Origin of the sequence: Ruminococcus sp. AM26-12LB (genome assembly GCF_003480785.1) — a bacterium.
Lineage (GTDB): Bacteria > Bacillota > Clostridia > Lachnospirales > Lachnospiraceae > Blautia_A > Blautia_A fusiformis.
In genome coordinates, this window is the sequence record NZ_QUJX01000001.1 from 115,344 (window position 1) to 230,686 (window position 115,343).

113 protein-coding genes, 1 tRNA gene and 2 pseudogenes (1 of these 116 only partly in view) are annotated in these 115,343 nt (G+C 45.5%); 91 read left to right on the forward strand and 25 right to left on the reverse strand.

Features of this window, described 5'->3' with window-relative positions; translation table 11 throughout:
- Positions 1-4 precede the first annotated feature (4 nt).
- Entirely contained in the window at positions 5-1,219 is a 1,215-nt protein-coding gene (locus tag DW694_RS00525; RefSeq protein WP_092072040.1) for a DUF4317 domain-containing protein, read from the reverse strand.
- An 890-nt stretch (positions 1,220-2,109) separates the two neighbouring features.
- Here DW694_RS00525 and DW694_RS16790 point away from each other — a divergent pair.
- Positions 2,110-3,111, forward strand: coding sequence for a hypothetical protein (locus tag DW694_RS16790; protein ID WP_110102710.1), 1,002 nt, complete (start codon positions 2,110-2,112; stop codon positions 3,109-3,111).
- A gap of 69 nt (positions 3,112-3,180) precedes the next feature.
- On the opposite strand, the gene DW694_RS00530 is transcribed toward DW694_RS16790, so the two are convergent.
- Complete coding sequence (locus tag DW694_RS00530; protein WP_021652759.1) at positions 3,181-3,825, reverse strand: hypothetical protein; 645 nt, start codon at positions 3,823-3,825, stop codon at positions 3,181-3,183.
- Positions 3,826-4,193: 368 nt separating this feature from the next.
- A complete protein-coding gene (locus DW694_RS00535) occupies positions 4,194-4,646 on the reverse strand; it encodes an Hsp20/alpha crystallin family protein (protein ID WP_110102711.1) in 453 nt (150 codons plus the stop codon).
- Between the two features lie 516 nt (positions 4,647-5,162).
- Here DW694_RS00535 and DW694_RS00540 point away from each other — a divergent pair.
- The gene (locus tag DW694_RS00540) at positions 5,163-6,794 is read left to right on the forward strand and encodes a glycoside hydrolase family 36 protein (protein WP_242981811.1); all 1,632 of its coding nucleotides are present in this window, start codon (positions 5,163-5,165) and stop codon (positions 6,792-6,794) included.
- Positions 6,795-6,809: 15 nt separating this feature from the next.
- On the opposite strand, the gene DW694_RS00545 is transcribed toward DW694_RS00540, so the two are convergent.
- Positions 6,810-7,655 (reverse strand): AraC family transcriptional regulator, encoded by an 846-nt coding sequence (locus DW694_RS00545; RefSeq protein ID WP_118752375.1) that lies wholly within the window; start codon positions 7,653-7,655, stop codon positions 6,810-6,812.
- A 339-nt stretch (positions 7,656-7,994) separates the two neighbouring features.
- On the opposite strand from DW694_RS00545, the gene DW694_RS00550 reads away from it, so the two are divergent.
- Positions 7,995-9,119, forward strand: coding sequence for an aldo/keto reductase (locus DW694_RS00550; protein ID WP_118752376.1), 1,125 nt, complete (start codon positions 7,995-7,997; stop codon positions 9,117-9,119).
- Positions 9,120-9,168: 49 nt separating this feature from the next.
- Positions 9,169-10,260: a PTS sugar transporter subunit IIC gene (locus DW694_RS00555; protein ID WP_015525523.1), complete on the forward strand. Its 1,092-nt coding sequence runs from the start codon at positions 9,169-9,171 to the stop codon at positions 10,258-10,260.
- A gap of 91 nt (positions 10,261-10,351) precedes the next feature.
- Here the strand turns inward: DW694_RS00555 and DW694_RS00560 are convergent, their stop codons facing one another.
- The gene (locus tag DW694_RS00560) at positions 10,352-11,443 is read right to left on the reverse strand and encodes a J domain-containing protein (protein ID WP_059086226.1); all 1,092 of its coding nucleotides are present in this window, start codon (positions 11,441-11,443) and stop codon (positions 10,352-10,354) included.
- Positions 11,444-11,808: 365 nt separating this feature from the next.
- On the opposite strand from DW694_RS00560, the gene DW694_RS00565 reads away from it, so the two are divergent.
- A complete protein-coding gene (locus DW694_RS00565; protein ID WP_021652766.1) occupies positions 11,809-12,762 on the forward strand; it encodes an SH3 domain protein in 954 nt (317 codons plus the stop codon).
- Between the two features lie 77 nt (positions 12,763-12,839).
- On the forward strand, positions 12,840-13,751 hold the full coding sequence (locus DW694_RS00570; RefSeq protein WP_118752377.1) for a LysR family transcriptional regulator: 912 nt from the start codon (positions 12,840-12,842) through the stop codon (positions 13,749-13,751).
- Between the two features lie 184 nt (positions 13,752-13,935).
- Here DW694_RS00570 and DW694_RS00575 read toward each other — a convergent pair whose 3' ends face one another.
- Positions 13,936-14,454, reverse strand: coding sequence for a nitroreductase (locus DW694_RS00575; RefSeq protein ID WP_015525528.1), 519 nt, complete (start codon positions 14,452-14,454; stop codon positions 13,936-13,938).
- 249 nt (positions 14,455-14,703) lie between these two features.
- Here DW694_RS00575 and DW694_RS00580 point away from each other — a divergent pair, with 249 nt between their 5' ends.
- Positions 14,704-14,976, forward strand: a complete 273-nt coding sequence (locus DW694_RS00580; protein ID WP_118752378.1) for an acylphosphatase — start codon at positions 14,704-14,706, stop codon at positions 14,974-14,976.
- A gap of 13 nt (positions 14,977-14,989) precedes the next feature.
- Here the strand turns inward: DW694_RS00580 and DW694_RS00585 are convergent, their stop codons facing one another.
- Positions 14,990-15,238, reverse strand: a complete 249-nt coding sequence (locus tag DW694_RS00585) for a helix-turn-helix domain-containing protein (protein WP_334296279.1) — start codon at positions 15,236-15,238, stop codon at positions 14,990-14,992.
- Positions 15,239-15,343: 105 nt separating this feature from the next.
- Between DW694_RS00585 and DW694_RS00590 the strand changes: the two genes are divergently transcribed.
- Positions 15,344-16,474, forward strand: a complete 1,131-nt coding sequence (locus DW694_RS00590; RefSeq protein WP_118752380.1) for a glycerate kinase — start codon at positions 15,344-15,346, stop codon at positions 16,472-16,474.
- Positions 16,475-16,701: 227 nt separating this feature from the next.
- Here the strand turns inward: DW694_RS00590 and DW694_RS00595 are convergent, their stop codons facing one another.
- Complete coding sequence (locus DW694_RS00595) at positions 16,702-18,495, reverse strand: flavin reductase (protein ID WP_118752381.1); 1,794 nt, start codon at positions 18,493-18,495, stop codon at positions 16,702-16,704.
- A gap of 290 nt (positions 18,496-18,785) precedes the next feature.
- Between DW694_RS00595 and DW694_RS00600 the strand changes: the two genes are divergently transcribed.
- The 14 genes and pseudogenes from DW694_RS00600 (at position 18,786) to DW694_RS00665 (ending at position 30,977) form a co-directional block, all read left to right on the forward strand.
- A complete protein-coding gene (locus tag DW694_RS00600; protein ID WP_182465462.1) occupies positions 18,786-19,424 on the forward strand; it encodes a Crp/Fnr family transcriptional regulator in 639 nt (212 codons plus the stop codon).
- Between the two features lie 14 nt (positions 19,425-19,438).
- A pseudogene (locus DW694_RS00605) lies at positions 19,439-19,929 on the forward strand (N-acetyltransferase).
- Between the two features lie 23 nt (positions 19,930-19,952).
- The gene (locus DW694_RS00610; protein WP_118752383.1) at positions 19,953-20,519 is read left to right on the forward strand and encodes a class I SAM-dependent methyltransferase; all 567 of its coding nucleotides are present in this window, start codon (positions 19,953-19,955) and stop codon (positions 20,517-20,519) included.
- A gap of 56 nt (positions 20,520-20,575) precedes the next feature.
- Complete coding sequence (locus tag DW694_RS00615; RefSeq protein WP_118752384.1) at positions 20,576-20,848, forward strand: DUF1294 domain-containing protein; 273 nt, start codon at positions 20,576-20,578, stop codon at positions 20,846-20,848.
- A 277-nt stretch (positions 20,849-21,125) separates the two neighbouring features.
- Complete coding sequence (locus DW694_RS00620; protein WP_015525537.1) at positions 21,126-22,091, forward strand: beta-ketoacyl-ACP synthase III; 966 nt, start codon at positions 21,126-21,128, stop codon at positions 22,089-22,091.
- 121 nt (positions 22,092-22,212) lie between these two features.
- On the forward strand, positions 22,213-23,157 hold the full coding sequence (gene fabK, locus DW694_RS00625; protein WP_118752385.1) for an enoyl-[acyl-carrier-protein] reductase FabK: 945 nt from the start codon (positions 22,213-22,215) through the stop codon (positions 23,155-23,157).
- 3 nt (positions 23,158-23,160) lie between these two features.
- Positions 23,161-24,081, forward strand: coding sequence for an ACP S-malonyltransferase (gene fabD / locus DW694_RS00630; RefSeq protein WP_092071748.1), 921 nt, complete (start codon positions 23,161-23,163; stop codon positions 24,079-24,081).
- A gap of 115 nt (positions 24,082-24,196) precedes the next feature.
- On the forward strand, positions 24,197-24,937 hold the full coding sequence (gene fabG, locus DW694_RS00635) for a 3-oxoacyl-[acyl-carrier-protein] reductase (RefSeq protein WP_118368502.1): 741 nt from the start codon (positions 24,197-24,199) through the stop codon (positions 24,935-24,937).
- A gap of 32 nt (positions 24,938-24,969) precedes the next feature.
- The gene (gene fabF, locus DW694_RS00640) at positions 24,970-26,211 is read left to right on the forward strand and encodes a beta-ketoacyl-ACP synthase II (protein ID WP_015525541.1); all 1,242 of its coding nucleotides are present in this window, start codon (positions 24,970-24,972) and stop codon (positions 26,209-26,211) included.
- Positions 26,212-26,215: 4 nt separating this feature from the next.
- On the forward strand, positions 26,216-26,797 hold the full coding sequence (accB, locus tag DW694_RS00645; protein ID WP_118368501.1) for an acetyl-CoA carboxylase biotin carboxyl carrier protein: 582 nt from the start codon (positions 26,216-26,218) through the stop codon (positions 26,795-26,797).
- A 57-nt stretch (positions 26,798-26,854) separates the two neighbouring features.
- Positions 26,855-27,283, forward strand: a complete 429-nt coding sequence (fabZ, locus tag DW694_RS00650; protein WP_015525544.1) for a 3-hydroxyacyl-ACP dehydratase FabZ — start codon at positions 26,855-26,857, stop codon at positions 27,281-27,283.
- Positions 27,284-27,292: 9 nt separating this feature from the next.
- Positions 27,293-28,657, forward strand: coding sequence for an acetyl-CoA carboxylase biotin carboxylase subunit (locus tag DW694_RS00655; RefSeq protein ID WP_092071743.1), 1,365 nt, complete (start codon positions 27,293-27,295; stop codon positions 28,655-28,657).
- Positions 28,647-30,401, forward strand: a complete 1,755-nt coding sequence (locus tag DW694_RS00660; RefSeq protein ID WP_118368500.1) for an acetyl-CoA carboxylase carboxyltransferase subunit alpha — start codon at positions 28,647-28,649, stop codon at positions 30,399-30,401. The genes DW694_RS00655 and DW694_RS00660 overlap by 11 nt, the downstream gene beginning before the upstream one ends.
- Positions 30,402-30,536: 135 nt before the next feature.
- Positions 30,537-30,977, forward strand: coding sequence for a winged helix DNA-binding protein (locus DW694_RS00665; protein ID WP_022427168.1), 441 nt, complete (start codon positions 30,537-30,539; stop codon positions 30,975-30,977).
- Positions 30,978-31,118: 141 nt separating this feature from the next.
- Here DW694_RS00665 and DW694_RS00670 read toward each other — a convergent pair whose 3' ends face one another.
- Positions 31,119-31,397: a type II toxin-antitoxin system HicB family antitoxin gene (locus tag DW694_RS00670; RefSeq protein WP_015525547.1), complete on the reverse strand. Its 279-nt coding sequence runs from the start codon at positions 31,395-31,397 to the stop codon at positions 31,119-31,121.
- Between the two features lie 465 nt (positions 31,398-31,862).
- Here DW694_RS00670 and DW694_RS00675 point away from each other — a divergent pair, with 465 nt between their 5' ends.
- The 6 genes from DW694_RS00675 to DW694_RS00695 all read left to right on the forward strand — a co-directional run bounded on the left by DW694_RS00675 (position 31,863) and on the right by DW694_RS00695 (position 37,025).
- Positions 31,863-32,306 (forward strand): HD domain-containing protein, encoded by a 444-nt coding sequence (locus DW694_RS00675; protein ID WP_022427167.1) that lies wholly within the window; start codon positions 31,863-31,865, stop codon positions 32,304-32,306.
- Positions 32,307-32,599: 293 nt separating this feature from the next.
- Positions 32,600-32,734: a hypothetical protein gene (locus DW694_RS17400; protein WP_021652783.1), complete on the forward strand. Its 135-nt coding sequence runs from the start codon at positions 32,600-32,602 to the stop codon at positions 32,732-32,734.
- A 15-nt stretch (positions 32,735-32,749) separates the two neighbouring features.
- Positions 32,750-33,136, forward strand: coding sequence for a helix-turn-helix domain-containing protein (locus DW694_RS00680; protein WP_021652784.1), 387 nt, complete (start codon positions 32,750-32,752; stop codon positions 33,134-33,136).
- Complete coding sequence (locus tag DW694_RS00685) at positions 33,133-33,939, forward strand: DNA glycosylase (RefSeq protein WP_021652785.1); 807 nt, start codon at positions 33,133-33,135, stop codon at positions 33,937-33,939. The genes DW694_RS00680 and DW694_RS00685 overlap by 4 nt, the downstream gene beginning before the upstream one ends.
- Positions 33,940-33,958: 19 nt before the next feature.
- Complete coding sequence (locus DW694_RS00690) at positions 33,959-35,248, forward strand: alpha/beta hydrolase (RefSeq protein ID WP_353615786.1); 1,290 nt, start codon at positions 33,959-33,961, stop codon at positions 35,246-35,248.
- The gene (locus DW694_RS00695; protein WP_118752387.1) at positions 35,214-37,025 is read left to right on the forward strand and encodes a DUF6320 domain-containing protein; all 1,812 of its coding nucleotides are present in this window, start codon (positions 35,214-35,216) and stop codon (positions 37,023-37,025) included. The genes DW694_RS00690 and DW694_RS00695 overlap by 35 nt, the downstream gene beginning before the upstream one ends.
- Before the next feature lie 143 nt (positions 37,026-37,168).
- Here the strand turns inward: DW694_RS00695 and DW694_RS00700 are convergent, their stop codons facing one another.
- Positions 37,169-37,702, reverse strand: coding sequence for a DUF3877 family protein (locus tag DW694_RS00700; RefSeq protein ID WP_118752388.1), 534 nt, complete (start codon positions 37,700-37,702; stop codon positions 37,169-37,171).
- Between the two features lie 47 nt (positions 37,703-37,749).
- Complete coding sequence (nth, locus tag DW694_RS00705; RefSeq protein ID WP_022427162.1) at positions 37,750-38,385, reverse strand: endonuclease III; 636 nt, start codon at positions 38,383-38,385, stop codon at positions 37,750-37,752.
- A 256-nt stretch (positions 38,386-38,641) separates the two neighbouring features.
- Here nth and DW694_RS00710 point away from each other — a divergent pair, with 256 nt between their 5' ends.
- The 28 genes and pseudogenes from DW694_RS00710 to atpC all read left to right on the forward strand — a co-directional run bounded on the left by DW694_RS00710 (position 38,642) and on the right by atpC (position 67,714).
- On the forward strand, positions 38,642-41,083 hold the full coding sequence (locus tag DW694_RS00710; RefSeq protein WP_118368496.1) for a methyltransferase domain-containing protein: 2,442 nt from the start codon (positions 38,642-38,644) through the stop codon (positions 41,081-41,083).
- A 4-nt stretch (positions 41,084-41,087) separates the two neighbouring features.
- Positions 41,088-41,996, forward strand: a complete 909-nt coding sequence (locus tag DW694_RS00715; protein ID WP_118752389.1) for a LysR family transcriptional regulator — start codon at positions 41,088-41,090, stop codon at positions 41,994-41,996.
- A 428-nt stretch (positions 41,997-42,424) separates the two neighbouring features.
- Positions 42,425-43,417 (forward strand): ABC transporter permease, encoded by a 993-nt coding sequence (locus tag DW694_RS00720; RefSeq protein WP_118752390.1) that lies wholly within the window; start codon positions 42,425-42,427, stop codon positions 43,415-43,417.
- A complete protein-coding gene (locus DW694_RS00725) occupies positions 43,411-44,328 on the forward strand; it encodes an ABC transporter permease (RefSeq protein WP_118752391.1) in 918 nt (305 codons plus the stop codon). Before DW694_RS00720 ends, DW694_RS00725 begins: the two co-directional genes overlap by 7 nt.
- A gap of 94 nt (positions 44,329-44,422) precedes the next feature.
- Entirely contained in the window at positions 44,423-46,009 is a 1,587-nt protein-coding gene (locus tag DW694_RS00730) for an ABC transporter substrate-binding protein (protein WP_118752392.1), read from the forward strand.
- Positions 46,010-46,019: 10 nt separating this feature from the next.
- Positions 46,020-47,984, forward strand: a complete 1,965-nt coding sequence (locus DW694_RS00735) for an ABC transporter ATP-binding protein (RefSeq protein WP_118752393.1) — start codon at positions 46,020-46,022, stop codon at positions 47,982-47,984.
- Between the two features lie 132 nt (positions 47,985-48,116).
- The gene (gene nikB, locus DW694_RS00740; RefSeq protein ID WP_118062337.1) at positions 48,117-49,061 is read left to right on the forward strand and encodes a nickel ABC transporter permease; all 945 of its coding nucleotides are present in this window, start codon (positions 48,117-48,119) and stop codon (positions 49,059-49,061) included.
- Positions 49,058-49,927, forward strand: a complete 870-nt coding sequence (nikC, locus tag DW694_RS00745; protein WP_118752394.1) for a nickel transporter permease — start codon at positions 49,058-49,060, stop codon at positions 49,925-49,927. Before nikB ends, nikC begins: the two co-directional genes overlap by 4 nt.
- Positions 49,928-49,973: 46 nt before the next feature.
- On the forward strand, positions 49,974-51,530 hold the full coding sequence (locus DW694_RS00750) for an ABC transporter substrate-binding protein (RefSeq protein WP_118752395.1): 1,557 nt from the start codon (positions 49,974-49,976) through the stop codon (positions 51,528-51,530).
- 1 nt (position 51,531) lies between these two features.
- Positions 51,532-52,335, forward strand: coding sequence for an ABC transporter ATP-binding protein (locus DW694_RS00755; RefSeq protein ID WP_118752396.1), 804 nt, complete (start codon positions 51,532-51,534; stop codon positions 52,333-52,335).
- Positions 52,335-53,099 (forward strand): ABC transporter ATP-binding protein, encoded by a 765-nt coding sequence (locus DW694_RS00760; RefSeq protein ID WP_118752397.1) that lies wholly within the window; start codon positions 52,335-52,337, stop codon positions 53,097-53,099. Before DW694_RS00755 ends, DW694_RS00760 begins: the two co-directional genes overlap by 1 nt.
- Before the next feature lie 158 nt (positions 53,100-53,257).
- Positions 53,258-53,752 carry a GNAT family N-acetyltransferase gene (locus tag DW694_RS00765; RefSeq protein ID WP_118752398.1) on the forward strand — a complete coding sequence of 165 codons (495 nt, stop codon included), beginning with the start codon at positions 53,258-53,260 and terminating at the stop codon, positions 53,750-53,752.
- An 84-nt stretch (positions 53,753-53,836) separates the two neighbouring features.
- Positions 53,837-55,177: an MBL fold metallo-hydrolase gene (locus DW694_RS00770; protein ID WP_286186707.1), complete on the forward strand. Its 1,341-nt coding sequence runs from the start codon at positions 53,837-53,839 to the stop codon at positions 55,175-55,177.
- Between the two features lie 188 nt (positions 55,178-55,365).
- A pseudogene (locus DW694_RS00775) lies at positions 55,366-56,553 on the forward strand (endonuclease Q family protein); the annotation flags it as partial.
- A 189-nt stretch (positions 56,554-56,742) separates the two neighbouring features.
- A complete protein-coding gene (locus DW694_RS00780; protein WP_022427149.1) occupies positions 56,743-57,210 on the forward strand; it encodes a metallophosphoesterase family protein in 468 nt (155 codons plus the stop codon).
- 272 nt (positions 57,211-57,482) lie between these two features.
- Complete coding sequence (locus DW694_RS00785; protein WP_015525571.1) at positions 57,483-57,845, forward strand: CidA/LrgA family protein; 363 nt, start codon at positions 57,483-57,485, stop codon at positions 57,843-57,845.
- On the forward strand, positions 57,842-58,534 hold the full coding sequence (locus DW694_RS00790; protein WP_110102746.1) for an LrgB family protein: 693 nt from the start codon (positions 57,842-57,844) through the stop codon (positions 58,532-58,534). The genes DW694_RS00785 and DW694_RS00790 overlap by 4 nt, the downstream gene beginning before the upstream one ends.
- A 254-nt stretch (positions 58,535-58,788) precedes the next feature.
- A complete protein-coding gene (locus tag DW694_RS00795; protein WP_059086214.1) occupies positions 58,789-59,043 on the forward strand; it encodes a hypothetical protein in 255 nt (84 codons plus the stop codon).
- An 18-nt stretch (positions 59,044-59,061) separates the two neighbouring features.
- Positions 59,062-60,048: a WYL domain-containing protein gene (locus DW694_RS00800; protein WP_015525576.1), complete on the forward strand. Its 987-nt coding sequence runs from the start codon at positions 59,062-59,064 to the stop codon at positions 60,046-60,048.
- Between the two features lie 276 nt (positions 60,049-60,324).
- Complete coding sequence (locus DW694_RS00805) at positions 60,325-61,305, forward strand: biotin--[acetyl-CoA-carboxylase] ligase (protein WP_015525577.1); 981 nt, start codon at positions 60,325-60,327, stop codon at positions 61,303-61,305.
- A 140-nt stretch (positions 61,306-61,445) separates the two neighbouring features.
- Positions 61,446-62,162, forward strand: a complete 717-nt coding sequence (locus tag DW694_RS00810) for a F0F1 ATP synthase subunit A (protein WP_173722359.1) — start codon at positions 61,446-61,448, stop codon at positions 62,160-62,162.
- 63 nt (positions 62,163-62,225) lie between these two features.
- Positions 62,226-62,444, forward strand: coding sequence for an ATP synthase F0 subunit C (atpE, locus tag DW694_RS00815; protein WP_021652814.1), 219 nt, complete (start codon positions 62,226-62,228; stop codon positions 62,442-62,444).
- Positions 62,445-62,494: 50 nt separating this feature from the next.
- On the forward strand, positions 62,495-62,995 hold the full coding sequence (gene atpF, locus DW694_RS00820) for a F0F1 ATP synthase subunit B (RefSeq protein ID WP_022427145.1): 501 nt from the start codon (positions 62,495-62,497) through the stop codon (positions 62,993-62,995).
- Complete coding sequence (gene atpH / locus DW694_RS00825) at positions 62,976-63,479, forward strand: ATP synthase F1 subunit delta (RefSeq protein ID WP_015525579.1); 504 nt, start codon at positions 62,976-62,978, stop codon at positions 63,477-63,479. Before atpF ends, atpH begins: the two co-directional genes overlap by 20 nt.
- A gap of 7 nt (positions 63,480-63,486) precedes the next feature.
- Positions 63,487-64,995, forward strand: a complete 1,509-nt coding sequence (gene atpA / locus DW694_RS00830; RefSeq protein ID WP_021652816.1) for a F0F1 ATP synthase subunit alpha — start codon at positions 63,487-63,489, stop codon at positions 64,993-64,995.
- Positions 64,996-65,003: 8 nt separating this feature from the next.
- A complete protein-coding gene (atpG, locus tag DW694_RS00835; protein WP_022427144.1) occupies positions 65,004-65,894 on the forward strand; it encodes an ATP synthase F1 subunit gamma in 891 nt (296 codons plus the stop codon).
- Between the two features lie 5 nt (positions 65,895-65,899).
- Positions 65,900-67,297, forward strand: a complete 1,398-nt coding sequence (atpD, locus tag DW694_RS00840) for a F0F1 ATP synthase subunit beta (protein ID WP_015525581.1) — start codon at positions 65,900-65,902, stop codon at positions 67,295-67,297.
- A 9-nt stretch (positions 67,298-67,306) separates the two neighbouring features.
- On the forward strand, positions 67,307-67,714 hold the full coding sequence (gene atpC, locus DW694_RS00845; RefSeq protein ID WP_015525582.1) for an ATP synthase F1 subunit epsilon: 408 nt from the start codon (positions 67,307-67,309) through the stop codon (positions 67,712-67,714).
- 60 nt (positions 67,715-67,774) lie between these two features.
- Here atpC and DW694_RS00850 read toward each other — a convergent pair whose 3' ends face one another.
- The 3 genes from DW694_RS00850 to DW694_RS00860 are packed head-to-tail and all read right to left on the reverse strand — an operon-like array spanning position 67,775 to position 69,494.
- Positions 67,775-68,461, reverse strand: a complete 687-nt coding sequence (locus DW694_RS00850) for a hypothetical protein (RefSeq protein WP_110102747.1) — start codon at positions 68,459-68,461, stop codon at positions 67,775-67,777.
- A gap of 4 nt (positions 68,462-68,465) precedes the next feature.
- Complete coding sequence (locus DW694_RS00855; RefSeq protein ID WP_110102748.1) at positions 68,466-68,960, reverse strand: hypothetical protein; 495 nt, start codon at positions 68,958-68,960, stop codon at positions 68,466-68,468.
- Entirely contained in the window at positions 68,961-69,494 is a 534-nt protein-coding gene (locus DW694_RS00860) for a sigma-70 family RNA polymerase sigma factor (RefSeq protein ID WP_110102749.1), read from the reverse strand.
- A gap of 141 nt (positions 69,495-69,635) precedes the next feature.
- On the opposite strand from DW694_RS00860, the gene DW694_RS00865 reads away from it, so the two are divergent.
- Positions 69,636-70,796, forward strand: coding sequence for an alanyl-tRNA editing protein (locus tag DW694_RS00865; protein ID WP_110102750.1), 1,161 nt, complete (start codon positions 69,636-69,638; stop codon positions 70,794-70,796).
- Between the two features lie 5 nt (positions 70,797-70,801).
- The gene (locus DW694_RS00870) at positions 70,802-71,692 is read left to right on the forward strand and encodes an amidohydrolase family protein (protein WP_015525587.1); all 891 of its coding nucleotides are present in this window, start codon (positions 70,802-70,804) and stop codon (positions 71,690-71,692) included.
- Here the strand turns inward: DW694_RS00870 and DW694_RS00875 are convergent.
- The 4 genes from DW694_RS00875 to DW694_RS00890 form a co-directional block, all read right to left on the reverse strand.
- Positions 71,662-72,825: a hypothetical protein gene (locus DW694_RS00875; RefSeq protein ID WP_021652823.1), complete on the reverse strand. Its 1,164-nt coding sequence runs from the start codon at positions 72,823-72,825 to the stop codon at positions 71,662-71,664. The genes DW694_RS00870 and DW694_RS00875 overlap by 31 nt on opposite strands.
- A 26-nt stretch (positions 72,826-72,851) precedes the next feature.
- Complete coding sequence (locus DW694_RS00880) at positions 72,852-73,052, reverse strand: hypothetical protein (protein ID WP_021652824.1); 201 nt, start codon at positions 73,050-73,052, stop codon at positions 72,852-72,854.
- Positions 73,053-73,179: 127 nt separating this feature from the next.
- On the reverse strand, positions 73,180-73,944 hold the full coding sequence (locus tag DW694_RS00885; protein WP_015525590.1) for a GNAT family N-acetyltransferase: 765 nt from the start codon (positions 73,942-73,944) through the stop codon (positions 73,180-73,182).
- 4 nt (positions 73,945-73,948) lie between these two features.
- Positions 73,949-74,575 carry an SGNH/GDSL hydrolase family protein gene (locus tag DW694_RS00890; RefSeq protein WP_118752399.1) on the reverse strand — a complete coding sequence of 209 codons (627 nt, stop codon included), beginning with the start codon at positions 74,573-74,575 and terminating at the stop codon, positions 73,949-73,951.
- Positions 74,576-74,846: 271 nt separating this feature from the next.
- Here DW694_RS00890 and DW694_RS00895 point away from each other — a divergent pair.
- The 14 genes from DW694_RS00895 to DW694_RS00960 all read left to right on the forward strand — a co-directional run bounded on the left by DW694_RS00895 (position 74,847) and on the right by DW694_RS00960 (position 86,522).
- Positions 74,847-74,918: transfer RNA gene (locus DW694_RS00895), tRNA-Glu, on the forward strand.
- Positions 74,919-74,997: 79 nt separating this feature from the next.
- Positions 74,998-76,152, forward strand: a complete 1,155-nt coding sequence (gene nagA / locus DW694_RS00900; RefSeq protein WP_118752400.1) for an N-acetylglucosamine-6-phosphate deacetylase — start codon at positions 74,998-75,000, stop codon at positions 76,150-76,152.
- Positions 76,153-76,387: 235 nt separating this feature from the next.
- Entirely contained in the window at positions 76,388-76,900 is a 513-nt protein-coding gene (locus tag DW694_RS00905) for a prepilin peptidase (protein ID WP_118752401.1), read from the forward strand.
- Entirely contained in the window at positions 76,897-77,910 is a 1,014-nt protein-coding gene (locus DW694_RS00910) for a hypothetical protein (RefSeq protein WP_021652830.1), read from the forward strand. The genes DW694_RS00905 and DW694_RS00910 overlap by 4 nt, the downstream gene beginning before the upstream one ends.
- Positions 77,907-79,097, forward strand: coding sequence for an ATPase, T2SS/T4P/T4SS family (locus DW694_RS00915; protein WP_092071684.1), 1,191 nt, complete (start codon positions 77,907-77,909; stop codon positions 79,095-79,097). The genes DW694_RS00910 and DW694_RS00915 overlap by 4 nt, the downstream gene beginning before the upstream one ends.
- A complete protein-coding gene (locus DW694_RS00920; RefSeq protein ID WP_015525618.1) occupies positions 79,094-79,876 on the forward strand; it encodes a type II secretion system F family protein in 783 nt (260 codons plus the stop codon). Before DW694_RS00915 ends, DW694_RS00920 begins: the two co-directional genes overlap by 4 nt.
- A 9-nt stretch (positions 79,877-79,885) precedes the next feature.
- Positions 79,886-80,911, forward strand: a complete 1,026-nt coding sequence (locus DW694_RS00925; protein ID WP_021652833.1) for a type II secretion system F family protein — start codon at positions 79,886-79,888, stop codon at positions 80,909-80,911.
- 29 nt (positions 80,912-80,940) lie between these two features.
- Complete coding sequence (locus DW694_RS00930; RefSeq protein WP_330364196.1) at positions 80,941-81,126, forward strand: Flp1 family type IVb pilin; 186 nt, start codon at positions 80,941-80,943, stop codon at positions 81,124-81,126.
- A 59-nt stretch (positions 81,127-81,185) separates the two neighbouring features.
- Complete coding sequence (locus tag DW694_RS00935; protein WP_022426241.1) at positions 81,186-82,679, forward strand: DUF5702 domain-containing protein; 1,494 nt, start codon at positions 81,186-81,188, stop codon at positions 82,677-82,679.
- 201 nt (positions 82,680-82,880) lie between these two features.
- Positions 82,881-83,474 (forward strand): hypothetical protein, encoded by a 594-nt coding sequence (locus DW694_RS00940; RefSeq protein WP_286186713.1) that lies wholly within the window; start codon positions 82,881-82,883, stop codon positions 83,472-83,474.
- Between the two features lie 11 nt (positions 83,475-83,485).
- Positions 83,486-83,902, forward strand: coding sequence for a prepilin peptidase (locus DW694_RS00945; protein WP_147420717.1), 417 nt, complete (start codon positions 83,486-83,488; stop codon positions 83,900-83,902).
- A complete protein-coding gene (locus tag DW694_RS00950; RefSeq protein ID WP_021652838.1) occupies positions 83,899-84,330 on the forward strand; it encodes a TadE/TadG family type IV pilus assembly protein in 432 nt (143 codons plus the stop codon). Before DW694_RS00945 ends, DW694_RS00950 begins: the two co-directional genes overlap by 4 nt.
- A gap of 1 nt (position 84,331) precedes the next feature.
- Entirely contained in the window at positions 84,332-85,762 is a 1,431-nt protein-coding gene (locus tag DW694_RS00955) for a DUF6382 domain-containing protein (protein WP_118752404.1), read from the forward strand.
- Between the two features lie 157 nt (positions 85,763-85,919).
- Positions 85,920-86,522, forward strand: coding sequence for a rhomboid family intramembrane serine protease (locus DW694_RS00960; protein ID WP_118752405.1), 603 nt, complete (start codon positions 85,920-85,922; stop codon positions 86,520-86,522).
- Here the strand turns inward: DW694_RS00960 and DW694_RS00965 are convergent.
- Complete coding sequence (locus tag DW694_RS00965; protein WP_118752406.1) at positions 86,489-87,163, reverse strand: HAMP domain-containing sensor histidine kinase; 675 nt, start codon at positions 87,161-87,163, stop codon at positions 86,489-86,491. The genes DW694_RS00960 and DW694_RS00965 overlap by 34 nt on opposite strands.
- Before the next feature lie 130 nt (positions 87,164-87,293).
- Here DW694_RS00965 and DW694_RS00970 point away from each other — a divergent pair, with 130 nt between their 5' ends.
- From DW694_RS00970 to DW694_RS00975, 3 genes are read left to right on the forward strand one after another with little or no spacing between them, the layout of a single operon-like run.
- Complete coding sequence (locus DW694_RS00970) at positions 87,294-87,698, forward strand: HIT family protein (RefSeq protein WP_015525628.1); 405 nt, start codon at positions 87,294-87,296, stop codon at positions 87,696-87,698.
- A 23-nt stretch (positions 87,699-87,721) separates the two neighbouring features.
- Positions 87,722-87,868 carry a hypothetical protein gene (locus DW694_RS16795; protein WP_182465463.1) on the forward strand — a complete coding sequence of 49 codons (147 nt, stop codon included), beginning with the start codon at positions 87,722-87,724 and terminating at the stop codon, positions 87,866-87,868.
- 47 nt (positions 87,869-87,915) lie between these two features.
- Positions 87,916-88,248 (forward strand): hypothetical protein, encoded by a 333-nt coding sequence (locus DW694_RS00975; RefSeq protein WP_118752407.1) that lies wholly within the window; start codon positions 87,916-87,918, stop codon positions 88,246-88,248.
- Positions 88,249-88,312: 64 nt separating this feature from the next.
- On the opposite strand, the gene DW694_RS00980 is transcribed toward DW694_RS00975, so the two are convergent.
- On the reverse strand, positions 88,313-89,380 hold the full coding sequence (locus DW694_RS00980; protein WP_092072263.1) for an undecaprenyldiphospho-muramoylpentapeptide beta-N-acetylglucosaminyltransferase: 1,068 nt from the start codon (positions 89,378-89,380) through the stop codon (positions 88,313-88,315).
- Between the two features lie 92 nt (positions 89,381-89,472).
- On the opposite strand from DW694_RS00980, the gene DW694_RS00985 reads away from it, so the two are divergent.
- From DW694_RS00985 to DW694_RS00995, 3 genes are all read left to right on the forward strand, one after another.
- On the forward strand, positions 89,473-90,312 hold the full coding sequence (locus DW694_RS00985; protein ID WP_118752408.1) for a DUF4367 domain-containing protein: 840 nt from the start codon (positions 89,473-89,475) through the stop codon (positions 90,310-90,312).
- Between the two features lie 66 nt (positions 90,313-90,378).
- Positions 90,379-90,858, forward strand: a complete 480-nt coding sequence (locus tag DW694_RS00990) for a DUF6147 family protein (RefSeq protein WP_118752409.1) — start codon at positions 90,379-90,381, stop codon at positions 90,856-90,858.
- 355 nt (positions 90,859-91,213) lie between these two features.
- The gene (locus tag DW694_RS00995) at positions 91,214-92,830 is read left to right on the forward strand and encodes an MBL fold metallo-hydrolase (RefSeq protein WP_118752410.1); all 1,617 of its coding nucleotides are present in this window, start codon (positions 91,214-91,216) and stop codon (positions 92,828-92,830) included.
- A gap of 117 nt (positions 92,831-92,947) precedes the next feature.
- On the opposite strand, the gene DW694_RS01000 is transcribed toward DW694_RS00995, so the two are convergent.
- Positions 92,948-93,196 carry a TIGR03905 family TSCPD domain-containing protein gene (locus DW694_RS01000; protein WP_015525634.1) on the reverse strand — a complete coding sequence of 83 codons (249 nt, stop codon included), beginning with the start codon at positions 93,194-93,196 and terminating at the stop codon, positions 92,948-92,950.
- A 174-nt stretch (positions 93,197-93,370) separates the two neighbouring features.
- Here DW694_RS01000 and DW694_RS01005 point away from each other — a divergent pair, with 174 nt between their 5' ends.
- The 9 genes from DW694_RS01005 (at position 93,371) to DW694_RS01050 (ending at position 105,780) form a co-directional block, all read left to right on the forward strand.
- On the forward strand, positions 93,371-94,072 hold the full coding sequence (locus DW694_RS01005) for a 5'-methylthioadenosine/adenosylhomocysteine nucleosidase (RefSeq protein ID WP_015525635.1): 702 nt from the start codon (positions 93,371-93,373) through the stop codon (positions 94,070-94,072).
- A 78-nt stretch (positions 94,073-94,150) separates the two neighbouring features.
- A complete protein-coding gene (locus DW694_RS01010; RefSeq protein WP_021652849.1) occupies positions 94,151-94,531 on the forward strand; it encodes a hypothetical protein in 381 nt (126 codons plus the stop codon).
- Between the two features lie 110 nt (positions 94,532-94,641).
- Positions 94,642-95,814 carry an SAM-dependent methyltransferase gene (locus DW694_RS01015; protein WP_021652850.1) on the forward strand — a complete coding sequence of 391 codons (1,173 nt, stop codon included), beginning with the start codon at positions 94,642-94,644 and terminating at the stop codon, positions 95,812-95,814.
- Position 95,815: 1 nt separating this feature from the next.
- The gene (locus DW694_RS01020; RefSeq protein WP_118752411.1) at positions 95,816-98,269 is read left to right on the forward strand and encodes a hypothetical protein; all 2,454 of its coding nucleotides are present in this window, start codon (positions 95,816-95,818) and stop codon (positions 98,267-98,269) included.
- A gap of 139 nt (positions 98,270-98,408) precedes the next feature.
- Positions 98,409-99,899, forward strand: coding sequence for a UDP-glucose--hexose-1-phosphate uridylyltransferase (gene galT, locus DW694_RS01025; protein ID WP_044962316.1), 1,491 nt, complete (start codon positions 98,409-98,411; stop codon positions 99,897-99,899).
- Between the two features lie 56 nt (positions 99,900-99,955).
- The gene (locus tag DW694_RS16745) at positions 99,956-101,437 is read left to right on the forward strand and encodes an InlB B-repeat-containing protein (protein ID WP_182465464.1); all 1,482 of its coding nucleotides are present in this window, start codon (positions 99,956-99,958) and stop codon (positions 101,435-101,437) included.
- A gap of 203 nt (positions 101,438-101,640) precedes the next feature.
- A complete protein-coding gene (gene asnS, locus DW694_RS01040) occupies positions 101,641-103,032 on the forward strand; it encodes an asparagine--tRNA ligase (protein ID WP_114001490.1) in 1,392 nt (463 codons plus the stop codon).
- Between the two features lie 111 nt (positions 103,033-103,143).
- Positions 103,144-104,205: a DNA repair exonuclease gene (locus tag DW694_RS01045; protein ID WP_118752412.1), complete on the forward strand. Its 1,062-nt coding sequence runs from the start codon at positions 103,144-103,146 to the stop codon at positions 104,203-104,205.
- Positions 104,206-104,232: 27 nt separating this feature from the next.
- Positions 104,233-105,780 carry an ATP-binding protein gene (locus DW694_RS01050; RefSeq protein WP_118752413.1) on the forward strand — a complete coding sequence of 516 codons (1,548 nt, stop codon included), beginning with the start codon at positions 104,233-104,235 and terminating at the stop codon, positions 105,778-105,780.
- A 163-nt stretch (positions 105,781-105,943) separates the two neighbouring features.
- Here DW694_RS01050 and DW694_RS01055 read toward each other — a convergent pair whose 3' ends face one another.
- From DW694_RS01055 to murC, 4 genes are all read right to left on the reverse strand, one after another.
- Positions 105,944-107,128, reverse strand: a complete 1,185-nt coding sequence (locus DW694_RS01055; protein ID WP_118752414.1) for a ribose-phosphate pyrophosphokinase — start codon at positions 107,126-107,128, stop codon at positions 105,944-105,946.
- A 1-nt stretch (position 107,129) separates the two neighbouring features.
- The gene (locus DW694_RS01060) at positions 107,130-108,116 is read right to left on the reverse strand and encodes an ATP-binding protein (protein ID WP_015525647.1); all 987 of its coding nucleotides are present in this window, start codon (positions 108,114-108,116) and stop codon (positions 107,130-107,132) included.
- A gap of 22 nt (positions 108,117-108,138) precedes the next feature.
- A complete protein-coding gene (locus tag DW694_RS01065) occupies positions 108,139-109,236 on the reverse strand; it encodes a DnaD domain protein (protein WP_118752415.1) in 1,098 nt (365 codons plus the stop codon).
- A 330-nt stretch (positions 109,237-109,566) separates the two neighbouring features.
- On the reverse strand, positions 109,567-110,946 hold the full coding sequence (gene murC, locus DW694_RS01070; RefSeq protein ID WP_118752416.1) for a UDP-N-acetylmuramate--L-alanine ligase: 1,380 nt from the start codon (positions 110,944-110,946) through the stop codon (positions 109,567-109,569).
- Positions 110,947-111,259: 313 nt separating this feature from the next.
- Here murC and DW694_RS01075 point away from each other — a divergent pair, with 313 nt between their 5' ends.
- From DW694_RS01075 to DW694_RS01090, 4 genes are all read left to right on the forward strand, one after another.
- The gene (locus tag DW694_RS01075) at positions 111,260-112,537 is read left to right on the forward strand and encodes a glucose-1-phosphate adenylyltransferase (RefSeq protein WP_118752417.1); all 1,278 of its coding nucleotides are present in this window, start codon (positions 111,260-111,262) and stop codon (positions 112,535-112,537) included.
- Positions 112,534-113,655, forward strand: coding sequence for a glucose-1-phosphate adenylyltransferase subunit GlgD (glgD, locus tag DW694_RS01080; RefSeq protein WP_021652857.1), 1,122 nt, complete (start codon positions 112,534-112,536; stop codon positions 113,653-113,655). The genes DW694_RS01075 and glgD overlap by 4 nt, the downstream gene beginning before the upstream one ends.
- 57 nt (positions 113,656-113,712) lie before the next feature.
- Positions 113,713-114,009 (forward strand): septation regulator SpoVG, encoded by a 297-nt coding sequence (spoVG, locus tag DW694_RS01085; RefSeq protein WP_015525652.1) that lies wholly within the window; start codon positions 113,713-113,715, stop codon positions 114,007-114,009.
- A gap of 265 nt (positions 114,010-114,274) precedes the next feature.
- A protein-coding gene (locus tag DW694_RS01090; protein ID WP_118752418.1) for a hypothetical protein crosses the window boundary here: on the forward strand, positions 114,275-115,343 show its 5' portion. 320 nt of this gene lie beyond the right edge of the window; the window shows 1,069 of its 1,389 coding nt (coding positions 1-1,069); it begins with the start codon at positions 114,275-114,277; its stop codon lies off the right edge, out of view.

Sequence of the window (115,343 nt, forward strand, 5' to 3'; positions counted from 1 at the left end):
TCCTTTAAAATGGGATTTCTTCTTCGGTGTTACTGTTATCAATGTCAGTAATATCATTAACAGGAAGCGGTTCTGCTGATGTATCTTCAACAGAGTTCAATGTGCTGACACGGATGCCGTTGAGTTCTATTTCACTTTCCATGGGGATCACAAGGCATTTTCGACCATCGATGATGCGGGTTTCTACCAGTTCTGCCCGGTCCGGTGCTACGTGGATCACCACGTCAGGGGTTTTGATCTCGAATTTCCGGGTGTTGGTGATGTTGGATGCTACCAGAGCTGATTTTTCTCCTGCGGCAAGCTCATACTGTTCATCGAAGTTCTGGAGCTTTTCGTCTTCTACGCCGCATTCTTCGAAGAGACGTTTGACTTCGGATTTGGTGAGGACAACAGGTTCCGGTTCGTCCTTCTGGGATTCGATGAGATCGTTGAGCTTTTCGTGGATCTCAAGGACTGTGTCGTAGGCACAGTCATCACCAAGGGTTTCTTCCACCAGAGCATTGAAGGAGTCACGCTGGGTTCCGGCAGATAGTGGTGTGGTGCAGCCGAAGACTTCTTCCATCATGGTGGAGCGGAGATTTTCGGCGTTTTTGGTGTAGTAGAGAAGTCCGTGGATATCGGTACTGCGGTCGTTGAACTGTGGGAAAAGGAAGCCCCAGTCAGGCATTTCTACCAGCCAGTCCCGGATACGGTCTTCAATATTGTTTGTCTCTGCATTGTAATGCAGGCCTGCTTTGGAGAGCTTGACCGGGCAGATACTGCAGAGGATGTGATCGTAGATCTCATCGGAAGCGTCGAACATTTCGGCACCGTCGGAGGATTTGCCGGGGATGTCGTAGACTGCGTGGATGAGGATGATGTAGTAGTTTTCACCGTAGTCGTAGTTTTCTATGATTCTGTCGTAGAAGGCTTCGGTGAGGGTGTCGTCGGTGAGTTTGCTTTTGCGGAGTTTCATGAGGAAGTTTTGGGTTCCGCCTTCAGCTTCCTGATCCAGGGGAAATTCCATGTTGATGAGGTTTTTTCCGATGGTGCCGGTGAGGGTTTTTCGGAAGATGTCGAAGTATTTGAAGGTTTCTTCCTCTGATAAGGATAAGAAGGCTTCTTTGAGTTCGGTTTTTTTGTTTTTTTCACCGTCTACGTAGCAGCCGCAGATGCGGGTGATGGAGCAGCGGTCAGGGGTGAATTGTTTTTTTATTTCTGCGATTTCTTTTTTGTTCATGTGTGGTTTACCTCGGTTTTTTAATTAGTTTGATTATAGCACAGGTGTTTGGTGGGGGCAAGATGACGCGGACGGACGTGTGAGATTTGCAGCAGAAGTCCGGGTGCCGTCGTTTCGCCTGGTCATACTAAGCGTCTGAGGTGCCTCACGGAGCGGCCGGCCCATAACTCGCCATGTACGCTGATGCGTACCTGGCTCAGACAGATGGGCCTTACCCTACGGCTTGTGGCCGCCGGGTACCTCTCCGTGAACCACCTCAGACGCTAAGTATGGACCAAGGCTCACTCCAAAGCACCCGGACTTCTGCTGCAAACCTCACACTGTGCGGTCATGGTGGGAGGGATAGAGTGGTCTGACGGGAGTTGGATGAGCCATCAGCGCTGCGCTGGATGGCTGGGAGGAAAGGCTGAGTTTCCTTGTGGTTTGGAGGGGAGGTTGTGAGCGTCGGCGCGTTGCTGGACGCCTGTAGTTTGGAAGCTTGAGATTCTATGTGTTTGCCGGGAGGTTGTGAGCGTCGGCGCGTTGCTGGACGCTTGTAGTTTGGAAGCTTGAGATTCTATGTGTTTGTCAGGGAGGTTGTGAGCGTCGGCGCGTTGCTGGACGCCTGTAGTTTGGAAGCTTGAGATTCTTTGTGGTTTGGAGGGAGGTTGTGAATGTCGGTGCGTTGCTGGACGCTGGAAGGTGGTGTCGAAATTTGGAGATGGGTTTTTGTGGTGTTGTGGTGGGATGTGTGGTATGATTTGTATATCTTATAAGATCTATCCATTTATTTGGTTTCTTTTTGCTTCAATGTCTGAAGCGTTTTTTCAAAAATATTTATAAAAACTGTATACAGGGTTTCTGAAGTGTTTGGTTGATGGTATAATTGTATATACCAGAAGGAGTATTGTTTGAGAGATAATACGATTTTTGATGATGTTTTTCGTACTATGATGGAGAAAATGACGTTTCTGGTCGTGCCTTTGATCAATGATGTTTTTCATACATCATACCCGGCTGATATGGAGATTGTGCAGCTGCGTAACGAGTATCAGCGGGTGGATGGTGAGATTATTACGGATTCGCGGCTGTTGATCGGAAACAGGATTTATCATATAGAATGCCAGAGTACGGATGACACGACAATGGCTGTACGGATGATAGAGTATGATTTTGCAACTGCTGTTGAGTTTGCCAGAAAGCAGGGACGGAGGTATCGGATGGAGTTTCCACGTTCTTGTGTGTTGTATCTGAGAAATAGTAGGAATACGCCGGATTTTCTGGAAGTGGATGTGGTTTTTCCGGATGGGGGATGTCATTTGTACAGAGTGCCTGCCATTAAAGTAGAGAATTATACAAAAGATAAGATATTTGAAAAGAGTCTTCTTATGCTGCTTCCTTTTTATATCATGCGATATGAAAAAAGAGGGCATGAGATGAGTGAGAATCCACAACTTTTTCAGGAATTACTGAATGAATATGAAGTGATCCGGAGTAAACTGGAGGTAGAGATCACTGAATCTGGAAGGTCTGAACTGTTCAGTGATCTGATTGGACTGATAACTCGGATATCTGATCATATTTTCAGAAATGAGGAGAAAGTCCGGAAAGGAATAGGTGAGATTATGGGTGGACATGTTCTGGAACTGGAATCTGAGAAAAGGGCAAGACTGATGGCGGAAGCTAAGGAACAGGCTGAAGCACTGGGGCGAGAACAGGGAATGGCTCAGGGAATGGCTCAGGGAATGGCCCAGGGAATGGCTCAGGGAATAGCTCAGGGAATGGCCCAGGGGGAAGAACGACTTAGTGTTCTGATCAACAGGCTTATACTTGATGAGCGTGGTAATGAGATTCAGAAGGTTGTTACAGATAAAGAAATGCGTGAAGCTATGTACAGAGAATATCAATTATAATAAGAAAAGATAAAGAGAATCCCCCACTGGTTTTGCTATCCATGGGGGATTCGTTGATTGATCTGAATCTTATAATACAGAATATCCGTAACTGCTGACAATAGCATCGATCTTCTGGCGGTTTTTGCACAGTGGGCAGTTGTCAGAGCGGTAGGAGTGATAGTCCGGGATGTCTCTGGCCTGAAAGATAGAGTGGACAGGGAGTGTGGCTACACTGTCTACACTGCTGTAGATGGCTGCCACGCCGCGGATCTTACCGCCATAGTACAGAACGCTTTCGATAGCTCGGTTCAATGTGGATCCGGTGGTGATGGAACCATTTAGGACGAGGATGTTTTTTCCATTGATCATTGGTTCATAGTTGTCGCGGAAGATCATCTGCCCGGTGCTGTTGAACTCAGGGGTGATGACGTAGATGGTCTGGTGTGCGTTCATGGAAAGGACGCCGGCTTTGGTCAGTTCTTCGGCGAGATAAGCACCGATCACTTCAAGTCCGTCCATGCAGACGATGGTGTCTACCGGAATGGATGCTTCGTAATTTGCTGCGAGAGCGGATGCAATACGCTGTGCTTCAGCGCATCTGGATTTCATAGTAGTGAGATCCAGGTAGTGTGTGATATGGGACTGGGATGTTACGAAGTGTCCCGGAATCATTTTAAGCTGTATGCGGTTGTCAGTGCGTGCATAAATTTTTATGATGTTGTCCTGATCCATAATAAAAACCTCCTGTCGTGATCGTGTTTTACGTGGTTGTTCAGGAGAATTATCCTGAAGGATTACGAAACAGATTTATTTAACCGAATGCGGATTGCAAATATCCGATTAGCTGTGCATATTATACCATTAATTTCAAAAAAATGAAATAATATAATGCAAAATATATAAAAAATATTCAAAAAATCAAGCGTATTTGTTAAAAAATATCCAATATCATGAAAACTTTGACAATAGGATCATTACTATAGAGTGAAAGTACTTGTGAGTACGTAGTAAATTGGAAAGAGAGTGTCATATGTATTATTGCGTATAAAAAAGAGGAGGAGAATCCCTAAGGATCCTCCCCCTGTGAGAGTGAGTCAATATCAGCCTTCAATAGATACATATTTATCAGCTTCAATCTCTTCAGCTGCTTTTTTCGGAATAGAAAGTCTCAGAACACCGTTCTCAAATTTTGCATGGACATCTTCGTTTTTTACACCATTACCAACATAGAAGCTTCTGCTTGTGCTGCCGGCATAACGTTCACGGCGGATATAATTGCCTTTCTTGTCTTCCTCGTCTTTGTCAAGACCCTTGGCAGCGGAGATGGTAAGATAACCATCCTTCAGCTGTACCTGTACTTCATCTTTCTTAAATCCTGGAAGATCTACATCCAGCTCATAGCCTTTATCTGTTTCACGTACATCAGTTTTCATGATATTTTTTGCATGTTTGCCATAAAGAGGGTTCTTTCCGCTAAAGAAATTATCTCTGAATCCAAAATCATCCATCCACTCATCAAATAAGTTTTCTCCAAATACACTCGGGAACATCATAAGTCATTTCTCCTTTCAAATTGAAAAGCCGTTCCGGTGGATCAAGAAATCCAACTGTTGCCGGTATATAGTTACCACTTCGGGTTATTCCGCAGTGGTGATCGTTTGGTTTTATTCTGAACATCTGGAAGTTCTTTTTTATCTTCTCCTTTGTTCTATATGTAATATAACACATGTTGTTAGCAAAGTCAATAGGTGAGTGCTAAAAAATTGTGAAGAATTTGTGTTCCGTAAAATGAAAAAACTAATTTCCACCTTTAGCCCTTTATGCTCTCATATTAAAAAGCGAATCGGACAAGGACTGAAAATCTTATGCAGATTGAACATTCTGCAATGTTATAATAACTTTAAAGCATAGAAAAAACCAAAAAAATCAATATAATAAGGCATATAGACAAAATGTATTAAAAAAATTTTTCGTACATTCTTCTGAGTTGAACAGACGATAGAAAGACAGTATTCATGAGTATGCAGGTAAAGCAAAATGTAAATGAAAAAGTACAGGAGGAGAGAATAATGCAGAAAAAATATGCAGATTTTAAGCTTGGGGTACCGGATTATGTAACAGTGGAAACAGAAGCGGAGAGACTTGTGTGCCAGGGAGGGCAGACGACAGTAGCTGCCGGTGCAACTACTGTGGAATTTCAGGACGCAGGTGAACATGAGGATATATTTGTCACATCCGAGGATGCAGTGAGATGTGTGAAGCTGAGATGGAACTATAAGATCCCGAAATCAGCCAGATTTCTGGGAGATGCCTGGGAACGTACCTATGGTGATGCGGAATGGCATGGAATGAGCGGAAACCGTTATCTGCCATGGTATTTTCTGGCGAAGCTTTCTGAGAAGGTTCTCTGCTTTGGCGTAAAGGTCCGTCCTTCTGCTATGTGCTGTTGGCAGGTGGATACCAAAGGAATTACTTTGTTTCTGGATGTTCGCTGCGGAAATACAGGAGTACAGCTGAAAGGAAGAAAGCTGTGTGCCGCACAGATCGTCTGCATGGAAGCAGAAGGAGCAGATACTTTTGAAACTGCACAGAAATTCTGTGAAAAAATGTGTGCAGATCCGATCTTCCCAGAGTTTCCGGTATATGGAAGCAATAACTGGTACTATGCTTACGGTGACAGCTCCGAAGAGGAGATCTTAAGTGATACCGATTATATCCTGAAACTGACCGAAGGTGTAAAAAATCCTCCGTTCATGGTCATTGATGACTGTTGGCAGGAACATCACCGCTTGGATGAATACAACGGTGGACCATGGACAAAAGGCAATGACAGATTTCCGGATATGAAAGGTCTTGCAGACAAGCTGGAGAAAAAAGGTGTCCGCCCGGGTATCTGGGTCCGTCTGCTTCTTAATGAAGATGAGAATATCCCGAATGAGTGGAGAATTTCCTATAATGACTGTCTCGATCCGTCCCACCCGGATGCACTGGAATATATCCGTAAAGATATCGAGAGGATCTGTGATTGGGGATACACGCTGATCAAGCATGATTTTTCTACCTTTGATCTCTTTGGGAAATGGGGATTTGAGGCGAATTTAAGAGACAATTCCATGGAGAAATGGCATTTTTATGATCAGACCAAAACCAGCGCAGAAATCGTAAAAATGCTTTATCAGGAGATTTATGATGCTTCCCGGAGCAACAACGCAGTGATCATCGGCTGCAATACCATCGGACATCTCGGCGCAGGCCTGATGCATCTGAACCGGACCGGTGACGATACCAGCGGACGTATCTGGGAGCGTACCAGACGAATGGGCGTAAATACGCTGGCATTCCGTCTTCCGCAGCACAATACGTTTTACCATATTGATGCAGACTGTGTCGGTATTTTCGGAATGATCCCATGGGAGAAAAATCGTCAGTGGGCAGACGTTCTTGCAAAGAGCGGTACACCACTGTTTGTATCCGCAAAACCTGGAGTTTTGAATCCGGAGGAATTTGAGGAGCTGCATCAGATCATGCTGCGTGCATCAGAACAGAAAGAGCATTTTGTTCCGATGGACTGGGAAGAAATCGACTGCCCGGAGGTATGGGGAGAAAACGGCGAAACTATCACTTATGACTGGTTTGACAACGAAGGTCCGACCATGGATGCTGCGGTGGAATACTATAATGCCAAGGTAGTTGTTCCGTAAATCAGGAAAAGTGGTTCAGCAATCCAGAAGATCCTCGGCATGATGATATTTTTCCCGGTATTCCCGTGGCGTCATGCCGGTTTCTTTTTTGAAGGCACGGGAAAAGGCAAATGGATTTTGATATCCGCAGGAGAACGCCACGCTGGAGACAGGGATATCCGTGACGGTCAGAAGCTCCCGGGCGTTGATGATCTTGGCTGAAGTCAGGAATGCTTGGGGTGTGGTTCCAAGATGTTTTTTAAAAAGTCCATAAAGGTGGCTGCGGCTGATATGGAGATAGTCAGCAACATCTGTCACAGTGATATTCTGCAGCGGACTTTTTTTGATGTAATCAACAGCCTGTGTGATGTAAAAATTATCGTTGGATTCCATGGTGGTGTAGGAAGCATGAAATTCTTCCTCCAGCAGGGCAATGATCCGGTAAAGACCACTCTGGATATAGGCCTCACCGGAAGGCGTCAGTTGTGGATGAGCCATCATTTCAAGAATAGTTTCCTGATAGGGAAGAACCGAATTCAGCTGCTGGACCGGAGTTTCTTCAGTAAGATGGCAGTGTTCGCAAAGCGTTGGAGCGTTTTCCCCGTTGAAGCAGATCCAGATGTAAGTCCAGGGATCAGAGGGTTCCGTTTTGTAGAGAGAGCTGGTCATAGGAGGAATGAAAAAGCACTGTCCGGCTTTCAGGGTATACTTCCGGTTATTCATATAGAAATAGCCCTGCCCGCTCAGCACAAAGTGAATGGTGTAATACCGCCGTATACCTGGACCATAGGACTGCTCCGGTGTACATTTTTCCCAGCCGCAGGAAATAAGATGAAGTTCTTTTGATGAAGTCTGGCGGTTCATGACCTGTTTGTTTTTCATGAGAGTTTTCTGCCTTTCGATATATGGTTACTATAAGTAATATCAGTTTAAAATATTTAATCTGAGGTGTAAAGAACAAAGATGAACTGATAGGACAAAAGACAGTTGCCGTGCAATAAATGTGCGGCAGCTGTTTTTTATATCTTGGCATTGTCTTGACACTTGTAAAAGAAAAAGGTTTACCACCAGGAAAAATATCGTTATAATAGGAGAAACGCAGTTTCTCTGCGGCAAAAATATAACGGTCCGGGAGATATCTGTGTCAGAAATATTGCTTATCCGGTGATATATCAGATGATATGAGGAATTTTCCGGTATGTAATAAGAAGGGAGAAAGATATGGCATATTTAGGTGAAGAGATCAAAAAACTTGGTTTTGGCCTTATGAGACTTCCGCAGAAATCAGAAGGTGTGATCGATGTGGAGCAGACCAAAGTCATGGTGGACAAATTTATGGAAGCCGGATTTACATATTTTGATACAGCATGGGCTTATGCAGGAAGCGAAGATGCTATCCGCGAAGCGCTGGTAGAGCGTTATCCGAGAGAAAAATATCAGTTAGCCACCAAGATGGCAGCCTGGATCAACTGCAAGACAAGAGATGAAGCTCTTGCACAGTTTAAAACATCTCTGGAGAGAACAAAGGCAGGATATTTCGACTTTTATCTTCTCCACAATCTTGGAGAGCACAGAACAAAATATTTTGATGAGTACGGTTTATGGGACTGGATCCGTGAACAGAAGGAAGCCGGTCTGATCAGACATGCAGGATTTTCGTTCCACTCCACACCGGAGGAGCTGGATGCACTTCTCACTTCACATCCGGAAATGGAATTTGTACAGCTGCAGATCAATTACGCAGACTGGGAAAATCCGGCGATCCAGTCAAGAGCCTGCTACGAGGTAGCCAGAAAACATGGAAAACCCGTCATTATCATGGAACCTGTAAAAGGCGGCATGCTTGCAACTCCGCCGGAAGCAGTGGAAAAGCTTTTGAAGGAAGCAGAGCCGGAAGCATCCACAGCATCCTGGGCGATCCGTTTTGCGGCAAATCTGGAAGGCGTGATCACCGTACTTTCCGGAATGAGCAATGTTGCACAGATGGAGGATAACCTTTCCTTTATGAAGGATTTCAATGGCCTTACTGACAGTGAGAAGGAGACTCTTGATAAGGCAAGAGAGGCTATGAGCAAAATTCCTCTGATCCCATGTACAACCTGTAACTACTGTGCAAAGGTCTGTCCGATGGAAATCGGAATTTCCGGTTCTTTTACAGCAATGAATTATCTGACATTGTACGGGAATAAAGCCGCCGCAGCGCATCAGGAAGACTGGCTGGTAGTCAGTCATGGAAGAAAGCGTGCAGATGAATGTGTAAAATGCGGACAGTGTGAGGAAGTATGTCCGCAGCATATTTCCATCCGCGCGGAACTTGAGAAAGTAAGAGAGGCTTTTTGCAAATAAAGGAACTGATCCGGCAGGAAGCGGATCAGGGTAAGGAGAGAGTTTAAAAATGGAAAAATTCAAAGCATTTCTGAAACGGAAGGATATTGAGATCTCTCTGAAGAGATATGGTATCGATGCACTGGGAGCTATGGCACAGGGACTTTTCTGTTCCCTGCTGATCGGTACGATCATCAACACCATTGGCACACAGTTTCACATTCCGTTTCTGACTATGGCAGTTGCCACAGTCAATGATACCCAGTACACAGTAGGTTCTCTGGCATCTGCCATGAGCGGCCCTGCCATGGCAGTAGCCATCGGTTACGCCTTGCATTGCCCGCCGCTGGTATTGTTTTCGTTGATCACTGTTGGATTTGCCTCCAACGCACTTGGCGGAGCAGGCGGTCCTCTGGCTGTACTGTTTGTTGCCATTGTTGCAGCTGAGATCGGTAAGGCAGTTTCAAAGGAAACAAAGATCGATATCCTTGTAACGCCTCTTGTAACCATCGGTGTGGGCGTAGGCCTTTCCGCATGGTGGGCACCGGCCCTTGGAAAAGCTGCTATGAAGGTAGGAAGCGTGATCATGTGGGCAACAGATCTTCAGCCATTCTTTATGGGAATCCTGGTTTCTGTATTTGTTGGAATCGCACTGACGCTGCCGATCTCTTCTGCTGCGATCTGCGCGGCTCTGGGACTTACCGGACTGGCAGGCGGCGCTGCAGTAGCGGGCTGCTGTGCGCAGATGGTAGGTTTTGCGGTCATGTCCTTCAGGGAAAACAAATGGGGTGGCCTTGTCTCTCAGGGAATTGGAACTTCCATGCTTCAGATGGGTAATATTGTCAGAAATCCAAGGATCTGGATTGCTCCGATCGTAACATCTGCTATCACAGGACCTATTGCAACCTGCTTGTTCAGGCTTCAGATGAACGGTACTGCTGTATCCTCAGGAATGGGTACCTGTGGCTTTGTAGGTCAGATCGGTGTGTATACAGGATGGATGAATGATATTGCAGAAGGAACCAAGACAGCTGTTACAGCTATGGACTGGGCGGGACTTTTTCTGATATCTTTTATTCTCCCGGCAGTTCTCTGCCCGTTGATCAATATGTTTGTACGTAAGCTCGGATGGGTGAAAGATGGAGATATGACGTTGTCATAAGCTATATCAGATCTTACTTTAAAATCAAAAAAGAGTATCACAGGAACTCATTGATAGTGATGAGCTTTGTGATACTCTTTTATTTTAACTTTTATGCTACATGTGATCCGGTGGCATTACTCCGTTCCAGTCCACAGGCCTTTGCATATTCATGGAGTTTCTCTTTTGCGGAATAATTCAGATTCTGAGGAACTTGGATCTGAATGGTTACATACTGATCACCGCGGACGGAAGGGTTCTTCATGGAAACAATGCCTTTTCCTCTCAGGCGGATCTTGGAACCGGACTGCATACCTTCCCTGATCTTACAGATAACATTTCCGTAAAGGGTAGGAACGGTGGCTTCACCGCCGAAAACAGCGGTTGTGTAAGGAATAGAAATGGTGGTATAAACATCCGATCCTTTTCGTTCATAGCCAGGACGTGTTCCTACGGTAACCTTCAGAAGAAGGTCACCAGGCTCGCCGCCGCCGGTTCCGGGCATGCCTTTTCCTTTCAGACGGATACTCTTGCCGGTATCAATACCTGCCGGAATATGAATCTGAAGTGTCTGCGGTGCACCGGAGCTTCCGTCCGGACCGGACAGAGAAATTCTTTTATCAGCACCAAAAGCTGCCTCATCAAAGGTAACGTTGATGCTGGCCTTCACATCAGAGCCTTTTTGCGGAAAATCCTGCTGATGGAATCCGCCGAAGCCGTTGCCACTGTGAAAGCCACTTCCGCCAAATCCACTGTGAAAGCCGCCACCGTTACCGGTGAAATGCTCATATGTGCCATTGCTGCCGAAACCGCGGCTTTCGCCGTGACTGCCGTGGAACATATTTCCGAAGATATCACCAAAAATATCGTCCATATTTTCACCGTTAAAATGAAATTCCTGATAGCTGCCATTGCCGCCACCCTGGAATCCGCCGAATCCACCGGCACCTGCGCCGGCTCCAGGATCAGCTCCTGCTTCAAATGCGGCATGACCAAACTGATCATACATTTTTTTCTTCTTTGGATCACTTAAGACATCGTAGGCTTCGTTTACTTCTTTAAATTTATCTGCGGCATCTGCATTACCGGCGTTTGTATCCGGATGATATTTTTTGGCCAGTTTACGATAGGCTTTTTTTATTGTTTTTTCATCTGCGTTCCGGTCAATGCCCAGAACATCGTAATAATCTCTTTTTACTGCCATGGTATTCACCTTCCCTTATATTATAGTCTGCAGCGTCCCGGATGATCGATCTGTCCTCTCAGAGGACAGATCTCCCGGACTGTCATATATTGAACGTATGCGTATAAAATTCCCCGGGAAAAATCCCGGGGGCATTACTTTTATATTGTTCTATATGTAATATAACACTACTAATTAAAAGTGTCAATACCTGCATTGTGGAAAAGAACATTTTGGACTGCAATGAGAGATATGATTCTTACAGCTATCAGCTAAAAATATGATATAATACTACCATAAATTCCGGTGCGGTCTGCTCAGTAAATAAAAAACAGAGAGAGCCGCAGATCAGAGAAAGATCCAAAAAAGAAAAGGAGGCGTATAATATGAGAAAAAGAACTCTTCTGTCCCATATAAAGGCAGTAAAAAGGCTGGTACTTCTGACACTTATACTGGCAGCAGCTTTTCCGGCGACGATCCGGGAGACAAAGGCAGCAGCAGGAACCACTTTTAAAGTCAAAGTCACAGATGGATACCTGGCTCTCCGGAGTGAGAAGGCTTTTGACAAAGGCAATGAGATCGGACAGCTGAATACAGGAGATCTTGTGGAAGTTACAAATCGGAAGGACGCTACCTACTGGTATGCATACGTGCCAAGACTGGATAAATCCGGATATCTGGACAAAAACTATATCCAGATAGCAGAGAACGCCACAGCTTCCAACGATTCCTGGACAGTAAAGGTAAAAAAAGGCTATCTGGCTCTTCGAAGTACCGCAGCTTACAATGACAGTAACGAGATCGGACGCCTGAATACCGGAGATGTCGTTCTTGTAAAGGACAGCAGTGATTCTACTTACTGGTACGTATATGCTCCGGGGCTTGATAAATCCGGATATGTGGATAACCGTTATATTTACAACAGTGGTCTGTGGACAGTTAAAGTAGAAACTGGTTATCTTGCCCTTCGCAACAAGGCAGCCTATAATGAAAGCAATGAGATCGGACAGCTGAATACCGGTGACACGGTTCAGGTGAAGGACACCAGCAACGATCAGTACTGGTATGTATATGTTCCGCAGTTGGATAAGACCGGTTATGTTGACAGGAACTATCTTACCGGAGGCTCAGGTACGACAACTCCATCCATGACTGTTAAAGTGGAAAGCGGATATCTGGCTCTGCGCAGTACAAAGGCGTATGACAAGGACAATGAGATCGCCCAGCTGAATAACGGAGATACGGTAGAAGTCATTGAGAAGAAAGACAGTACTTACTGGTATGTATATGTTCCGAAGCTTGGAAAAGAAGGATATGTAGATAAGAACTATCTTAAATAAAAAGATAAAGGATGCTTGTTGCCGGATCTGCCTGAAGAGGAACAGAAAGCCGGAACAAGAAACGGGGAGGCAGAAAGATGACTCTGGCACAGCTCAGATATACCATAGCAATTGCAAAAGCCGGATCTATGAACGAGGCAGCAAAAAGCCTTTATATTTCTCAGCCCAGTCTTTCCACGGCAATCCGGGAGCTGGAAGCAGAAACCGGTGTTGAGATCTTCCGAAGAACGAACCGGGGAATCGCCGTAACGCCTGCAGGCGAAGAATTTCTGGGGTATGCAAGGCAGGTGGTGGAACAGTACGAACTGATGGAAGCCAAATATATTTCCAAGGAACAGTCACGCAAAAAATTCAGTGTTTCCATGCAGCATTATACCTTTGCAGTTAATGCCTTTGTGGAGCTGGTAAAGCAATTCGGCATGGATGAGTACGAATTTGCGGTTCACGAGACCAAGACGCATCAGGTCATCGAGGATGTCCGTAATTTCAAGAGTGAGATCGGGATCCTCTACGTAAATGATTTTAACCGTAAGGTACTTACAAAAATGTTTCACGAGTATGGTCTGGAGTTTCACGAACTTCTCAACTGTCGGATCTACGTTTATATGTGGAAGGGGCATCCTCTGGCGAAGCGTGAGAAGATCACGCTGGAAGAACTGAAGGAATATCCGTGTCTGTCCTTTGAACAGGGAGGAAATAACTCTTTTTATTTTGCTGAGGAGGTTTTGAGCACCTATGAATACAAACGGCTGATCAAAGCCGATGATAGGGCTACTATGCTGAACCTGATGGTAGGACTGAATGGATATACCTTATGCTCCGGTATTATCTGTGAGGATCTTAATGGTTCCGATTACTGTGCTGTGAAGCTGGATTCCGATGAGATCATGACAATCGGTTATGTTGCCAGAAAGGGTGTTAACATCAGTACCCTTGGGAAAAAATATCTGGAGGAGATTTCCAGATATAAGGATAAAGCACTGAAATAAGAGAAAATAAAATCTGACAGATCACTGCCGGAGAAGACGGGAAAAGCTTCTGGTATTTATGATACCGGAGGGTTGTTTCCCTGTGTATTCTCAGATACGTAGCGATGCGTATCATGCAGGAATCTGTCAGATCTTTATTTACATTAAAAGTTTTTGGCAGTGGAAATTTTATTCTGCAAGCCGATCACACACGGATCACAAAACCATCTTTACGCGGTTTGGCTGTTGGATATTCACAGTCACGGTATCCAAGAACACAGTGGCCCACGCCGATATATTCCTCCGGAACACCCCACTGCTTCTTCAGCTCTTTTCCTTCCTCGGAGTCAAAAACTTCTCTTGCACGGTGAATCCAGCAGGAGTCCACGCCGAGAGCATGTGCGGCATTCATGAGATTTCCCATCACAAGACTTCCGTTTTCCACACAGGTGCCCATTTTGCTGTCGGAAAAGACAATGATCACAGTTGGGGCGCCGTAGAACGGATCTGAGGTGCTGCCCATAACAGCTGCGTTCATTTTGGAAAGCCTTGCAACCAGCTCCGGATCCTGTGTCACTACCATAAGAGTGCTCTGCTGTCCCATGCCGCTGGGGGAATATTCTCCCGCCTCCAGGATCGTATCCAGAGTTTCTTTCGGAACAAGCTCTTTTTTGTAGGCGCGGATGCTTCTGCGTTCTAACAGGTTTTTGATGCTTTCATTCATGATCATTACCTCCTGATGTTAAATTTTGTTGAAAATATTTTCTGCAAAAGAAAGTAAATTTCTTTTTATTCTGATAAAAACCATTATAACGCAGATGATTATAGTTTCCAATAGATAGAAGGATATAACTTTACAATTTATAAAGAAATATTATATAATCTGTTTATGATATTCCTGCGGCGGATGCGGGAGAATTTCGGGTGAAGATACAGAGACAGAATAGTTAAGACAGAAAATATGAGGTGCCAGATGGAAAAGATTCGAAAACATTTTTATTTTTCAGGAAGAGTACAGGGAGTAGGCTTTCGTTACCGCTCCTATTATATTGCACAGTCCATGGGACTGACCGGCTGGGTACGGAATCTCTGGGATGATCGTGTGGAAATGGAAGTACAGGGAACCAGAGAAGAAATCCGGGAGATGGTAGAACGCCTTTCTCAGCAGAGCTTTGTGGAGATCGAGGGGATTGAAGCGAGGGAAATTCCACTGGAGGAGGAGTTTGGCTTTCATGTGAGAGGATAGTGAAATGGCCGGTTCATTCCAGCTCCAATGCCAGATACAACAGAACAGCGTCCCGGAATTTCCGGGGATTGAGACCACATTTTTTATAAATGTGGTTTAATTTATATTGAAGAGTATTTTTGTGGAGAAAAAGCTTCTCTGCGGTATCAGCCAGAGACATTTCCAGGGAAAAATAAGTTCGCAGAAGGTTCTTTTCATCCGGGGACAGCTGATAACCAAACAGCAGAACAGTTATTTGGCTGCAGAGCTGCGCAGAGAATATCCGCCTGACACGTAAAGGAACATTTCACGTTTCCGGTGCACGGAATGATAGAACGGAGAGTACGGATATCAGCTTTACATAAAAATCATACAGGAGGAAAATAAAATGAAGGTAGTAACAGCGATCGATTCTTTTAAGGGCAGTATGACATCCATGGAGGCAGGCTTTGCAGCTGCTGAAGGTATCCATCGTGTGGATGCGGACGCAGAAGTTCAGGTAAGACCACTGGCAGACGGTGGAGAGGGAACCGTGGAAGCTCTTGTCGCAGGAATGAACGGAAAAACAGAGCACGTAAAGGTTACGGGGCCTCTTGGCGAGCCGGTGATCTGTGAGTATGGCATCATCGAAAGCACAAAGACCGCAGTGATCGAAATGGCTGGTGCAGCAGGGATCACGCAGGTGCCGGACGAAAAAAGAAATCCTCTTTATACCACAACCTACGGTGTCGGTGAGGTGATCAAGGACGCCATCGAAAAAGGCTGCCGCAGATTTATTGTGGGTATCGGCGGAAGCGCCACCAATGACGGTGGTGTGGGAATGCTTCAGGCACTTGGCTATGCATTTCTGGATAAAGACGGAAAGCAGGTCCTTCCGGGAGCAAGGGGCCTGAAAGACATCACAGAGATCACAGCTGCCTATGTGATTCCGGAGCTTGCAGAATGTAAATTCCGTGTTGCCTGTGATGTCACAAATCCTCTTTGCGGAGAGCTTGGATGCAGTTCCATCTACGGACCGCAGAAGGGTGCTACGCCGGAGATGATCCAGGACATGGATCAGTGGCTGGGTGCTTATGCAGAGCTTGCAAAGGAGCGTTTTCCGAAAGCAGATGCAAAGTATCCGGGAACAGGTGCTGCCGGCGGAATGGGATTTGCATTCCTGACCTTTACCGATGCAGTTCTGGAATCCGGGATCAACATCGTGCTGGATGAGACAAAACTTGAGGACTATATCAAAGACGCGGATCTTGTGATCACAGGTGAGGGACGTATGGATGGACAGACAGCCATGGGAAAAGCGCCGGTAGGTGTTGCAAAGCTTGCAAAGAAATATGGCAAAAAAGTGATCGCCTTTGCAGGTGCCGTACAGCGTGACGCAAGAGCCTGCAACGATGCAGGGATCGATGCCTTTTTCCCGATCCTCCGCGGAGTGGTAACTCTGGAGGAGGCCATGAAAAATGAGAATGCAAAGCAGAATCTGGCAGATACTACAGAGCAGGTTATCAGACTGATGAAATAAATAAAAGGCATATGATTCGTAAATTTCAGGATTCCTGCAGAAATACAGAGCGTGAGTGTCTGATCTGCTGTAAGAATAAATTTGGTGAAAGACGCTGCGAAGACATTGGATGATAATACAAAAAAGACAGGCCACCTCAGAAGCCTGTCTTTTTTGTGGTTTATAATTTGTAAAAATAAGGGAGCTGTAACCGGATTAAATCAATTTATGTTATGGGGATTTCAGTCTTATCCTTCGATCGGCTCAAAATCCACAGCGCCATGCTTGCACAGCGGGCAGATGATATCTTCCGGAAGTTCATCGCCTTCATAGATGTATCCGCAGACTTTGCATACCCAGCCTTTTTTGCCCTCGGTCTGTGGCTTTGGCTTTACATGTTTCTGGTAGTAGGTGTAAGTCATGGTATCCTGATCGCTCATGACACGGGCCTCTGTGACGCTGCAGATGAACATTCCGTGAGTGCCGAGATCCACATAGTTTTCTACCTTCAGGGACATGAAAGCATTGATATATTTGTCCAGGAATACCAGGCCGTTGTCGGAGTGGTTTACTTTCTGTCCGGCAAATTTATCGGTGCTTCTGCCGGACTGGAAGCCGAACTGCTCAAAAACAGAGAACGGAGCATCTGTGGACAGGCAGTTTACGTTCATGATACCGGTCTGCTGGATCACGTGGTGAGAGTAGTTTGCCTTGTTGATGTTGACAGCCACGCGATATGGATTGTCGGTAAGCTGTGTAACGGTATTGACGATCAGACCGTTGTCCTTTTTGCCATCGTTGGAGGTTACCACATAGAGGCCGTAACCGATGCGGAACAGAGCAGTCATATCATTCTTGTTGGCAAGATCATCGCTTTTTGCAATGTATTCCTGGCAGAGCTCATCAGCCATAGCTTCCATCTGCCTGCGGTTTTCTTCGTTTACTGCAGACATGATCTTAACTGTGGTATTCAGCCAGCTGATCTTTTTGCATTTGGAAAGCATTTCTTTCATAACCTTCGCTGCCAGCGGTGCCCAGGTTCCGTTTTCAATCAGTCCTACCGTGCGGTTCTGGAAGTTGTGCTCTGTCAGTCGGGTAATAAAGTCGTTCATAAACGGATAGATGCCTGCATTATATGTGGTGGTTGCGAGAACCAGCTTGGAGTAACGGAAAGCATCGCTCAGTGCCTGGGACATATCATCTCTTGCAAGGTCATAGATCAGAACACGCGGACATCCTTTGGCACGGAATTTATCGGCAAGCTGTGCGACTGCTGTTCTTGTGTGGCCGTAAACGGAAGTGTAGGCGATCACGATTCCGTCATCCTCCGGTGTATAGGAAGACCAGGTATCATAGAGACTGATATAATGTCCAAGATCTTCAGTAAGAACCGGTCCGTGGAGCGGGCAGATGGTCTGGATATCCAGAGTTGCGGCTACTTTCAGAAGATTCTGCACCTGCACACCATATTTTCCAACGATGCCGATATAGTATCTTCTTGCCTCATCGTCCCATGGTTCATCTGCATCCAGGGCACCGAATTTTCCGAAGCCGTCTGCGGAAAAAAGAACCTTTTCTGTGCTGTCATAAGTGACCATAACCTCCGGCCAGTGAACCATCGGTGCAAATACAAAAGTCAGATTGTGTTTTCCAAGGGAAAGGGTTCCGCCGTTATCTACGATGATCTGATGACTTTCCAGATCCAGGTCAAAGAAATTCTGCATCATGGCGAAGGCTTTTTTGTTGGAAACAACGATGGTGTCAGGATAAGCCTTCAGGAAGTTTGCGATGTTGGCTGCATGATCCGGTTCCATATGCTGTACGATCAGATAATCCGGTTTCCGGTCACCCAGAACTTTCTGGATATTATCAAGCCATTCGTGAGTAAAATTTGCATCTACCGTATCCATAACCGCAATTTTTTCGTCCAGGATCACATAGGAGTTGTAGGACATGCCGTTCGGCACTTTGTACTGGCCTTCAAAAAGGTCAACCTGATGATCATTAACGCCTACATATTTGATGGTATCTGTGATTTTCATGAGCGATTCCTCTTTTCTTTCTATGGTGGATTTATTTATATGCTTCAGGTTTTGTTTGTTTCTTAACTTTGATAAAAATATAACAGAAATCGACAACAAAAACTGTTGCAAATACAACAAAACAGAAAAAAATTCCAGACTTTACATTTTTTTCGTGCTGGTATAAAATCAGAAACATGCAGCAAAATAAAATACGGATATCTGCTTTGAGAGTCCTCTTACATAGTCCTGGATGCAGAGAGAAAAGTACAGATATGCGGAAGATTATTTTGCCGGTGGGAGGAAAATTTATGGAGCATATCACTTTATTTACGGATATTTTGCCCGAAGAACAGGAAAGGATGCGTGTCTGCTTCAAAGTCCGGGAGAAAGTTTTTCAGAATGGAGAAACCATAATGGAATATTCCAGCTCCATGAAAAAGATCGGTCTGATCCAGGAGGGAAGAGCAGTTCTCTACTGCTGTGACGAGGATGGAAATGAGTATGTCATCGATGAATTGAATAAGGACAGTGTATTTGGCGAACCGTTTCTGCTTTCGTCAGATTCCCAGCATTATTATGTATGTGCCACTACCGTGACGAAAGTGCTGTTTATTGATTATGAGCATGTGATCAAGCGCTGTGAAAATGCCTGTCATCATCACAGCCAGATGGTCAGTAATCTGCTGCAGATGACGGCCCTTCGTTCCAGGCAGCAGACAGATCGGATATACATGCTTTCACGATCCTCCACCAGGAAGAAGCTGATAGCCTATCTGCATTCTCTGGCTGCGGAAAAAAATGCCGGGAAATTCAAGCTGCCCATGTCCTATACCGCACTGGCCCAGTACTTAAGTGTGGACCGTAGTGCCATGATGCGGGAGATCAAAAATCTTTCGGATGAGGGTGTGATCCGAAGAAACGGACGGAATGTGGAGCTGCTTAAATAGAGGAGAAGATCATCATGAATGTTACCGTAAGAAAATACGAAGAAAAAGATCTTCCGGATCTGATCCGGATATGGAATGAGGTTGTAGAAGACGGTGTGGCTTTTCCACAGGAAGAATGCCTTAACGAAGAGACAGGAAAAGCTTTTTTGCAGAACAGACCTATACAGCTGCAGCAGTAGATGCGGAAAGCGGAAAAGTTTACGGACTTTACATCCTTCATCCGAATAATATCGGAAGATGCGGTCATATCTGTAACGCCAGCTATGCGGTAAGCAGAGATTCCAGAGGACTTCACATAGGAGAAAAGCTGGTATCCGACTGCCTGACCCGGGGAAAAGAGCATGGTTTTGGTGTCCTGCAGTTTAATGCGGTTGTGGCCTGCAATGTTCCTGCAAGACATCTTTATGAGAGACTTGGATTTACCCAGCTTGGCGTGATCCCGAAGGGGTTCCGTATGAAGGATGGACATTATGAGGATATCTGTCCGTATTATCATGAACTGTAAGAGAATTTTGAAAGGATTTTTAAATGAAAAATCTTCAGATCACTGCATACATGCAGCATTTTATACGGCACCAGGTCATGCCGGGAGACATCTGTATCGATGCAACAATGGGAAATGGCAATGACACGGCTCTGTTAAGCCAGCTTGCAGGAAAAAGGGGACGGGTTCTGGCTTTTGACATTCAGAAGCAGGCACTGGAACATACGAAGGAGCGACTGAAAAGAGATAACTGTCCGGAAAATTATCAGCTTCTTCTGGAGTCTCATGAGAATATGGATGTTTATGCAGAAGAAGAAACCGTGTCCTGCATCACCTTTAATCTGGGATATCTTCCCGGCGGAGACCATTCGGTGGCGACCAGAGCAGACAGCAGCAAAAGAGCGGTAGAAAGCGGACTTAAGCTTCTGAAAAAAGGCGGACTTATGACACTTTGCATTTACAGTGGCGGGGATACGGGATATCAGGAACGGGATGAGATGCTTGTGTTTATCCGTCAGCTGGATCCTCATAAATATCTGGTGATCCTGTCGGAATATGCAAACCGGCCCAATGATCCGCCCATACCGGTGCTGATCATCAAACTGCAATGAAGACATAAATCGGTTACTGTCCGAAATACAGGACACAGATCCTGGAGGGAGCTATCATGAATGATTACATATATTATTATCTGCTTGCAGTCAATATCCTGGTCTTTGTGCTTTTTGGAGTTGACAAGCAGAAAGCACGTCGTAATAAATGGCGGATCCCGGAGAAGACTCTGATCTTAAGTGCTGTCATCGGTGGCAGCGTCGGGGCGATCCTTGGCATGAGATTTTTTCACCACAAAACCCGAAAAGCCAGATTTGCAATTGGTGTACCGGTGATACTGCTGGTGCAGATTGGTGTGGTGTGCCTGGTACAGTGGGCGATGAAGTAAAACTATGAAGGCAATAACTATAAATGTAATAACCATAAATACAATACCTGTCTGAAAAAAACAAGACAGCTGTCACAGGACAGAGGAGAGACCAATACTCCACGCCTGGGGCAGCTGTTATTTTTTTCATAAAAGGATGCTCAAAAATTCCTTCTTGACAAATACTTTTATGATGATATAATTTGATAATCAAAATATTTTAAGATAAAAGATAATTCAGAGAACAGCAGTACAGATTTATACAGACTGATTTAAGATAGATATCATGGAGAAAAATATGACAGGTAAAATATGTGGAACCGGTTCGTGGGCACCGGACAGAGTGTGGGATAACAACGATCTGGCAAAGATGGTGGAAACCAGTGATCAGTGGATCCGGGAAAGAACCGGTGTGGTACAGAGACATATTGCAAAAGAGGACGAAGATACTGTGACGATGGCAGCGGGGGCAGCATTAAAAGCTCTGGAAGACGCAGAAATGAAGGCAGAAGAAATCGATCTGATCCTTGTGGCAACCATTTCTCCAACAGAGATCATGCCCTGTGTGGCATGTGGGGTGCAGGAGCGGCTCGGAGCGGAAAAGGCTACCTGCTTTGATCTGAACGGCGCCTGCACAGGATCTCTTCTGGCACTGAACACTGCGCAGGCATACCTGGCCCAGGGAATATATAGGAATGCCCTTGTGATCGGAGCGGAAAAACTGTCCGGTTTAACGGACTGGACAGATCGTGGCACCTGCATTCTTTTCGGGGATGGTGCGGGAGCAGTCGTGCTGAGAGCAGAAGAGGGTGGAAGCTATGCACAGGTAACCCATTCCATTGGAAAAAAAGGCGGTGCACTTACCTTACAGAGCAGAAATCAGATCCGTTATGAAAATGATCCGAAGGCAAAGGAAACCTACATACAGATGAACGGAAAGGAAGTGTTCAGCTTTGCCGTGAGCAAGGTACCGGAGGCTGTGAAGGAGCTTCTTTCCCGAGAGCAGGTTTCCTGTGAAGATATCAGTTATTATCTTCTCCACCAGGCAAATGAGCGCATCATCCGTTCTGCAGCAAGGCGGCTGGGCGAAGACATTTCCAAGTTCCCTATGAATATGGACAGATACGGCAATACTTCTTCCGCAAGTCTTCTTATCCTCCTGGATGAGATGAAAAAAAGTGGAAAACTGCAGCGGGGTGACAGAATGGTCCTTGCAGGCTTCGGCGGCGGACTGACGTACGGAGCAAGCCTGATCGAGTATTAAAGCCCCTGTTAATGAATTGTTAAAATAAGGCTACGTAGTGAATGCGGATGTTTTTATCCGCTTGATCCAAATAAACCGCGGATGCTTTTATCCGCTTGATTTAATTTTCCGGAGGTAAAAGATGAAAACAAAAGTTACAGAATTACTTGGTATTGAATATCCCATCATCCAGGGCGGTATGGCCTGGGTGGCAGATCATCACATTGCGGCAGCAGTATCCGAGGCAGGCGGCTTGGGACTGATCGCAGCGGCAAACGCACCGGCAGAGTGGGTGCGTGAGCAGATCCGTGAGGCGAAAAAACTGACAGATAAGACTTTTGGTGTAAACATCATGCTGATGAGTCCAAGTGCCGATGAGGTTGCGAAGATCGTAGTAGAAGAAGGGATCAAGGTAGTAACAACCGGTGCCGGAAGCCCGGAAAAATACATGGAAGCATGGAAAGCTGCCGGAGTAAAGGTGATCCCGGTTGTTGCATCTGTAGCTCTTGCAAGAAGAATGGAGCGCTGTGGCGCAGATGCAGTGGTAGCAGAGGGAACCGAGTCCGGCGGACATATCGGTGAGACAACCACTATGGCGCTGGTACCGCAGGTCGTGGATGCAGTAAAGATCCCGGTAATTGCAGCAGGTGGAATTGCAGACGGTCGTGGGATCGCGGCAGCCTTTATGCTGGGTGCAGAAGCCGTACAGATGGGAACCCGATTTGTGGCAACAGAGGAATGTCACGTACATGAGAATTACAAACAATTCCTTCTGAAAGCCAGGGATATCGACACAAGAGTAACCGGCCGTACCACAGGTCATCCGGTCCGTACCTTAAGAAACCCTATGACAAAGGAATATCTGGAGAAAGAAGCTGCAGGTGCATCCTTTGAAGAACTGGAAATGCTGACACTTGGTGGCCTCAGGAAGGCTGTTGTTGACGGCGATGTAAAAACCGGAAGCGTTATGTCCGGACAGATCGCAGGTATGGTAAAGGATGTACCGACCTGTAAGGAGCTGATGGCAAGACTGATCAGAGAGACAAAAGAGACTGTAAAGAAAAACAGTTTTTTTGTGGAGGAATAATAAATGGGAAAAACAGCATTCATCTTTCCGGGCCAGGGTGCACAGAAGGCCGGAATGGGAAAAGATTTTTATGAGAAATACGATACAGCAAAGGATGTTTTCGACTCTGCCGGTGAGTGGCTGGATCTGGATATGAAAGCACTTTGCTTTGAAGAAAATGACAGGCTTGACCTGACTGAATATACACAGGCTGCACTGGTCACTACCTGTCTTGCCATGGAGAAGGTGGTAGAGGAGATGGGACTTCATCCAGATGTAACTGCAGGATTAAGCCTTGGCGAGTACTGCGCTATTGAAGCTGCCGGCGGCATGGAGCTGAAGGATGCTGTTACTACCGTGAGAAAAAGGGGAATCCTTATGGAGCAGGCAGTTCCGGCAGGTAAGGGAAGCATGGCAGCAGTTATGGGAATGGAGACAGAGAAGATCGAGGAAGTGCTTGCAGACATTGCAGATGTAAGCATTGCAAACTACAACTGTCCCGGCCAGATCGTGATCACAGGCCTTGCGGAGGCAGTTGCGGAAGCCTCTGAAAAGCTGAAGGCAGCCGGAGGAAGAAGAGTGATCCCGTTAAATGTCAGCGGACCGTTCCACTCCGCAATGCTTGCCACTGCAGGAAAAGAACTGGGAAAGGTTCTGGAGGGTGTCACACTTCATGAACTTAAAATCCCGTATGTGACAAACGTGACCGCAGAGTATGTGGAAGATCCGGCGGAAACAAAAGCACTTCTGGAAAAACAGATTTCTTCTTCCGTGCGCTGGCAGCAGAGTGTGGAAAATATGATCCGTCAGGGAGTAGATACATTTATTGAGATCGGACCGGGAAGAACCCTTGCCGGATTTATGAGAAAGATCGACAGAAATGTAAAAGTATATAACATCCAGACCGTAGAAGATGCAGAGAAGGTCTGCCAGGAACTGGTATAAATATTGGAAAAAAAGATAAAGAATCAAAAATAAAGCAGGCATAGTGCAGCAGACAGAAATGCCAGGTAACAAATGCGGATCACGGATGACCGCATAACATCAGAAAGGAATTCATATGTCAGAGAAAAAAATCGCAGTTGTAACAGGCGGTGCACGTGGGATCGGGAAAGCCATCGCCCTGGAGCTTGCAAAAGCAGGAAACCTTGTAGTGATCAATTATAACGGCTCAGAAGAAAAAGCACGGGAAACAAAAGCAGAGATCGAGGCAGTCGGCGGCCAGGCAGATATCCTGCAGTGCAATGTGGCAGATTTTGATGCATGTGAAGCTTTTTTCAAAGCTGTTGCAGAGAAATACGGACGTGTTGATATCCTGGTAAATAATGCCGGAGTTACGAAGGACGGACTTCTCATGAAAATGAGTGAGGAAGATTTTTCCAGAGTTGTTGACATCAATCTGAAAGGAACCTTCAACTGCATCCGTCATGTGTCCAGAATGATGCTGAAGCAGAGAAGCGGCCGGATCATCAGCCTTTCATCGGTGGTAGGCCTTCGTGGAAATGCAGGACAGGCCAATTATGCGGCATCCAAAGCCGGGATCATCGGTCTTACAAAATCCGCTGCAAAGGAGCTGGCATCCAGAGGGATCACGGTCAACGCCATTGCACCGGGATTTATCAAAACAGATATGACGGACGTGCTTTCTGACAAAGTAAAAGAAAATATTGCGGCATCTATCCCCATGGGAAGCATGGGAACAACAGAAGACGTGGCAAAGGCAGCCGCATTTCTGGCATCAGACGGTGCACGTTACATCACAGGACAGGTACTTCGCGTAGACGGCGGAATGGCAATGTAAAGAAGGCTCCCCGGAGTCAGGAGGATAGATTGATGAAAAGACGAGTAGTAGTAACAGGACTTGGAGCAGTAACACCGATCGGAAATGATGTGGAAAGCTTCTGGAACGGAGTAAAAGAAGGAAAGGTGGGGATCGGACCGATCACCCGTTTTGATACGACCGGATACAAGGCAACACTGGCAGCAGAGCTTAAAGATTTTGTGGCAAAGGATCGCATGGATCCGAGAACTGCAAGAAGAATGGAGCCTTTTTCCCAGTATGCGGTAGCAGCTGCACTGGAAGCAGTGGAAAATTCCGGGCTTAAGATGGAAGAGGAAGATCCGTACATGGTAGGCGTTATCATCGGCTCCGGTGTGGGAAGTCTTCAGGCTACCGAGACCAATGAGAAGAAGCTTATGGAAAAAGGTCCTTCAAGAGTGGATCCGCTTCTTGTTCCGAAGATGATCACAAATATGGCAGCCGGAAATGTTTCTATCGCTACCGGCGCAAAAGGAAAATGCACCAACGTGGTAACGGCATGTGCGACAGGAACACATTGTATCGGAGATGCTTTCCGTGCCATTCAGTATGGTGATGCAGATGTAATGCTTGCCGGTGGTACAGAGGGAGCTGTCTGCCCTATCGGTATCGCAGGCTTTGCAAGCCTTACTGCACTGAGCACAAGTGAGGATCCGCTGCGTGCATCCATTCCGTTTGATAAAGACAGAGGCGGTTTTGTTATGGGCGAGGGTGCAGGTGTGGTTGTTCTGGAAGAGCTTGAGCATGCCAAAAAGAGAAATGCCAATATCCTGGCAGAGGTTGTGGGATACGGTGCAACTGCAGATGCTTTCCATATCACATCTCCGGCCGAGGACGGAAGCGGCGCCGCACGTGCTATGGAAAATGCCATGAAGGAAGCAGGTGTTGCACCGGCGCAGGTAGATTATATCAATGCACACGGAACCGGAACACATCACAATGACCTGTTTGAAACAAGAGCTATCAAGCTTGCGTTTAAGGACGCTGCCAAGGATGTAAAGATCAATTCCACAAAATCCATGGTGGGCCATCTTCTTGGCGCAGCAGGAGCTGTTGAGTTTATCGTATGCGTAAAATCCATTCTGGACGGATTTATCCATCAGACAGTGGGAACAACAGAAACAGAGGAGGAGCTTGATCTGAACTATATGATCGGCGCTCCGGCAAAACAGGAAGTTCGTTATGCAATGAGCAATTCCCTTGGATTTGGAGGACACAATGGAACATTGCTTGTAAAGAAGTATGAGGAGGACTGAAGCTATGGAATTTAACCAGATTCTTGAACTGATCGATCACGTATCTGCATCAGAGCTTACTGCCTTTACATATGAGACAGCAGATCTGACCTTAAGTATGGAGCATGGAAAGCCACAGATCATCCAGGGGGTTATAGGAGAAACTGTGGAAAACATTCCGGCAGTAGGAATGACCGGTGGAAAAGTCCGCAGGGCAGTGAATACAGCACCGGTGGCGGGCAAAGATCCTGTGGTACCGGCTTCAACAGATGAAATGGCAGTGACAGTGACAGGAAAAACTGTGGCAGAAGCACAGGGAGTGAAAGGTACTGAGCAGTCGGAAACCGTACCACAGAGCGGGGAAGATCAGACAGGCAGCCTGGTAACATCTCCGCTGGTAGGAACCTTTTATGCTGCACCGTCCCAGGATCTTCCGCCTTACGTTCAGGTGGGAGACAAGGTAAAAAAAGGCCAGGTTCTTGCAATCGTGGAAGCTATGAAGCTGATGAATGAGATCGAAAGTGATTTTGACGGCGAGATCGCAGAGATCTATGTGGAGAACGGACAGCCGGTAGAATACGGTCAGAAGCTTTTCCGTATCCGATAAGTACCTTCAGATCAGAATCAGAGAATAAGAAAAATTATTGTTTCAGGAGGATAGAGAATGAAGCATCTTGATGTAAAACAGATCGAGGAGATCATTCCACACAGACATCCGTTTCTGCTTGTGGACTATATTGAAGATTATGAGCCGGGTGAATTTGCTGTCGGATATAAATGTGTGACCTTCCGCGAGGATTTTTTTCGGGGACATTTTCCCCAGGAGCCGGTAATGCCGGGTGTTCTGATGGTAGAAGCGCTGGCACAGGTGGGTGCGGTAGCCATTCTTTCCCTGGAGGACATGAAGGGAAAAACCGCTTATTTCGGAGGCATCAACAAGTGTAAATTCCGCAGAAAGGTAGCTCCGGGAGACAAGCTCCGTCTTGAAACAAAGATCATCCGCAGAAAGGGTCCTGTAGGCATTGGTTCTGCAGTGGCATCTGTGGATGGCGAGGTTGCCGTAGAGGCTGAGCTTACATTTATGATCGGGTAAGGTGATTGTATGATTCGAAAGTTACTGATCGCCAACAGAGGCGAGATCGCGGTGCGTATTATCCGTGCCTGTAGAGAAATGGGAATTGCCACAGTGGCGGTTTATTCTGAGGCAGATGAGGAAAGCCTTCACACACAGCTGGCGGACGAAGCAATCTGTATCGGACCGGGACCATCTGCACAGAGCTATCTGAATATGGAACAGATCATCAGTGCAACCATGGTTTCCGGTGCGGATGCCATTCATCCGGGATTTGGCTTTCTTTCTGAAAATGCCAGATTTGCGGAGCTCTGTGAAAAATGCGGGATCACATTTGTGGGTCCTCCATCAAAGGTCATCCGTATGCTGGGCAACAAAAAAATTGCAAGAAGCACCATGATCGCAGCTGGTGTTCCGGTAGTTCCGGGCAGCGAAGGGGATGTGGAGGATATTGAAACCGGTCTTAAGGAAGCTGAGAGAATCGGTTATCCGGTGATCATCAAGGCAGCTCTTGGCGGCGGCGGAAAAGGCATGCGTGTGGCAAACACACCGGAGGAATTTCCGGAAGCCTATGCAACCGCCAGAAAAGAGTCTGAGATCGCTTTTGGCGACGGTACCATGTATATTGAACATTTCGTGGTAAATCCGAGACATATTGAGTTTCAGATCCTTGCAGACAGCTTCGGAAATGTGATCCATCTGGGAGAGCGTGACTGCTCCATCCAGAGAAATCATCAGAAGATGATCGAGGAATCTCCAAGTGCTGCAGTTTCTCCGGAATTAAGAGAAAAAATGGGTCATGCGGCGGTGACGGCGGCGAAAGCAGCCGGTTACGTAAATGCGGGAACGATTGAATTTCTTCTGGAACCGGATGGAAAATTCTGGTTTATGGAAATGAATACAAGGATCCAGGTGGAGCATCCGGTGACAGAGTGGGTAACAGGAATCGATCTTGTAAAAGAGCAGCTGAAGATCGCTTCCGGAATGCCTCTTGAGATATCACAGGAGGATGTCCGGATCCAGGGACACGCCATTGAGTGCAGGATCAATGCTGAAAATCCCCAGAAAAATTTCCGTCCTTCGCCGGGAACTATCCAGGGAGCGCATTTTCCGGGAGGAAACGGGATCCGTGTGGATACCTGTGTGTATAACGGCTGTAAGATCCCGCCATATTATGATTCCATGCTTGCGAAGCTGATCGTTCATGCAGGTAACCGGAAAGAAGCCATTGCAAAAATGCAGAGTGCTCTTGGTGAGGTGATCATTGACGGAATCGATACAAATATTGACTATCAGTACGAAATCCTGAAAGATGAGGATTATCAGTCCGGAAACTTTGACACTGGCTTTCTTGCCAGCCATATCATTGCGGGAGTGAAGATCAATGAGAATTAAGCACATGTTCAAAAAAACAGTCAGGGATATCCGGGGTGAAGAACAGGAAAACACTCCGGAGGTGCCGGATAACCTGATGCGTAAATGCAACGCCTGCAAAGCGGCGGTTTTTGTAGACGAGGTAAAGCAGAATCAATACATCTGTCCCCACTGCGGAAATTATTTCCATGTACCCGCTTATCGTCGGATCAAACTGATCGCAGATAGAAAGAGCTTTGTGGAGTGGGATGCTCACATGGAAGAACAGAATCCCCTTCAGTACAGAGGCTACGAAGAAAAGCTTCAGGGGCTTCGTGAAAAGACAGGGCTTGATGAGGCTGTAGTTACCGGAAAGTGTACTATAAAAGGGACACCTGTGGCACTTGGTGTTTGTGACTGTCGTTTTATGATGTCCAGTATGGGAGAAGTCGTGGGGGAAAAGATCACGCGGGCTTTTGAACGTGCCACAGAGGAGAAGCTGCCGGTAATCCTCTATATCTGTTCTGGCGGTGCCAGAATGCAGGAGGGCCTGGTTTCCCTGATGCAGATGGCAAAAACCAGTATGGCCATCCGGAAGCACAGCGATGCCGGACTTCTTTATGTGCCGGTCCTCACAGACCCGACAACAGGCGGCGTGACGGCAAGCTTTGCTATGCTGGGAGATATTATCCTGGCAGAGCCGAAAGCGCTGATCGGTTTTGCAGGTCCCAGAGTGATCGAACAGACCATCGGGCAAAAGCTTCCCAAAGGCTTCCAGAGAGCGGAATTTCTTCTGGAACACGGCTTTGTGGACAAGATCGTAAAGCGTGAGGAGCAGAGGATCGTATTGGCGGATATTCTGAGATTACATCAGGATAAAGTTCTGAATAATGTACAGTCCGATAATACGGACATTAAAAATAGGTTCAAGTCTGACAATCAGGAATCGATGAAAACTGTTGAGGAAGATAATAGGATCTGGCCGGACTTCGTCCCATCCGGAGATTTCACTCCCTGGGAACATGTCCAACTTGCCAGAGCCAAAACACGCCCTACAGGAAAGGATTACATCGAAGCGCTTTTTGACGATTTCATGGAATTTCACGGAGACCGTCACTGCGGGGATGATCCGGCAGTGATCGGTGGTGTGGCATTTTTCCACGGACAGCCGGTAACTGTCCTTGTACAGGAAAAAGGAGAGGGTACAAAGGAAAACATTACCCGGAATTTCGGAATGGTATCTCCGGAGGGGTACTGGAAATCCCTGCGCCTGATGCAGCAGGCAGAGAAATTTCACCGTCCGGTGATCTGCCTTGTAGATACGCCAGGTGCATTCTGCGGGCTGGAAGCAGAGGAACGTGGACAGGGTGAAGCCATTGCAAAAAATCTCTATACACTGGCAGGTCTCACAGTGCCGGTGCTTTCCGTTGTGATCGGTGAAGGCGGAAGCGGAGGTGCCCTTGCCTTGGCGGTGGCAGATGAGGTATGGATGCTGGAGCATTCCGTTTATTCCATCCTGTCCCCGGAGGGCTTTGCCTCCATTCTCTGGAAAGACAGCAAAAAGGCAAAGGAAGCAGCAGCAGTGATGAAGCTCACAGCTGCAGACCTTTACCAGATGGGGATGATTGAGCATGTGATTCCGGAAGCAGAGCCTGTAAGCCGTGAGAACATAAATGATATTGCAGGTTATCTGGAAAACGGAATTGCGGATTTTCTTGAGAAATATGGCGAAGAAGAGCCGGAGAAGCTTCTGGAACATCGCTATGAACGTTTCAGGAAAATGTAGAAGTAATAAGTGCAGTGATTTTGTAGCCCGCAAAGTAAAAATCCAGTGGAAAAAATGCCATATTTATGTTACGATGGCTTCATAAACAGAGAACCGGAGAAGCTTTTTTGCTCCGGAGAAACAGGAGCGGGTAGAGTGGACAATCGGGAAGTTATAAATGACGTGCTGGTGAATCTGTTCAATGAGATCCTCCGACTGGAGGAGGAAGCCATCATCACAGATAAATATAAAGATATTTCCAACAATGATATGCACATTATCGAGGCTGTAGGCCTTGGAGGGGGGAACATGTCCTCCATTGCAGCCAAGCTTAAGATCACCGTAGGCTCCCTCACAACATCTATGAACAGTCTTGTAAAAAAAGGCTATGTGAAGAGAGAGCGAAGTGAGAAGGACCGGCGTGTGGTATTTATCCAGCTTACAAATAAGGGACGTATGGCATATCATCATCATGCGGAGTTTCATAGGCAGATGACAGAAGCGGTGATCGCAGAGCTGAATGAGAATGAGACAGAAGTGCTGGTAAAAGCACTGGACGGACTGCGTAAATTTTTCAGACAGTATCACGAACAATGAAGAAATGTATAATAAAAGCATCCGGATCGGTAATAAAGGACAATTACCGATCCGGATGCTTTTTGCATAACAGGCATTTTCGACACGGACATTTATTGAAAATGATATTAAATGTCGCCTTTGTTTTTGTGATACGAGAGTTTATTCGTCCCAGCCATCCTGGAAGCGGATATTTACAGAGATATTGCGGACAACGTCTCCTTCCTGAAGCTCCAGATCGCTCTCATCGGAAACCGGAGGAAGCTTTCCCTCAAATTCCATAAGCTCTGTGTAGATCCAGTCGTATGCAGCTGCATTGGCATTTTCGATGGCATCATCCAGCGTGTCACCGTTGGCTTCACAGCAGGCAAGATCCGGAAAAAAAGCATTGTATTTTTTGTCCTCTGTGGGACGGAAAACTGCGGGATATATAAATTTCATAGGTAAGATTCCTTTCTTTTTTAAAATGAAGTGATCCGTGTAATACCACGAATATGGATAGTTTTACCTGACCTAGTACAGCGAATATTAAGTAACCGCCATATTGACTTGTCTGATTTTTCATCTGCTGCGTTGTCGTCAATCGTCGTAGCCACCGCTACGCCTCATTCCTCCGCCTTGCAGATGAAGAAATCATCCTGCGTCAATATGGCAGAAACTTAATTTTCGCTGTACTAGTAAGTATATACTAATTTCAGAATGAGGGCAAGCGAGTTCATGATCCAATGAAAGATCTAAATAAGAACAGCAGAGTTTTTGGGATGCTATAATCAGAAAATTGTCGTATATAAGTAAAAATGATAGATATATAAAACTTTTTATCCTTGTATGTAGGAAATATAGATGCTATACTGTGTAATACAGAGTATGAACGGGGGTTCGAAAGACCTGACGGGAGGCACAGCTATGATTTATACAGCTTTGACGAAAAAAGCTATGAAGGTGGCATACGAGGCACATCATGGACAGACAGATCGAAGCGGGACACCTTATATCTTTCATCCATTTCATGTAGCGGAGCAAATGGATGATGAACTCAGTGTATGTACGGCACTTCTGCACGATGTGATAGAAGATACAGAGATCACATTTGAGGATCTTACCGGAGAATTTCCGGAAGAGGTTGTGGAGGCATTACGTTGTCTTACAAGAGATAAGAATATGAATTATTTCGATTATATCCGGAAGCTTCGGAAGAATCCGATCGCAAAAAAAGTGAAGCAGGCTGATCTGCTCCACAATTCTGATGTAACACGTCTTTCTGACTGCGAAAATATGTCTACTGAACAGATATCACGGCTGCATGGAAGATATAAACGGGCTTTGGAGATACTTCATGATGCCAGGTGATATTATTTTCGCACAAGTCATTTATTGACTTTTATTCAGTTTTTTCATGCGCATGATCCACACAAAATATCCGTGACCTCAGATATTATTGTGGATCTTCTTAGTGGAAGTATGGATTTCTTGCATTGATCTCTATGTAGCATTTGATCGCATATTTGATAAATTCTATGATTTTTTTCATTTTATTTTCCTCCTCTTTTCTTTAACTTACAAATGCATTATAATAAACTCTCGGAAATATTACGTGCCAAAAACACAGAAAAAGTAGTCAAATATTGCGGAGAGAAAAATCCATGTTTCCAGTATACGAAGAAAAAAAGAAGAATCTCCATATTCATCTGCGGACCTTAGCCCATGCTTCACCCCATCTTCATAACTCCATAGAGTTTATCGATATCACAGAGGGAACTCTGGAGCTTGGTATGTGACAGGAACTTTATCATATGGAAGAGGGAGATTTTGCAGTGATCTTTCCGGATGTGATCCATCACTATCAGGTGTTCTCTCCGGGAGAAAACAAAGCAGTCTATCTCTGGGCAAAGCCGGTATTGATTGGTCAGTTTGCGGATATCATCCAGAACAGCTGTCCGGAAGACCCGGTTATAAAAAAGGAGCAGGTGCATCCGGATATTCTAAATGCGGTACGGTGTCTCAGGGCAAACCGCAAGGAGAAGGATGATAATCTTGCAGTGGAACAGGCGTATGTGCAGATCCCGGGATTTGAAAGTCAGAGGACTTTTAACCGGGTATTCCGGGAACGGTACCGGATGACACCAAGAGAATACAGAACATTATATAAGGAAAAATATTTACGAGAGGAACAGACATGATCACAGTAGAGCTGGAACATTTCAGCCTTGATAAAATATGCGATTCCGGACAGTGCTTCCGGATGAGAAAGCTTGGAGACGGACATTTTTCCATGGTGGCGGGAGACCAGTATCTGGAAATGTATCAGAAAGACGGAGTGGTGGATTTCTGCTGCTCTCAGGAGGAATTTATCTGTTACTGGGTGCTGTATTTTGATCTGGATACGGATTATGAAGCTTACATGAATGCTGCTAATCCACGGGATAAATATCTGGGTGCCGCAATAAAGGCAGGAGACGGGATACGGATATTAAGACAGGATCTCTGGGAAATGATCGTTACGTTTCTGATATCTCAGCAGAACAATATCAAGCGTATCCGCAAATGTATCGAAACCATCTGCCGGAAGTACGGAGAGCGAAAAAATTCATCTGCAGGTGTGGAATACTACGCTTTTCCGACTGTAGAGGCGCTAAGTCAGGCAACGGAAGAGGAGTTAAGAGGATGCGGCCTGGGATACCGGGCAAAATATATCGCAGTAACGGCCAGGACCATTGCATCCGGTCAGATCTCTCTGGAAAAAATCTATGATATGCGTTACCCTCAGGCAAAGAAGGAGCTGATGAAGCTCTGTGGTGTGGGAGAAAAGGTAGCTGAATGTATCTGCCTGTTTGCACTGCATCATATGGATGCTTTTCCCATAGATACCCACATCCGTCAGGTCATGGACGTGCATTACAAAAGAGGATTTCCCAACCGCAGATACAGAGGAATGCGTGGGATCATGCAGCAGTATATTTTTTACTATGACTTGTACTCATAGACTGCGGATGCTATCATAGGTGAAAATAAAGGAAAAATCCACGGAGGAAAAAGTAATCAGAAAATATTTACTGCGATTGAGACAACCACGTATAAAAAAGAAAGAAAACAGATATTATATCCGGGGCTATAAGGGAACGGAAGTGATCATCCGTACAGATCATGAGATCCTGAAGAGGATTGCCTATAGGCGTACCTGCGTGAAACAAGTCTGCATTCCTGGAAGATATGAAACAGAAACAAAATATATCTATACAAGAAAAGAAAACAGAAGAAGCCGACCAGTCATAGTTCCGGGCATTCCGACCGGGAGAGAAACGGCTATGCCACGTGCCGTGCGGACAGTGCTCCATGCTCTTTCCTATGGCGGGATCGAAGTGGAGGCTTCCAGAAAGCTGGCAGATCTTAAGAAGATGGATCCTATGAGAATCTTTTACAGGACACTGGATGCGGAAGTTTATAACGGAGACTATAAAGTGCCGATCCGTCTGTTTTTTCCAACAGAAGAGGACATGGAAAACGGTGCCGCCTCCGGAAAAAAACCACCGGTGATCCTGTTTTTCCATGGCGGTGGCTGGGTTACGGAAAGTGTAGAGAATTATCAGCGGGTTTGTGCCAGAATGGCACAGTCTACCGGCCAGATCGTGGCGTCTGTTGAATACAGGCTGGCACCGGAATACCGTTTCCCGGTGGGACTGATGGATTGTTATGTAGCTGCGAAGACTTTTTATACCAATCGTTTTCTTCTGAATACGGATCCGGATCGTATCACCATTATGGGAGATAGTGCAGGCGGAAATCTGGCAGCGGCTGTATGTATGATGGCCAGAGACCGCGGAGATTTTTTTCCAAAAAAACAGATCCTTATTTATCCGGCACTGAACAACTGTTATACGGAAGACTCTCCCTTTGAATCCGTAAAAACAAACGGAACCGGTTATCTTCTCACAGCGGAGAAGATGGAAGATTATCTGAAATTCTATGAGAGTTGTCCAGAAGACAGGAGGAATCCCTATTTTGCGCCGATCCTGGAGAAGAATTTTCGAAATATGCCGGATACACTGATACTTACCGCTGAGTTCGATCCTCTTCGGGATGAAGGTGAGGCATTTGGTGAAAAACTGAAGGAAGCGGGAAATCGTGTGGAAGTGCACAGGATCGCAGGTGCGTTTCATGGGTATTTTGCACTGGGGATCAAATTTCTGCATGTGCAGGAGAGCTTTGCATATGTAAATCGTTTTCTGGAAACAGAGGAACAGGAAGAAGGAAAGCATCATGAAGAACGAATATGCACAGTGGAGAAAACTTGACAATGCGGCGCTGGCGTTCCCGGCGGTGACAGGAAAGAATGACACCAGGGTATTTCGTTTTTACTGTGAACTGAAAGAAGAGATAAAAGAAGAAAACCTGCAGGAAGCCCTGGAGAGGACACTGGAAAAATATCCTCTTTTCCGTGCAGTTTTAAGAAAGGGACTGTTCTGGTTTTATCTGGAGAGACGTGATATTCCGGCAGTGGTAAAGAAAGAAGCAGGTGCACCCTGCAGCGGACTTTATATTCCGGACAAAAAAACGCTTCTTTTTCGGGTGAGCTATTATAAGAACAGGATCAATTTCGAGGTATTTCATGCGCTGACGGATGGAACGGGAGCCATGCATTTTCTGATGGAGCTGGTGAAAAATTATCTTCAGGAGACGCACCCATCCGCAGAGCTTCCGGAGCTTTTTCCGGATGAAAACATTACGGGCAGGGATATGGAGGAGGACAGCTTTTCCCAGTATTATTCCTCCGACGCGCCAAGAAAGAGAGAGTCCAAGAAGCCTGCTTTCCAGTTAAAAGGCGAGAAGCTCAGGCAGGAGGATATGAATATCACGGAAGTCTGTGTTCCGGTAAAAGAGATCCACGCCCGTGCAAAAGCGGCCGGTGTATCGATCACGGTTTTTCTTACGGCAGCACTTATCTGGGCGATCCATGAAGAAGTACCTCAGAATCAGGCGAAAAAGCCCATTGGTCTGATGATCCCGGTAAATTTGAGAAATTATTTTCCGTCCCGGTCTATGGCAAATTTTTTCGGATGGATCGAGATCAGCTGTTATTTTCAGCCTGATACAGCCTTTGAGGATATTCTGAGATCCGTAAAGGAGCAGTTTGCAAAGGAACTGAGTAAGGACGTGATCGAAGCAAAGCTGAATGACCTGGTAAGCCTGGAGAAAAATCCGATCCTGCGACTGGTACCACTGGAAATCAAAACCCCGTTCCTTCTTGCCGGGACGACTCTCGGAGGGAGGTCTATCACGGCGATCTATTCCAATGTGGGGATCATCCGGATGCCGGAGGAATATCGGAAATATATTCAGAGATTCGGACTTTTTGCAAGCACGGACAGTCTGCAGCTGTGTTCCTGTTCTTTTGGAGATGAGATGGTTTTAAGCTTTACGTCCAAGATCCCCAATGGAAATATTGAGCGGAATTTTGTGGAGAGACTGAAAAATGAGCAGGTATCCTGTACAATTCGGGAGAATGATCTTCCGGGACAAAAAGAGGAGCAGAAACAGCAGATGAAGCTTTTTGAGAGCTTTACATTTCTGTGTATTGTGCTGGCTGTGGTATGTAATCTGATCGATTATCTGCTGGATGGTCATATAGGCTGGGCCTGGTTTGTGACTGCAGGGGCGTTCTGCACCTGGCTGATGGTTTCAGTGGCTTATGTGAAGCGGCGGAATCTTCTGAAGAATGAGATGTGGCAGCTGGTGATCGCAGCTGTTGCAGGAGTGCTTTGGGATGTGTTTACCGGCTGGCGTGGCTGGTCTGTGGATTATCTGCTTCCTCTGGCTGCGCTTGCTGTGATCTGCTCCATGTGGGTGATCACTGCGGTACAGAAGCTGGAGGTGGCGGAATATATGATCTATCTTCTGGAAGCAGGAGCTTTCGGAGGAGTGATCCCTGTGATCCTGTTGGCTGCCGGTGTGGTAACGGTGCTGTATCCGTCGCTGATCTGTATATGCGTCAGCTTTCTGATGCTGGTATGGCTGTTCCTGTTTAAGAGGAAAGATATGGTGCGGGAGATGCAGAAGAAATTCCGTGCATAGAAAATAAAAATAACCGTCGATCTGCAGAGGACTTTTTGAAAATCTGTCTGCAGACCGGCGGTTTTTTGATCAAATCAAGGGAGTCTCCTGCAGGGTTGCGAAAAGCAATAAGCAGTGGGGGAAACTTGTCCGATGTTCGGAGATTAGAATCCGAAGTCCTCATAGTCCTCCGGTGTGAACTTATGATAGATCATATGCTCACCCTCCAGAGACAGACAATACCGGTAGTCATCCGGGATCCCGTCTTCGAAATATACGAGATAATCAAATCCGGTTCCGGTTGTTTTTTCCACGTGTACATGTTCGGAATAAGCATGAAAAACGTCCATCACTTCATCCAGAGTACAGCCATGACGGGCAACCGTGCCTATAAAGCGTACCAGAAATTCACTCGGCTTCCGGTTTTCGTGAACGTAGTCCGAGGCCTGAGGCGGCAGGGTGATGCAGAAACGCCCGTTTTTGGAAGAAGCTGTTACTTTTCCAAGACGGTCACAGGTATGATCTGAGAATTCTTCCATTGCATGCTGCATTTCTTCTTCCGTAAGCTCTGTGCCAAGAAGGCGGTTCAGAGACTGCAGCGGATAATAAAAACGGGTAACTCCGCTCATGTATCCGATCTTTACCTGTTGTTCCTGGATCATATCCAGGAGATTATTTTCCAGTTTTTTGAAATTCATTATGTTTTTCCTTTCCGAGGTCTGAAGGTTTATTGAACTGCATACATTCAGATCCCATTTTTTTCGCAGATATCATTGAGACAGCAGCGGTCACAGTAAGGCTTTGTCCGCGCTGTACAGACTTCTCTTCCATGATTGACAAGACGGTGGCAGAGATCATTGCCTTCTTCCGGAGGTATGATCTTCCAGAGAGCCATTTCCACCTTTTTCGGATCCTTCATGTCATGGACAAGGCCGATGCGGTTGGAAAGGCGGATACAGTGAGTATCTGTTACAATGGCAGGCTTGCCGAATACGTCCCCCATGATCAGGTTTGCGCTTTTTCGGCCCACACCGGGAAGCTTCAGAAGTGCGTTAAAGTCTTCCGGCACCTTGTCGTGATACTGTTCGTGGAGAATGCGCATACAGGCGCTGATGTCCCGGGCTTTGCTTTTTCCAAGGCCGCAGGGACGTACAATGGCTTCGATCGCTTCCGGCTCTGCTGCTGCCAGGGCTGCCACATCCGGGTATTTTGCATAGAGATCCTGAACAACTACATTGACCCGGGCATCGGTGCACTGAGCTGCCAGACGGACACTTACAAGAAGCTTCCAGGCATCATCATAATCCAGTGTACAGTCTGCATCCGGATATTCCTTTTTTAAACGGCTGATAACTTCATAGGCCAGTTCCTGTGTTGTCATTTGTATATGAACCATCCTTTCAATTTCGGTTATATTACTGAATTACTACAGCCAGGATGATACCACAGCATTCGGAGAATTACAAGGTGGACAGGAGTACAGAAGCAGTGTGTGGCATTTGGGAATTTTATCAGCAGAGCAATTTTGGGAATCCCCCCCAGGGGCTTGTTAATACCCTGACAATTTGGTACATTAAACGTGACCTGTGAGGGACCTGAGCTCCCTCACGTGAATAGAAAAGTGCGGAGGAATCAACGTGGAAAAACTTCTCGATGAAATCGAATCTTACTGGAGCACCCGTACAGAAGGGTACTCCGAAGTGAATCATAAAGAGCTTGCAGGAACGCAGAAAAACGCATGGCTTAAGGTGCTGACCAGTCAGTTTCCGGACAAACCCAAGGAAGAGATCCGTATCCTGGATATCGGAACAGGCCCCGGATTTTTTCCTGTGATCCTGGCAGAAGCCGGATATCATGTAGATGCAGTGGATTATACGGAAGGAATGCTGGAAAAGGCAAAGGAAAATGCAGGAGACCTTTGCCGGAATATCCGCTTTTTGAGGATGGATGCACAGAAGCTGGATTTTGAGGATAATACCTTTGACGTGGTCATTTCCCGAAATCTTACCTGGAATCTGGAGCATCCTGATGTTGCTTACAGAGAGTGGGTCCGTGTACTGAAGGTAGGAGGAAGACTTCTGAATTTTGATGCCAACTGGTACGGTTATCTTTATGAGGAAGAGCAGCGTAAGGCCTACGAAAACGACCGGAAAAATGTGGAAAACAACAGCCTGGATGATCACTATCTCTGTACGGATATTGAGCGCATGGAGCGGATCGCCCTCCAGGTACCGCTGTCAAAGATCAGTCGTCCCCAGTGGGATGTAAAAACTCTCCGAGAAGCAGGACTTCTTGGGATCCGCACAGACACAGAAATATGGAAAACGGTCTGGAGTGAGGAGGAGAGATTAAATTATCAGTCCACACCAATGTTTATGGTAACTGGTGTAAAGCCGGATCATTTCCTGAATCTTCCGGTTGCGGCAGGAGAAAAAACAGAAGGCTTTCTTGAGCTCGGAGATGGAGAATTTGTCCTTCCTGCAACTATCATCCGTGGAAAAGATCCTGGAAAAACCGTTCTCGTCACAGCAGGTCTTCATGCAGGAGAGTATGTGGGGATCCAGACCCTGATCGAGCTGTCGAAACGGCTGAAACCGGAAAAGGTAAAGGGCCAGCTGGTTCTGGTAAAGGTGCTGAACCGGGAAGACTTTGAGAAGCGTGCAGGCAGCATCAGCTGGGAAGACGGAAAAAATCTGAACCGTGTTTTCCCTGGCAGAAAAGATGGCACAAAAATGGAACGACTGGCAGCGGCCATCACAGAATCCCTGATCCGGAAGGCAGATTATTATATCGATCTTCACGGCGGTGATGATTATGAGGAGCTGACTCCGTATGTATATTTTGCAGGCGTGGCAAAGCCGGAGATCGTGGAAGCTTCCCGAAAAATGGCAGAGCAGGTTGATGTCCCATATATGGTACAGTCAAATGTGAGCACAGGCGGCGCCTACAATTATGCGGCAAGTACCTTCCATATTCCGGCGGTCCTTCTGGAACGCGGCTGTATGGGAACCTGGGAACGGGAGGAAGTGGATTCCATGCGAAGAGATGTAAGAAATATCCTCTGCAGCATCGGAGCCTATAACGGAATCCGTTCTCACAGTACGTACTATCCTCTGAAAATGGATGATGTGCGTTATCAGTGCGCCAGTGTCAACGGTCTCTGGTACCCGGTGAAGAAACCAGGCGATATCGTTCATCAGGATGAGTATCTTGGAGAGATCCGTGATTATGAGGGAAATGTACAGGAAATCTGTCGTGCAGACATGGATGGTGTGATCCTTTATCAGGTATCAAGCCTTCAGGTTGTGGAAGGCGGCCCTGTGATCACCTACGGAAATATCGTAAGAGAAAAAGACGAGCGAAAAACAAGGATCGCCCAGTACTGGACCAGGCGCAGCGACAGCTTTCTGGAACAGAGAAGAGCAGAGCTTCACAGTGCACTTGCAGGCCGCTGGATGGCTGAGCTTAAGAAGTATCTGCCTGAGAAAAAGAATCTCCGGATCCTGGATGTAGGCTGCGGAACCGGATTTTTTACCATTCTTCTTGCAAAGGAAGGCCATCAGGTAACCGGGATCGATCTGACGCCGGATATGATCACTCATGCAAAGGAGCTGGCGGAGGAAGAAAAAGCAGACTGCCGGTTTATGGTGATGGATGCAGAAGCTCCGGATTTTCCGGATGAGGAATTTGACGTGATCGTATCACGAAACCTTACCTGGACACTTCCGGACGCGGAGCATGCTTATCAGGAATGGTTCCGCGTACTGAAACCGGGCGGAGTGATGATAAATCTGGATGCAAACTACGGAGCAGCAGACTTTGCGGACACTGCGGATCTTCCGGAGAATCATGCTCATCATCAGATCCAGGATGAGCTGATGCAGGAATGCGAGGATATCAAGCGGCAGCTGCCTATCAGTTCTTTTCTGCGTCCGGCATGGGATCTGGAAACGCTGAGCCGTATAGGTGTGGAAGAATTTTCCTTTGACCTTGGTATCAGCAAACGTATTTATACAGAAAAAGACGAGTTTTACAATCCGACCCCGATGTTTTTGATCTTTGCAAAGAAACAGAGGTAGGATCATGCTCAATATAAAACAGATACAGTATTTTGCAGCCTGTGCCAAAACAGGCTCCTTCAGCCAGGCAGCAGAACTGCTTTTTACCACGCAGTCAAATGTAAGCAAGGTGATCCGTTCCATGGAAGACGATATGCGTACCCAGCTGTTTGTCCGTCATGCAAAGGGCATAGAGCTGACACCGGAAGGAGAGCGTGCATATATCCATGTGCAGAGGATCCTGGAAAATATAGATGAACTGGAAATGCAGGCACAGCCACTTGCAAAAAGCAGCCTGTGTGTATGCTTTCATCCCAGCTCCTGGTTTGCGGATACCTTCGTAACGTATTATGAAGCACATAAGTGCGATGATCTTCATTATCAGGTTTACGCAGCAGATACCCATGAGATCATAAAACGTGTGAAAGCCAGACAGGATGATATGGGATTCGCCTATGTGATGCAGAATCAGCTGGCAGCGTTCCAGTATTTTCTTTCCCGGAATTACCTGGAATTTGAGCTGCTGACGGAAACCGAGGTAAATATTTATACCGGGAAAGGGAAAGCAGATGAGGGAGATTTTAATATGTCCCAGCTCAGGCTGATCCAGAGATTTCCCGATGAATTTTCCCCGGATAATTACCGGAACCTTGTAGAGGAAAACGGTCATTCCGCAGTGGAGGCAGAGACTGTAGTCGTAACAAACAGTGATTATATCGTGGAACGTCTTCTTGGGTCCGGAGAGTTGTGTAATATCAGTGGTGCGGATCTTTCCGGCCGTGATCCGGGATATTCCTCCGTGAAATATACATTTCCGGGAGAAGGCCAGAAACTTGTTTACGGGTGCATCTGCCGGAGAGGTGAAGAGCTCAGTGAACAGGGAAAGGATTTTCTGGGATTCGTGAAGGAAAGACTTCAGATTTCCGGAAAGTGATAAAAGAATAAAGCAAAAGACCAGACGGGATTTTTCTGCACGGGACACAGGTTCCTGATACAGAAAAGTCCCGTTTTTTATATGGAATACACATCCATGCCAAACCCGACTGTCCAATATCCCCGTACCGGGGTTGTCCGAAAGCTGTTAAATGATAAAATAATATCAGCAGCACACTCCTCGTGCTGAATATAAAAACACTGTGATGCACATAACCTCCGCGCACTCCTATTTGTGCATACAAATGTTTTGTCGAATAATAACACGACCCTTTCAAAAGCAGTTATGGTTTTGGATGCCATAACTGCTTTTGAAATATGAACACAAATCGCTCCACGATTTGTGTTCATGAGCATGCAGCAGAGCGGAATGCGAATGTCTGCCTTACTGTCTTACATGTAAGTAAAGGGAAGTGGGAAAGGAAAATTATGAACAAAGAAAATAAACTGGTCATCCGGATCCTGAAACGGATCCTTCTGCTTGCAGTGGTTATGTTTCTGCTGTCTGTGGTGGTGTTCTGGCTGGCGAGACTGGCGCCGGGAGATCCCCTGCAGTCCTTTTACGGAGATTCCCTGGAAATGATGACCAGCGAGGAAGTGGCGGCGGCCAGAACGAGACTGGGACTGGATCAGGGGATCGGGGTACAGTATGTAAGGTGGTTTGCCAATGCAGTCCATGGTGACTTCGGATTGTCGCTGAAATACAGGCAGCCGGTTATGAATGTGATCAAACCGCTGATCGGAAATACTCTGGTGCTGGGAGGAATCGCTTATATTGTGATCTTTATACTGGCAGTTCTGATCGCCATATTCTGTACGCTCCATGAGGATCAGTGGATCGACCGGCTGATCTGCAAGATCGGAACAGCAGCCTATTATGTGCCGGCTTTCTGGCTTGGTGTGGTACTGATCCTGATCTTCAGTGTAAATCTTGGATGGTTCCCAAGCAGCGGTGCCTATGATGTGGGAATGGCAGATAGTATCGGCAATCGTATGAAGCATATGATCCTTCCGCTGGTAGTAATGATCTTCAGCCATCTCTGGTATTACGCATATATGATACGTAACAAATTTCTGGATGAGGTGCGGAAGGATTATGTACTTCTTGCCAGATCCAAGGGACTTTCCAAAAGAAAGATCCTGTGGAAGCATTGTCTTCGAAATGTATTGCCGACGATCGTGAGTATCATGGCAGTTTCGGTACCCCATGTAACCGGTGGGACTGTAACTGTGGAAGCTGTTTTCAATTATGCGGGAATTGGAAACCTTGCAGTGGAATCTGCAAAATATCACGATTATAACCTGCTGATGATCGATGTGCTGATCACGGGATTTATCGTATTTTTAAGCAGCTTTGTTGCACAGACTGTCAATGAAGAGATCGATCCAAGAATGAAGGATTCGGAGGTGAGGGTATGGTAGCTGACCGGAAACTTTCAGAAGCTGAGCTTTTTCAGGTAGTTGGTGCCGGGTGGAAGCAGCATGAATCTGAAAAACGAAAAAAAACATTTCAGGAAAAGCTGAAGGGGAAACCGGTATTTTCCATGTTCCTGCTTTTTCTGATCGTTTTGGGCTGTGTATTTGCAAATGTTGTTGCAAATCATGATCCCTCAGGTTTTTATCTCCAGAATCTGAATACACCGCCGGGAAAGGAATTTATCTTTGGAACGGATTCGCTTGGAAGAGATATTTATTCACTGATCTGGTATGGCGGACGGGTTTCTCTGGTGATCGGGCTTCTGGGAGCTGCGATCATTACTGTGATCGGTGTTACCTACGGATGCATCAGCGGAACAGCAGGGCCAAAGGTGGACTCGGTTCTGATGCGGTTTACGGAAATGTGCGGAAGTATTCCGACGCTTCTGCTGATCCTGATCCTGTCAGCAGTCCTTCAGGCCGATGATGTGATCAGCATATCTGTGATCATCGGTATTACCGGATGGTTTGCACTGGCCCGTATTGTAAGAAGTGAAGTGCGGCAGATAAGGAACAGTGATTATGTGATGTATGCAAGACTTTGCGGAGGAAGTTTTGGATATGTGATGTATCACCATCTGATACCGAATTTTGTTTCGGCGATCATGTTTGTGGTGATCTCTTCGATAAGCAGCTGTATTACCATGGAATCTACATTAAGCTTTCTTGGCCTCGGGCTTCCGGCAAATGTAGTCTCCTGGGGAAGTATGCTCTCACTGGCAAATAAAGCACTGATCATGAATACCTGGTGGGTGATCGTGATCCCAGGAGTTTTTCTGGTCATTACTTTAATGTGCATTACCAGTATGGGAAGCTTTGTGAGAAGTGAGGTAAATAATCATTACAGCAATCTCTGATGCAGTCAGAAAAAATATTTGGACGCAAACCGTGATAAAACATTCCGAGGTGTAGATAACCGGTTTGAAAATAAGGAAAGATGAGGAAAACAGAATGAAAAAGAGAACAGGAATCAACTATGGAAGAAAATATGCGGCGATAACACTGGCAGCAGTGACCGCAGCATGTACAGGAGCATCGGCAGGTAGTGCGGTAAACGTAGCTGCGGCAGAAGAAAACAAAACTCTGGTATATGCAGGTGAGTCAGAAAGTACGATCAATCCCCTTCTGAATAACCATGATGAACTTCCGGATCTTATTTTTTCAGGACTGATGAAATATGATGCCAATGGAAAGCCGGTAGAGGATCTTGCAGAGAGCTATACCTTTGACAAGGATACCAATACCTATACTTTTAAGCTTCGAGAGGGTGTTAAGTGGCATGATGGAGAAGATTTTAATGCAGAGGATGTTGTATACACCTATAAGGAGCTTACAGAGGATGAAACCCTGGGAGTCAGCATCACCAGCAACTATCAGGACATCACAAGTATTGAGGCACCGGATGATCAGACTGTGATCTTTACACTGGATCAGTATGATGCTGCCATGCTGGATTACTTTACCATGGGAATCCTTCCTGAGCATCTTCTGGAAGGAGAGGACGTGAATACCACATCCTTTAACCAGAATCCAGTGGGAACAGGCCGTTATAAATTTGAAGACTGGGATGCTACCGGCGGAATGATCACACTGAAACGAAATGAAGATTATTACGGAAAGGTTCCGAGTATTGAAACCGTTGTATACCGTACAGTATCGGATGAGACTACAAAGGCAACCATGCTCCAGTCCGGCGAGGCGGATCTTGCATGGCTGAATTCCAACTATGCTTCTCAGTTCAAGGATAAGGACGGATATAATTACTGGGAGTTCACCACAGCAGATTACCGTGGAGCTGCCATGGATATGAGCACAGATTTCTGGAAGGAAAACGGAGATTCCATCGGCGTTCTGAATTATGCGCTGGATAAGGAGTCCATTATTGCAGGTGTTCTTGCAGGACAGGGAGAGCCGGCATACAGCCCGATCCAGAGAAACCCTCTCGGAACAGATAAGGAAGCCAATATCTACTCCTATGATCTGGATACCTTTACAAAGAAGATGGAAGAGCTGGAATGGAAAAAAGGTGATGATGGGATCTATGAGAGAAACGGACAGAAATTCCACTTTACCATCCAGGTACGTGATTACGAAGAAGAGCGTGTGGATATTGCCAATGTCATGTCTGATATGCTGAAGCAGGCTGGTGTGGAAATGGAAGTAAAGCTTGTTACCAAATTTGACTGGGATGCAGGATACAATGGATTTCTTGCCGGCTATGCAACACAGTTTGACCCGGATATGGCATATGTAAACTTTGTAACCGACGCAAGTGGAAACAACATGCATTATTCCAATGCAGATGTGGATAAATATCTTGAGGAAGGCCGTCACGGTGAGACTGAGGAAGCCAGAAAAGAAGCATATAGTGAATTCGAAAAGGCATATGCCAAGGCACCTGGAATCCTTCTGGTTGCTTATCTTCAGGGAGATTATGTAGGCGTTTCCGGACTTGACGGACTGGATACCACACGTGTTCTGGGACATCATTCCGTAGGTGTTATGTGGAATATTGAAGACTGGACCATTACAAAATAAGGAAAAGATCATGCAGGAAACCGTTTTGGAATTAAAAAACTATTCGGTAAGCTTTGACACACCGGACGGCGAGGTACAGGCCGTCCGGAATGTTGATCTCACGGTAAAAAAAGGAGAGATACTTTGTATCGTAGGTGAGTCCGGATGTGGAAAAACCGTTATGTGCCGTAGCGTGATGAAGCTTCTGCCACCGAATGCACATGTAAAAAGCGGAGAGATCAGTCTCTGCGGAGAGAATATCACAGCCTATAAAAGAAAAAAAATGGAAAAGCTGTGCGGAAGCAAGGTAAGCATGGTGTTCCAGGACCCTATGCTGACGCTGAATCCGACGATCCCTGTTGGTAAACAGATCACAGAGGCTATTATCAAAAATCAGAAAGTATCCGGGGATGAGGCGAAAAAAAGAGCTGTGGAAATGCTGAAGCTGGTAGGGATTCCGGATGCAGAACAGCGCTATGGCCTGCAGCCTCATTTTTTTTCCGGAGGAATGCGTCAGCGTTGTGTGCTGGCTATTGCACTGGCCTGTGATCCGGAAATATTATTTGCCGATGAGGCGACTACAGCATTGGATGCAACCGTGGAAGCAAAGATTTTGGATCTGCTTCTTGAGCTGAGAGAAAAAACAGGGATCAGTATTGTGTTCATATCTCATGATCTGGGAGCTGTTGCAAGGATTGCAGACAGAGTTGCAGTTATGTATGCAGGAAAGATCATTGAGATCGGGACAGCGGAAGATGTTTATTATGATCCCCGGCATCCTTATACCTGGGGACTTCTGTCTTCTCTGCCTGTATTTGCAGGTGAAAAAGGGGAGCTGAATCCGATCCCCGGAATGCCGCCTTCTCTTTTGGATCCTCCGCCGGGAGATGCGTTTGCCGTTCGGAATCCCCAGGCACTAGCAATCGATTATGAACAGACTCCTCCGATGTTTAAGGTCAGTGATACGCATTATGCAGCCACATGGCTTCTGGATGAAAGAGCTCCGAAAATAGAAAAGCCTTCCATTTTGAAGGACAGATTACAGGAAAATAGCGGCCGTAAACAGAAATCGGATAAAAAGGAAGCGTCATTTTTACAGAAAACAGAACAGAAACAGGCGCCTGTACTGATCGAAGCCAGAAATCTGAAGCAGCATTTCCGTATCCGTTCCGATTATACGATCCATGCAGTGGATGATGTTTCCTTCCGTATCCGGGAAGGTGAGATCATGGCACTGGTGGGAGAGACCGGCTGCGGAAAATCCACGACAGCCAGAACGCTTGCAGGAATCTACCGGCCTACAGGCGGGGAGATCTTTTATCAGGGAGAAAGAGTGCCGGATAAAAAGGATCCTTTCGGAATGCGGAAGAAAATGCAGACGGAGATCCAGATGATCTTTCAGGATTCGGGCGCTGCACTGAATCCCCGAATGAGCATACGGCAGATCATGCTGGAGCCTGTAAAGATCAGCCGCAGGATCCGTGACAGAGAAATGCTGGAGAACAGGCTTCGGGAAATCCTGAAGGAGACAGGACTGGATGAAAGCATTCTGTCGAAAAAGCCGGGAGAGCTTTCCGGCGGGCAGAGACAGAGAGTTGCCATAGGAAGAAGCCTTCTCATGGAACCACGTCTTATCATTGCAGATGAACCGATCGCATCGTTGGACATTTCTATCCAGGCACAGATCGTCATGCTTTTTAAAAAGCTTCAGCAGGAAAAAAGATTTTCTTTTCTTTTTATTGCCCATGATCTGTCCATGGTACGTTTTTTAAGTGATACAACCGGTGTGATGAAAAACGGAAAGCTGGTAGAAATGGCACCTACAAAAGAGCTTTTTGAAAATCCGCAGCATCCTTATACACAGTCCCTGCTTTCTGCGATCCATATCCCGGATCCGCTGGAAGAGAGAAAACGGAGGCTGATTGAGTATGAAGAGCCACAGTCTCTTGGAGAGGGCTGGAAAGAATTATCCGCATGTCACTGTGTGAGAATATAAGAACATGATGGAATACATATGCATGACAAAATGGAATATGTAAAATCCCCCCGCCGGGGTTGTGGCAGAACAGCCGTGTTGTTAAACTTTTGTTATTCGAAATACTGAGAAACAAAGTGCGGAGAGGAAAATATGGGAAAATATATAATAAAACGGTTGCTGCAGTTGATCCCGGTCCTGATCGGGATCACATTTCTTTCTTTTGCCATGATGCGGCTTGCCGGCGGAGATGCAGTAACTTATATGTATGAAAATGCAGGCTCTGCAGTATCCCAGGAGGTCATTGATAAGGCAAAGGCAGAATATGGCCTTGATAAACCATTCCTTGTACAATATGCTGCCTGGTTTGCGGGAATGGTAACCGGAGATATGGGAGAGAGCTATGTGTCTCACAGAGATGTCTATGAAACCTTTATTTCAAAGCTTCCGGCAACGATGATGCTGACTCTGTCATCGATCCTTCTTACAATTGTTCTTGCGATCCCGTTGGGAATCCTGTCAGCAGTAAAGCACAACAAATGGGTAGATTATCTGATAAGATTTTTAAGCTTTATCGGCAATTCCATGCCGAATTTTTTTGCTGCCATGGTCCTGATGTATTTTCTGTCCATCAGGCTGGGCGTTTTACCGGTAGTCACAAATACAGATCTCGGACAGAGTATCATTCTGCCGACACTGACACTGGCGATCTCCATGGCTGCAAAATATACCAGACAGGTGCGTGCCACGGTTCTGGAAGAACTGAATAAGGATTATGTGACCGGAGCCCGGGCAAGAGGGATCCGCAGTCGTGTGATCATCTGGAAGAGTGTAATGAAGGCTTCCATGCTGACGATCATCACACTGCTGGCTCTGTCCATCGGCAATCTTCTGGGAGGAACTGCCATTGTGGAAAATATCTTTATGTGGGATGGTGTCGGAAAACTGGCGGTAGATGCGATCACCATGCGTGACTATCCGATCATCCAGGCTTATGTGGCATGGATGGCGGTTATTTATGTTCTGGTAAATCTGGTGACAGATATTATTTACCACTATCTGGATCCGAGAGTACGACTTGGAGGTGACAGAGCATGAGTGGAAAAAATAATATCACAGTCCGGAAGCAGAAGATCCGGAAAAATCATACAAAAGCAAAGCTTGTCTTTTTTCTTGTGCTCACAGCATTGCTTCTGTTTGTAGCGGCATTTGCAAAATATCTCTGCCCTTATGATCCTTATGCCCAGGATCTGGCACTTGCCCAGAAACCGCCGGGACCGGAGCATCTGCTCGGGACAGACCGTTATGGAAGAGATATGCTTTCCCGTGTGATCATAGGAAGTACGACCAGTATTTATGCAACGCTGCTCCTGGTTGCGGTGATCACTGTGGTGGGAACGGCTATTGGTATTTTCTGTGGCTGGAAGGGCGGAAAAGCCGATACCGTTCTGATGCGTATCTCCGATCTGTTCCTGGCTTTTCCGGGACTGGTATTTGCCCTGGCAGTAGCAGGTGTTCTGGGAGGCGGTATCCAGAATGCGATCATTGCCCTGGCAGTGATCAGCTGGCCGAAGTTTGCGAGACTTGCCAGAGGGCTTACTCTGACTCAGAAGGACTCCGCATATCTTATGGCGGCGAAGCTTTCCGGAAGCAGTACAGGAAAGCTTCTGTTCAAACATATCCTTCCCAATATCGCAGGCCCCATCCTTGTTACGTCAGTTCTTGATATCGGAACCATGATGATGGAGTTGGCAGGACTTTCCTTTCTCGGGCTTGGGGTAAAGCCTCCAATGGCAGAATGGGGAAGTATGATCAACGATGGAAGAAGTATGCTGCAGATTTCACCATGGATGGTACTTGCGCCGGGAATGGCGATTTTTATTACAGTAATGATCTTTAATCTTCTGGGAGATACGATCCGTGATTATATGGATCCGAAGGAACGAAACAGGAGAAGAGGATAACAGGCACTTATAAATAAACATAACAGAGAAAGTGAGAGCGGAGATTATGAAGAAAAAGATTCTGGCAGCAATGCTTGCTGCGTCAATGGTCATGAGCATGACGGGAGTTCCGGCAGCAGCAAAAAGCAAAGAAAAGAGTGAAGGAACTACTTTTGTTTACGGAACTACCGGATACAGTGAAGAAATGGGAGATGCAGGATTAAACCCTCACGACAATTATTCCGGATGGAGCTGTCTGCGTTATGGTGTAGGAGAAACATTGTTTAAGTACAATGACAACATGGAGGTAGAGCCATGGCTTGCTACAGATTATGAATTTACAGACGATAATACAGTAAAGATCACCCTTCGTGACGGTGTGAAATTTTCCAGCGGAAGAACCATGGATGGAGAAGCGGTAAAGGAATGCCTGGATGATCTGATCGCAAACCATGACCGTGCACCTTACGATATGAAGATCGATAAGATCGAAGCAGATGGAATGACAGTAACGATTCATACTTCCGAACCATGTCCGGCACTGATCAATTACCTCGGTGATCCGTATGGTGCCATCATTGATATGGATTATGGTGTACAGGGAGAGGGCGGCTCTGCAAATGTGGCAGGAACAGGCCCCTATGTTGCAACAGAGGTATCCCCAACAGAGATCAAGCTGGTAAAAAATGAGGATTACTGGGGCGGAGATGTAAAGGTAGACAACGTTATCGTAAAATCCTTCTCAGACGGAAGTGCCCTGACAGCAGCATTGCAGACAGGGGATATACAGGGAACCTATGGACTTCAGTATGATAACTATGCGCTTTTTGACGGAAATCCGGACTATCAGATCAGCTCTGTGGCAACAAGCCGCTGTTTCTTCGGACAGTTTAATATGAAGTCTGAACTGATGCAGGATCAGAATGTGAGAAAAGCCATTGAGATGGGAATCGATAAGGACGGCTTCTGCAGTGTGATCATGGAAGGACGAGGTGTTCCGGCAGTGGGAGCCTTCCCAAGCAGCTTTTCCTATGGAAACGATGCAGTAAAGGCACCGTCCTATGATCCGGAAGAGGCGAAAAAGCTTCTGGAAGAATCCGGATGGACAGATACGGATGGAGATGGCTATGCAGATAAAGACGGAAAGAAGCTGTCCATCACATGGCTGACCTATCCAACCCGTCTGGAACAGCCTAAGCTTGCAGAATATGCACAGTCCACTTTAAAGGACATCGGAATTGAGGTCGATGTCAACAATACAGCAGACCATGCGACGTATGCAAAGAATGGAGAATTTGATGTATATGTAAGCTCGCTTACAACGGCACCTACCGGTGATCCGGAATATTTCTTCACAAGTACAGTTGTATCTGACGCTGCCAAAAATTATGGCAAATACAGCAATTCGGATCTTGATGATATCGTAGCGAAGCTGCATGAGACCTTTGATACAGATGAGAGAGGCAAGCTTGCTGTGGAAGCACAGCAGACCATTCTGGATGATGATGCGTATTTCTTTGTTTCTCATCTGAATATGGGACTTGTATCAAAGTCAAATGTATCAGGACTGACTGCTCATCCATGTGATTATTACGAGATCACGGCAGATCTGGAAGTGAAATAAGATGGGATCATTGTTGAAGCTTGAGCATGTGACGATCTGCTACAATGGAGAACCGGTTGTATATGATGTGGATCTGAAACTGAATAAAGGGGAGATCCTGGGGGTGGTAGGCGAATCCGGAAGCGGAAAAAGTACCATCATCAAGGCAATCATGGGACTTTTGGGAAATGAAGGCATGGTGACAGAAGGAGATATCTGGTACAAAGGAAAAAATGTGGTGGATATGCCGGAAAAAGAATTACGCAGACTTCTGGGTCCTGAGATCGCCATGGTCTTTCAGGATTCAGGAGCAGCCCTTTGTCCCATCCGCACCGTGGGCGATCAGATTTATGAGAGTATGCGGGAGCATGAAAGGATCAGTCGTAAAGAGTGTGCGGAGCGCGCCGTCCGGATGATGGCTAAGATCGGCCTCAAGGATGGGGAACGTGTTTTGCAAAGCTACCCATTTGAATTGTCCGGCGGCATGAATCAGCGTGTGGGAATCTGTATTTCCATGCTGCAGAATCCGTCGCTTCTTCTGGCAGATGAGCCTACCAGTGCCCTGGATGTAACCATACAGAAACAGGTGGTTGAGGAAATGCTGCTGATGCGTAAGGAATACGGAACAGCCATGATCGTTGTCACACACAACATCGGTGTGGTGGAAAAAATGGCAGATAAGGTTCTGGTACTGAAAAACGGAAAGGTGAGGGAATACGGAAAAACAGCTCAGGTTCTGACAGATCCGGAGGATCCCTATACAAAAGAGCTTATGAGTTCGGTACCTCGTTTGAAACGTACAGGTACCGGAAATGGAGGCAGATGATGACAGAAAATAAAAACATTCTGGAAGTACATCATTTGAAAAAAAGCTTCACCACCGGTAAAAAATCCTTCACGGCTGTAGAAGACGTAAGCTTTTCTCTGAAAACGGGGGAAGTATTAGGAATCGTAGGTGAATCCGGCTCAGGAAAAAGCACTGTGGCGAAGATGATCACACATCTGACAGAACCCACCGCCGGAGAAATTTTTTTCATGGAAAAGGATATCACACATGCAAGGGGAAAAAATCTCCGGGAAATCTACCGGGAAATGCAGATGATTTTTCAGACACCGGCAGAATCCTTTGACCCCAGATGCACTCTTGGGGACGGAATCGGGGAAAGTCTCCGGAATATGGGGATAAGTAAGAAGGAAACCAGGAACCGTGTGGAAAAGCTTCTGCTTACCTGCGGACTGACTCCGGAATATGCAGACCGGTATCCCCATCAGGTCAGCGGAGGGGAGTGCCAGAGAGCGGCTATTGCCAGAGCCCTGGCTGTGGAACCCAGAGTGCTGATCTGTGATGAAGCAACCAGCGCCCTGGATGTGACTGTGCAGAAACAGATCATGGAGCTGCTTCAGAAGTTAAAAAAAGAAAACCAGCTGTCCTTTCTTTTTATCTGCCATGATCTGGCCCTTGTCCAGCTGTTCTGCGACCGGGTGATCGTGATGCATGACGGACATGTGGAAGAGGAAGGGACACCGGAAGAGATCATTGAGCATCCGAAGACAGAGTATACGGAGCAGCTGATCCGGTCGGTGCTGTGATAATGACAGATAAAAACAAAAGAGCGAAGCCCTCAGTAGTGCGAATACTGAGGGCTTTTTTGCAGGTTACACGTTGACGCATTTTCCCTCACCCGATATAATTAAAAAAGAATCGAAACCGGATGAAAACGGAATAAATATAGAGGAGACCACAAAAAATGGCAGAAAATTTACAAATCAGACTGGCAGATCCCGGTGAGGCGGATCGTCTGGCAGAGATCGAGGCAATCTGTTTTCCACCTGCGGAGGCAGCAAGTCATGAGGAAGTTGTGAAGCGTATGGGAGCATTCCCGGAGAATTTCGTTGTAGCAGTAAAGGATGAGCAGATCGTAGGCTTTATCAACGGAGGAACCACAGATAAACCAATACTCCCGGATGAATTTTATCATGATATCACGCTTCACAGAAAGAACGGGGAGATCCAGACGGTATTCGGACTGAATGTGATCCCGGAATACCGTCATCAGGGAATCGCCGGAGAGCTTGTGGAATATTTCAAGGAGCTTGCGAAAGAGCGCGGAAAAAAAGCCCTGATCCTTACCTGCAAGGAGCATATGATCCCATTCTATGAGAGCCACGGACTGAAGAAGCTGGGTGTGGCAGATTCCTGTCATGGCGGAGCAACCTGGTATGATATGCAGATCTGGTTCTGAGAAATGAAGACAGTAACAGAAGAAAAAAGAAGAGTCAGCTGCAGAAACAAAGGTCAGCTGAATAAGAAACCAGAGGAAAAATAAATGAGAATACGAATGTACAATGTGGGATTCGGAGACTGTTTCTGTATCCGTGACAGAAAAAGCAGCCTGCTTGTGGATTTCGGGGCAGCCAACAGCAAGATCGAAGGGCGGCCACGGAGAGAGGTCTTTGATGTGATCATCTCAGACCTTACCACTATCCGCAAAAAAAATCTGCTTCTGACACATTTTCATCCGGACCATGTTTCCGGATTGCTTTATATGATGCGTTACCGAAGAGATGCCTACGAATTTGAAAAGATCTATCTTCCGGATGTATTTTCCGGTCCGGAAATGAAATACACACTGGCGCTTCTGCTCCTTGCGGATGTGACAAAAAAGGCCAGCCTTCCCGGAAGACGTGTCAGCCTTTTTGCCCTTGCAGAAGCTCTTTGCGCCAGAAGGGTAAAGATCGACCTTTTATCCAGAGGCTCAGAGTTTGAGGGGAAATATACAGCGCTCTGGCCGGATCTCAGTGAAGTCAGCCGGGAAACGGAGGACGTATTTAATTCCCTGATCGAGAATCATGAAAACGCAATGACCGAGCTTGTGAACATTGCGGAGGAGGTACGTCAGCTGTTTTTGTCCATGACAGAGGAGATGCCGGAAGCAGAGCAGAAATCTGCTCCACTGTCTGAGGCATCTTTGGTGGAAGAGGATACAGAGGAATCCGAGCGCTCTTTGACAGGACAGACAGAGCCTGGTGGGGAAAACGAAGGATATACGCAGGAGAAGCTGGAGCTTATAATGGAAGATACAGGCACAGCAGCTGAGGATACAGCAGAGGTTCCGGAAGAAGCCGAAAAAGAGAGAGCACGTCGCCTTAAACCGGAAAAGCTGGAAAAGAAATTCCGTGAATTACAGGCAACCGAAGAATTTCAGGCACTTCTGGAAAGTGCGGAAAAACAGGGGCATTTTCTGCGTCAGTTCCGTCACAAGATCAGTCTGGCATTTCAGAATACCGGAGACGGAGAGCTGAACCTTCTGTTTACCGGAGATGTACAGCCACAGTACATGAGGATGATCGCAGAAAACTATGATGGCAGGATTCCGCTTCATGAGCATTACTGGTGTATCAAGGTACCACATCATGGTACGGAATCTCATTTCTTTGATTTCAGCAGTTTCTCCCCGGAGAATATGATGATCCCCAACGGAGCTTACTACGACAACAGCAAGAAGAAATCCAAGAATCAGCGCACTTCCATGCAGTATGGCGGTTTATTTTATATTAATGACGCGCATATGTATTGTTCCAACTGTGACTGCTGTGACAGCTATGAGAACGGATGCTCCTGCAGGGAGTATGATGTGATATCACCATCGTATTATAAAGATATCTGATCATGTTACAGATGGATTTCTGTTGAGTTATATACGATCCGGTCATTCATGCAGACAAAGAAGACGGTAATTTCTTTGTCTGCGTTTTTGTTAAAAAGACAGGATGTACATGTGGACAGAGGAAAAGAGATACAGGAGGAAAAGTTTTGAAACAGATCGCAGACCTGCACATACATTCCAGATATTCCATGGCAACCAGCAAAGATGGCACGCCGGAGATGCTGGATCTCTGGGCGCGGAAAAAAGGGATTACACTCCTTGGAACCGGAGATATGACACATCCCATCTGGCGGCAGGAGTTGAAGGCGAAGCTGATCCCTGCAGAACAGGGACTGTTCCGGCTGAAAGATGAATATGTTTTGCCGGAGGCGTCACGCTATCCTGAAAAAGCACCCAGATTTGTATTGTCCGGTGAGATCAGTTCCATCTATAAAAAAGGCGGAAAAACCAGGAAGGTGCACAGCTTGATCCTGCTTCCGGGATTCAATGAGGCAGATGCTTTTGCCGCAAGGCTGGAAAAGATCGGAAATATCCATTCAGACGGACGTCCTATCCTTGGCCTGCCCTGTCATGATCTTCTGGAGATCATGCTGGAAGTCAGTGAGGAAGGCATGTATATTCCGGCGCATATCTGGACGCCACATTTTTCCCTGTTTGGGGCAAAGTCCGGTTTTGATACCATAGAAGAGTGCTTTGAGGATCTGACTCCGTACATTCATGCACTGGAAACCGGACTGTCCTCAGATCCAGTGATGAACTGGCAGATTTCGGCGCTGGATGGATATCAGCTGGTATCACACTCTGATGCACATTCCCCGTCAAAACTTGGACGGGAAGCAGATCTTCTGGATATTGAGCTTTCCTACCGGGGCTTGTGGAATGCGGTGCAGAAGGGAGAAGGACTTACGGGCACCATCGAATTTTTTCCGGAAGAGGGAAAGTATCATTATGACGGACACCGGAAATGCGGCGTCTGCCTGAGCCCGAGAGAGGCAGAAAAGTATAATGGTATCTGTCCGGTGTGCGGAAAGAAACTGACCATGGGTGTGGATCACCGGATCCTGCAGTTATCTGACCGTGACGAGAGTTCAGCGGCCATGCCGGAAAGCGGCCGCCCATATGAAAGCCTGATGCCGCTGCCAGAGGTGATCTCCGCCTGCGTGGGATTTTCCACGGCAAGCAAAAAAGTTCAGGGACAGTACGAGGCTCTGCTTGAGAAACTAGGTGCAGAATTTACCATATTGAGAGAGGTTCCGCCGGAAGATATCCGAAAAGCCGGCGGAGAAGTTCTGGCGGAAGGCATCCGGCGGCTCCGTGCAGGAGAAGTGTTGCGGAAACCGGGATCTGACGGAGAATATGGAAAAATAGAATTGTTTTAAGCGAATCAGGTAAGTCCTCTGCGGGATTGCGAATATCGGCTTGATCCAATTAAGAAAATTTCTGAAATGGTGTGAAAAGAAGCAGCTGTTAAATATTTATGTATTGTGAAGAGTATTGCCGGTCATAGCGTGAGCTGCAAAAGGTAAAAGGCGATAATGATAAAGGATTGGAGCAGGATAGAGATCATGAAAGAAAAAATCGGCATTATATCAGACACTCACGGTCTTTTGCGGCCGGAGGTACTGGAAATCTTAAAAGACTGCAAATACATTCTTCATGCCGGAGATGTCAATAAAGATGAGATCCTGGATGTACTGCGTTCCATGGGGAATCTCTATGTGGTCCGTGGAAATAATGATAAAGACTGGGCGGAAAATCTCCGCACCAGTCTAAGCTTTACCATTGGCGGCGTAAAATTTTTTATGGTTCATAACAAAAAAGACGTTGCGTGGGAGCTGGGGGACACACAGGTGGTCATCTTCGGGCATACTCACAAATATTTTGAGAAGATGATCGATGGCAGACTGTGGCTGAATCCGGGAAGCTGTGGAAGAAGCCGCTTTGGCGGAGAGGTTACCATGGCGGTGATGACTGTGGAGGATGGCAAATATCAGGTGGAAAAAATCATTTTGGCGGAAAATTCCAGGAAATGATCAGAACCCTGTTTATAGATCCTTTTATGCAGAGCTGTTTCTGTAGATTACTGGAATACGCTGATGCATAAAAGGATTTTTTGTATTTTATTGGATACAATCCTTGTAATTTTGGATTTGTAGCGTATAATAAAAAAACGTTTAAAACAAAAGTGGTCTTACCACTTTTGAAAAATTCGTTTGAGCGCAGACTTTGAACGCAGCTGCGTTCATGAGTATGCAGTAAAGCAAAATGTGAATATGCGCTTTACATGAATCAGGAGGGATGCAACATGAAGCATGTGCAACAGTTCAGCATCATCCTGTTGATTTCCGTCATTGGAGAATTACTGAAAACCTTTCTTCCACTTCCGGTACCGGCCAGTGTCTATGGATTGATCATTATGCTGGTGGCTTTGCTCACAGGTATTCTGAAGCTGGATCAGGTCAAAGGTGCGGCAGATTTTCTGGTTGAGATCATGCCGGTGATGTTTGTGCCGGCTGGTGCGGGACTGATCACAGCCTGGAGTACTCTGAAACCGATCTGTGTACCGGTTCTCATCATGACGTTTATCAGCACGGTGATCGTAATGGTCGTAACAGGAAAAGTAACACAGGGAGTGATCCGTATGGGAAAGAGAGGAACTGAAAAATGATGGAATTCATAAAAAACTCCGCATTTTTCGGAGCAATGATAAGTCTGATCGCCTATGAGATCGGTCTGATCCTGAAAAAGAAGTTTAAAATGGCGATCTTTAATCCGCTTTTGATCTCGATCATCTGTGTTATTGGTGTTCTTTTGATCTTCCATATTGATTATGATGATTATAATGAAGGTGGAAAATATATCAGCTATCTGCTGACCCCGGCAACAGTCTGTCTGGCAGTGCCCCTTTATGAGCAGATCCATCTGCTGAAAAAAAATCTCAAGGCAGTGGCTGCCGGGATCTTTTCCGGAACGCTGGCCGGGCTTTGCAGCATTCTGCTTATGGCGAAATTGTTTGGCTTTGATCATCAGGAATATGTCACCATGCTTCCGAAGTCTATCACAACTGCTATCGGAATGGGTGTTTCCGAGGAGCTTGGCGGTATCGTGACCATCACCGTTGCTGTGATCATCATCACAGGAGTTCTGGGAAATATGATCGCAGAGGTTGTCTACAAGATCGCAAAGATCGAGGAGCCGATTGCAAGAGGTCTTGGACTTGGAACATCTGCCCATGCTATCGGAACAGCCAAAGCCATGGAGCTTGGCCCGGTAGAAGGAGCCATGAGCAGCCTTGCCATTGCCGTAGCCGGATTGCTTACGGTTATAGGTGCGTCTGTGTTTGCTGGAATGATGTAAAAGCAGATATCATAGGATTTCAAATGCCCTTTCAAAGTGTCACATTTTACAAGTCTGTCGTTTACGGCAGGCTTTTTTTGTGGATCTTAAAGACGAACATATTTTTGTATAAAATAAACAAATGTTCGGAAAAACCATATTTGTACCGTTTTATTGGACTAAAAATGAGCTATAATGCAAACATATAGAAAATATGTTTGGAAAATATGTTCGATAAATCGTGAGACGAACATAGGACAGGGAGGATGGATCTTATGTGGAATACAGAGAGCAGCAGGAAGGCAGTATTGGCAGAAGGAAGATATGTGGAAGCTGAGAACGGACATTGCGGCAGACAGAAGCTTTCCTCAGGAATGGCAATGGTACTGGGTGCACTTCTTACAATGGAGATCATGCTTGGCGGGGCGATGCTGTTTAATTTTGATTTCCGCGGAGCAGATATCGTTGCTGTTGTATTGTCATTCATGGTATTATATTTTGCAGTGGTAGCATCACTGACAGACAAGTAGCAGAACGGAGGAGAAAGGATGCCAAGGGTCTTTAACCAGAAGATTAAAATTTTATATCTGATGCGCATTTTTCTGGAGCAGACGGACGAAGAGCATCCGATGTCTGTGAAGGAGCTGATCGCCTATCTGAATAGTCTGGGGATCAGTGCAGAGCGTAAAACTGTCTATGATGATATTGAAACCCTGCGGAATTTTGGAATGGATATCCTGAACCGGCGGGAGCACCCGGCTGGTTTTTATCTTGCCAGTCGGGAATTTGAGCTTCCGGAGCTGAGACTTCTGGTGGATGCAGTACAGTCCTCCAGATGTATCACCAATGGGAAATCCCGACAGCTGATCAGGAAACTGGAGAGCCTTGCCAGTGTTTATGAGTCCAGACAGCTGCGGCGACAGGGATTTGCAGAGAACCGTATCCGGACTATAAACGAGAATGTGTATTACAGTATTGATATGATCCAGCGTGCATTAACTGAGGACAGGCAGATTTCTTTTCAATATTGTGAATGGACTGTGGAGAAGAAGCTGCGTCCGGAGAATGAGGGAGAACGATATTCGGTCAGTCCCTGGGGACTTGTATGGCAGAATGAGGAGTATTATCTGATCACTTACGATGAGAAGTGTGGAAGGGTTAAGCAGTATCAGGTAGATAAGCTCCAGCAGATCCGTATAGAGAAGGAGGTGCGACGCGGCAGAGAATTTTTTGAGAATTATGATATAGGGGAGCTGACATCCAGGACCTTCGGGATGTTTGGCGGCAGAGAAGTAACCATATGTCTGGAAGCACATAACCGCTTGGTCGGGGTGGTGCTGGATCGGTTTGGCAGAGATATTATGATACACAGGAAGGATCCTGAACATTTCAAAACACTGGTTCGTGTAAATATCAGTGACCAGTTCTTTGGCTGGATAGCCAGTCTTGGCCCGGATGCGGTGATCGCGTCACCGGATGAGGTTCGCGATAAGTACCGGGAATTTCTTGAGAAAAGTCTTTCTAATTACAAATGATAAATATATGATAAAGAAAATCTGTATATAATAAAGATTCAGGAAAATTCACTCCTGAGTCTGCAGGTTTTCAACAGAAATAATATATAAAAAAATAAATGAAAACAGACAAAAATGAGAAAAATCATATAATAGCTGCATCTGAAATATAAAAATAATATAGATAGCATATATAAAAAAGATAATAGACATCGCGATGCTTAAGTGCTATAATGCTTTCGACTCTTAGGAGGGAATAAATTTTGCCATTTCAGGCAGATTACGGACGGTGAAGATATGACTGTAAAAGCAAGAATGCTAAAGCTTCTGGAGCAGCACGAGAATGAACTGATATCCGGAGAGGCGGCAGCAGCAGAACTAAACTGCACACGGGCAGCCATCTGGAAAGCTGTGAAATCCCTTCGTGAAGAGGGATATACCATAGAAGCTGGACCAAACAAAGGCTATGTGCTTCGAGGAGGCAGCCGTTTATCGGAAGAAGGAATACGGCTTTACCTCGATCATCCGGATGTCCCTGTAAAAATATACAGAGAACTGGATTCTACAAACCGGGCAGCCAAGGAGGCTGCATTTTCCGGAGAAGCAGGTCATGGTGCACTGATACTGGCGCGCAGACAGAAAAGCGGAAGAGGCCGAAGAGGCCGAAGTTTTTATTCTCCTGAAAATGCAGGACTTTATATGAGTATCGTTCTAAGACCTGACCGAACTCTGAAGGAAGGACTCCTGATCACTACAGCGGCGGCAACTGCAGTGTGCCGTGCAGTGAAGAAAATCTGCGGGATCGACCTTGGGATCAAATGGGTCAATGATCTGTATTTTCATAATAAGAAAGTGTGTGGGATACTGACAGAGGCTGTTACAGACTTTGAAAGCGGGAACATTGAGTTTGCAGTTGTAGGAATTGGTTTGAATCTGTATATGCCGGAAGATGGGTTTCCTGAAGATATACAGGAAACGGCTGGAGCATTATTTGAAAACAGGAATGACGCAGAGCATATAAACTGCAGTATTCTTGTGGCGGAGATCGTCAATCAGCTTCTCATGGAAGTGGAGACTCCGGGACTTTCCAGAGAATATACAGAAAATAATATCATTCCTGGAAACATGATCGTGATCACAGACGGACAGTGTACAAGGGAAGCTTATGCAGAATCCATAGCACCAGATGGAAGGCTTCTTGTGAGAGAACAGGATGGTTCAGAAACCCTGCTTTCTTATGGAGAAGTATCTGTACGCAGGAAGTCGGATCAAGGTTAATTGAAATGAATTGTATATTTTGTATAAAAAACAGATTCTTTTTTGTGCAAAACAGGCAAAAATAATATTGACATTCTGGAAATGCGGAGTAAAATAAAGTCAACTACAAGGCGTGGTCATACCAATTATAAAAAGATACGATCAGCGCCAAGAGAAAAGGAGGGAGAAAAACGGGAGATTTATCAAGTACACTGGCAGAAGAACTAAACAGTAAGACAGCCTTTACCATTCCGGCGTTTGGTGGAATACCAATTGCAGAATGCGTGGTAGTCACATGGGTCATCATGGCGGTTCTTGTGATTCTGTCTCTGATCTTAGTTCGGAATCTCAGTGTGGAAAATCCGGGTAAGAAGCAGCTGCTTCTGGAGACCGGGGTAAGTTTTCTTCAGGATTTCTTCATGGGTATCCTTGGAGAAGAAGGCAAACAGTATGTGCCTTATTTGATGTCAACCGTAATTTACATCGGAATAGCCAATATCGCAGGCGTATTTGGTTTTACACCACCAACGAAGGACATGAATGTTACCATTGCGCTGGCGCTGATGAGCATTATTCTGATCGAGTATGCAGGCTTTCATAAAAGGGGACTGAAGGGTTTCCTGAAAAGCTTTGCGGAGCCGGTTCCGATCATGCTTCCGATCAACATTCTGGAAATAGCGATCAGACCTACATCTCTCTGCATGCGGTTGTTCGGTAATGTTCTGGGAAGCTTCGTAGTTATGAAGCTGCTGGAGTTTGTTTGTCCGGCCATTCTTCCCATACCATTCAGCCTGTATTTTGATTTCTTCGACGGATTCATACAGGCGTATGTATTTGTATTCTTAACATCCTTGTTCATTAAGGAAGCAATTGAGTAGTGAAGCGGAAGATCCGCTTGATCTAAAAATGAAAAAAATTGTATTTTACAGGAGGAAAAAACTATGTTAATCGCAATTGGTGCAGCTATCGCAGTTCTTACAGGTATTGGAGCAGGTATTGGTATCGGTCTTGCAACATCTAAAGCAGTAGAAGCTATCGCAAGACAGCCAGAGGCAGAGAGCAAGATCAGTAAAGCACTTCTTCTTGGATGTGCTCTTGCAGAGGCAACAGCTATTTACGGTTTCGTAATCGGTCTTCTGATCATCATCATGCTTGGCTAATAGGTAAAGACGAGATACTAATTCAGGATTAAGAGAGGCAGGTGGACCAGGTGATTAAAATTGATATCAACCTTGTCTTTACTATTATAAACCTGATCGTTCTTTATCTTTTAATGAAGAAGTTCCTTTTCGGCCCGATCATTGGTGTTATGGAGAAGAGAAAAGCTATGATCGATGAGCAGTTTGCTTCAGCAGAGAAGACAACTACTGAAGCAAACCAGCTGAAAGGACAGTATGAGGATGCACTGAAATCTGCGAAGGAGGAATCCTTCAGTATTGTAGAGCAGGCTAAGGACGAGGCAAAAGTACAGGCAGACAGCATCGTGAAGAGAGCTAATGATCAGGCTGGTCAGATTCTTGAGAAAGCAAGAAGAGATATCAGCACTGAGCAGGAAGCTGCTATGAAAGCGATGGAAGGCAAAGTGGCTGAGCTGGCAATGGATGCAGCATCCAGAATCATGGGAAAAAAGAACGACGAAGCACAGGATATGTCCCTATATGACCAGTTTTTAGAAGGAGCAGGTGATCCTCATGACAGAGACGTCCATTAATTATGCAAAAGCATTATACGGTCTTTCTGTCCCGGGGGAGGCAATCTGCGAAACAGGAAGGATTTTTAAGAATACACCTGAGATAGGTAAGATGCTTGAAAATCCACTTGTTTCCCTCAAAGAAAAAGAACAGGTAATAGAGCGGGTTTTTCCGCAGGAAATGAAGAGTTTTCTTAAAGTAACGTGTAAGTATCAGAAGATTGACAGAATCGGAGAGATCCTTGAAGCTTATGATGCTTACAGCCGGGAACAGAAAGGAATTCTCAAGGCAGAGCTTCTTTATGTAACACGTCCTGCCGAAGAGCAGGAAAATAAGATGAAGGAGTTTCTCCGTAGCCAGTTTTCTGCCAGAGAAGTGGAACTTACCCTTACAGAGGATAAAAGCCTTGTAGGTGGATTTGTTCTCAGGGCAGGAGATCGTGAGTACGACTGGAGCCTCATCGGACGTTATAAGAAACTGAAACAGAAATTAACCCGGAGGTGAAATTGAATTGGGTGCAATAAATCCAGATGAAATCATTTCGATTCTCAAGGAAGAAATAAAGAACTATGACGAAATCAGCAAGGACCAGGAAGTAGGCACTGTCATCTCCGTGGGAGATGGTATCGCAACTGTTTATGGCATCGATCATGCCATGTACGGTGAGGTCGTGACCTTCGAGAATGGTCTGAAAGGTATGGTACAGGATGTCCGTGCCAACAGCATGGGATGTATTCTTTTCGGAAAGGATACAGGAATCAAGGAAGGCACCAAGGTTGCCAGAACTGGCAAGCAGGCAGGTATTCCGGTAGGGGATAAATTTATCGGAAGAATCGTGAACGCACTTGGTGAGCCTATTGATGGAAAGGGAGAGATCCAGGCAGAGGAATATCGCCCGATCGAGAACCCGGCTCCTGGAATCATCGACCGTAAGTCTGTAACTGTACCTCTGGAAACAGGAATCCTTTCCATTGATTCCATGTTCCCGATCGGCCGTGGACAGCGAGAGCTGATCATCGGTGACAGACAGACAGGTAAAACATCCATCGCAACCGATACGATCATCAACCAGAAAGGTAAGGATGTGATCTGTATCTATGTTGCCATCGGACAGAAAGCTTCTACCGTTGCAAAGGTAGTTTCCAATCTTGAAAAATACGGTGCAATGGAGTATACAACCGTATTCTCCGCAACAGCCAGCGACTGTGCACCGCTTCAGTATATTGCTCCTTATGCTGGTACTGCTCTTGCAGAGTATTTCATGTATCAGGGTAAAGACGTACTGATCGTATATGATGATCTTTCCAAGCATGCAGTGGCATATCGTGCATTGTCACTTCTGCTTGAGCGTTCTCCGGGACGTGAGGCATATCCTGGTGATGTATTCTATCTTCATTCCAGACTTCTGGAGCGTTCCAGCCGTCTGAGTGAAGAGGCAGGCGGCGGATCCATTACGGCACTTCCGATCATCGAGACACAGGCCGGTGATGTATCTGCATACATTCCTACAAACGTAATTTCCATCACAGATGGTCAGATCTTCCTGGAAAGTGATCTGTTCTTCTCAGGTATGCGTCCGGCAGTCAATGTTGGTCTTTCCGTATCCCGTGTTGGTGGTGCTGCACAGACCAAGGCTATGAAGAAAGCTTCCGGTAGTGTACGTATCGACCTGGCACAGTACAGAGAGATGGAAGTGTTCACCCAGTTCAGTTCAGATCTGGATGAGGCTACAACTGCACAGCTGAAATACGGAAGCTGTCTGATGGAGCTTCTGAAACAGCCGCTCTGCAGCCCGTTAAGTCTTCATCAGCAGGTAATTACTCTCTGCGTTGCGACTCACAAGCTGATGGTAGATGTAGAAAAGAAAGAGATCAAGAAATATCAGAAGGATCTTCTGGAGTACTTTGATAATGTATATCCTGAGATCGGCAAAGAGATCGAGACTACAAAGCAGCTCTCTGATGAGCTTGTAGAGAAAATCGTAAAGGCGGCAGAAGAATTCAGAGATAAGAGCAGGTAGGTGTTGATATGGCAAATGCAAAAGAAATACAGACTCGTATGAAAAGCATTCAGGACACCATGAAGATCACCAATGCGATGTACATGATTTCTTCTTCCAAGATGCAGAAGGCCAAGAAGATCCTGCAGGATACGGAACCATATTTCTATAATATGCAGGCTGCCATTGCCAGGATCCTCCGTCATATGCCGGACATTCAGCATCCTTTCTTCAGTGAGCGTCATCTTGTTCCGAAGGATGAAAGAAAGGTAGGTACCATTGTCATTACAGGTGATAAAGGTATGGCTGGTGCATACAATCATAATGTACAGAAAATGACAGAAGATTTCATGGAAGAGGTACCGGGACATCACAAGCTGTATGTCCTTGGTATGGTAGGGCGTCAGTATTTCGGCAAGAGAGATGTGGATATGGACGGCGGTTTTCATTATACCGTGCAGAAGCCGACTATGCACAGAGCACGCCTTATCACGGAAGAGATCGTACGGGCATTTCTTGAAAGAGAGCTGGATGAAATTCACATTGTCTATACACAGATGCTGAATGCGATGGCAATGGAAAATGTGAATATGCAGCTTTTACCGCTGAAAAAGGCTGATTTTAAGGTGGGTCAGATCCCGGCAGATATTTATCAGGAGGAGATCGTATTATCTCCGTCTGCAGATGTGCTTCTGGATACTATGATCCCCAACTACCTTACAGGTGTGATCTATGGATGTCTTGTAGAGGCATATGCCAGTGAGAACAGTGCGAGAATGACAGCAATGCAGTCCTCTACAGATAGTGCGAAGGCGATGCTGAAGGATCTTTCCATTCAGTATAATCGTGCACGTCAGGCTGCGATCACCCAGGAGATCACAGAGGTTATCAGCGGTGCTAAAGCACAAAAAAGGAAGTGATGACTATGAATAAAGGTAAGATCGTACAGGTTATGGGACCTGTTGTAGACGTTGTTTTTGAAGACGGACAGCTTCCGGATATCAAGGATGCCCTTGAAGTCGAGAACAACGGTAAAAGATGCGTTATGGAGGTGTCCCAGCACCTTGGAAATAATATCGTACGCTGCATCATGCTGGGAGCCAGCGAGGGCCTGCAGCGAGACAGAGAAGTAACAGCTACCGGAAGCGGTATCAAGGTTCCGGTTGGAGATAAAACACTTGGTCGTCTGTTCAACGTTCTTGGAGATACCGTAGATGGCGGTGATTCCCTGGACGGTGAAGAGCATTGGGTCATCCATCGTGATCCGCCTTCATTTGAAGAGCAGAAACCGGCAGTTGAGATCCTGGAAACAGGTATCAAGGTTATCGACCTTCTTGCTCCATATGCAAAAGGTGGTAAGATCGGTCTGTTCGGTGGTGCCGGTGTTGGTAAGACAGTCCTTATCCAGGAGCTGATCCAGAATATCGCTACCGAGCATGGTGGATATTCTATTTTCACCGGTGTCGGTGAGCGTTCCCGTGAGGGTAATGACCTTTGGACAGAGATGAAGGAATCCGGTGTTCTTGAAAAGACAGCCTTAGTGTTCGGACAGATGAACGAGCCACCTGGAGCACGTATGCGTGTTGCTGAGACAGGACTTACCATGGCAGAGTATTTCCGTGATCAGGAGCACAGAGATGTACTTCTTTTCATTGATAATATCTTCCGTTTTGTACAGGCAGGATCTGAGGTTTCCGCTCTGCTTGGACGTATGCCGTCCGCAGTAGGATATCAGCCTACACTGGCAACTGAGATGGGTGAGCTTCAGGAGAGGATCGCATCTACCAAGGAAGGTTCTGTTACATCTGTACAGGCAGTATATGTACCGGCCGATGACTTAACAGACCCGGCTCCGGCAACAACATTTGCCCATCTGGATGCAACAACCGTTCTTTCCCGTAAGATCGTTGAGCAGGGTATTTATCCGGCCGTAGATCCGCTTGAGTCTACTTCCCGTATCCTGGAGGCAGATATTGTTGGTGAGGAACATTACGAGGTTGCACGTAGAGTACAGGAGATCCTTCAGAAATATAAAGAACTTCAGGACATCATTGCTATTCTTGGTATGGAGGAGCTCTCAGAGGAAGATAAGCAGACAGTATTCCGTGCAAGAAAGATCCAGAAGTTCCTTTCCCAGCCGTTCCATGTAGCTGAGAACTTCACCGGTATCAAAGGTAAATATGTACCTCTGAAAGAGACGATCCGCGGATTTAAGGCGATCATTGACGGTGAGATGGATGATTATCCGGAGAACGCATTCTTTAATGTTGGAACCATTGATGATGTAATTGCAAAAGCAAAAGCCGAGGAGAACCGGCAGTAAGGAGCAGCTATGAGTGAGACATTTGGCCTGGAAATATATGCCAGCAATAAACTGGCTTATGCAGGACGTGCTCAGAAGCTTATTATCCCGGCAGTGGATGGTGAGCAGGGATTTCTTGCCCATCATGCGAATGTTGTAGCTGCCATCATTCCCGGTGAGATGCGTTTTGAGGATGCTGACGGTAATGAGTATGTGTTTGCTGTGAGCAGCGGATTTGTTGAGATGATCAATAACCGTGCCAAGCTGTTCTGCCTCAGCGTAGAGAGTCCGGACGAGATTGATATCCGCCGTGCTCAGGAAGCAAAGGAACGTGCAGAAGAGCAGCTTCGTCAGAAACAGAGCATCCAGGAGTATCATATGAACCAGATGGCACTTGCGAGAGCGATGACACGTCTTAAAGTAACACATAAGCAGTAAATTTAAATCATATAAAAAGATCCATTGTCAGGAAACTGGCAGTGGATCTTTTTTTCTCTGTTATTTTGTGGATGAAGCAGGATCAGATTCGGTATTTTCCGGATCAGTAATGGAAGAAGCTTCAGAAGCTGTATCTTTGTCTGAGTTATCAGAAGTATGAACAGGCTTTTCTGTCAGCTGCTGATATGGACGATAGGGTTCCCAGTAATGTTCATCTTTTGTTTCGGTTTCTTGTTTCAGTTTCTTTTTCTGCTGAGTAAGAAGATAAATACCTGCAGCAATGATACCTGCAGCAATGACGATCTGCGGAAGGCTGTTGCAGATATTGTATACATAGTCGGCCATATTATTCGGTACAATGAAGTACAGAAGACTTGTGAAACGACTCCACAGGATACAGATACCAAACAGGATCAGAACCCATGCAGCTGCACTCTGATGCTTTTGTAAGAATTTTCCCATATCACCGGAAAACTGATCCATGTGAAGAATGTAATTATCCTCTACAGAGTAGAATTCTTCTTCTGACAGGGATTTCAGATTATGGACATTAAAAAAACTATAGAACCATATCACCGGGAGAAACATGGCCAGCCATCCAAGACCGGTTATGGATGCCAGTGCGATCGATCCCCAGAACAGCAGCATAATGCTAAGTCCCTGTTTTTTAAATCCCATGTACATTTCCCCGGCACCGGGGATCAGGGAAAAGATAAATACCCAGAAACCATGTTTTTGTTTTTTCATAAATTTACTTGCCTCCGTTTATAATTTTATTCGTAAGATCGTTCAGATTATTACTGATCTTCTGAGAATGTTCACTGAGCTGGGAACCTACCTGCATGGAAAGCTGGTTTAGGCCGGAACCAATGCCAAGGGATGAAGAAATCTTAACTTTTGTTTCCGGTGAAGGATGAAGAGCCGTAAAATCTGTCTGAGATACAGAAAAAAGCATGATCAGCGCAACACCCATGCCTACGGCAGTCCGTAAGCCTGCACAGAGAAGCTTCATCCAATAAGCAGTTTCATGTATTTTTCTGGAAGCCTGAACTTCCGGAGAAGCTGCTTTTTTCAGAATTTCATCCTGCAGATAGGATGGAGCATACTCAGAAGCGGCATCCTCATTCTGAAGAAGTTCATCCAGACAGAAGTCACATTGCTCCATATGCTCCAGAAAATGGATCATTTCATCCGTATTCATGGTTCCGTCCTGGAATTTCTGTAATTCATCTTGTGGTATGTGCATCTAATCACTCCTTTCCAGCAGTGCTTTCAGCATAGATCTGGACCGGTAGATCTGCGTCTGGACTGTTTTGATATTTTTATTCTGCGCTTTTGCAATTTCTGCGGCGGTTTTTTCTTCGCAGAAATGTTCAAGGGCAACCTCCCTGTAGGGGCTTTTCAGCGCTGAACATAAATGCCGGATCCGATCCTTGAAATCTTTGTCCAGAAATGCCTCCTCCGGGGAAAACTCTTTATCATGGAGCTGTTCAAAATAGGTGTCCTCTGTGGGAATGGTACGTCTGCCGGCTGCTTTCAGATGATCCAGACATTTTCTGACTGCGATCTTGCTGAGCCAGGCTTTTTCGTAGGTGCCATCAAAACGGGAGAGATTTTTGTAGGCGGAAAGAAAAACATCCTGTGTCAGATCCTCGGCGTCAAAGGGATTGCCCACCGATTTCAGACAAATGGAAAATATTAAGTTTTGATATGTATGTATCAGATATTCCAGATATTCTTCCCGTGTAATGCAATCAGCTCCCTTCTCTTCCCGCTTCATTTATTATAACGCGGAACCTGAAGGAAAGCCTTCAGCTTTTATAGAAAAATATGTAAATCATTGGATAAATGCCGCTTTTATATAGCGGGGAGAGAAAATTTGGTCTATACTATAAGTCGTCAAAGCAGAGATGCAGAAAGGATGAGACAAATGACAGAGACGAAACGTTTATATTATGAAGATGTATATAAAAAAGAATTTACAGCCAAAGTCCTGGAGTGCAGAGAAGCAAAAAAAGGTTTTCATATCATTCTGGATGAGAGCGCTTTTTACCCGGAGGGCGGTGGACAGCCAAGCGATACCGGATATCTCAACGATGTGAAAGTAAAGGAAGTGCATGAAAAGGAGGGAGAACTTCTTCATTATACAGATCAGCCGATGGAAGTCGGAACAGAAGTACAGGGACGCATCGATTGGGCAAGAAGATTTGATCTGATGCAGCAGCATTCCGGTGAGCATATGGTGAGCGGACTGATCCACGAGGCTTACGGATACGATAATGTAGGCTTTCATATGGGAAGCGATACCATTACCATAGATCTGAATGGCCCGTTGGATGAGGCGCAGCTTGCTGAGATCGAGCGGAAAACAAACCAAAAGATATGGGAAGATACGCAGATAAAGATCATATATCCTACAGCGGAGGAACTGGAAAAAATCGACTACCGAAGCAAAAAAGAGCTCACCGGTCAGGTGCGGATCGTAGAATTTCCAGGGGTGGATATCTGTGCATGCTGCGGAACTCATGTGACACATACCGGAGAGATCGGAATGGTGAAACTTCTTTCCGTGGAAAAATTTCGTGAAGGTGTCCGTATTGAGATGATCTGCGGAAAACGTGTGCTGGATTATCTGAACATGGTCAATGACCAGAACCACCAGATTTCTGTAAAGCTTTCCGCAAAAATGGATAAGACTGCGCAGGCAGTGGAACGCCTTCAGGAAGAGAATTTCCGACTGAAAGGACAGGTTGGGCAGCTGGTAGACGACATGTGCCGGAAAGAGGCAGAGCGTTATGCAGGAAGCGGAAGCGTTCTCATCTTTATGGATGGAATGGATGCAGACAGTGTGCGGAAGCTTGCAGACGCCGTGACACAGACCTGCCAGGGCTGCTGTGCGGTATTTTCCGGAAATGCAGACGGAAGCTACAAGTATGCAATGGGCGAAAAAGACGGCGATCTCCGTCAGTTTACAAAAGAGATGAATGCGAAATTAAACGGACGCGGAGGTGGAAAGCCGTTCTTTGTACAGGGGTCGGTGCAGGCATCTGAGAAAGAGATCCGAAACTTTTTTGAGCAGTGATGAAAATGTTTGGGGAATGTCATGCACATATATTTCTCAATGGCTATGATTACCGGAAAGCCGTTGAGACACAGAAAAACGGGCCCCGGGATGCACTGATCCGTGCTCATTTTGAGGAATACCGGAAAAGAGGAATCCGTTTTGTGAGAGACGGAGGAGATCATTACGGTGTGTCAAAACGGGCTGCCAGACTGGCCCCGGAATATGAAATTGACTATCGCACACCGGTTTTTGCCATTTATAAAGAGGGGCATTACGGGAAGATCGTTGGAAAAAGCTTTTCAGACATGAAGGAATATCACAGAAGAGTTCTGGAAGCTGCCGCTGAAGGTGCGGATTTTATCAAGATCATGACTACAGGGCTTCTGGATTTTGCAGATCACGGGAAAATTACGGGAACGCCGCTTTCAGCAACGGATGTGAAAGAAATGGTACATATTGCTCATGAAGAGGGATTTGCCGTGATGAGCCATACAAATGGATGCTATGGCGTACAAGCAGCAGTGGAGGCTGGTGTTGACAGTATTGAGCATGGGAACTATATGGATGATGAGACGATTTCCATGCTGGCAGACAGCGAAAGCGTGTGGGTTCCGACACTTGTAACTGTGCGGAATCTTAAAGGCTGCGGCAGATTTGAAGATACGATTCTTGCATCTATTATAAAGACAGGCGAGCAGAATCTGAAGAAAGCTTTTGAAAAGAAGGTTCATGTGGCAGTAGGAAGCGATGCCGGTGCATATCAGGTTCTTCACGGCCAGGGTGTACAGGATGAAAGCAGAGCTTTTTTTGATATACTGGGTGATACGCAGGCAGTACGAAGCTGGATGGAAGATGGAGAAAAAAGGATCCGTACCATCTTCCGTCACGGGTCTTCGAATTTAATACAGGTATAAATATTGGAGGTGCGTGATTTCGCAGGGTTGAAAGTAACCCGGAGATCGGCACCTTCTTCCATTCCGCTTGAGGAAAGGTCCGGAACGTTTTCACGGCTGCAGAGGATCTTTACGCCGTCGTATGTCTGGAGCAGCACGGTATTGGCGGTTGTGCCCAGGATCGTGCCGGTTACAGTAGAAGTAATGTTGCGTACTGAAAGTATGTCCGGATCCTCCCCGGTGATTCCACGGATCTTCATGCCGCTGGTGGATTCACCATTAAATTTACCGGTATAGATAATGTTTACATAAGATCCCGGAGCCATTCCTCCTTTGAAATATACAGGAACCGAGGAAAGTGAAACAGTCAGTTCCGATCCTGTGGTCTGCGGAATGACAGTCATTGTGCCGGTGCTGACATTTACGATCTTTGCACGGAGATGCTGTTCTTTTTTCTTCGGTTCAGGGGAAGGCGTAGGAGTTGCTGCAGGTACTTTCAGTGGATCCGTATCGGAGACACTGATCACTTTTGTGAAACTGCCGTCATACTGTTTGTCATCCACGAGTGTTTCGTTGATGAATTTACCGCGAAAATGGACATAGACCCACTTGCCGGCCTTGATGCCTTTTTTGTAGTATTGTCTGACACCGGTGACAGGGAAGGTTACGGTATTTCCCTTTTCTGTAACTATCACAAGGGCATTGGAGGTGAGTGATTTCACTTTGCCCTTTAAAGTGCGGTCCTCCAGAGGAGTTTCATTATGATATTTGTCGGTTATTTTGATGGGGGAAATGGTGCTGATATCCGTTCCGGAAAGCTGTCCCTGGTAGATTACACTGACCTGATCACTGGATACAACGCCGTATTTGCATTCAAGCCTTGTCTGGGAAACATCAAATACATAGGTTTCTCCATTGCTGGAAATCGTCAGGTGTGTACCGTCAAAATCCAGCAGTGTGCCGGTAAGCTCATCCATATAAACACGTTCTTCCGTGGAAGGCTCCTGATCTTCCTGTTCTGTGGAATCTGAAGCAGTAACGTCTGAAATTTTATCCTGAAGAGAAATAATATGATCATCGATCTGATCATTGCTGCAGCCTCCCGCAAAAAGGGAAAGGCCGAGAATCATACATGCAGCAGACAGTTTTTTCATTTGTGTCCTCCGACCCGGGATAACGGTCAGTCCTGTTTATCTGTAAGATCATGGGTTTCCGACGCCGGTATAAAGTCAAAGATCTGGCGGAAAGAATCCCATTGCTCACGGCTGTCGATTCCATGGTTGATCAGACCCGTGCATTCAGTACAGGCATTGGTATCCAGATAATTATCGTAATAAATATGATAGGGATTTTGGGTGTTTTTTTCCTGCGGATCGTTCATCGGATCAGTCTCCTTATTGATTGATAAGGATCAGTATATGAAGGCAGGAAAGATTTTATACATATTAAGGGTATTATAGCAAAAAGATTTTTTGATTTCTACAGGGATTTACGGAAAATCCATGCATTTACTGAAAACGTGTTCCTACAGGCTGAACACGGAACCAGTAGGTATAAGAATACTGAAATCCAAGAGAGCTGTAAAGCTTTTCTGCGGAAGTATTGTTTTTTACCACCTGAAGATAAGCGTGGCTGGCGCCTCTTTTTTTGCCCTCATTGAGAAGACCGGTACAGATCTGACGGGCATATCCTCTGCGGCGATAATCTTCACGTACATGAATGGCATAGATACCGATGTAGTCGCGATCCAGGATTCCAAGACCTGTGGCAATGATCTCGCCGTTTTTTGTTATGGAAGCGCAGACAGTTTCCTTAAGAATGGCACGGTACATGGAAGGAACGACGCTTCGATGGATCGGATTTGTAGTTCTTTTCAAGTCAAAAAGGCTGTGGATCCAGAAATCCGGAATTTCATTGGAAAAAAGCACATCGGTGACAGACGCATCCAGAACGGCATTGTCCAGGTCTACAGTCATAACATTTGTTATGTGCTGAACGGAATAGCCCCTGTTTTCCAGCATATAGTCAAAATCCGGGGATACAAGGGGGCTGATCTTAAAGATCGCAGGAGTTCCCAGACGCTTATAGACCTGTTCGCAGTAGGGGATTTTTTCGCGCCATGGAAGTGTGGAGGTTCCGAACTGTTCCACACTGTTGGTCCTGTGCGTATAGAAATAAGAAAAACGTAAGATCCATCCGTCATAAAGTTCCATTTTATGGGAAGGCCATGCGTTCAGTGACATATCTTCGATTTTTTTGATCGTTGTTTCCATAGTATTACCTTTCTGATATGATCAATTTATAAAGTTTATCTGCCAGGACCTGATGCCCCTGTGGTGTGAGATGGATACCGTCAGAAGTTATTGATGCAGGCCCGGACCGTGCAGCTTCCTGATCCAGATCGTTCTGCAGCGGGAGAAAAACGGCGCCATGATCCTGACTGATCTTTTTAATATGCACGGACATCTGTGAAAGAAGGGGAGCCCAGGAAGCGTAGCAGCGTGGCCATGGAAAAACAAAGGGTTCCAGGAAATAGAGCTTTCGTTTCCGGGAGTTTGTGCAGGATAGCTTTTTTGCAAGGAGCTCATAACGGGTGACAAATTTGTTCATCAGATCCTGCTGTTGTGCAGATGAACGGCGGGTGTTCATCATGATCCCCACATCATTGATCCCGATCAGGACGGTAACAATATCCGGATCAGAGCTTTCCAGCCAGAAATCTGTGTTCTGAAGAAGCCGTTCCAGGGTGAAACCATCAATACCTCTGTTTTCAATGGAAAATCGGTGATCTGTGTTATGAAGCAGACAGGAGAGCTGCTTCACATATCCTTTTCCAAGAGGATCTGCGGAGAAAAGCCGTCCGCAATCTGTGATACTGTCTCCGAGACACAAAATGCGAGTCATCCAATTCCTTCTTTCTGTTATACCGGGCGGATCATTATCCGCAGTCGATTATTTTCGTATTGGTGCTTTGATAGTAGCACTTACACCAGCAGTGGTCAAGCGTACGAAATACCGGAAAATGGGTAAAAAACGAATAAACGTGAAAAACATGAAAATTTTTTAAAAAAATTAAAAAAAGTACTTGCATTTTGAAAGAAAGTGTTATATACTAACGAAGTCGGTTGAGGGAAACAACAAAAAACGAAATCAAACGACAGAAACAAAAGAATATGGCCAGTTGGTCAAGGGGCTAAGACGCCGCCCTCTCACGGCGGAAACACGGGTTCGATTCCCGTACTGGCTATTAACTGAAAGCAATCAGAACATGTTTCTGGTTGCTTTTTTGTTTATGATCACAAATGGGGATTTTGGGAGGTTTTACTATGATCATTGATAATGTGTATGTTTTTACACCGGACAAAGCATTTGTAAAAGGCGGGATTATCCTGGATGGGGATAAGATCCGACAGGTTTATGAAGAAAAGGATGTGCCGCAGCTTAGCGGGGATGTTCTGGACGGAAAAGGCTGCTACGCCATTCCGGGACTGATCGATCTGCATTTTCATGGATGCAAGGGAGATGATTTCTGCGACGGAGACAAGGCTGCGATCGGAAGAATCGCGGAATATGAGGCATCGGTAGGAGTTACAGCGATTGCACCGGCTACTATGACTTTACCGGTAGAGGAACTGGAGCAGATCCTCCATACAGCAGCAGAATATAAAAAAGAAACAAAGGACTGCCGTAAGGCGGATTTTCTGGGGATCAATATGGAAGGGCCTTTTATCAGCCCGGCGAAAAAAGGGGCACAGGACGCGAGGAATATCCTGCCATGTAATGTGGAAATCTGTGACCGTTTTTTAAAGGCCTCGGAAGGTCTGGTAAAATTTATAGGGATTGCACCTGAAGAAAGTGAGCATGCAGCAGAATTTATCCGGGAAGTTCATGAAAGGGTCAATGTTTCTCTGGCACATACCAATGCAGATTACGATACAGCAATGGAAGCATGCAGAGCAGGAGCAAACCATGCAGTCCATCTGTATAACGCAATGCCTGCGTTTACGCATCGTGCACCAGGTGTCGTAGGTGCTGTTTTTGATAATAAGGATGTTATGGCAGAGATCATCTGTGACGGGATCCATATCCATCCGTCTGTTGTTCGAGCTACCTTTCAGATGATGGGAGCTGACAGGATGATCCTGATCAGCGACAGTATGAGAGCTACCGGTATGCCGGACGGCCAGTATACACTGGGAGGACTGGATGTTAAGGTTGTGGGAAGACTTGCCACGCTGGTATCTGACGGTGCGATCGCAGGATCTGCCACAAATCTGATGGATTGTATGCGTACAGTTGTTAAAAAGATGGATCTTCCGCTGGAAACAGCCGTGGCCTGCGCGACCATAAATCCGGCCAGAAGCCTTGGTGTGGAAGAACAGTACGGATCTCTGGAAGCAGGTAAAAAAGCTCATGTGGTACTGCTGGATCAGGATCTGGAACTGAAAGCAGTGATCAAGGACGGAGTAAAGATCCGATAAGCTCATAGAAGATAAAGCGATAAAAAATAAAAAGATAAAAAGAATTTCAGGAGCAGATGACAGCAAAATTCGTGTCAGAATTTGTCGAACGAAAATGCTGGACAAAATGCTCCTGAAATTCTATAATTAATTTCACCAGAGATCTTCTGGTATCGATCACCGCCAGGTCAGGCGGGAAATCCCATTTTTATCATAACTGAATAAACATATATCTTAAGAAGGAAAGGGGGCGTGTATGTTTCTTTATGGAGAATTATCCGTGGTGATATCTGCGATGGCGGTCTGGATGGATCTTAAAGATGCATCTGTAGACAATGGATGGATCCTTTTTTCTTTTATGATCGGTTTCCTGATCCAGATCACAGAAAACGGGCCGAAAGGTGGAGTGATCTTTTTGGCAGGAGTGGCTGTGCCGGTGCTTCTTTTGGGAATTCTTTTTATATTCCATATGATCGGCGCCGGAGATATCAAGCTTCTGTGCGCACTTGGCGGAATCATGGGGCCGCGGACAGTTATGGAATGTATTGTTTATTCTTTGCTTGCAGGTGCAGGCATTTCTCTGGCAATTCTTATTTCTACAGGCGGTATCCGCCGACGATTCCTTTATTTATATCAGTATATGAATGAGTTTTACTGTACCGGTGAGATACGTCCTTATTACAGAAAGGGGATGAGCTTTCCGGAGAACTTTCATTTTACGGTACCCATATTTTTGAGTGTGGTGCTTTATGCAGGAGGTGTGTATTGAAGAAAAACATATTTGCGGTCTGTGATCTGGAGGTGGATTATGCTTTCAATTTTATGGATTATCTGAACCAGAAAAAGAATCTTCCGTTTGAGATCCAGGCATTTACCACGGCGGAAAGTCTCATTGCCTACGGAAAAGAAAATCATATTGAGTTGCTGCTGATTTCCGATAAAGCAATGCGAAAAGAAGTCCGTGACCTTGGTATCGGAAAGATCATCATTCTTTCAGAGGGTGTGCATCCTCCGGAACTGGATCAGTATTCAAGTGTGTATAAATATCAATCTTCCTCAGATGTGATAAGGGAGGTGATGGCTTGCTATGGAGAAGAGAAGTCTCTTGATCCGGTAACTTTTCCTGTGTTGAAAAAGACAATGGAGATCATCGGTGTTTTTTCTCCTCTTGGCAGATGTCTGAAGACATCCTTTGCACTTGCGTTGGGACAGATACTGGCGAAAGAACGTGCTGTTCTTTATCTGAATCTGGAATCCTATTCTGGTTTTGAGGAACTTCTTGGGAAAAAATTTCCGGCTAATCTGAGTGATCTGTTTTATTATGTTCGCCAGGGAAATGAAAACCTGATCCATAGAATGAACGGAATGATCCAGACAGTAAACAATCTGGATTTTATACCGCCTGTAAGAACACCTTCAGATATCCGGACCGTGGACTGGGAAGACTGGGAGCGGCTGTTGCAGGAGATCGTACTTCACAGTTCCTATGAAGTGCTGATCCTGGATATGGGAGAAAATGGAGATGAGGATTTCCGGCTTCTGGAAATGTGCAGAAAAATCTATATGCCGGTTTTGAATGACACACTTTCTGTCTGTAAGGTGACACAATTCGAAAATCTTCTGCGTATCTGGAATAAAGAAAAGATCCTGGAAAAAACAGAAAAGGTGCATCTGCCCTTTCATATGGATAGGATCTCTTCTGACGCTTACGTAGAACAGCTGGTCTGGAGTGAACTGGGAGATTATATCCGTGAACTTTTGAGAAAGGAGCGGTCATGAACAGAGAAAAATTCCGGGAAATGTATGATCTGCTCATGGAACAGCTGGATGTTTCCAGAGAGCTGTCCGATGATGAGATCCTGGGGGTGATCGATGAACTGATATTAACTCAGGCAAGGGAACTGTTTCTTTCACTGAAGGAGAAAGTAGAGCTCAGACAGGAGCTGTTCTGTTCTGTGCGCAAGCTGGATGTTCTGCAGGAACTGATCGATGATGAAAGTGTTACGGAGATCATGGTAAATGGTCCGGATCATATTTTTGTGGAACGTGGAGGAAAACTGACCAGATGGAATAAGGTCTTCACGTCAGAAGAGAAGCTGGAGGATGTGATCCAGCAGATCGTAGGGCGCTGTAACCGGGTTGTCAACGAGTCCATGCCCATTGTAGATGCAAGGCTGGAAAACGGAGCACGTGTGAATGCAGTGGTTTATCCGGTTGCTCTGAATGGTCCGATCCTGACGATCCGTCGTTTTCCGGATGATCCTATCACAATGGAAAAACTGATCGCTTTTGGAAGCATCACCGAAGAATGTGCACAGTTTTTAAAAAAACTTGTTCAGGCAAGATATTCTATTGTGATCGGTGGAGGTACAGGCAGTGGAAAAACAACATTCCTTGGAGCTGTTACAGAATATATTCCAAAAGATGAGCGCCTGATCACCATTGAAGATAATGCGGAGCTTAAGATCCGGGGAATTGATAACCTGGTATGTCTGGAGGCAAAAATGGCCAATATGGCGGGCGCGGTGTCAGTAACGATCCGAGATCTGATCCGGTCAGCCCTTCGAATGAGACCGGATAGGATAATTGTAGGGGAAGTCCGTGGAGGAGAGGCAGTGGATATGCTGCAGAGCCTGAATACGGGACATGATGGAAGCCTTTCAACACTTCATGCAAACAGCAGTCAGGATATGCTTTCCCGAATTGAAACGATGACATTGATGGGAATCGATCTTCCCCTGGAAGCAATCCGAAGGCAGATCGCTTCCGGGGTAGACATTCTGGTACATCTCGGGCGTATGCGGGATAAAAGCAGAAAGCTGTTGGAAATCACAGAAGTATGTGGATTTGAAAACGGAGAGATCCAGACCAGGCCGCTGTATCGCTGGGAAGAAGGAAAGGGACTTGTAAAAACCGGAGAACTTTTGCATTGTGAAAAAATGAAACGGGCAGGAATCAGACTATGAAAGAGCGGAAAGGAAAGAATCAGAAATGGAGATCTACGAGGAAAGATTACAGGATGTATCATTTTACGGGGAAGGAGACCGCAAAGTATCTTCTGGAGGGAGCTGCCGTATGCGCTGTAGCCGACTATCTGTTTTATCAGAGCCTTCCTGTGTTGCTGTTTATGCTTCCAATACCAGTGCTTTTTCTGAAAATGCAGAGGAAAAAATGCACTGCACGGCAGCAGAGGGAGCTGAATTATCAGTTCCGGGATGCTCTGACGGCCATGAATGTGGCGGTACAGGCCGGCTATTCCGCGGAGAATGCGGTGCGTGCCAGTGTAAAGGATCTGGGGAGACTTTATGAAAAGGGAAGTGATATCCTGGATGAATTTCGGTATATCGAAAGCCAGCTGCGTCTGAGTGTTCCGGTGGAAGAGCTGTTCCTGGATCTGGGAAAACGCAGCGGAGTGGAAGATATTGAAAATTTTGCAGCAGTATTTTATACAGCAAAAAGAACAGGCGGGGATATGACGCAGGTGATCCAGAAAGTAGCCAGAATGCTTAGTGATAAGATCGAGGTAAAAAAAGAGATCGAGGCAACGCTGGCCGCAAAGAAATCGGAACAGATGGTTATGAGTATCATGCCGGCCGGTATCATCTGCTATCTGAAACTGACTTCGCCGGGATTTTTGGATGTACTTTATGGGAATCCTTTCGGAATCTGTGCCATGACAGTTTGCATGGTGATCTATGGCTTGTCTTACTGGCTGGGTGTGAAGATTGTAGACATAGAAGTGTAGGTGAGGATAATGTGGATACATATTTTGATATTTATGGTGATCCTTGGGGTGTTTCTGGCAGGAAAAATGGGGCGGCTGCCTCCGGAAGCCGGAAATCCGGAAGAAAAGAAACTGTTTATACGGATAGCGCTTACCGGAAATATCATCGGTATGCTCCTGACATTTCAAAGTGGCGGAGATAAGGTTTATTCATCCGGATACCGTATGGAAAAAGAGGAGACAGGTGCTTATGAAGAGAAATTCAAAGTATCTGTAGACGGAGAAGAAGCCGGTTCCCTGTATGTGCAGGTGCCGGAAAAAGAAACAGAAGGATCCGAAGAAGAACCGGAAACAGAACTTAGCGAAGAACAGCAGCGCGAGAAAGAGCTGCAGGACATGATCGTACAATATAATCAGAAAAAAAACGATCCGCAGTACTATTATCTTCCAGATGAATGGAATGGAAAACATCTTGAATGGGAGCAGCCAAAAGACAAAACAGGAAACCTGCTTTCAGCTCTTGGTCTGGCAGCAGCGGCAGCAGCTGTCATTGCAAAAAAACGGGAAGAACAGAATGCTCAGATAAAAAGAAGAGAACAGATGCTGATGGATTACCCAGGACTGATCATGAAATTTACCCTTCTGGTGCAGGCAGGCTTAACTGCCAGAAAAGCGTTCCAGAAAATAGCACTGGATTACGGAAAGAGAGAAGATGGTAAAAAACGTGAGGCTTACGAAGAAATCCGAGTAGCCTGTTATGAGATGGACAGTGGGATTTCCGAAGCAGAGGCTTACCGGAGATTTGGAGAACGGTGCGGACAGGTAAAGTATAAAACTCTGTCAACACTACTGATCCAGAACCTCCAGAAAGGAAGCAGGTATCTGGCCGATCTGCTGGAAAAGGAATCCGTGGAAGCCTGGGAGGAGCGAAAAAGAAAAGCAAGAGTACTGGGAGATACAGCAGCAACAAAACTGCTTCTTCCGATGGTCTTGATGCTCCTGGTGGTGATGGCGGTGATCATGCTGCCGGCATGCCTTTCCTTTTACGGAGGGTAGGACTGGAGAACAGAGAAAGGAAATGTGAGGTGACAAATGAAAATATGTGGAAGTATGTAAAAGAATTTGCGATGGAAGAGGATGCGGTGGGTGTTGTGGAGATCATCCTGATTCTGGTGGTTCTGATCAGTCTGGTCATCATCTTTAAGGAACAGCTTACAGCACTTGTTAAAAAAATCCTTACAAAAATCACAAAACAAAGCAATACGATCTGAAAATAAGAAAAAACGGTGATATCTGCTGATATTTTCGTTTTGGAAAGGAGAGGTACCCCTTGGCAGGAAATGTGAAAAAAGGCAGCATTACGATCTTTCTGGCTCTGATCTTGAGCCTGGTTCTTTCTCTTGTGTGTGCCAGCATTGAATCTGTACGCATGGCAGCTGCCAGGACACAGATACTTAACAGTATGGATATTGGCTTATATTCCTTATTTGGACAGTATGACCGAACGCTTTTGGAAGATTATGAGCTGTTTGCACTGTATGCAGGTGGAAAAGAAGAACTGGATATGGCTTCTGTATATGATGATTTTCAGACTTATATGAAACCTGTATTGAAACAGAACAGTCAGAAACTGGAGCTTCTCCAGGGCGGATTTAATGGTTATCAGCTTCTGAGCGACGGAAAAGGCGAGATTTTTTACCAGCAGGCTGTTCAGTATATGCGTGAAACTCTGGGAAGCCAGGGGGTACAGACTCTTCTCGGAAAACTGAAGGATCAGGAAAAGAAGACAGAGGATGCAGAGAAAAAAGGAGAACAGGCAGAAAATAAAGGAACGTTGGATTCCTATGATTCTGCTATTACGGACGCCGCGCAGAAGAGCGAAGAAGCAAAAAAAGAACAGGAACAACAAAAAAACCAGGGAGATTTTTCGGATGCAGGAAATGGGGATGATTTTACCGGTGGTGTTGATGAAAGCGTGGAAAATCCTATTCCGATCATCAGAAGAGTCCGTAAAATGGGACTTCTTGATCTGGTAGTACCATCCGAACGGGGAATATCGGATGCGGTTACAGACAGAAAAAGCCTTACATCCGGAAGAAAGCTCCAGACAGGACTAATGTTGGATACGGATATACGATCCGATAATTCGTATACGTCCGGAATATTGTTTGGACAGTATCTGCTAAAGAAACTGGGAAATTATCGAAGACCGGCAGCGGCAGGGTTGAATTATCAGGTGGAATATATTCTTGGAGGGAAGAACAGTGATCGGGAAAATCTGAAGTCCGTGGCAGGAAAACTTCTGGTGATCCGTCAGGGGGTTAACATGGCGTATCTGCTTTCAGATGGTGGAAAACGGATACAGGTTGAAACACTGGCGCTGGCGATTGCATCAGGTTTTCTGATCCCACCGGCGGCAGCAGTGATCGAAGCGGCACTGATTTTTTGCTGGGCATTTGCGGAGAGTATTCTGGATGTCCGGGAACTTTTTGCAGGAGGACATGTACCTCTTATAAAAAACTCCTCAGACTGGCAGCTGTCTTTGAGTAATCTGCCCAATATCCTGGACAAACTGGATTCTTCAAGAAAGGATGCAGGGAATGGAATGTCTTATGAGGATTATCTTCAGGTTCTGCTTATGGCGAAAGGAAAACAGGATAAAGTTCTGAGAGGAATGGACATGATCGAGTGCTCTGTACGTGAAAAGGGAAAAAGACCAGGTTTTCAGATGGATCACTGCATCACTGCCATGGAAGCGTCTGCAGATGTAAAAGCAAACAGACGGAAAATATTTACAGTTACACGTCAGTATGCGTATGAATAGAAAGAGAGGTGTACAGGGATGCTTTTTCAGAAAGAAAAAGAAGATAAAAATCAGATAAACAGACTGGATCAAAAAAGAGAAAGGCGCTCTCGAAGAGCTTTTTTCCTGCTTTCCCCGATAAGCCGGAAAACGCTTTCTGGAAAAGTATCCCTGTGCACCTTTCTGAAAAAAGCAAGTCTTACCCTGGAGACTGCGATGGTTTTGCCGCTGTTTTTTTTCGGAGTGATCACGCTGCTTTCTTTTATGGATATTTACAAGGTACAGACGGAGCATCTGACCGGCTTGTGCCAGAAAGCAAAGGAAGCAGGTATGTATGCGTATGGTGCCGGCGGTTCAGGTACAGAAACGATCACATTGCCGGACGTATATTCCTATCAGCCCATAGGCGGTCTGATCCCGCTTCCTAAAATATGGTTCCATAATACGGTAAAGGTTCATACGTGGAATGGTGTGATATACGAAAATGGAAAGGATACAGTGGAGAGCCAGCCTATGGTGTATGTGACAGAATCAGGAAGTGTGTATCACAGAAAACTGGGGTGCAGTTATCTGAATCTGTCTGTTCAGCAGATATCAGGCTCTTCGGTTAAAGCTTTAAAAAATGCATATGGAGAAAAGTATCAGGCCTGTGAGCTGTGCAGTCGTGGGCAGGAACCGGCCGGAGTGGTATATATCACAAAAAAGAGTAACCGTTTTCATAACAAGGAAAGCTGCAGCGCATTGAAACGATCTGTACGGATGGTGAAAGAAACAGAGGTTTCCGGTGAAATGAGTGCTTGCGGACGATGTGGCTGAAGGGAGAGATCATGAGCAGTGTAAAAATTTGCATGACTGTACTTCTTGTAATTAATACCTGGACAGATATCCGAAAAAAAGAAATCTGTTTACCGGTGCTTTTTATATTTCTGGCAGGCGGGATCCTGTGGCGGATCAGGCAGGGGCTTCTCTGGCCGGCAGGGATTATTTCCATGGGAATCGGAGTATTTATAATTTTGATCGCTTTGATCAGTGGAGGAATGGTCGGATTTGGAGACGGATTGCTGATACTGACAATGGGCTCTGTGCTGGGAGCCGTAGAACTGGCAGGGATCCTCTGTGGTGCATTATTGTTGTGCGGAATCTACTCAGGCATTGAGTATCTTATGCTAAAAAAGAGTCGAAGTGAGGAAATTCCTTTTGTACCGTTTCTGCTGATCGGATATTTGGGAGGGATATTTTTGTGAGAAAAATAAAAAAGGGGAGCTTTACAATAGAAGCTGCATTGCTCATGCCTCTGGTGCTTATGATACTGATCGGAGTGCTGTATCTGGATTTTTTTGTACATGACAGAGCATATCTCACTGCGGCAGCTTATGAGGCAGCAGTCAGCGGCAGTATGGAAGGATATAAAAAGAAAGGGAACATATATGAAAAGGCGGATATACAGGGTAGAATGCTGGGAGATATCGGGCTGCCGGGAGGAGAGAATCTGAGCATGCAGACAAATGCAGGAAAAACTGTGAAAGTAACTTACAGACTGGAAGTACCTGCCGGGTTCCTGGGGCAGAAATGGAAGCTGGAAGTCAGTGGTAAGGCAAAGCCTCTGCGGCCTGTGGGATGGATCCGCAAGGTAAAAGGAACTGTGGATATGCTGGGAGAGGTGACGCCATAAAATGAGAACGGAATATAAAAGAGATATGAATCATAATTACCTGATCCTGACAGGAGAAGAGAGGATCGATACAGATTCTTACCAGGTAAGGATGATCGTGGCCAATGCTGTGCCTGATCTTCTTCAGTGTCGGATACAGGGAATCGACGGAAAATTCATGGTGTATTATGATATAACTTCCAGGCATTCCATGACTGCACTTTTTGAGGAAAAAAAGATGGATCTGGAGTCGCTCCAGGTGATACTGGGAGGCTTTATACAGATCATGGAAGAAATGTCCGAGTATCTTTTGAATCCCTGTCAGCTGATCCTGGAACCGGAATATATCTACCTGGATGCGGAAAGAAAAAGTGTCCGATTTTGTTATCTTCCGGGATTTCATGGGGAAATACAGAAACAGTTTCAGAGTCTTGCGGAGTATATCCTTCCAAAGCTGGATCATGAAGACGGAAAAGCGGTCATGTTGGGATATAATGTATACAGACGTGCACTGGAGGACAGCTTTCATCTGGAATACATCAAGGAAGAGTTATATAAAATATGTAACAGCGACGAGGAAGATTTTTCTCCATATGAAAAAAAGAAAACAGTGGTCCAGGAAGAAAACAGGATGACAGAGGAGGAAAAAGCAGAGGATCTGTGGCAGGTGGAAGGCTGGGAAAGAGCCAGTGTGTCCGGAAATGAAAAACAGAAAAAATCTTCAGCGGACTCACAGAAGCGGAAAACAAACAAAATATGGAAGCCAGTGGCTGGATTTGGTGCAGCATTGGTGCTTCTTCTGGGAATTACGGCAGGAATGGCCGGCGGATATATTCCAAGAATAAGCAAAGAAATTTTTCTTCTGGGAATTCTTGCAGCAATGATACTGGGGATGCTGAGCTATATTCTGATCAAAAAAGTCTGTGGAAAAAAGAAAAAACTGGATACGCCGGTGCCTGAGCAGAAATATGGTGCGGCGGAAAAAGAGGCAGCTGTATATTCTGAAGATCAGAAAGAATCTGGCACGCTGTCAGGGAGCAATGCCGGTGACAGCAGAAAAGAACTGGAAAAGATCAAAAAAAATATCCCGACAAAAGCGGAAGATTTTTTAGATGGATTTGGTGAAACAGTAGTTCTTTCGGTAGGTGCATCCAAAGGTCCTGCTACATTAGTAAGCCGGGAACCGGGGGAATTGGCTACCATTTATTTGGAAAAAGATATCACAGTGATCGGAAAACTGGAAACTGCGGCGGATGCAGTGATCAATATACCAACTGTCAGCAGGATCCATGCTAAGATCCGAAAAAGGGAGGGGGCATATTATCTGGCAGATCTGAACTCCAGAAATGGGACTTCTGTAAATGGACAGCTTCTGAAAACAGGAGAAGATTATTTACTGGAGGATGAGGATGAAGTCGATTTTGCACAGGCCCGTTATATTTTTTTGAAATAACAGAGCGAAAAATCCGGTTTTGTATCGTACTAACATAGGACCGTAGGTTGTCTGCCTGATGAAAATCTGTTAAAATAATGAAATAAATTCGAATTTTCAGATTATAACAGCGAGTTATGGGAAATATTTCCGGAACCGCTGTGGAAAGAGGCCGGAATTGGAAGAAATAAAAAAAGAACCTGTGACAGTTTTACTGATCCTCATAAATACGCTGATCTTTCTTGTGGTGGAATTTACCGGCGGCTCGGAGAACGGGCAGCATATGCTGGACTGCGGTGCTGCTTATGCACCACTGATCCTGGACCAGGGACAGTGGTATCGGCTGTTTAGCAGTATGTTTCTGCATTTTGGTGCGCCACATCTGATTAATAATATGCTGGTTCTGTTTGTGCTTGGCCAGAGGCTGGAACCGGTAACAGGAAAGATAAAATTTTTTCTGATCTATATATTTGGTGGTCTGGGCGGAAATATGCTCTCTTTGTTTTTTGATATGTATGCAGGAAACGCTTCTTTATCTGCAGGAGCTTCCGGAGCTGTTTTTGCAGTCATGGGCGGTATGATCTATGTGATCATACGGCACAGAGGAAGAGTGGCGGATCTGACTGTCAGACAGATGCTGATCATGGCCGCATTTTCACTGTATTTCGGATTTGCAAGTGAAGGCGTGGATAACGTAGCGCATATAGGCGGTTTGTTGAGTGGTTTCCTGATCGCTGTAATTCTTTATCATCCCAGAAAAATATGGAAAACAGTTCCCTGACCGGGAGCGCTCTCAAGCGTGATGTCTCCACTGTGTGCCTGAGCGATCTGTTTTGAAACAGCAAGGCCAAGGCCGGTCCCGGATTCTTTGGTTGTAAAAAATGGCTGAAATATCGTAGTCTGCTGTTCCTTTGAGATTCCACATCCGTTATCCCGGATATCAATGCGGATGCCGGAATTTTCCGGAATGACAGAAAAAGAAATCTTTCCTCCGGGAATGGGAACGGCTTCCCATGCGTTTTTCAGAAGATTCAGAAGCATCTGCCGGACACGGATCCGGTCAAGAGCCATCGATGGCAATGAATCCGGAATATCTGTTTCAAGTGTGATCTCCAGATAATCCAGAGTAGGTTTTATGGAGGAAAGGATTGTTCGGAGGTAGCTGCAGGTGTCAATGTTTTCTCTTTTGACATGGCCTGCATTATTAAATGCAGAAAGTTCATCAAGAAGTTCTTTTACATAATCAAGATTATCCATAACATCATCCCAGTGCTCATATTCTTTGATCTCAGGATGTGCAGATGCGATCATCTGGAGTCCGCTGTTAATAAGAGTCAGAGGATTCCGGAGTTCATGTGAAAATTTTGAAAGTGTATAATGAAAATCGTTTTTCAATTTACTGACTGTAGTATCGTTGCACATATTATCACCTCGAAAAAATATTAACATCAGAAATTTCAAATATCAACAAGAACAGTATTGAAAAATTCGAGAAAATACGACAAAATAAGAATATAGATAAAATAATTTTGCAAACAAGGAGGACAAAATAATGGGAGATTGCATATTTTGTAAAATCGCAAATGGAGAGATTCCATCAGCAACACTTTATGAGGATGAGGAATTTCGCGTGATTCTGGATCTGGGACCGGCAAGCAAAGGACACTCATTGATCCTGCCGAAAAAGCATGCAGCGAATATTTATGAACTTCCGGATGAGACTGCCGGAAAAGCAATGATCTTGGCTAAAAAAATGGCAGGAAAGCTGAGAGATGCACTGAACTGTGATGGATTTAATGTTGTGCAGAACAATGGAGAGATCGCAGGACAGACTGTGTTTCATTTTCACATGCATCTGATTCCGAGATATGAGGGAGATGGTGTTGGTTTAACCTGGAAACCCGGAGAACTCAGCGATGAGGTGAGAGATGAAATCTTAAAGAAAATTAAAGAATGACAAATAGCCACTAAAGAGGAAAAATGAATAATCAGACATTTGAAGAGTTTTATCTTAAATACCGAAAAATATCCAGAGGGTATGCGTATGGGGTTCTCCATGACTGGAGTACTGCTGATGATGTCAGTCAGGATGTACTTTACAAAATGTATACTATAAAGGATGCCTGAATATTGATAATGAAAAGATGATGTTTTCTCTGATCAAGAGGGCATCTATGAATAAGGCTTTGGATTATATAAAGAAATCAAGCTCCAAGCATGAGTTTGTCTGTCAGGAAGAAGTTGCGGCATTTCTGGAAGAACAGAATTCGGTCGATGCGGAAGAGGTATTTCTGCGTAAAGAGAAGAAAGAATTTATGTATATGGTGCTGAGAAGATTTCGAAAGAAACAGCCGATAAATTATGAGATTTTAATTCAGGTCAAATATCTGGAGATTTCCGTTGAAACAGTTGCAGAAGAATATGGTCTGACGAAAAGTGGTGTCAATAACAGGATATATAAAGCGAAGCGCTGGCTGCAGGAAGAATTTCGCAAAGTATACGAATAAAAGAAAACCCTGCCAGCCCGGAAGGGAGTGGCAGAGTTTTCATATGGCTGTTGTGGAAATATAGTCAGGCTCTGGCGCATTCTTCAATAAGATCAGTGATCTTACTGATGGAATCTACCTGGCCGTTTCCTGCCATAGCATCTGTATATTTCTGACGATCGGTATAGAGCTGGCGGATGGTTTCCAGAAGCTTTTCTTCTGTAATCTCCTCTTCTTCCAGCACTTTACTGAAGCCCTGGCGTTCGAAGGATCGAGCGTTAAGGATCTGGTCACCACGACTGGCTTTGGCAGAAAGCGGGATCAGAAGATTTGGCTTATGAAGTTCGCGGATCTCACAGATTGCGTTAGCGCCTGCGCGGGAGATCACGATATCAGCCATGGCAAACAGATCCGGAAGCTCGTCCTGGATATATTCATACTGGACGTATCCGGCAGTACCGTTGAGAGATTCATCGGTTTTTCCTTTTCCGCAGAGATGAACAACCTGGAATTCCTTCAGAAGTTCAGGGAGGATCTTGCGGACATTATCATTGACAGAAGCAGCTCCCAGACTACCACCGATAACCATAAGTACCGGTTTGTCAGCAGTGAAACCACAGAATTTACGACCGTTTTCCGCATTTCCGGAAAGAAGTTCCTGGCGGATCGGAGTTCCTGTAAGAACTGCTTTGTCAGCTGGAAGATTGGCGACTGTCTCAGGAAAATTACAGCAGATTCTGGATGCAGAAGAGAGACAGAGTTTATTGGCAAGACCTGGAGTCATGTCGGACTCGTGGATCAATGCGGGGATTTTTAAACGTTTGGCCGCGATCACAACGGGAACCGTAACGAAACCGCCTTTAGAAAAAACAACGTCCGGTTTCAGCTCTTTCAGAATCTTTCTGGCCTGGCTGAATCCCTTCAGTACACGAAACGGGTCAGAGAAGTTTTTGAGATCGAAGTAACGTCTCAGCTTTCCGGATGAGATTCCATAATATGGGATTCCAAGTTCTTCGATCAGTTTTTTTTCGATTCCTTCGTAGGAACCGATGTAGGAAATCTTATAACCAAGCTCCCTGAGCTTTGGAATCAGGGCAATATTTGGAGTTACATGTCCGGCAGTACCACCGCCGGTAAGTACGATGTGTTTCATTTGGATTCCTCCTGAATAGTCATATACTATCATTAAATATGAACTCTAACGGAGGAATTGTCAAGGAAAGATAGGATTACAGGAGAAAAATAATGGAAAATTTCAGGGATGCTGAACTGAAAAAATGGTTGGCAGAAGAATATGAAAAAGAAACCGAAGAGATGGAAAAAATCCTGTTTCCAGATGGAGTGATTCCTGATGATGGAGAAACAGAAGAGGAGGCAAAGGCTGCTTATCAGAGGCTTGTAGAAAAACTGAAAGCAGATGGTGTTTACAAAGAAGACGAAACTGACAGTATTAAAACTGATGATCATAAAGAGAATGTAAAAATCGTTTATCTGCCCGAAAAGAAAAGTCATAAAGCAGCTCGCGTAGCGGCAGCAGTACTTGTATGCTCAGCCGGTATCTTCGCCGCAAGCATGACCAGCCAGGCGAACAGGAGTTATTTTATTGATTCTGTGAGGTATTGGGTTGGGGATGATACGAAGATTGTGGTAGATAATGATAGAACGAATGAGAAAGAATGTGAAGATGAGCAGACGGCGATAGATGATATTGAAGAAGAACTGGATTTAGACATACCGCTGATATTGTATCGTCCTGAAAATTTTGAGTTTAGAAGTTACAACGTTAATGTTAAATCAGGATATGCAATAATGGAATATTATTATGGGCAGGAAATTGTTACGTTATATATTAATGATTATTCGGATGAGCGTAAAAGCGGGGCGTATATTCTGGACGGAAAAGAAATTGCAACGATAAAGATGAAAAATGAAAATATCAATATCACTATAAAGAAAATACAAGATAAAAATGACAAGAAGGAAAATTATGCGGCATATTGGGAGAAAGATTCAGTATTTTATCAGATAAGTGGTAAGATGCAGCAAAGTGAATTTATAAAATTAGTAAAAAATATCAAGTTTTAGCGCGATTAAATGTCTTTAAAATCGTATATATATTGTAATGAAAGTTTAAAGGAGGAAAGACATTACATGAAAGAGAAAATGAAAAAAATAATAAGTATGTTGCTTTTAGTATGTTGCTGCAGTGTGTTATTTGCAGTTCCTGCAATGGCAGAAAGTTTATCAGATGATTTTTCAGTGGAAACAGATACAGATGCGGATTACGCTGAAGATACAACGTATAGTGTTTTACGTGGTAATAATTTAAATTTTGGAACGACAACCATAAAGAAATTAGCAAGTAATAAAGTTATTATTACGGGAATTACTCAGTGTCATCATGTATGCGATAAAGTTTATTTGGACGTTTACTTGGAAAGAAAAGTAAATGGAACATATTCTACATATAAAAACTGGAGTTTTACAGCATCAAAGGCAAGTAATTTAGTTAGAGATATTACAGTTATTGTTCCAAGTGGATATTATTATCGTGTACGAGGCTATCATGCAGCGAAAGATGGTAGCAAGGAGGCAACAAGGACTCTAACCAATGGTATTCTTGTAAAATAATAAATCAACAAAATAACACACCCCCCAGCGATGCCACACCCCCAAAAAAAAATAAAAAATCCAGTAAACTTTACATTACCTTCGCTGGGGAAGGTCTAAAAATTCTGAATAATATCAAAAAATCTAAAAAAATCCCCTTAAAAAAAGAAACATATTTCACAAAAAGACTGTCAAAAAACATATATTTCGTGTATAATAAATACAATAACAAACCGTTAATAAACAGAAAGTCGATTATTTCTTCTTGGAATTGTATATCACAGCGTTTCTGGATGATCGGATATCACAGAGAGATCCTTCAGGCTTTTTTTGATATGGAAATTTCAGAACGTGGGACGGAAAAGGGGGCTTGTGCATGAAGATAACATTTATCGGTGCTACGCATGAGGTGACTGGAAGCTGTTATTATCTGGAAGCGGCAGGACGGAAGTTTCTGGTGGATTATGGAATGGAGCAGGGACCGGATTATTATGAAAATAAGGAGCTTCCGGTGGCTCCGGGTGATCTGGATTTTGTGCTTCTGACACATGCACACATGGATCATTCCGGAAATCTTCCGGCCTTGTATGCAAAAGGCTATCAGGGTCCGATTTATGCGACAGAGGCAACTTGTAATCTCTGCGATATCATGCTTCGTGACAGCGCACATATCCAGATGTTCGAGGCTGAGTGGAGAAACCGAAAGGGGCGGAGAGAAGGAAAACCGGAATTTATTCCTGCATACACTATGGAAGATGCCATGGGTGTGCTCCGGAACTTCGTCAGATGCCCATATGATAAGATCATCAAACCGGCAGAGGGAATCGAAGTAAGATTTGTGGATGCAGGACATCTTCTTGGCTCCAGCAGTATTGAAGTCTGGATGACGGAAGAGGACAAAACAGAAAAGATCGTTTTTTCCGGCGATATCGGAAATATCAATCAGCCGCTGATCAGGGATCCGGTATATATCCGAGAGGCAGATTATGTTGTGATGGAATCTACCTACGGAGACCGCAGTCATGGAGAACGTCCGGATTATCCGGCAATACTGGCAGAGATCATCCAGAGGACCTTTGACAGAGGCGGCAGTTTGGTGATCCCGTCCTTTGCAGTAGGCCGTACTCAGGAAATGCTGTATTTTATCCGACAGATCAAAGAACAGGGACTGGTTCACGGCCATGATGGTTTTACGGTATATGTAGACAGTCCCCTTGCCAATGAGGCAACTACGATCTTCAGTGAGAATGCATATACCTGCTATGATGAGGAAGCAATGGATCTTTTGAATAAAGGTATCAATCCGTTATCCTTCCAGGGATTGAAGACCTCCGTTACTACCGATGATTCCAGAGCTATCAATTTTGATGAGAACTGCAAGGTGATCATTTCCGCCAGCGGCATGTGTGATGCTGGTCGTATCAAACATCATCTGAAACACAATCTGTGGAATCCCAGAAATACCATTCTTTTTGTTGGATACCAGGCTATCGGAACTCCGGGACGGGCATTGTTGGAAGGTGCTGTGGAGATGAAGCTGTTTGGTGAGACTGTGCAGGTAGCTGCTGAAATATGCAAAATGCCGGGAATCAGCGGTCATGCTGATGTAAACGGACTTATAGAATGGGCGAAAGCCTTTGAGACGAGACCAAAACACGTATTTGTTACGCATGGTGATGATACGGTGACGGAGATTTTTGCCCAGAGGCTTAAAGAAGAGCTTGGGTATGATGCAACAGCACCCTTTAGTGGAACTGAATATGATCTTCTGGAGAACCGGTGTATCCATGAGGCTGTCGGTGTTCGGATCGTAAAGGCAACTGCTTCGCCGAAAACAACCAAGGCTGCCCGTGCATATGAGAAGCTGTTGGCTATGGGACGTCGCCTGATGTCCGTGATCCGGAAGAATGAAGGCTGCCCCAATAAAGATCTGGATCGTTTTGCAAGAGATATCCAGTCACTGTGTGACAAGTGGGATAGAACGGACATTTAACCGGATAACAAAGATAACATTGAAACAATTATTTTGTCAGATTATCCTAAAATCACCCTGCGGAAATTTTTCGCAGGGTGATGATAAATACGATATACAAAATAAGATTATGTGAGATCAGCCTTCGTTCAATGCCTGGCGGATGGCTTTTGCAAGCTGATCCGGACATGAAGTTGGTTTGAATCCGCAGCGGATGCCTTCCAGACGGGAGATCACTTCATCTGCATCCATTCCCTCTGCAAGCTGTGCAACACCCTGTGTGTTTCCGGAACATCCGCCTGTAAACTTGATATTGTGAACTTTTTTATTATCGTCGATCTCGAACTCAATTCCCTGAGCACAGACGCCTTTTGTCTTATAAACCATTCTGGTTACCTCCTGTTCTGTTTATTTATCGATTATAGCATCTCTCAAAAAAAGTTTCCATAAAAAATAAAATTTGTTATAATGAACAATGTAGAAAAAGAAAAAGATACTGCTGAACGGAAAAAACTGTGAAATTCAGCGGGATATCATATTGAAAGAGAGGATTTACAGATCATGAAATGTGTTGGAATCATAGGAGCAATGGAACAGGAAGTAGCAAGACTGAAAGAGGTTATGGAGAATGTATCCATTACTACCAGAGCCGGAATGGATTTTTATGAGGGTGTTCTGGAAGGAAAGAAGGTAGTTGTGGTACAGTCCGGGATTGGTAAGGTAAATGCCGGCATGTGCACCCAGATCCTGGCAGATCTCTTTCAGGTGGAAGCGGTGATCAATACCGGTATCGCAGGAAGCCTTAACAATGATATCAATATTGGAGATATCGTACTTTCCACAGATGTTCTTCATCATGATATGGATGCAACCGGATTCGGATATCCGAAGGGACAGATCCCGCAGATGAAAGAGTTTTCCTTCCAGGCAGATGAGTGCCTTCGTAAGATCGCACATGATGTATGCGAGGAAGTAAATCCGGAGATCAGGGTTTTTGAAGGAAGAATTGCTTCCGGAGATCAGTTTGTATGTGATCAGGGTGTAAAAGATAATATTGTAAAGGAATTCAGCGCCTATGCTGTTGAGATGGAGGGCGCAGCGATCGGACAGGCAGCAGCTCTTAACGGGATTCCATTCCTGATCATCCGTGCTATCTCAGATAAAGCAGATAATAGTGCGAACATGGATTATCCGGCTTTTGAAAAGCTTGCAATTGAGCACAGCGTACGTCTGACCCAGGGAATGCTGAAACGGATGGCCTGATCGGAACTTTGGAGGGAACCGTCATTTTTCTTCTGCATATACTGTAAGAGATAGTAGAGAGAGGACAGCAGAAGAGTTATGATCTATCCAGATTTTTATCCGTTTTATGCTACACAGGGAAGTCCTGGTTTTTATAATGAAGAGAGAGAACAGGAAAAGGAATTTGATCTGATGAGATCATACTATCCGGATACAGCCCGAAGGATCCAGGAAAAAGCGGAAGCACAGTGTCAGCTTTTGGATTATGAGGGAAGCCGGCTGTATGATGAATATCCGGATCGTTTCATGCTCTATCACATCTGTCACCAGGTGAAAGGACAGATGGAAGGAGATACCAGTGTACAGGAGATTCCAGGAGGGTTCCTGGATGATCTGATCGAAGTGCTGGTGTATCAGGAGATTTCCAGACGAAGATGCAGGAGGAGAAGGTGCAGAAAATGTTTCCGCACTGAGTATTAAAATGGCGGTTTACCCATGAACGATACAGTGATACTGGCAGAAGCGACCAAAACTGGTTCGCACAACATCTGTCCATATACAATAAAACAAAAAGTGAATATAATGGAAGTATGATGAAAACAATAAGGGAATTTTTAGAAGAACAGATTAATGAACAGCTGATACAGGCTGTTGTCAGTGGCCGCAGGACTGGCGAGGGACCTTCCAAGGTGAAGCTTCGTCCTGTGGAGCTGAAGGGTCAGATTTTTTACCAGGCGTCCATGACAGAAGGGACGAAGGTTTATCATAAGAATTTTACCAGGGAAGAGATGATCGCTTATCTGGAGCATGCCATGGAGGAATTTCGTCAGCTTCAGGCAACCGGACGCAGTCAGGATGGAAGTATCCTTATCAGCAAGAAAGGGAAAGCAACCATCAAAACAAAACAACATGGGCCTGCACAGAATGAGAAGATAAAGATCGCTCCTCATAACCGGGTGAAACAGTACATTCTCAGAGAGGGAACGGCAGCTCCGTTTCTGGTGGATCTGGGAGTTATGACAAAGGATGGAAAGATCGTTGCTTCCAGATATGACAAGTTCAGACAGATCAATCGCTTTCTGGAGTTTATCAGGGATATCCTTCCGAAGCTTCCTAAAGACAGAGAGATCACGATCCTGGATTTTGGCTGCGGAAAATCCTATCTTACTTTTGCTATGTATTATTATCTCAGAGAACTGGAGGGTTTTGATGTAAACATCATAGGGCTGGATCTTAAGGAAGATGTGATACGGCATTGCAGTGAATTGGCCAGATCTTATGGTTATGACAAGCTGCATTTTTACCAGGGAGATATTGCAGGGTACGAAGGTGTTTCATCTGTGGACATGGTGGTGACACTTCATGCCTGCGATACAGCAACAGATTTCGCTCTGGCCAAGGCAGTGGAATGGGGGGCTCAGGTGATCCTGTCTGTTCCATGCTGTCAGCATGAACTGAATCGTCAGATCCGAAACGAAATGCTCCAGCCTGTTATGCGTTATGGGATCCTGAAGGAAAGAATGGCAGCTCTGATCACAGATGGTCTTCGTGCCGAGCTTCTGGAAAGCAAAGGATATGAAACCCAGCTTCTTGAATTTATCGATATGGAACATACACCAAAGAATATTCTGATCCGCGCAGTAAAAACCGGAAAGAAAAAGAGCAGGGACAGTTTTTCGGATACCATGAAGGCTCTTCATGTGGCTCCTACCCTGGACAGGCTTCTTTATCCGGAAGAGTCAGCCTCACAGAAGGGAGAATGACATGATGAAGATCCTACGTAAGGGAGTGATACTGCTGGTGATCTTTGTGGCAGTAGTAGCCGGGACCTCATTTCTGATGAACAGTCAGTCTACAGATAACCGCTCAGATATGAACGATGCCACACTTCCGGAGGTTATGGTAAAGATCGGAAGTACCCAGGCAAATAAGATGTATGGATACAGACAGCAGATGCAGACCGATTTCATGAGAGGAAGTATTACTCCGCTGGATACGACCAAAAAAGTGTCTTTTGAGATCAACCCATATGCTGATACAGTAACAGGGCTTGCTTATGAGGTACGGACTTCAGACGGAAGCAAGGTTATGGAGAACCGTAAGATCAAGAATCTCACGAAAGAGGACAACGGCTGTTTAAGTACAGAGATTGAGATCGGCAGTGACCTTCGCATGAACCAGGAGTATTCCATGCAGATCACGCTGGATACCAGTGAGGGGGAAGTTTACTACTATACAAGAGTGGTTTCCAGAACCCAGTTGAATACAGAAGCGTATCTTCAGTTTGTCAAGGATTTTTCCACAAAGTGTCTGGACAAGGAACAGGCAGATACGCTGACCGGATATCTGGAAGCGGAGGATATTTCCGGCGGAACGAATTACAATAATATTTCCATCAGTTCTGGACTTTCCAATATCAGCTGGGGATCCCTTTCTCCGAAGCTCTACATGGAAGGAGTTCCGCTGATCGATGATATCAATGAAACGACTGCAAGTATCACGCTGGATTATCAGGTTTCCGCACAGGATGATGAGGGTAAAACCGAAATTTATGATGTTACGGAATTTTACCGTATGCGTTATACAGAAACAAGGATCATGCTGCTGGATTTTAAACGTTCTGCAACGAAGGTATTTGATCCGTCTCAGAAGGTAGTTTCCGATGCAGGCCTGCTTCTGGGTGTCCGTGACAAGAATGTCACCTATGCTTCAGACAGCAGTGGAAAGATCGTTGCTTTTGAGCAGGATGGGGATCTCTGGTCTTATGCACCGTCCAGCGGAAAGATCACAAGGATCTTCAGCTTCCGCAAAGAGGAAGATAACGATTCCAGATATGTGCGCAACGAACATGATATCAAGATCATCCGAGTGGCAGATAACGGGGATGTGGACTTTGTATTGTACGGTTACATGAACCGTGGTGTTCACGAGGGATACAGCGGTGTCTGTGTTTATCACTACAACAGCGACCGTAATGTGGTGGAAGAAAAAGTATTCATACCAAGTACAGAATCCTACGAGTTCCTGAAGGAAGATCTTGGAACACTCACTTATGTAAACAAAAACAATCAGCTGTTTCTGCTGTTTGCACAGAAGCTGTATCAGGTAGATATTGAGACAGGAACCTCACAGGTTCTGGAAGAAGGAATCAAACAGAACCATTTTGTTGTGTCAGATACCAAGGCACATGCAGCATGGCTGATCGAATCCGGAGATGATGCAGGGAAGATCCGGGAAATTGAATTTGATTCTCTGAAAACAAGAGATATTTCGCCGGAAAGCGGAAAAAATCTGAGAGCTCTGGGATTTATGAATGAAGATCTGGTATATGGGATCCTTTCCGATGAAGACATTCTTACGGATACCAACGGACATGAAACAGAGGGAATCAGTACATTCCGCATTGAAAGCTTTAAAGGAAAGGTGAAAAAGGAGTATCGTCAGGATGGCCTTTATATCACTAACGTAACGGTTGGCAGTACCATGATGGAGTTTGAACTTTCTGCAAAATCGGGGAATGCTTATACAGTCCAGAAAAAGGACAATATCATGAATAACAAAAAAGCATCCGGAAGCCAGATAGATGTAGCATTGATCACTACAAACCGTGCAGGAACGCTGATCCGCCTGACCATGACTCAGAAACCGGAGACAGACAGTCCGCTGCTTGTTTGTTCCAAGATCGAGAGTACTGAAGACTCATCGGTAACATTGGATACTACCGTTCCACAGGGAGAACTTTATTATGTTTATGCATATGGTTCTCTTGACCGTATCTATACCGATCCGGCTGCAGCTGTGAAACGCGCGGATGCGCAGACTGGAGTGGTACTTAACCGTGCGCAGCAGTATGTCTGGGAACGTGGAAACAAAAAAACAAAGCTCCAGATGAATATAGAGGATGTACCGGAAAGTATACGTACAGCCAACTGGAAGAAAAAAGAACTTCAGGATAGCCTTGGTGATATGGGAACGGTGATCGATCTGACCGGCTGCACTCTTGACAATGTTCTTTATGAGGTCAGTGCCCAGAGACCGGTGATCGCCAAGACAGGAGAAAATTCCAGTGTGGTGATCGTAGGCTATGATGAATATAATACCTATCTTTATGATCCGGCAACAGGGCAGATCAGCCCGTATGGAATGAATGACAGTACAGCGCTGTTTGAGAGTGCCGGAAATGTATTTCTCACCTATATAGAAAACGTCATAGAATGATGCTTACAGAGCAGGCCGGATGAAGGCCATGGGGTTACAGCAGGATGGCAAGACGGGAGTTCCCGTTTGGCATAAATCGGAAAACAGGAAAAAAGTTCCTGTTTTCCGGGAAAAGCGCGACAGGAAAGGGGAAAAATCAATGTTAAGTGAAAGTATTAAAAAACTGGTACAGTATGGGGTGGAGAGTGGTATTACTCCGGAATGCGAAAGAATTTATGCAACCAATCTTCTTCTGGATGCCTTTGGGGAAAGCGAATATACAGAACCGGAGACAGAGTATGCTAAAATCAATCTTGAGGAGACTTTGAACGAACTTCTTGATGAGGCTGTAAAGAGGGGCATCATCGAGGACAGTATTGTGTACAGAGATCTCTTTGATACAAAACTGATGAACTGTCTGATGCCGCGTCCTGCCCAGGTGCAGAGAGAATTCTGGGATGCTTATAAAGAAGATCCGGAAAAAGCTACAGATTATTTTTATAAGCTGAGTCAGGACAGTAACTATATCAGACGTTATCGCGTAAAAAAAGATCAGAAATGGACAGTAGACAGCGAATATGGCAAGATCGATATCACGATCAACCTGTCCAAGCCGGAAAAAGATCCAAAGGCTATCGCAGCTGCCAAGCTGGTAAAATCCAGCAGCTATCCAAAATGTCTGCTTTGTCCGGAAAATGAAGGCTATGCAGGAAGAGTCAATCATCCGGCAAGGGAGAACCACAGGATCATCCCGATCACCATCAATGACAGTCCATGGGGCTTCCAGTACTCTCCATATGTTTACTACAATGAACATTGTATCGTATTTAACAGTCAGCATACTCCGATGAAGATCGAGAGAAATACATTTATCAAGCTGTTTGATTTTGTAAAGCTGTTCCCACATTATTTCCTTGGCTCCAATGCGGATCTTCCAATCGTAGGAGGTTCTATCCTTAGCCACGATCATTTCCAGGGCGGGCATTATACCTTTGCCATGGCGAAGGCAGAGATTGAAAAGCATGTGACGATCCCGGGATACGAAGATGTGGAAGCCGGCATTGTAAAATGGCCTCTTTCCGTACTGCGTATCCGTAGCAAAGACGAGACGAGACTGATCGATCTGGCAACACATGTACTGGCAGGCTGGAGAGGATATACGGATGAGGCTGCATTTATCTTTGCAGAAACAGACGGAGAGCCGCATAACACCATCACACCGATCGCACGTAAAGTGGGAGATACCTTTGAACTGGATCTGACATTACGTAACAATATCACAACAGAGGAGCATCCGCTGGGGGTTTATCATCCGCATGCATGCTATCATCATATCAAGAAAGAGAATATCGGTCTTATCGAAGTTATGGGACTCGCTGTTCTTCCGGCACGTCTGAAAGAAGAGCTGGAGCTTCTTGAAGAATACATTTTAAGCGGCAGGGACATCGCTTCCAATGAGAAAATCGAGAAACATGCTGCATGGGTTGCAGAATTTCTGCCAAAATATGAGAAACTTGATAAAGATAATATCCAGGAAGTCCTTCGCAGGGAAGTGGGCAATGTATTTGTTCATGTACTGGAGGATGCCGGTGTTTATAAATGCACACCAGAGGGCAGGGATGCATTTATGAGATTTATCAATACTCTGTAAAAAAAAGTACGGAGGCACCCGGGGATGGATATGTATTTCAGGAGGAGTTTGTTTATATGAAAAACAGAGAAAAAACCGGAAAGGCCTTTCGGATAAAATGGCTTTTGCTGGCACTTGTGGCAGCTGCACTGATCTTTGTGCCGGCTGCATCGCATAAGGTGTCGGCGGCGAAGCTTGTTTATACCGTTAAGTTCAATAATAATTCAGGTACCAGCAAAAGTAAGACGTATACCGCACTGACACAGAATGTGACATTAAATACTACGATCCGGCTTCCGGCAGTACCCAAGGCTGTGGGATATCAGAATCTCGGATGGACCACACGGAAGGGGAGCAGTAAGGTGGTATATAAAGCAGGTGCCCGCGTAAAGGTCAGAAAAGATATGACTCTGTATGCGGTCCGCAGAAAGAGCAGATACTATACCGTAAACTTCTATCTTGGAAATGGAAGCACCAATTCCGCATATAAGAAGCTGCAGAAAAAAGTAGAAGAGGGTACATATTACACATTGCCTGCAGTTCCATCCAGATCGGGATATGTAAATCTTGGCTGGTCAACAGCAAAGAACGGCAAGGCATCTACTGCAAAAAAAGTAGGAACGAAGATTAAAATCTCCGGTAATATCAGATACTATTCCGTACAGATGCAGTCAGTAAAAGTAAATCTCCGCAAGGCAAACGGAACCGTATGGAAGACAGTAACACTTGGAAAGGGCGGTTACCTTAAGCTCCCATCTGTATCCAATGCGACAGGTTATACGTTTATGGGTTGGTCTAAGACCAGACGGACCGGTTCTTCCACAGATCCGGATTATGAAGCAGGTGAACTTCTGCGGATCAACAAAAACACCAATCTGTATGCGACGGTATTTAACCGTGCACTGGAGAAGGACATCAGTTCCGATGAGATGGCTCATCCGGCGATCGGTATGATGTACAGTAAGGTCATTTTTGTGGGAGATTCCCGTACTGCAGGAATACAGGCGACACTGAAAAAACAGATGAGCAGTTCTGTAACAAATGGGGTTTCTTTTGTTGCAAACCCAGGAAAGGGCTTGAGCTGGTTCCGGGATACAGGATATGCACAGCTTATAGAAGAAATCGACAAAACAGAAGGTTCCAAACCAATCGCCGTTATCTTTAATCTGGGTGTCAATGACCTGGGAAATGCAGGCAATTATGTCAGCTATATGACCAGTATCGCATCCACATTGAAAAGTAAGAACTGTAAGCTCTTTTACATGTCTGTAAACCCGATCAACAGTACCATGATCACAAAAGCAGGAAGAGGCGCCCGTACAGAGGCACAGGTAAGAGAATTCAACAGCAAGATCCGTTCCGGTCTTTCTCTGGATTACAAGTACATCGATATGTACAGCGTACTTATGAAAAAAGGCTACGGGACCAATGCTTCCTACAATGGCACAGACGCTGACAGTGATGACGGACTTCACTACACAACAAAGACATTCAAGAGGATCTACTATTACTGCATTACTTATCTCAACACAGGAAGTATCAACGCATCTTATTATTAATGGTATAACAGACAGAAAAATCCCGTCTGCCGGAGACATTCCGCCAGGCGGGATTTTTCTGTCCGGCGGCCCGCTATTTTTCTGTCCGACAGGGCAATTACTCCTTGCACGAACCATGAGAATAGTCTATACTTAATTCGATACGGACGTTTGGAGGTCCGCAGGGACGTGTGATCCTGAATATGAGGAATGAGGTATAGATTATGAAACTGACAACAGTGAAAGAGATTTACAGAAACCGTGAACAGTATCTCGACAAAGAGATCACCGTAGGTGGATGGGTACGAAGTGTTCGTGATTCCAAGGCGTTTGGATTCATCGTACTTCATGATGGAAGCTTTTTTGAAACTCTTCAGATCGTATATCACGATAACATGGAGAATTTCGCAGAGGTTTCCAAGCTGAACGTTGGAGCGGCCATCATTGTTAAGGGAACGCTGGTAGCTACCCCTCAGGCGAAGCAGCCATTTGAGATCCAGGCAACAGAGATATCTGTAGAGGGAGCTTCCGCACCGGATTATCCACTTCAGAAGAAGAGACACAGTCTTGAATACTTAAGGACCATGACACATTTAAGACCGAGAACAAATACTTTTCAGGCTGTATTTCGTGTACGTTCTCTCTGTGCATATGCGATCCATAAATTTTTCCAGGAGAGAGGCTTTGTCTATGTGCACACACCGCTGATCACAGGAAGTGACTGTGAAGGTGCAGGAGAGATGTTCCAGGTAACAACACTGGATCCGAAGAATATTCCGCTGACAGAGGATGGAAGTGTTGATTATTCACAGGATTTCTTCGGAAAGGAGACAAACCTTACCGTAAGCGGACAGCTGAACGGAGAGACTTATGCACAGGCATTCCGCAATATCTACACATTCGGACCGACCTTCCGTGCTGAGAATTCCAACACTACCCGTCATGCAGCTGAGTTCTGGATGATCGAGCCTGAGTGTGCGTTTGCAGACCTTCAGGACGCTATGGAGCTTGCAGAGGCTATGCTGAAATACGTGATCCGTTATGTCTTTGAGAATGCACCGGAGGAAATGAACTTCTTCAATTCCTTCATTGACAAGGGGCTTCTTGACAGACTGAACCATGTGCTTAATTCTGAATTTGCGCATGTGACCTATACAGAGGCTGTTGAAATCCTTGAGAAGAACAATGACAAATTTGATTACAAGGTATTCTGGGGATGTGATCTTCAGACAGAGCATGAGCGCTATCTGACAGAGCAGGTCTACAAGAGACCGGTATTTGTTACAGATTATCCGAAGGAGATCAAGGCATTCTACATGAAACTCAACGAGGATGGAAAGACAGTTGCGGCTATGGACTGCCTGGTGCCGGGAATCGGAGAGATCATCGGAGGAAGCCAGAGAGAAGATGACTACGACAAGCTGAGAGCACGTATGGATGAGCTGGGTCTGAAACCGGAGGATTACGATTTCTATCTGGATCTTCGTAAATATGGTTCCACACGTCATTCCGGCTTTGGTCTTGGATTTGAGAGATGTGTCATGTACCTTACAGGTATGGGCAACATCCGTGACGTGATCCCATTCCCGAGAACTGTAAAGAACTGCGATCTTTGATCAGAACACTTTTGCACAGCAGGACGTTCTGTGCTCCTGAGATCAGAGAACAGCAGGGAGAAATTGGCAACAGGTATTGATATGTGTGACTGACACACAAGGGAGAACATTATGAGATTTATTCATCTTGCAGACGTGCATCTGGGCGCAGTTCCCGACAGGGGCTGCCCGTGGAGCAAAGAGCGGGAGGAAGAAATCTGGAGCACTTTCCGCCGGGTTATTGCGGGCATCCGCGAAGATCCGGTGGATTTGCTATTTATATCCGGAGATCTGTTCCACCGCCAGCCTCTTATGAGAGAGCTTAAGGAAGTAAATTATCTGTTTTCCACCATCCCGGATACCAGAGTGTATCTGATGGCAGGAAATCATGATTTTATAAGCAGAGATTCTTTTTATAATACGTTTGAGTGGAATTCCAATGTTATATTTTTCAGGAGCAGGGAACTGACCTGCGTTAAAGATCCCAGGCTTGATGTCTATGTATATGGACTGAGTTACTATGACCGGGAAATAAAAGACGGACTTTATGATCAGGCTGTCCCTGTCCAGAAAGAAGGAATCCATATTCTGCTGGCCCATGGCGGCGATGAGAAGCATATTCCTCTCAGTGCAGCAGCTCTGGCGGCGTCAGGCTTCGATTATGTGGCGTTAGGGCATATCCACAAGCCGCAGATCCTGATCCGTGACCAGGCGGCCTTTTCCGGGGCTCTGGAGCCCATTGACAGGAATGATACAGGGGAACATGGATATATGGAGGGACGACTGATCAACGGAAGGATCCGTACAGAGTTCATTCCCTTTGCCTGTCGTTCCTATCAGCAGCTGGTAATGACACTTCACGAGGAAACTACACAGATATCTCTGGAAGAAGCGGTAAAATCCCAGATTTTCCGCAGAGGAGGAAGGAATATCTACAGGATCGTTCTTCAGGGAATGCGTTCGCCGGATCTTCTTCTGATCCCTGAGAAACTGAAAAGTCTCGGAAATGTTACCGATGTTGTGGATGAATCCTGGCCGGCGTATGATCTTGGTGAGCTCTACAAACGCTACAGCGGTACTCTGATCGGTGATTATATCGGCTATTTTCTGGCCAAAAAGGGTATGGATACCGTGGAAAAAAAGGCGCTGTATTATGGGCTTCAGGCATTGCTTGAGACAGGCAGCCGGCGATAAAGGGGCAGCACAGGAGGATAGCATAAGATGGTTATCAGACGTTTAAAAATAAAAAATTTCGGGAAGATCCGGGACAAGGATATGGAGCTTTCGCCTGGGATCAACGTACTTTACGGTGAAAATGAGAGTGGAAAAACTACCACACATACATTTATCCGCTCCATGTTTTACGGCGTTCGCAGACTGCGGGGAAAGGCTGCTCTGAACGATACATATACAAAATATGAACCATGGGAAAATCCGGCAGAATATGGTGGGATCATGTGGTTCACAAGTAAGGGGAAGAAGTATCGTCTTACCAGGAATTTTTATAAAGAAAAGAAGCTGGGAGAGCTTCTCTGTGAAGATGATGGCAGTCTTGTGGATGCGGAACAGGGAGCTCTTGGAACTATTCTGGGAAATGTAAGTGAGGCAGTTTATGATAATACGGTGTCTGTGGCACAGCTGAAAAGCGTTACAGGAAAAGATCTCGTACGTGAACTGCAGAATTACATGGCCAGCTATCAGGGAACCGGTGACAGTTCCATTGACATGGGACGAGCCATGCAGATGCTGAAAATGTCCAGAAAAGGATATCTGACAGAAGCGGCCCGGCGAAAAAAGGAGCTGGAAAGGGAAAAAGAAAAGATTTCCGCAAACATGGAATATATCCGCAGAGAGATCCGTGAACTGGATGAGAAGCGTGATCGGATCATGCAGCAGCAGGACGGGATGAACATAGGGACCAGAGAACGGAGTACAGAGGATCTTCTTGAGCTTCGGATCGATCGTGTAAAAAGAAGGCGGGAGCTGACAGATGCAGTTCTGGCAGTTGTGCTGCTTGGCGGGATTGCCGGTACCGGCTGCCTGGCAGCTTTTTCCGGGCAGGTCATTTTCAGTGTTCTGGCAGGCGTGGCAACTGCGGCGATTTCTGTAGCGGCATTGTTTTTTCGCATACGGCTCAGCAGGGAGCTGAATAAGAGAGAACGTCAGAGAGAGCGCTGGCATTCCAGACATGAGGAGCTGACCTGGAACCGGAACAGTCTGGACAGTGACTACGAAGAGAAGCATACAGCGCTGGAGAACCTGCAGGCAGAGTTGACGGAATGTGAAGAAAATACAGAAGTGATCACTCCGGAGGAAACGGAGATCCAGGCGCTGAATATGGCTATGGAGACGATTGAGGCACTTTCCGGAAACATTACGGATCAGGTAGGGGTCCGTCTGAAAAAACGTACATCTGAGATATTAAGTGAGATCACCGGTGGCAGATACCAGGAGGTTCTGATGGATGAGGCACTGCATATGTCTGTGAACACAGGGGAGCGTATCGTATCCATTGAGAGACTGAGCCGCGGGACACTGGAGCAGATTTATTTTGCCCTTCGTATGGCAGCAGGAGAGCTTTTCTGCAAAGAGGAACCGTTCCCTGTGATCCTGGATGATGTATTTGGCATGTATGATGAAGAACGTCTTGCAGCGGCTCTCAGGTGGCTGCATAAAGAAAACAGACAGGTGATCATAAGTACCTGCCATAAAAGAGAAATGGAGATCCTGGATAAAGAGAGGATTCCCTATCAGAAGCTTCCTATGTGAGCTTTTGCAGGAAGATTTCAGCATAAAGATCAAAAGCAAAGCAGACAGCAGATGCGGATCATGGATATCCGTCTGTTACAGAAATATAAAGCGGCTGCGCTTTCTGAGAAACTGTTATATCGTTCTCAGAAGGTGCAGCCGCTTTGCGTGCGTTATGATTTATTTATTTCTCATGCTGGCTCATGTAATTTGTTACGCAGCGTTTGATTCTGTCTACCGGATTCAGAAGGTGGCTGACAGAGGTATCATGGTTCAGCGTATCAATGATCAGAGCAATATATTTGCTCATATCGCAGCTGATGTAGTATGGCTTCTCAAGAAGCTCCGGTGACTGATAAACCAGGTTAGTAGTAAGGAGCTTGTCGAAGTAGCCCTTCTTGTAAGCATCGTCAAATTTATCAAGACCATCGGTAAAGAATCCGAAGGTAGAGCAGATGTAAACTCTGCCTGCTCCTTTCTCTTTCAGGAGAGACGCGATCTTAATGATCGTATCACCGGAGGAGATCATATCATCGATCAGGATCATATCCTTGCCCTCGATCTTTGGTCCGAGGAATTCATATGCTGCGATCGGATGACGGCCGTTTACATATCTTGAGTAATCCAGACGTTTATAGTACATACCCATATCAACACCGAGGACATTGGCGAGATAGATCGCACGATTCATGCTTCCTTCGTCCGGGCTGATCGTCATGAAATGATCCTTGTCGATATGAAGTCCCTTTTCATTATTAAGAAGAGCCTTGATGAACTGGTAGGATGGCTGTACAGTCTCAAAACCATGAAGAGGAGTCGCATTCTGTACACGGGAATCATGTGCATCAAAAGTGATGATATTCTCAACACCCATATCGATCAGCTCATGAAGTGCATTGGCACAGTCAAGAGACTCTCTTCCGACACGCTTGTCCTGGCGACTCTCATAGAGATATGGCATGATCACGTTGACTCTGCGGGCTTTTCCGCCTACAGCGGCGATAACACGCTTCATATCCTGGAAATGATCATCCGGGGACATAAGATTTCTGTAAGGTCCGATCGGATAGGATAAGCTGTAATTTGTCACATCTACCATTACGTAGATATCATCACCGCGGACAGATTCGTTGATGGTGCATTTACCCTCACCGGAGCCGAAACGTGGAGTCTTGGCGTCAATAATGTAAGAATCGCGCTTGTATCCCTCGAATGCAAAGGAGTCCATTCCAGGATACTGTCTTTCGGCACGCCATTTGACCAGCCAGTCATTCACCTTCGCGCCTAATGAGCTGCAGCTCTGAAGGGGAATCAGTCCAAGTCTTCCTACCGGGAGTGTGGAAAAATCTTTTGTATTTACCTGTGCCATTTTAATTTCCTCCTAAAAATATTTTCTGTATACGGATGTCCTTCCCGATCAACGATATCATCTGATAGTTGCTGGCAATTCGGGAAAATGTTCTCTCGGAATAGGTATCCGAGAAATTTTTGAGCGTCAGATTCGTGGAAATGATCGTGGATTTCCTGCGCATGATCCGCTCATTGAGACAGAGAAAAAGCTGTGAAGATACGAAACTGTTGGTAAGCTCCGTTCCCAGGTCATCAATGATCAGAAGATCACAGTCATAGATCAGTTCCTCGTCTGTGCCGGTATCTTTTCGGGAAAAAGAATTCGCAGCCATCATATCAAAAAGATCGTAGGCGGAAAAGTACAGGACACAGTGGGTGGATCTGAGAAGCTCTCGGGCGATGCAGTGTGAAAGAAAGGTTTTTCCCACACCGGTATCACCATATAAAAACAGGTTTTCAAATTTATGGTCGAAGTTCTGCACAAAGCGCTGTGCAGTGTCATAGGCCCGTCTGGCTGTTTCCAGGGCAGACAGTCCCGTGGCTTCGTTTTTTATTGTAGCAGAATAATAGTCAAATGAAAAGCTGTCAAAATTCTCTTTTTCGAGAATTTCATTCAGATTGGACTGTGCATAAAGCAGTTCGATCTCAGCTTTTTTAAAACAGGTGCATTTTCGGCTGCCGATATAGCCGGTATCCTGACAGTCAGGGCAGGTGTAAGGCATCTCAAGATAGTCTCCGGGAAAGCCGTTTGCAACAAGAAGGGTGATCCGTTCATCGGAAAGCTCCTGGATGGCTGCCTTCAGATCCGAAGTTCCCTTTTCTTCGCCGTTTAAAAGGCGACGGACTTTGTCAGCACTTAAAGTTGCTACCTCATCATCGATCTCTTTCAGACGGGGGATCTTTCCGTAGGCTTCGGCTGTGTGCTCCTCCAGAATACGGTGGTTCTGTGCCTGCCGGCGGCTGTATTCTCTCATTATAGTATCATATTGAAAATTCTGTAAAGGCATAAAGCGCTCCTTCCAGGTTCTGTTACTGATTATTTAAAAGACGTTTCTCATATTCCGCAAAATCATAATCACGCTGGTGGAAATTATTGAAGCGGTTGCTATTCTGAGGCTGAGTCTGGGGCTGCTTCTTCCTGGAAACGGATTTCTCAAGCTGGCGTTTTTTGTGTGCGGCATCCAGAAGCCGGATATCCTCCAGCGTATGTACGTTTTTCTTTTTCCAGCCGGAGAGGATCTTATCTGCATATTGGAAACTGGGCTGTCCGGTGGAAAGGACAGTACGGCTGCAGGCTTCCTGGATCAGCTCCAGATCAAAACCGTAGGTCTTGCGCCAGGTATCAATGTAAGTGATCTCGTTATCAACAGGATTGCGGCCGCTGATCCCCATAGCCTTCAGGATCGTGTAATAATCCTTGGAAAAACGGGAGCTGGCATCCCGGGCCATCTCGACGGTGGTGATGCCGTCTTTTGCCCAGGCGAGTGCAACAGTTTCAATATAACGCATACTCTTGCGGCCTCTGGAAACACAGTATTCCACCAGATATTCGATGAGATCCGCAGACATATGGAGTTCATCATAGAAAAAAAGGATCTTCTGCATTTCTGTAGGCGTCAGTGTTTTGGTCAGATACTGCTCTGTGATATAGAGAAGCTGACTGATCTCTTCGTTTTGCTTAAGTTCTCTGATCCGGTCAGGAGTGAGACTGAGAATGTAATCAGCGGAGCTTGGGACTCCCGGATCCGTGTTCCCGGAAACGGAAGCAGAATTGCCGGAACCGGTGAAAGTATCCACGGAAGCGCTGCTCTCTCTCTGACCGGTATCCGCAAAGGGTTCCAGCAAAGTGATCCCGGAAAGCTTCTGATCTGCAGTATAGGTTAATGCGATCAGTTTCTCACCTTCCCAGTATTTCAGCGCACGGGAAATATCTCTTTCCGTGCAGAAAAGGCTGTCTGCCATATGCTCCAGGCTGAAAGAAGAAGGAGCGGCAGATACCATCCGGAGAAGGTAGATATATACCTTTACGAACTCCCCGTTGGCACGAGGCATGAAATTGTCAATAAAGCGATTGGAAAGAATCGTTACCTCCAGTTCAGAGGAATTCTGAAGTGAAATCAGGCTCATGATCAGCAGCTCCCTTTCTAAAATACAGCAGATATTTCAGGTGATATCCCAAAGTCCGCCATGCTAAAAAGGATTATAGCACAACCGCTTTTACTTGAGAATAGTCTATTTTCACAGAAGTTGTGCACTAATTTCCATGTGGAAAATGTGGATAGTGTGGAAAACTTTGAGGATAACATTATCAGCAACTAACAAAAACCTTAATTTTGTAAGAAAAATGCGGTATTTGTTGAATTTGGCTGTTGAATTATGTAAAGTTGGTTATACACAAAAAAATCCACATGCCAGGCACGTCTGAAATGTGCATAAGCATGTGGATAATGTGGATAATTATTTTCCGAGAAGGTGTTCTCCAATATTTACAACGTCTCCGGCGCCCATAGTTATCAACAAATCACCATGTGCACAACTTTTTAAGAGGAAGCTCTCGATCTCATCAAAAGTCGGGAAATATTCGCAGGGGGTTCCAAGTTCCTGGATCTGTTTCTGGAGATCCTGGGAAGAAATACCAAGATTGTCTGTTTCACGTGCGGCATAAATATCAGCCAGTACAACATGATCGGCCAGAGTCAGCGCTTTTGCAAATTCCGGAAGAAGAGCTTTGGTACGTGTGTAGGTATGAGGCTGGAATACACACCATACCTTCTGATGCGGATAATTCTTTGCAGCATGAAGGGTTGCCTCGATCTCGGTTGGATGATGCGCGTAATCATCAATGATGGTGATACCGCCGATCTCACCTTTATACTGGAAACGCCGGTCTGTACCGGTAAAGCTTCCGAGACCTTTAACGATCACATCATCCGGAAGGTCCAGAAGGCGTCCTACGGCAATGGCGGCCAGTGCATTGGATACGTTGTGGATACCCGGTACACGCAGATAATAGCTGCCGATCTTTTTGCCCCGGAAGAGAACGGAGAAGGAAGGATGTCCGTATTTATCCCAGGTAATGTCTGCTGCGGTGTAATCGGCATCGTGCTCCAGACCATAGGTAAGAACATTGCATGGAAGCTCCCGGGTGATCGTTTCATACTCCGGTGTGTCGGCGTTGATGATCAGAGTACCGTCAGCAGGGAGAAGCTCTGCAAATTTCCGGAAGGAATGGCGGATGTCATCGATGTCCTTGAAGAAATCCAGATGATCGGCATCCATGTTCAGGATCACACTGATCTTAGGGAAGAAGCTTAAAAAGCTGTTGGTGTATTCGCATGCCTCTGTGATAAAGGTTTCAGAATTTCCAACGCGGATATTTCCGTGGATAGCAGGAAGGATTCCGCCAACACTGATGGTAGGATCACAGTCACCCTCAAGAAGGATATGGGAAACCATGGAAGTAGTAGTGGTTTTTCCATGGGTTCCGGAAATTGCGATTGGTGTATCGTAGTTCCGCATGATCTGTCCCAGAAGCTCTGCGCGGGTAAGCATTGGAAACCCTTTTTCTTTCGCACAGGCAAATTCCGGGTTGTCCGGGTGGATCGCTGCTGTATAGACAACCACATCTACATCATCCTTGATGTTGGAAGCGCGCTGTCCGTAATAGATCACAGCGCCACGTTCTTCCAGTGTGCGGGTCAGCGGGCTGGATTTGGCATCGGAACCGGAAATCCGGAAATTTTCTTCCAGAAGGATCTCGGCAAGGCCGCTCATGCTGATGCCTCCGATCCCGATGAAATGAATATGGAGCGGTTTATGAAAGTCTATCTGATACATAATAATCTCCTTATATATATGTTATTTTCGTAGCTCTTTTGTCTGTTTTATTATAACGCCAACAGAAACAATTGAAAAGTGGTTCTTTTGGCTAAAAAAGCGGTTTTTTCCGGAATATAAAAGTAACCAGAAAATAACATCGAAAAATGTTGAAAATTACCAGAGGAATGAAAAAAATGATGAGTCTTACCAATTTATAATATACAATAGCGATAAAAAAAGTAAAATACAGCTAAAATAATTGTAAAAAATGTTCACTAATACAGTGAAGTATGCTATAATGGAATAATCATAACATACAAGAGGTGATCGCATGATTAAGAAAGAGATGATTGCCATGCTCTTGGCCGGTGGGCAAGGCAGCAGGTTAGGAGTTTTGACAGAAAAGGTTGCAAAGCCGGCAGTCGCTTTTGGTGGTAAATATCGTATCATCGATTTTCCACTGAGCAATTGTATTAACTCGGGAATTGACACGGTGGGTGTGCTGACACAGTACCAGCCTCTCCGCCTGAATACACATATCGGTATCGGTATTCCGTGGGATCTTGACCGCAATGAAGGCGGTGTCACAGTCCTTCCTCCGTATGAGAAGAGCACAAGCAGTGAATGGTACACAGGAACTGCCAATGCGATCTATCAGAATCTGGCTTATATGGAGCAGTATAACCCGGATTATGTACTGATCCTTTCCGGTGACCATATCTATAAGATGGATTACGAAGTGATGCTGGATTTCCACAAGGCGAACAAGGCAGATATTACGATCGCGTGTATGCCGGTTCCCATTGAGGAAGCCAGCCGTTTTGGTATTATGGTTACTGATGAGAGCAGCCGTATTACTGAGTTTGAGGAGAAGCCGGAGCATCCAAGCAGCAATCTTGCATCCATGGGTATCTATATTTTCTCATGGCCGGTTCTGAAGGAAGCACTGATCGCCCTGAAGGATCAGAATGGCTGTGACTTCGGTAAACATATCCTTCCGTACTGTAAAGAGAAGGGGCAGCGCCTTTTTGCTTATGAATACAACGGCTACTGGAAAGATGTAGGAACTCTTGGTTCTTACTGGGAAGCAAATATGGAGCTGATCGATATCATTCCGGAGTTTAATCTTTATGAGGAATTCTGGAGGATCTACACCAAGGGAGATGTGATCCCGCCACAGTATATTTCCGCAGATGCAGTTGTGGACAAGTGTATCATCGGTGAGGGAACAGAAATCTATGGTGAAGTACATAATTCAGTGATCGGTCCGAATGTTATCATCGGCAAGGGCAGTGTGATCCGTGATTCTATTATCATGAAGAATACAGTAGTTGGTGAGAACGTTGTTATGGATAAAGCCATCGTGGCAGAAGATGTTGTCATCGGAAATAATGTTGTGATCGGATGCGGCGAGGAGGTACCGAATGTTCTGAAACCGGCTGTATATTCCTTTGGACTTGTGGCTATCGGCGAAAACAGCGTGATTCCGGACAGTGTCAAAATCGGTAAGAATACCGCTATCGCCGGTGTTACAACAAAAGAAGACTACCCTGACGGAGAACTGGCAGCCGGCCAGGTAATTGCAGCAAAGGACGGTGGGAAAGAATGAGAGCGATAGGTATTATTTTGGCAGGCGGTAATAATAACCGCATGAGAGAATTATCAAACAAAAGAGCAATCGCGGCAATGCCTATTGCAGGAAGTTACCGCGCGATCGACTTTGCCCTCAGCAACATGGCAAATTCACATATCCAGAAGGTTGCTGTGCTGACACAGTATAATGCCCGTTCCCTTAATGAGCATTTAAGTTCATCCAAATGGTGGGATTTCGGAAGAAAACAGGGAGGACTTTATGTCTTTACTCCAACCATTACCAGAGATAACAGCTTATGGTATCAGGGTACTGCAGATGCGATCTATCAGAACCTGAGCTTTTTAAAGAACAGTCATGAACCCTATGCGGTGATCGCTTCCGGCGATGGAATCTACAAGCTGGATTACAATAAAGTCCTGGAGTATCATATCGCAAAGCGGGCAGATGTTACCGTTGTATGTACTACATGCAAGGATCAGAGCCAGGTTGAGAGATTTGGTGTTCTTCGCATGAATGAGGACTGTCGGATCGAGGAATTTGAGGAGAAACCGATCGTTTCCTCCTATAATACGGTATCTACTGGTATCTATGTCATCCGAAGAAGGCAGCTGATCGAACTGATCGAGCGTGCTGCCCAGGAAGGAAGGCATGATTTTGTAAATGATATTCTTATCCGTTACAAAAATCTGAAGAGGATTTACGGATATAAGATCGATAACTACTGGAATAATATCTCTACTGCAGAGGCTTATTATCAGACAAATATGGATTTCCTGAAACCGGAGATCCGGAACTATTTCTTCAAACAGGAGCCGGCGATCAAAACCAAGATCGCAGATGTACCTCCTGCTAAGTACAATCCGGGTGCAACTGTGAAGAACAGTCTGGTGTCCAGCGGATGTATCATCAACGGAACTGTGGAGAATTCTGTTCTGTTTCGTGATGTATTTGTAGGAAATAACTGTGTGATCAAAAACTCTGTGATCCTTAATGACGTATATCTTGGAGATAATACGCATATTGAGAATTGCATTGTTGAGAGCCGGGATACCATCCGGGCAAATTCATATTACTGCGGCGAAGAAGGAGAAGTGAAGATCGTCGTAGAGAAAAACGAACGCTACGTATTATAAATGCGGAAGATCAGTTTTCCGCAGATACGGTTAGCGAAATGAAAGGGGCAAGTAGCAATGAATATTACAGATGTACGTGTGAGGAAGGTAGCAAAAGAAGGGAAAATGAAGGCCGTTGTGTCTGTCACAATAGATGATGAGTTTGTGGTACATGACATCAAGGTGATCGAAGGCGAGAAGGGGCTGTTCATCGCAATGCCAAGCCGTAAGGCAAGCGACGGTGAATATCGTGACATCGCACATCCGATCAATTCAGCAACAAGAGAGCAGATCCAGACGATCATCCTGGACAAGTATCAGGAAGTAATGGCTGAGGAAGCTGAGAATGAGGTTCTTATGGAGGCTGCGGAGTAAGAGAAGCAGCTTCAGGGGGGATTACATCAGAGAAGTATTCTCGTAGCTGATGATCTTTGGATTGAAACAGCATAGAATAAAAACTGCCGTTTTACAGATAAATCTGTGAGAGGGCAGTTTTTTTGTGCTCCGGAAAACAAAAAAACGCTTTTCAGTTCATAAAAATTTAAATTATTACGTATTTGTTACAGAAATAAAATAAAATTATTGCTTTTTATGAAAAATGTGTTATACTAGAATCCATGAAAGGACGAAAGGTGTTTATATGAAGAATAGAAAAGTTTTCACATTACTGCTTACAGGTATGCTGACCCTTTCCATGGGAAGCACCGTATATGCATCAGGTACAGACGCTGCGATCGCAGAGGCACAGGCGGAGAAACAGGCCGCTGAGGAGGGGCTTGCGCAGGTACAGAGCAGCATCGGCACACTGGAGAGCAAGAAGCAGGAGCTGGAGAGCTATCTGGCTGATTTAAACGCACAGTATGAGGATCTTACCAACAGCATTTCTGAGCTTAGTATCCAGGCTGCTGAGAAGGAAGATGAATTAAATAAAGTAAAAAAAGAACTGAAAAAAGCAAAGAAAGCTTCTGCAGATCAGTATGAATCCATGAAGCTTCGAATCGCATATATGTATGAAAATGCCGGAACTTCCGCACTGGAGACATTGCTTTCTTCCGAAAGCCTTGCAGAATTTCTCAATCGCGCGGAGAATGCGATCCAGATTTCTACATACGACAGAGACATGCTGGATAAATATGTGAGTCTTCAGAAGAATATCCAGGAGAATGAGAAAAAGGTTGAGACGGAGTCCGCAGAGATCGATGATCTGATGACGGAGCGTGCAGCCAAACAGCAGGAAGTGCAGTCCATGGCTTCCAGCACAAGCGATGATATTAACTCTTATGTAAACCAGATCAGCGCCAGCCAGGAAGAGGCGCAGCAGCTGATGGCAGATATCAGTAATGCAGACAGCAGTATTACCGCTCTGGTACAGCAGGCAGAGGCGGAGAAGGCTGCAGAAGAGAAAGCTAGGGCTGAAGCGGCAGCAGAGGCTGAGAGACAGGCAGCAGAAGCGGCAGCCCAGGAAGAAGCCGATCAGGATAACGAGGACAGTGAAGAGGCTGATTCTGACGATGATTACGGCTATGATCCGGAGGAGGATACAACCGAGTCTTCCAGCAGCTCTACAAGTACAGACATTGTTGTAGAGGAGGAAGAGGAAGCGGATGATGTACAGTCCGGAAGTTCCGAAGATGTTTCCGAGGACAGCTCCCAGGAGGAGGTTTCTGAGGAGGTTTCCAATGATGAGACAGCTTCCGAGGAGACGGAAG

Bases quoted from the DNA above. Each gene is read 5' to 3' on its own strand.
- DW694_RS00525 (WP_092072040.1), bottom strand. From the start codon at position 1,219: ATGAACAAAAAAGAAATCGCAGAAATAAAAAAACAATTCACCCCTGAC.
- DW694_RS00530 (WP_021652759.1), bottom strand. From the start codon at position 3,825: ATGGATCAGGACAACATCATAAAAATTTATGCACGCACTGACAACCGC.
- DW694_RS00535 (WP_110102711.1), bottom strand. From the start codon at position 4,646: ATGATGTTCCCGAGTGTATTTGGAGAAAACTTATTTGATGAGTGGATG.
- DW694_RS00540 (WP_242981811.1), top strand. From the start codon at position 5,163: ATGCAGAAAAAATATGCAGATTTTAAGCTTGGGGTACCGGATTATGTA.
- DW694_RS00545 (WP_118752375.1), bottom strand. From the start codon at position 7,655: ATGAAAAACAAACAGGTCATGAACCGCCAGACTTCATCAAAAGAACTT.
- DW694_RS00550 (WP_118752376.1), top strand. From the start codon at position 7,995: ATGGCATATTTAGGTGAAGAGATCAAAAAACTTGGTTTTGGCCTTATG.
- DW694_RS00555 (WP_015525523.1), top strand. From the start codon at position 9,169: ATGGAAAAATTCAAAGCATTTCTGAAACGGAAGGATATTGAGATCTCT.
- DW694_RS00560 (WP_059086226.1), bottom strand. From the start codon at position 11,443: ATGGCAGTAAAAAGAGATTATTACGATGTTCTGGGCATTGACCGGAAC.
- DW694_RS00565 (WP_021652766.1), top strand. From the start codon at position 11,809: ATGAGAAAAAGAACTCTTCTGTCCCATATAAAGGCAGTAAAAAGGCTG.
- DW694_RS00570 (WP_118752377.1), top strand. From the start codon at position 12,840: ATGACTCTGGCACAGCTCAGATATACCATAGCAATTGCAAAAGCCGGA.
- DW694_RS00575 (WP_015525528.1), bottom strand. From the start codon at position 14,454: ATGAATGAAAGCATCAAAAACCTGTTAGAACGCAGAAGCATCCGCGCC.
- DW694_RS00580 (WP_118752378.1), top strand. From the start codon at position 14,704: ATGGAAAAGATTCGAAAACATTTTTATTTTTCAGGAAGAGTACAGGGA.
- DW694_RS00590 (WP_118752380.1), top strand. From the start codon at position 15,344: ATGAAGGTAGTAACAGCGATCGATTCTTTTAAGGGCAGTATGACATCC.
- DW694_RS00595 (WP_118752381.1), bottom strand. From the start codon at position 18,495: ATGAAAATCACAGATACCATCAAATATGTAGGCGTTAATGATCATCAG.
- DW694_RS00600 (WP_182465462.1), top strand. From the start codon at position 18,786: ATGGAGCATATCACTTTATTTACGGATATTTTGCCCGAAGAACAGGAA.
- DW694_RS00610 (WP_118752383.1), top strand. From the start codon at position 19,953: ATGAAAAATCTTCAGATCACTGCATACATGCAGCATTTTATACGGCAC.
- DW694_RS00615 (WP_118752384.1), top strand. From the start codon at position 20,576: ATGAATGATTACATATATTATTATCTGCTTGCAGTCAATATCCTGGTC.
- DW694_RS00620 (WP_015525537.1), top strand. From the start codon at position 21,126: ATGACAGGTAAAATATGTGGAACCGGTTCGTGGGCACCGGACAGAGTG.
- fabK (WP_118752385.1), top strand. From the start codon at position 22,213: ATGAAAACAAAAGTTACAGAATTACTTGGTATTGAATATCCCATCATC.
- fabD (WP_092071748.1), top strand. From the start codon at position 23,161: ATGGGAAAAACAGCATTCATCTTTCCGGGCCAGGGTGCACAGAAGGCC.
- fabG (WP_118368502.1), top strand. From the start codon at position 24,197: ATGTCAGAGAAAAAAATCGCAGTTGTAACAGGCGGTGCACGTGGGATC.
- fabF (WP_015525541.1), top strand. From the start codon at position 24,970: ATGAAAAGACGAGTAGTAGTAACAGGACTTGGAGCAGTAACACCGATC.
- accB (WP_118368501.1), top strand. From the start codon at position 26,216: ATGGAATTTAACCAGATTCTTGAACTGATCGATCACGTATCTGCATCA.
- fabZ (WP_015525544.1), top strand. From the start codon at position 26,855: ATGAAGCATCTTGATGTAAAACAGATCGAGGAGATCATTCCACACAGA.
- DW694_RS00655 (WP_092071743.1), top strand. From the start codon at position 27,293: ATGATTCGAAAGTTACTGATCGCCAACAGAGGCGAGATCGCGGTGCGT.
- DW694_RS00660 (WP_118368500.1), top strand. From the start codon at position 28,647: ATGAGAATTAAGCACATGTTCAAAAAAACAGTCAGGGATATCCGGGGT.
- DW694_RS00670 (WP_015525547.1), bottom strand. From the start codon at position 31,397: ATGAAATTTATATATCCCGCAGTTTTCCGTCCCACAGAGGACAAAAAA.
- DW694_RS00675 (WP_022427167.1), top strand. From the start codon at position 31,863: ATGATTTATACAGCTTTGACGAAAAAAGCTATGAAGGTGGCATACGAG.
- DW694_RS17400 (WP_021652783.1), top strand. From the start codon at position 32,600: ATGTTTCCAGTATACGAAGAAAAAAAGAAGAATCTCCATATTCATCTG.
- DW694_RS00680 (WP_021652784.1), top strand. From the start codon at position 32,750: ATGGAAGAGGGAGATTTTGCAGTGATCTTTCCGGATGTGATCCATCAC.
- DW694_RS00685 (WP_021652785.1), top strand. From the start codon at position 33,133: ATGATCACAGTAGAGCTGGAACATTTCAGCCTTGATAAAATATGCGAT.
- DW694_RS00695 (WP_118752387.1), top strand. From the start codon at position 35,214: ATGAAGAACGAATATGCACAGTGGAGAAAACTTGACAATGCGGCGCTG.
- DW694_RS00700 (WP_118752388.1), bottom strand. From the start codon at position 37,702: ATGAATTTCAAAAAACTGGAAAATAATCTCCTGGATATGATCCAGGAA.
- nth (WP_022427162.1), bottom strand. From the start codon at position 38,385: ATGACAACACAGGAACTGGCCTATGAAGTTATCAGCCGTTTAAAAAAG.
- DW694_RS00715 (WP_118752389.1), top strand. From the start codon at position 41,088: ATGCTCAATATAAAACAGATACAGTATTTTGCAGCCTGTGCCAAAACA.
- DW694_RS00720 (WP_118752390.1), top strand. From the start codon at position 42,425: ATGAACAAAGAAAATAAACTGGTCATCCGGATCCTGAAACGGATCCTT.
- DW694_RS00725 (WP_118752391.1), top strand. From the start codon at position 43,411: ATGGTAGCTGACCGGAAACTTTCAGAAGCTGAGCTTTTTCAGGTAGTT.
- DW694_RS00730 (WP_118752392.1), top strand. From the start codon at position 44,423: ATGAAAAAGAGAACAGGAATCAACTATGGAAGAAAATATGCGGCGATA.
- DW694_RS00735 (WP_118752393.1), top strand. From the start codon at position 46,020: ATGCAGGAAACCGTTTTGGAATTAAAAAACTATTCGGTAAGCTTTGAC.
- nikB (WP_118062337.1), top strand. From the start codon at position 48,117: ATGGGAAAATATATAATAAAACGGTTGCTGCAGTTGATCCCGGTCCTG.
- nikC (WP_118752394.1), top strand. From the start codon at position 49,058: ATGAGTGGAAAAAATAATATCACAGTCCGGAAGCAGAAGATCCGGAAA.
- DW694_RS00750 (WP_118752395.1), top strand. From the start codon at position 49,974: ATGAAGAAAAAGATTCTGGCAGCAATGCTTGCTGCGTCAATGGTCATG.
- DW694_RS00755 (WP_118752396.1), top strand. From the start codon at position 51,532: ATGGGATCATTGTTGAAGCTTGAGCATGTGACGATCTGCTACAATGGA.
- DW694_RS00760 (WP_118752397.1), top strand. From the start codon at position 52,335: ATGACAGAAAATAAAAACATTCTGGAAGTACATCATTTGAAAAAAAGC.
- DW694_RS00765 (WP_118752398.1), top strand. From the start codon at position 53,258: ATGGCAGAAAATTTACAAATCAGACTGGCAGATCCCGGTGAGGCGGAT.
- DW694_RS00770 (WP_286186707.1), top strand. From the start codon at position 53,837: ATGAGAATACGAATGTACAATGTGGGATTCGGAGACTGTTTCTGTATC.
- DW694_RS00780 (WP_022427149.1), top strand. From the start codon at position 56,743: ATGAAAGAAAAAATCGGCATTATATCAGACACTCACGGTCTTTTGCGG.
- DW694_RS00785 (WP_015525571.1), top strand. From the start codon at position 57,483: ATGAAGCATGTGCAACAGTTCAGCATCATCCTGTTGATTTCCGTCATT.
- DW694_RS00790 (WP_110102746.1), top strand. From the start codon at position 57,842: ATGATGGAATTCATAAAAAACTCCGCATTTTTCGGAGCAATGATAAGT.
- DW694_RS00795 (WP_059086214.1), top strand. From the start codon at position 58,789: ATGTGGAATACAGAGAGCAGCAGGAAGGCAGTATTGGCAGAAGGAAGA.
- DW694_RS00800 (WP_015525576.1), top strand. From the start codon at position 59,062: ATGCCAAGGGTCTTTAACCAGAAGATTAAAATTTTATATCTGATGCGC.
- DW694_RS00805 (WP_015525577.1), top strand. From the start codon at position 60,325: ATGACTGTAAAAGCAAGAATGCTAAAGCTTCTGGAGCAGCACGAGAAT.
- atpE (WP_021652814.1), top strand. From the start codon at position 62,226: ATGTTAATCGCAATTGGTGCAGCTATCGCAGTTCTTACAGGTATTGGA.
- atpH (WP_015525579.1), top strand. From the start codon at position 62,976: ATGACAGAGACGTCCATTAATTATGCAAAAGCATTATACGGTCTTTCT.
- atpG (WP_022427144.1), top strand. From the start codon at position 65,004: ATGGCAAATGCAAAAGAAATACAGACTCGTATGAAAAGCATTCAGGAC.
- atpD (WP_015525581.1), top strand. From the start codon at position 65,900: ATGAATAAAGGTAAGATCGTACAGGTTATGGGACCTGTTGTAGACGTT.
- atpC (WP_015525582.1), top strand. From the start codon at position 67,307: ATGAGTGAGACATTTGGCCTGGAAATATATGCCAGCAATAAACTGGCT.
- DW694_RS00850 (WP_110102747.1), bottom strand. From the start codon at position 68,461: ATGAAAAAACAAAAACATGGTTTCTGGGTATTTATCTTTTCCCTGATC.
- DW694_RS00855 (WP_110102748.1), bottom strand. From the start codon at position 68,960: ATGCACATACCACAAGATGAATTACAGAAATTCCAGGACGGAACCATG.
- DW694_RS00860 (WP_110102749.1), bottom strand. From the start codon at position 69,494: ATGAAGCGGGAAGAGAAGGGAGCTGATTGCATTACACGGGAAGAATAT.
- DW694_RS00865 (WP_110102750.1), top strand. From the start codon at position 69,636: ATGAGACAAATGACAGAGACGAAACGTTTATATTATGAAGATGTATAT.
- DW694_RS00870 (WP_015525587.1), top strand. From the start codon at position 70,802: ATGTTTGGGGAATGTCATGCACATATATTTCTCAATGGCTATGATTAC.
- DW694_RS00875 (WP_021652823.1), bottom strand. From the start codon at position 72,825: ATGAAAAAACTGTCTGCTGCATGTATGATTCTCGGCCTTTCCCTTTTT.
- DW694_RS00880 (WP_021652824.1), bottom strand. From the start codon at position 73,052: ATGAACGATCCGCAGGAAAAAAACACCCAAAATCCCTATCATATTTAT.
- DW694_RS00885 (WP_015525590.1), bottom strand. From the start codon at position 73,944: ATGGAAACAACGATCAAAAAAATCGAAGATATGTCACTGAACGCATGG.
- DW694_RS00890 (WP_118752399.1), bottom strand. From the start codon at position 74,575: ATGACTCGCATTTTGTGTCTCGGAGACAGTATCACAGATTGCGGACGG.
- nagA (WP_118752400.1), top strand. From the start codon at position 74,998: ATGATCATTGATAATGTGTATGTTTTTACACCGGACAAAGCATTTGTA.
- DW694_RS00905 (WP_118752401.1), top strand. From the start codon at position 76,388: ATGTTTCTTTATGGAGAATTATCCGTGGTGATATCTGCGATGGCGGTC.
- DW694_RS00915 (WP_092071684.1), top strand. From the start codon at position 77,907: ATGAACAGAGAAAAATTCCGGGAAATGTATGATCTGCTCATGGAACAG.
- DW694_RS00920 (WP_015525618.1), top strand. From the start codon at position 79,094: ATGAAAGAGCGGAAAGGAAAGAATCAGAAATGGAGATCTACGAGGAAA.
- DW694_RS00925 (WP_021652833.1), top strand. From the start codon at position 79,886: ATGTGGATACATATTTTGATATTTATGGTGATCCTTGGGGTGTTTCTG.
- DW694_RS00945 (WP_147420717.1), top strand. From the start codon at position 83,486: ATGAGCAGTGTAAAAATTTGCATGACTGTACTTCTTGTAATTAATACC.
- DW694_RS00955 (WP_118752404.1), top strand. From the start codon at position 84,332: ATGAGAACGGAATATAAAAGAGATATGAATCATAATTACCTGATCCTG.
- DW694_RS00965 (WP_118752406.1), bottom strand. From the start codon at position 87,163: ATGTGCAACGATACTACAGTCAGTAAATTGAAAAACGATTTTCATTAT.
- DW694_RS00970 (WP_015525628.1), top strand. From the start codon at position 87,294: ATGGGAGATTGCATATTTTGTAAAATCGCAAATGGAGAGATTCCATCA.
- DW694_RS16795 (WP_182465463.1), top strand. From the start codon at position 87,722: ATGAATAATCAGACATTTGAAGAGTTTTATCTTAAATACCGAAAAATA.
- DW694_RS00975 (WP_118752407.1), top strand. From the start codon at position 87,916: ATGAATAAGGCTTTGGATTATATAAAGAAATCAAGCTCCAAGCATGAG.
- DW694_RS00980 (WP_092072263.1), bottom strand. From the start codon at position 89,380: ATGAAACACATCGTACTTACCGGCGGTGGTACTGCCGGACATGTAACT.
- DW694_RS00985 (WP_118752408.1), top strand. From the start codon at position 89,473: ATGGAAAATTTCAGGGATGCTGAACTGAAAAAATGGTTGGCAGAAGAA.
- DW694_RS00990 (WP_118752409.1), top strand. From the start codon at position 90,379: ATGAAAGAGAAAATGAAAAAAATAATAAGTATGTTGCTTTTAGTATGT.
- DW694_RS00995 (WP_118752410.1), top strand. From the start codon at position 91,214: ATGAAGATAACATTTATCGGTGCTACGCATGAGGTGACTGGAAGCTGT.
- DW694_RS01000 (WP_015525634.1), bottom strand. From the start codon at position 93,196: ATGGTTTATAAGACAAAAGGCGTCTGTGCTCAGGGAATTGAGTTCGAG.
- DW694_RS01005 (WP_015525635.1), top strand. From the start codon at position 93,371: ATGAAATGTGTTGGAATCATAGGAGCAATGGAACAGGAAGTAGCAAGA.
- DW694_RS01010 (WP_021652849.1), top strand. From the start codon at position 94,151: ATGATCTATCCAGATTTTTATCCGTTTTATGCTACACAGGGAAGTCCT.
- DW694_RS01015 (WP_021652850.1), top strand. From the start codon at position 94,642: ATGATGAAAACAATAAGGGAATTTTTAGAAGAACAGATTAATGAACAG.
- DW694_RS01020 (WP_118752411.1), top strand. From the start codon at position 95,816: ATGATGAAGATCCTACGTAAGGGAGTGATACTGCTGGTGATCTTTGTG.
- galT (WP_044962316.1), top strand. From the start codon at position 98,409: ATGTTAAGTGAAAGTATTAAAAAACTGGTACAGTATGGGGTGGAGAGT.
- DW694_RS16745 (WP_182465464.1), top strand. From the start codon at position 99,956: ATGAAAAACAGAGAAAAAACCGGAAAGGCCTTTCGGATAAAATGGCTT.
- asnS (WP_114001490.1), top strand. From the start codon at position 101,641: ATGAAACTGACAACAGTGAAAGAGATTTACAGAAACCGTGAACAGTAT.
- DW694_RS01045 (WP_118752412.1), top strand. From the start codon at position 103,144: ATGAGATTTATTCATCTTGCAGACGTGCATCTGGGCGCAGTTCCCGAC.
- DW694_RS01050 (WP_118752413.1), top strand. From the start codon at position 104,233: ATGGTTATCAGACGTTTAAAAATAAAAAATTTCGGGAAGATCCGGGAC.
- DW694_RS01055 (WP_118752414.1), bottom strand. From the start codon at position 107,128: ATGGCACAGGTAAATACAAAAGATTTTTCCACACTCCCGGTAGGAAGA.
- DW694_RS01060 (WP_015525647.1), bottom strand. From the start codon at position 108,116: ATGCCTTTACAGAATTTTCAATATGATACTATAATGAGAGAATACAGC.
- DW694_RS01065 (WP_118752415.1), bottom strand. From the start codon at position 109,236: ATGAGCCTGATTTCACTTCAGAATTCCTCTGAACTGGAGGTAACGATT.
- murC (WP_118752416.1), bottom strand. From the start codon at position 110,946: ATGTATCAGATAGACTTTCATAAACCGCTCCATATTCATTTCATCGGG.
- DW694_RS01075 (WP_118752417.1), top strand. From the start codon at position 111,260: ATGATTAAGAAAGAGATGATTGCCATGCTCTTGGCCGGTGGGCAAGGC.
- glgD (WP_021652857.1), top strand. From the start codon at position 112,534: ATGAGAGCGATAGGTATTATTTTGGCAGGCGGTAATAATAACCGCATG.
- spoVG (WP_015525652.1), top strand. From the start codon at position 113,713: ATGAATATTACAGATGTACGTGTGAGGAAGGTAGCAAAAGAAGGGAAA.